Source organism: Ruegeria sp. AN6 (assembly GCF_056540425.1).
In genome coordinates, this window is record NZ_JBQFWR010000015.1 from 1 (window position 1) to 83038 (window position 83038).

The 83038-nt window shown below is 53.6% G+C and carries 75 protein-coding genes and 2 pseudogenes; 32 read left to right on the forward strand and 45 right to left on the reverse strand.

The window, feature by feature from the left end:
* A pseudogene (locus ACR0MQ_RS18625) lies at positions 1 to 196 on the forward strand (aspartate aminotransferase family protein); the annotation flags it as partial.
* A gap of 36 nt (positions 197 to 232) precedes the next feature.
* On the opposite strand, the gene ACR0MQ_RS18630 reads toward ACR0MQ_RS18625, so the two are convergent.
* The 7 genes from ACR0MQ_RS18630 to ACR0MQ_RS18660 all read right to left on the reverse strand — a co-directional run bounded on the left by ACR0MQ_RS18630 (position 233) and on the right by ACR0MQ_RS18660 (position 9038).
* On the reverse strand, positions 233 to 1801 hold the full coding sequence (locus ACR0MQ_RS18630) for a trimethylamine methyltransferase family protein (protein WP_480610054.1): 1569 nt from the start codon (positions 1799 to 1801) through the stop codon (positions 233 to 235).
* Positions 1802 to 1826: 25 nt separating this feature from the next.
* On the reverse strand, positions 1827 to 3026 hold the full coding sequence (locus ACR0MQ_RS18635; RefSeq protein ID WP_480610056.1) for an aromatic ring-hydroxylating oxygenase subunit alpha: 1200 nt from the start codon (positions 3024 to 3026) through the stop codon (positions 1827 to 1829).
* An 8-nt stretch (positions 3027 to 3034) separates the two neighbouring features.
* Positions 3035 to 5101, reverse strand: coding sequence for an oxidoreductase (locus ACR0MQ_RS18640; protein WP_480610058.1), 2067 nt, complete (start codon positions 5099 to 5101; stop codon positions 3035 to 3037).
* 94 nt (positions 5102 to 5195) lie between these two features.
* Positions 5196 to 6251: an extracellular solute-binding protein gene (locus tag ACR0MQ_RS18645; protein WP_170771218.1), complete on the reverse strand. Its 1056-nt coding sequence runs from the start codon at positions 6249 to 6251 to the stop codon at positions 5196 to 5198.
* On the reverse strand, positions 6248 to 7363 hold the full coding sequence (locus tag ACR0MQ_RS18650; RefSeq protein ID WP_010437473.1) for an ABC transporter ATP-binding protein: 1116 nt from the start codon (positions 7361 to 7363) through the stop codon (positions 6248 to 6250). The genes ACR0MQ_RS18645 and ACR0MQ_RS18650 overlap by 4 nt, the downstream gene beginning before the upstream one ends.
* 20 nt (positions 7364 to 7383) lie before the next feature.
* A complete protein-coding gene (locus tag ACR0MQ_RS18655) occupies positions 7384 to 8178 on the reverse strand; it encodes an ABC transporter permease (protein WP_010437472.1) in 795 nt (264 codons plus the stop codon).
* Complete coding sequence (locus tag ACR0MQ_RS18660) at positions 8175 to 9038, reverse strand: ABC transporter permease (RefSeq protein ID WP_170542782.1); 864 nt, start codon at positions 9036 to 9038, stop codon at positions 8175 to 8177. Before ACR0MQ_RS18660 ends, ACR0MQ_RS18655 begins: the two co-directional genes overlap by 4 nt.
* A 189-nt stretch (positions 9039 to 9227) precedes the next feature.
* Here ACR0MQ_RS18660 and ACR0MQ_RS18665 point away from each other — a divergent pair, with 189 nt between their 5' ends.
* Positions 9228 to 9869, forward strand: coding sequence for a TetR family transcriptional regulator C-terminal domain-containing protein (locus tag ACR0MQ_RS18665; RefSeq protein WP_170771227.1), 642 nt, complete (start codon positions 9228 to 9230; stop codon positions 9867 to 9869).
* A 280-nt stretch (positions 9870 to 10149) separates the two neighbouring features.
* On the opposite strand, the gene ACR0MQ_RS18670 is transcribed toward ACR0MQ_RS18665, so the two are convergent.
* Genes ACR0MQ_RS18670 through ACR0MQ_RS18695 form a run of 6 tightly spaced genes read right to left on the reverse strand, consistent with a single transcriptional unit; the run spans position 10150 to position 15814 of the window.
* Entirely contained in the window at positions 10150 to 10944 is a 795-nt protein-coding gene (locus tag ACR0MQ_RS18670) for a metallophosphoesterase (RefSeq protein ID WP_480610061.1), read from the reverse strand.
* Between the two features lie 2 nt (positions 10945 to 10946).
* Positions 10947 to 11756, reverse strand: a complete 810-nt coding sequence (locus tag ACR0MQ_RS18675; protein WP_480610063.1) for a carbohydrate ABC transporter permease — start codon at positions 11754 to 11756, stop codon at positions 10947 to 10949.
* Positions 11753 to 12646, reverse strand: a complete 894-nt coding sequence (locus ACR0MQ_RS18680) for a carbohydrate ABC transporter permease (protein ID WP_480610141.1) — start codon at positions 12644 to 12646, stop codon at positions 11753 to 11755. The genes ACR0MQ_RS18675 and ACR0MQ_RS18680 overlap by 4 nt, the downstream gene beginning before the upstream one ends.
* A 59-nt stretch (positions 12647 to 12705) precedes the next feature.
* Positions 12706 to 13962 (reverse strand): ABC transporter substrate-binding protein, encoded by a 1257-nt coding sequence (locus tag ACR0MQ_RS18685; protein WP_480610065.1) that lies wholly within the window; start codon positions 13960 to 13962, stop codon positions 12706 to 12708.
* A gap of 56 nt (positions 13963 to 14018) precedes the next feature.
* On the reverse strand, positions 14019 to 15035 hold the full coding sequence (locus tag ACR0MQ_RS18690) for an ABC transporter ATP-binding protein (RefSeq protein ID WP_480610067.1): 1017 nt from the start codon (positions 15033 to 15035) through the stop codon (positions 14019 to 14021).
* Positions 15036 to 15037: 2 nt separating this feature from the next.
* The gene (locus ACR0MQ_RS18695; protein WP_170359564.1) at positions 15038 to 15814 is read right to left on the reverse strand and encodes a DeoR/GlpR family DNA-binding transcription regulator; all 777 of its coding nucleotides are present in this window, start codon (positions 15812 to 15814) and stop codon (positions 15038 to 15040) included.
* Between the two features lie 268 nt (positions 15815 to 16082).
* Between ACR0MQ_RS18695 and ACR0MQ_RS18700 the strand changes: the two genes are divergently transcribed.
* Complete coding sequence (locus ACR0MQ_RS18700; RefSeq protein ID WP_480610069.1) at positions 16083 to 16967, forward strand: HAD-IIA family hydrolase; 885 nt, start codon at positions 16083 to 16085, stop codon at positions 16965 to 16967.
* 584 nt (positions 16968 to 17551) lie between these two features.
* On the opposite strand, the gene urtE is transcribed toward ACR0MQ_RS18700, so the two are convergent.
* The 5 genes from urtE to urtA all read right to left on the reverse strand — a co-directional run bounded on the left by urtE (position 17552) and on the right by urtA (position 23515).
* Positions 17552 to 18247 (reverse strand): urea ABC transporter ATP-binding subunit UrtE, encoded by a 696-nt coding sequence (gene urtE / locus ACR0MQ_RS18705; protein ID WP_170771232.1) that lies wholly within the window; start codon positions 18245 to 18247, stop codon positions 17552 to 17554.
* Positions 18248 to 18250: 3 nt separating this feature from the next.
* Positions 18251 to 18991 (reverse strand): urea ABC transporter ATP-binding protein UrtD, encoded by a 741-nt coding sequence (urtD, locus tag ACR0MQ_RS18710; protein ID WP_170771235.1) that lies wholly within the window; start codon positions 18989 to 18991, stop codon positions 18251 to 18253.
* On the reverse strand, positions 18988 to 20217 hold the full coding sequence (gene urtC, locus ACR0MQ_RS18715) for an urea ABC transporter permease subunit UrtC (RefSeq protein WP_170771237.1): 1230 nt from the start codon (positions 20215 to 20217) through the stop codon (positions 18988 to 18990). The genes urtD and urtC overlap by 4 nt, the downstream gene beginning before the upstream one ends.
* 3 nt (positions 20218 to 20220) lie before the next feature.
* Entirely contained in the window at positions 20221 to 22173 is a 1953-nt protein-coding gene (urtB, locus tag ACR0MQ_RS18720; RefSeq protein WP_480610071.1) for an urea ABC transporter permease subunit UrtB, read from the reverse strand.
* 61 nt (positions 22174 to 22234) lie between these two features.
* A complete protein-coding gene (urtA, locus tag ACR0MQ_RS18725) occupies positions 22235 to 23515 on the reverse strand; it encodes an urea ABC transporter substrate-binding protein (protein ID WP_170771242.1) in 1281 nt (426 codons plus the stop codon).
* Between the two features lie 396 nt (positions 23516 to 23911).
* Between urtA and ACR0MQ_RS18730 the strand changes: the two genes are divergently transcribed.
* From ACR0MQ_RS18730 to ACR0MQ_RS18775, 10 genes are all read left to right on the forward strand, one after another.
* Entirely contained in the window at positions 23912 to 24727 is an 816-nt protein-coding gene (locus tag ACR0MQ_RS18730; protein ID WP_480610073.1) for an urease accessory protein UreD, read from the forward strand.
* Between the two features lies 1 nt (position 24728).
* On the forward strand, positions 24729 to 25031 hold the full coding sequence (locus ACR0MQ_RS18735; RefSeq protein ID WP_480610075.1) for an urease subunit gamma: 303 nt from the start codon (positions 24729 to 24731) through the stop codon (positions 25029 to 25031).
* Between the two features lie 18 nt (positions 25032 to 25049).
* Entirely contained in the window at positions 25050 to 25211 is a 162-nt protein-coding gene (locus ACR0MQ_RS18740; RefSeq protein WP_010437456.1) for a hypothetical protein, read from the forward strand.
* Positions 25208 to 25540, forward strand: coding sequence for an urease subunit beta (locus tag ACR0MQ_RS18745; protein WP_010437454.1), 333 nt, complete (start codon positions 25208 to 25210; stop codon positions 25538 to 25540). Before ACR0MQ_RS18740 ends, ACR0MQ_RS18745 begins: the two co-directional genes overlap by 4 nt.
* On the forward strand, positions 25515 to 27275 hold the full coding sequence (gene ureC / locus ACR0MQ_RS18750; RefSeq protein ID WP_480610077.1) for an urease subunit alpha: 1761 nt from the start codon (positions 25515 to 25517) through the stop codon (positions 27273 to 27275). Before ACR0MQ_RS18745 ends, ureC begins: the two co-directional genes overlap by 26 nt.
* A gap of 121 nt (positions 27276 to 27396) precedes the next feature.
* The gene (locus tag ACR0MQ_RS18755; protein WP_480610079.1) at positions 27397 to 27621 is read left to right on the forward strand and encodes a hypothetical protein; all 225 of its coding nucleotides are present in this window, start codon (positions 27397 to 27399) and stop codon (positions 27619 to 27621) included.
* 28 nt (positions 27622 to 27649) lie between these two features.
* Positions 27650 to 28102, forward strand: a complete 453-nt coding sequence (ureE, locus tag ACR0MQ_RS18760; RefSeq protein WP_480610081.1) for an urease accessory protein UreE — start codon at positions 27650 to 27652, stop codon at positions 28100 to 28102.
* Complete coding sequence (locus ACR0MQ_RS18765; protein WP_480610083.1) at positions 28086 to 28739, forward strand: urease accessory protein UreF; 654 nt, start codon at positions 28086 to 28088, stop codon at positions 28737 to 28739. The genes ureE and ACR0MQ_RS18765 overlap by 17 nt, the downstream gene beginning before the upstream one ends.
* Complete coding sequence (gene ureG / locus ACR0MQ_RS18770; protein ID WP_480610085.1) at positions 28736 to 29365, forward strand: urease accessory protein UreG; 630 nt, start codon at positions 28736 to 28738, stop codon at positions 29363 to 29365. The genes ACR0MQ_RS18765 and ureG overlap by 4 nt, the downstream gene beginning before the upstream one ends.
* A 677-nt stretch (positions 29366 to 30042) precedes the next feature.
* Positions 30043 to 31371, forward strand: a complete 1329-nt coding sequence (locus tag ACR0MQ_RS18775) for an alpha/beta fold hydrolase (RefSeq protein WP_480610087.1) — start codon at positions 30043 to 30045, stop codon at positions 31369 to 31371.
* A 321-nt stretch (positions 31372 to 31692) separates the two neighbouring features.
* Here the strand turns inward: ACR0MQ_RS18775 and ACR0MQ_RS18780 are convergent, their stop codons facing one another.
* Positions 31693 to 33735, reverse strand: coding sequence for an amidohydrolase (locus ACR0MQ_RS18780; RefSeq protein ID WP_480610089.1), 2043 nt, complete (start codon positions 33733 to 33735; stop codon positions 31693 to 31695).
* Between the two features lie 949 nt (positions 33736 to 34684).
* Here ACR0MQ_RS18780 and ACR0MQ_RS18785 point away from each other — a divergent pair.
* From ACR0MQ_RS18785 to ACR0MQ_RS18805, 5 genes and pseudogenes are all read left to right on the forward strand, one after another.
* Complete coding sequence (locus tag ACR0MQ_RS18785; RefSeq protein WP_170771257.1) at positions 34685 to 37336, forward strand: AsmA family protein; 2652 nt, start codon at positions 34685 to 34687, stop codon at positions 37334 to 37336.
* A gap of 371 nt (positions 37337 to 37707) precedes the next feature.
* Positions 37708 to 38805, forward strand: a pseudogene (locus ACR0MQ_RS18790) (sulfatase-like hydrolase/transferase); the annotation flags it as partial.
* Positions 38806 to 38871: 66 nt separating this feature from the next.
* Positions 38872 to 39342 carry a hypothetical protein gene (locus tag ACR0MQ_RS18795; protein WP_480610143.1) on the forward strand — a complete coding sequence of 157 codons (471 nt, stop codon included), beginning with the start codon at positions 38872 to 38874 and terminating at the stop codon, positions 39340 to 39342.
* Between the two features lie 127 nt (positions 39343 to 39469).
* Positions 39470 to 41032 carry a DUF1254 domain-containing protein gene (locus tag ACR0MQ_RS18800; protein ID WP_480610091.1) on the forward strand — a complete coding sequence of 521 codons (1563 nt, stop codon included), beginning with the start codon at positions 39470 to 39472 and terminating at the stop codon, positions 41030 to 41032.
* A 201-nt stretch (positions 41033 to 41233) separates the two neighbouring features.
* Entirely contained in the window at positions 41234 to 42994 is a 1761-nt protein-coding gene (locus ACR0MQ_RS18805; protein ID WP_170771261.1) for an adenylate/guanylate cyclase domain-containing protein, read from the forward strand.
* A 188-nt stretch (positions 42995 to 43182) separates the two neighbouring features.
* On the opposite strand, the gene ACR0MQ_RS18810 is transcribed toward ACR0MQ_RS18805, so the two are convergent.
* The 7 genes from ACR0MQ_RS18810 to ACR0MQ_RS18840 form a co-directional block, all read right to left on the reverse strand.
* Positions 43183 to 44061 (reverse strand): CopD family protein, encoded by an 879-nt coding sequence (locus ACR0MQ_RS18810; RefSeq protein WP_170771263.1) that lies wholly within the window; start codon positions 44059 to 44061, stop codon positions 43183 to 43185.
* On the reverse strand, positions 44058 to 44402 hold the full coding sequence (locus ACR0MQ_RS18815) for a copper resistance CopC family protein (protein ID WP_480610093.1): 345 nt from the start codon (positions 44400 to 44402) through the stop codon (positions 44058 to 44060). Before ACR0MQ_RS18815 ends, ACR0MQ_RS18810 begins: the two co-directional genes overlap by 4 nt.
* A gap of 12 nt (positions 44403 to 44414) precedes the next feature.
* Positions 44415 to 44879 carry a c-type cytochrome gene (locus ACR0MQ_RS18820; RefSeq protein WP_170771265.1) on the reverse strand — a complete coding sequence of 155 codons (465 nt, stop codon included), beginning with the start codon at positions 44877 to 44879 and terminating at the stop codon, positions 44415 to 44417.
* Positions 44879 to 45346: a DUF411 domain-containing protein gene (locus tag ACR0MQ_RS18825; RefSeq protein WP_480610095.1), complete on the reverse strand. Its 468-nt coding sequence runs from the start codon at positions 45344 to 45346 to the stop codon at positions 44879 to 44881. The genes ACR0MQ_RS18820 and ACR0MQ_RS18825 overlap by 1 nt, the downstream gene beginning before the upstream one ends.
* A gap of 58 nt (positions 45347 to 45404) precedes the next feature.
* The gene (locus ACR0MQ_RS18830) at positions 45405 to 45740 is read right to left on the reverse strand and encodes a hypothetical protein (protein WP_170770880.1); all 336 of its coding nucleotides are present in this window, start codon (positions 45738 to 45740) and stop codon (positions 45405 to 45407) included.
* A 209-nt stretch (positions 45741 to 45949) separates the two neighbouring features.
* A complete protein-coding gene (locus ACR0MQ_RS18835) occupies positions 45950 to 46405 on the reverse strand; it encodes a luciferase domain-containing protein (protein ID WP_319546015.1) in 456 nt (151 codons plus the stop codon).
* A gap of 149 nt (positions 46406 to 46554) precedes the next feature.
* Positions 46555 to 47145, reverse strand: coding sequence for a YceI family protein (locus ACR0MQ_RS18840; protein WP_319546014.1), 591 nt, complete (start codon positions 47143 to 47145; stop codon positions 46555 to 46557).
* A gap of 124 nt (positions 47146 to 47269) precedes the next feature.
* Here ACR0MQ_RS18840 and ACR0MQ_RS18845 point away from each other — a divergent pair, with 124 nt between their 5' ends.
* The gene (locus ACR0MQ_RS18845) at positions 47270 to 47851 is read left to right on the forward strand and encodes a TetR/AcrR family transcriptional regulator (RefSeq protein WP_319546013.1); all 582 of its coding nucleotides are present in this window, start codon (positions 47270 to 47272) and stop codon (positions 47849 to 47851) included.
* 305 nt (positions 47852 to 48156) lie between these two features.
* Here the strand turns inward: ACR0MQ_RS18845 and ACR0MQ_RS18850 are convergent, their stop codons facing one another.
* A complete protein-coding gene (locus ACR0MQ_RS18850; RefSeq protein ID WP_480610097.1) occupies positions 48157 to 48846 on the reverse strand; it encodes a DUF6629 family protein in 690 nt (229 codons plus the stop codon).
* Between the two features lie 765 nt (positions 48847 to 49611).
* Between ACR0MQ_RS18850 and ACR0MQ_RS18855 the strand changes: the two genes are divergently transcribed.
* Positions 49612 to 49869: a hypothetical protein gene (locus ACR0MQ_RS18855; RefSeq protein ID WP_170546638.1), complete on the forward strand. Its 258-nt coding sequence runs from the start codon at positions 49612 to 49614 to the stop codon at positions 49867 to 49869.
* Between the two features lie 712 nt (positions 49870 to 50581).
* Here ACR0MQ_RS18855 and ACR0MQ_RS18860 read toward each other — a convergent pair.
* Complete coding sequence (locus ACR0MQ_RS18860) at positions 50582 to 51700, reverse strand: alpha/beta hydrolase (protein ID WP_480610099.1); 1119 nt, start codon at positions 51698 to 51700, stop codon at positions 50582 to 50584.
* A 61-nt stretch (positions 51701 to 51761) separates the two neighbouring features.
* Positions 51762 to 52760 carry a lipoprotein N-acyltransferase Lnb domain-containing protein gene (locus ACR0MQ_RS18865; RefSeq protein ID WP_480610101.1) on the reverse strand — a complete coding sequence of 333 codons (999 nt, stop codon included), beginning with the start codon at positions 52758 to 52760 and terminating at the stop codon, positions 51762 to 51764.
* A gap of 285 nt (positions 52761 to 53045) precedes the next feature.
* Here ACR0MQ_RS18865 and ACR0MQ_RS18870 point away from each other — a divergent pair, with 285 nt between their 5' ends.
* Complete coding sequence (locus tag ACR0MQ_RS18870) at positions 53046 to 53327, forward strand: glycine zipper domain-containing protein (protein ID WP_170771278.1); 282 nt, start codon at positions 53046 to 53048, stop codon at positions 53325 to 53327.
* Between the two features lie 119 nt (positions 53328 to 53446).
* Positions 53447 to 54832, forward strand: coding sequence for a mechanosensitive ion channel family protein (locus ACR0MQ_RS18875; protein ID WP_480610103.1), 1386 nt, complete (start codon positions 53447 to 53449; stop codon positions 54830 to 54832).
* A 203-nt stretch (positions 54833 to 55035) separates the two neighbouring features.
* Here the strand turns inward: ACR0MQ_RS18875 and ACR0MQ_RS18880 are convergent, their stop codons facing one another.
* From ACR0MQ_RS18880 to ACR0MQ_RS18895, 4 genes are all read right to left on the reverse strand, one after another.
* Positions 55036 to 55776 (reverse strand): MbnP family protein, encoded by a 741-nt coding sequence (locus tag ACR0MQ_RS18880; RefSeq protein ID WP_480610105.1) that lies wholly within the window; start codon positions 55774 to 55776, stop codon positions 55036 to 55038.
* A complete protein-coding gene (locus ACR0MQ_RS18885; protein ID WP_010438260.1) occupies positions 55773 to 56957 on the reverse strand; it encodes a cytochrome-c peroxidase in 1185 nt (394 codons plus the stop codon). The genes ACR0MQ_RS18880 and ACR0MQ_RS18885 overlap by 4 nt, the downstream gene beginning before the upstream one ends.
* Positions 56914 to 58221, reverse strand: coding sequence for a hypothetical protein (locus ACR0MQ_RS18890; RefSeq protein WP_480610107.1), 1308 nt, complete (start codon positions 58219 to 58221; stop codon positions 56914 to 56916). Before ACR0MQ_RS18890 ends, ACR0MQ_RS18885 begins: the two co-directional genes overlap by 44 nt.
* 739 nt (positions 58222 to 58960) lie before the next feature.
* Positions 58961 to 59929, reverse strand: a complete 969-nt coding sequence (locus tag ACR0MQ_RS18895) for a DUF3179 domain-containing protein (protein WP_170771288.1) — start codon at positions 59927 to 59929, stop codon at positions 58961 to 58963.
* A gap of 593 nt (positions 59930 to 60522) precedes the next feature.
* Here ACR0MQ_RS18895 and ACR0MQ_RS18900 point away from each other — a divergent pair.
* Positions 60523 to 61470, forward strand: a complete 948-nt coding sequence (locus tag ACR0MQ_RS18900; protein ID WP_480610110.1) for a DMT family transporter — start codon at positions 60523 to 60525, stop codon at positions 61468 to 61470.
* Between the two features lie 323 nt (positions 61471 to 61793).
* Here the strand turns inward: ACR0MQ_RS18900 and ACR0MQ_RS18905 are convergent, their stop codons facing one another.
* Complete coding sequence (locus ACR0MQ_RS18905; protein WP_480610112.1) at positions 61794 to 63128, reverse strand: tetratricopeptide repeat protein; 1335 nt, start codon at positions 63126 to 63128, stop codon at positions 61794 to 61796.
* Between the two features lie 165 nt (positions 63129 to 63293).
* On the opposite strand from ACR0MQ_RS18905, the gene gntH reads away from it, so the two are divergent.
* The 4 genes from gntH to ACR0MQ_RS18925 all read left to right on the forward strand — a co-directional run bounded on the left by gntH (position 63294) and on the right by ACR0MQ_RS18925 (position 68483).
* Positions 63294 to 64625, forward strand: coding sequence for a guanitoxin biosynthesis MBL fold metallo-hydrolase GntH (gene gntH, locus ACR0MQ_RS18910; RefSeq protein ID WP_480610114.1), 1332 nt, complete (start codon positions 63294 to 63296; stop codon positions 64623 to 64625).
* A gap of 64 nt (positions 64626 to 64689) precedes the next feature.
* Positions 64690 to 65499, forward strand: a complete 810-nt coding sequence (locus ACR0MQ_RS18915) for a hypothetical protein (RefSeq protein ID WP_480610116.1) — start codon at positions 64690 to 64692, stop codon at positions 65497 to 65499.
* Positions 65450 to 67219, forward strand: coding sequence for a hypothetical protein (locus ACR0MQ_RS18920; RefSeq protein WP_480610118.1), 1770 nt, complete (start codon positions 65450 to 65452; stop codon positions 67217 to 67219). Before ACR0MQ_RS18915 ends, ACR0MQ_RS18920 begins: the two co-directional genes overlap by 50 nt.
* Before the next feature lie 4 nt (positions 67220 to 67223).
* Positions 67224 to 68483, forward strand: a complete 1260-nt coding sequence (locus tag ACR0MQ_RS18925) for a HupE/UreJ family protein (protein ID WP_480610120.1) — start codon at positions 67224 to 67226, stop codon at positions 68481 to 68483.
* A 580-nt stretch (positions 68484 to 69063) separates the two neighbouring features.
* Here the strand turns inward: ACR0MQ_RS18925 and ACR0MQ_RS18930 are convergent.
* From ACR0MQ_RS18930 to ACR0MQ_RS18975, 10 genes are all read right to left on the reverse strand, one after another.
* The gene (locus tag ACR0MQ_RS18930; RefSeq protein ID WP_170771297.1) at positions 69064 to 70179 is read right to left on the reverse strand and encodes a cytochrome c peroxidase; all 1116 of its coding nucleotides are present in this window, start codon (positions 70177 to 70179) and stop codon (positions 69064 to 69066) included.
* A gap of 8 nt (positions 70180 to 70187) precedes the next feature.
* Positions 70188 to 70361, reverse strand: a complete 174-nt coding sequence (locus tag ACR0MQ_RS18935; protein ID WP_480610122.1) for a hypothetical protein — start codon at positions 70359 to 70361, stop codon at positions 70188 to 70190.
* 200 nt (positions 70362 to 70561) lie between these two features.
* A complete protein-coding gene (locus tag ACR0MQ_RS18940; protein WP_170771301.1) occupies positions 70562 to 71368 on the reverse strand; it encodes an amidohydrolase family protein in 807 nt (268 codons plus the stop codon).
* A 21-nt stretch (positions 71369 to 71389) separates the two neighbouring features.
* Complete coding sequence (locus tag ACR0MQ_RS18945) at positions 71390 to 72256, reverse strand: dioxygenase family protein (RefSeq protein WP_170771303.1); 867 nt, start codon at positions 72254 to 72256, stop codon at positions 71390 to 71392.
* 10 nt (positions 72257 to 72266) lie between these two features.
* Entirely contained in the window at positions 72267 to 73571 is a 1305-nt protein-coding gene (locus tag ACR0MQ_RS18950; RefSeq protein WP_155150255.1) for a TRAP transporter large permease, read from the reverse strand.
* The gene (locus ACR0MQ_RS18955) at positions 73568 to 74119 is read right to left on the reverse strand and encodes a TRAP transporter small permease subunit (protein WP_480610125.1); all 552 of its coding nucleotides are present in this window, start codon (positions 74117 to 74119) and stop codon (positions 73568 to 73570) included. The genes ACR0MQ_RS18950 and ACR0MQ_RS18955 overlap by 4 nt, the downstream gene beginning before the upstream one ends.
* 30 nt (positions 74120 to 74149) lie before the next feature.
* On the reverse strand, positions 74150 to 75223 hold the full coding sequence (locus ACR0MQ_RS18960; RefSeq protein ID WP_170542704.1) for a C4-dicarboxylate TRAP transporter substrate-binding protein: 1074 nt from the start codon (positions 75221 to 75223) through the stop codon (positions 74150 to 74152).
* Positions 75224 to 75256: 33 nt separating this feature from the next.
* Entirely contained in the window at positions 75257 to 75712 is a 456-nt protein-coding gene (locus tag ACR0MQ_RS18965) for an OsmC family protein (protein ID WP_480610145.1), read from the reverse strand.
* 18 nt (positions 75713 to 75730) lie between these two features.
* A complete protein-coding gene (locus tag ACR0MQ_RS18970; RefSeq protein WP_480610128.1) occupies positions 75731 to 76396 on the reverse strand; it encodes a malonic semialdehyde reductase in 666 nt (221 codons plus the stop codon).
* Positions 76393 to 77277, reverse strand: a complete 885-nt coding sequence (locus tag ACR0MQ_RS18975) for a fumarylacetoacetate hydrolase family protein (RefSeq protein ID WP_480610130.1) — start codon at positions 77275 to 77277, stop codon at positions 76393 to 76395. Before ACR0MQ_RS18975 ends, ACR0MQ_RS18970 begins: the two co-directional genes overlap by 4 nt.
* An 84-nt stretch (positions 77278 to 77361) precedes the next feature.
* Between ACR0MQ_RS18975 and ACR0MQ_RS18980 the strand changes: the two genes are divergently transcribed.
* The 5 genes from ACR0MQ_RS18980 (at position 77362) to yghX (ending at position 82253) form a co-directional block, all read left to right on the forward strand.
* On the forward strand, positions 77362 to 77748 hold the full coding sequence (locus ACR0MQ_RS18980) for a YciI family protein (RefSeq protein ID WP_260024429.1): 387 nt from the start codon (positions 77362 to 77364) through the stop codon (positions 77746 to 77748).
* A 51-nt stretch (positions 77749 to 77799) separates the two neighbouring features.
* Positions 77800 to 78456: a GntR family transcriptional regulator gene (locus ACR0MQ_RS18985; protein WP_238528745.1), complete on the forward strand. Its 657-nt coding sequence runs from the start codon at positions 77800 to 77802 to the stop codon at positions 78454 to 78456.
* A 1-nt stretch (position 78457) separates the two neighbouring features.
* Positions 78458 to 79756, forward strand: a complete 1299-nt coding sequence (locus ACR0MQ_RS18990) for a malonyl-CoA decarboxylase (protein ID WP_480610133.1) — start codon at positions 78458 to 78460, stop codon at positions 79754 to 79756.
* The gene (locus ACR0MQ_RS18995; RefSeq protein WP_480610135.1) at positions 79753 to 81276 is read left to right on the forward strand and encodes a malonate--CoA ligase; all 1524 of its coding nucleotides are present in this window, start codon (positions 79753 to 79755) and stop codon (positions 81274 to 81276) included. The genes ACR0MQ_RS18990 and ACR0MQ_RS18995 overlap by 4 nt, the downstream gene beginning before the upstream one ends.
* Positions 81277 to 81365: 89 nt before the next feature.
* Positions 81366 to 82253, forward strand: a complete 888-nt coding sequence (gene yghX, locus ACR0MQ_RS19000; protein ID WP_480610137.1) for a YghX family hydrolase — start codon at positions 81366 to 81368, stop codon at positions 82251 to 82253.
* A 346-nt stretch (positions 82254 to 82599) separates the two neighbouring features.
* Here yghX and ACR0MQ_RS19005 read toward each other — a convergent pair.
* Positions 82600 to 83038, reverse strand: a 439-nt coding sequence (locus tag ACR0MQ_RS19005) for a YHYH protein (protein ID WP_480610139.1), incomplete at its 5' end; no start/stop codon positions are given.

Genomic DNA, 83038 nt, shown 5'->3' on the forward strand with positions numbered 1-83038 from the left:
CAAGTCCGTTGGTGCGATGATTGATCACCACTGTCAGGAAAATGGGCTGATCCTGCGGCCCATCATAAACATGTGTGTGTTCTCCCCTCCGCTGATCATCACGGAGGGCGAGTTAAACGAGATGTTTGACATCCTTGAAAAAGGAATCCGGCTGGCAACCGACGACCTGACGCGCCAAGGCGTATTCAAAGCTTAGGCACAACCGCGAAGCCTGCCCTTCCTTTAGCAGCGCTTACCCAGCGCGCATTACCTCACGTGGCAATTTGATCGGGAACCTAGACCGAACCTCTTCATCCGCCTTGCTACCAAAGTAATTCGGGTAGTGATTGGACAGAATGTCATCCACAACGGATCGGCTACGTTCGAACATGTCCTGACGCCCGGCTTTCTCCCAGGTATCAGTCAGCTCTCGGTCCAACAGGGACGGGTAGACATACTCGGTTTCCATGTACTGCAAGGTTTGAGCGTTGCCGAGGAAATGCCCGGGGTCGATTGCACATTCATGGATGACGTCGACCGAAAGCGTGTCGTCGCTCACCTCGATCCCGCGAAGTGTTCGCGAGATCATTCCAGCCGCCTCGTTGTCGATGACCATTGACTCAAAGCTACAGCCCATCAGGCTGCCGAGCATTCCACCAAACTCGCAGAGCCGGTTGGCCCCGGCATGGGCCGCCAAAGCGAAGGTAAGAGCCTTTTCCAGCCCATATTGCGCGTCGGGGATTTTGGAATCGGTCATACCACATCCGACGCTGGTCGGGAGGTTGTAGAAATTGCCCATCTGAATAGCAGCGGCTGAAATCAACGCCTGTTCGCCACTGCCGCCTGTAAACGATCCAGTGCGCAGATCAGTGATAAACGGCCAGGCTGCAAAGACCACCGGGGTCCCCGGATTGATCAAATTGGCGATGGCCACACATGACAAGGTCTCTGCCACCGCCTGTGCCAGCGTGCCAGCCAAAGGTGCAGGAGACGTAGCCCCAGCTTGCGGCGGGACGGCCAGATCGCAGACAAGCCCCATCTTCGCTGTATCAATTAGTATTTCCAGATTTTCCCGCCCGAATCTGAGTGGTGAAACGATAGGACACCCACCAAAAATCACCGAGGGTTTTTCAAGGAATTTGCCCTCCCCGCCAGACGCCAGATCGAACAGATGGATCGCGTCCTGAATATGCTCGCGCGTACGGAACGTCAGGCAAGATGGCTTCTCGCTACCCGCCAAGATGGCGTAGAGCATGCTCATATCGTGCTCGTAGTCTTGCGGCACATCCGTTGCCAGAACCGTATCACCAGTCATGTGGATGTTGTCGAGCCGGTCAACCAATCGGGTAAAGTCGTAAATGTCCTTGAGCGTTGACGGCCGGTAACTGCGAGCCTCCGCGTCGAAAGTTGTAACGGCAGTCCCGGAGTTTGCGTAATACACCTTGTCCTTGGTGCAGTGCATATCGTCCTTACCGGCCCGAGATCCGCGCGCATGGACATAAAACTCGCTGGCCGCCCTGGCCAGAAGGTCTTCCATCAACGCGCGAGGGAAGCACAGCCTACCATGCTCGTTCACCACCGCCCCTTTAGGCAGCACGAGATCAAGAACTTCCTGCGTTGGATCACCGACACCTGTACGCTCCAGAATGCCGAGGGCGGCTTCATGAATGCGCGACATGTCAGCGTCTGAAAGGGGCTTGTAGCGCCCACCCGAAATGCCCGGCCAGATCGCTTGCGAAGCGACGTTGCTGGTTCGCACAGCGGCTCGTGCTTCACGTCCACCCGCGCGCCGTCTTGATCTGCGCTTCGTTAACTCTGTCATGGTATTTCTCCGAATTCTGAGCGTGTCAGATCATGCTGAAGTAATTGCGATAGAAGCCTGGAATGCTCCATTCCATCTCGGACAGCGGTCCCGGCACGAAGTGGTGGGAGTTCACGCCTTCCTGATTGTGCCGTATGATCCGCTCATCATCGAGCGAAGTGACATGCCAGAGCCATGTCAACGCGTCCTTATCGTAGTCACGACCCTCTTGAGCGTCCCCGCGCACATACCAGACGATCTGAATATCCGTTTCCTGCAGGGCGCGCGGGACGAATCGGTAGCCAACAACGTGATCTGCATAAACAAGGAAGTAGTTCAGTGTCCCGATCCCCAGATCGGTGGCACCACCATCGTGACCTTTCAGTTCACCCAAAGGCGGCGCCAGAGGCGCTCCATCCTTGCTGCCGGTCACATAGCCGGGAAACAACGGATAGCGGCGCCAATAGACATCTGCACCCGGCGCGAGCGCGTTTTCTCCGGTCAGGTCTAGCTCCTCCAAGGGAACTCCGACTTCTCCCATCCGCTCATGAAGAGCCCCGCCGAACTCCAGAACCTGAGCAGGATCCTTCAACGAATGACTGCGCGAATAGTCCTGATGAGACGGGGCGCAGTGATAGCATTCCAGGTAATTCTCCAACGCTAGTTTCCAATTTGCTGGAACCGGGTATGAGGCTTCATGAGCGACCTTCAGGTTTTCAAAGTCGAACGGTTTTGACAGTGGGGCCAACCGCTCCAACGCAGCATCTAGCGGCGGGGCGTCTTCAGCTGCGCAGACAAATATCAGGCCCTGGAATATCTTCACCTGAACCGGAAACAATCCGTATTGGCCCGGGTCGAAATCCGACCCCATTGATCGTCCGTTTCGTAGCTTGCCGTTCAGGTCAAAAGTCCACGCATGATAGGGGCAGATGAAATTGCGGGCTTTGCCTTTCCGTTCAATGCAAACCCTGGATCCCCGGTGACGGCAAACGTTCAGATGCGCGCGCACCTCGCCCTCGCGATCCCGAACGATGATGATGGACTCGGGCCCATAGTCGAACAGGAAATAGTCGCCCGGTTCAGCGACCTGACTAACATGACCGACCCAGATCCAGTTACGATTCCAGAACGTACTGATATCGTTCTCGTATACTGCCTGAGACGTATAGAAGTGACGTGGCAAGGCGAAGCCTTCCCTCTGCGCGCCCATCAAGTCGCGCATTACTTGCAAGTCATCTTTTGGCATGGCGCACCTCACACAGGTTCAAGGGAAATGAGTTCCCGGCGGAAAAATTCACGGTCGATGTCGTCTGCGTTACGTTCGAAATTTCGGGCAGCCATGTGACCCGAATATACAGCATCCGCGATCAAGCCAGGGTTGGCGGCATCTCCGATTAATTCCAACGTATTCAGCAAACCCGCATTCGTACCGCACAGCTCGTCGTAAAGGGTGGTTTCTCGCATTCGCTGCGTCACCAGCACGACGGAGCTGCATTCAATTGAATTCTCTCGTCCCGTGTAGACGCACTGCAATGTCACCTGACCGGGCGCGACATTGGCCAAGGTCTGGGACAGGTTCAGGTGAACGCCTTTTTCCAACAAACTGCGTTGCACTTTAGTCTGCTCCAACGTCAATTCGGTAAACGGCGAAACGAGTGAGGCCGGTGTTACAAAGAAAACCTCTCGCCCGGCTTGAGCCAAATGATCGGCCAAGACTCCACCGAGATAGGCTTGATCATCATCGTAGACCACAACCGGGCCGTCCTCCGGCACGACCCCGGTCATAATGTCATCTGGAGTAAAAACCTGAGAATCTAAACCGATTGATACACCGTGAAATGCAGATTTCCCGCGCCCGTCTCGTCGCCATTTTGCGCCAGTTGAAACAAAAACGTTCGGAATACCCAGCTCGACGACCTCACTGGCTGACAAACGGCTGTCGGTGAACAGCTGAACGTTTCCGCGTTGTTGCAGGTCGTAGATTCTGTGATCTGTCACGCGCTTCCAAGCGGATAGCCCGGTCAGGCCAGCTTCATGCAGCACACGGCCGCCAAGCTCTTGCTTTGCCTCCGCCAGAGTTACCTCGTAGCCCCGCCGCGCCAATTGCATGGCGCATTCAAGTCCGGCTGGTCCGCTGCCAATGACCAGCGCAGCTTCCTCTTTTACCCGACGCTCAATGATCTCAGGATGCCATTTCCTCCGCCACTCTTCGCCCATAGTCGGGTTTTGGGTGCAGCGTATGGGGACGCCGAGAGAGTCGGATGAAACACAGATATTACAACCAATGCATTCGCGGATTTCTTCGATGCGACCTTCCTTGATCTTGTTGGGCAGAAACGGATCAGCGATGGATGGTCGCGCCGCGCCGATAAAATCAAGGATGCCCTTCCTGACCAGTGACGCCATCAAATCCGGAGACGTGAGACGCCCGACGCCCACAACAGGCTTGGAGGTCACCTGTTTCACAAACTCGATATATGAGGTTTGAAAGCCGTCGCGGGGCTCGAACCGGGTCGTCGCAGAATCGTTGCTCCAATCCGCCACGTTAACATCCCAAAGGTCAGGAAGCTCGGCCAACATTTCGACTACAGCACGGCCTTCTTCCTGCGCTTGCATACCGTCTGACCCGAGCATTTCATCAACCGCAAACCGAAGGGCAATGGCGCAATCATCTCCAACCTCTTCCTTGGTTTCTTCCAGAATCTCCCGGGTCAGACGCACCCGGTTCTCCAACGAACCTCCATATTCATCCGTCCGATCATTGAACTGTGGCAGCAGAAAATGATGCGGCAGGGTCATGTGATGCCCGGCATAAACATACACAATATCGAATCCTGCTTCGCGCGAGCGACGAGCCGCAGCGCGATGCCACTGGCGGAATTCGCGAATGTCCGCTTTGTCCATTGCCCTGGCCTGCTTGGGATAGGCGGTTTGCAAGGCTAGTTCTGATGGGGCCAGCAAGGGTGCACGGGTCAGGTGGTTTTGGGCATGGTGCCCGTTATGCGCCAATTGGATGGCCGCAAGCGATCCCTTCTCATGAATTGAGTTGGTTATTAGACGCAGTGCGGGAATATCCTGATCGTCCCAAATTCGGTTTTCAGAATAAGGAGACAAATCCGAAGTCGGATGAATCTCGGCCTCTTGTGTGGATACAACCGCCCAACCACCCTCGGCTTTCATCGCCCGCATGGCGGCTTCGGCCTGAGGCCGCAAATGACCCAAACCATTGCAGTGTGGCACCTGGTAGAACCGGTTTCGAGCCGTTACTGGCCCGATCTGAGTCGGTTCGAAGAGAACAGAATATCCTTCAGCGCCTGACATTGCCGCGCTTCCTCCAAGAAATTCGGAAATAGTTTCTTGGGAATGGAAGGGTTCCTACGTCCCCACCATTCCCGGCTGTGTTGTAAAGGTGTCCTTAGAAGCCAGCTTTGATGCGCTCGAATTCCTTCAACATTTTGGCCTCCAGCTCGGGGTTAACCGCGTCAAAGAACAGGCTGCCGTCAAAGAAGCTGTCCACATCCGAGAACCCGTAGGTTTCGATCAGTTCCGGGTCAGCTTGGGCAAACGCGTCCTCGTTGGCGTGGGCGTATCCCCAGCTTTCGATGATGTATTTACCGCTTGCGGCAGAGCTAAGCGCGTTCAGCATGTCATAGACTTGCTCATCCGACTGCTTGGCAGATTTCAGATGCACATAACCGCAGACCCAAGTTGCGATGCCTTTGTCCACATCACGCATCATGACAGCTGGGGTTTCGTTCCAGATCAGGTTCAGTTCCGATTGGTTCCATCCCCAACCCAGCGTGACCTCACCGCTGGCAATTGCCTGATCCAGTTGGCCGGCGTCAGACCAATAAAAGCGCACATTCGGATGAATCGCCCGCAGATAATCCGCTGCTTTTTGAAACTCCTCGTCACTCATATCGGTGTAGCTGGAAGCGCCAGTTGCCAATGCCGCCATTGCAAAGGCACTGGAAGCGGCGTCCGGAATGGCGACTTTGCCCTGATAGGCGGGATCGGCAAGCAATTGCAGCGAAACATCGTCAGCCGAAATCATATCGGTTCGATAGATAAGACCAGTATTGCCCCATTCGAACGGAACCATGTAGGTCTGCCCATCGATGGTGATGCCATCGACCTCTTTGATCTTGGGCATCAGTTTGTCCCAATTCTCCAGCTTACTGGTGTCGATCGGCTTGATCATGTCTGCCGCTACCCATTTTCTCAGGGCGTCTGTGCAGGGGTGTGCCAAATCGGCTTCAAACCCAGACTGAAGCTTGGTGAACGCTTCTTCCACGCTGCCAAAATAGGTGTAGCTGGGCGCGCCGCCGTACTTTTCGACATAGTCGCCGTAGAAACCCTGATCCTCATATCCGGACCAGTCAAAAACGGTCAGATCAGCGGCATTGGCGAGAGCTTGACTGGCCGTAAAGGTGGCAACCAATGCTGCCGTAAGTGATGCTGTTTTACTCATTTCTCTCCTCCCAAAGATTCACGTTTACCCAAGTCAATCACCGAGGCGCTTTGAACGCCCAGCCAGACGGTATCGCCCCGGCTGTGATCGACTGTGTGAAAGTAATTCGGTACGGCGACGGCTATGCTGTCCTTCAAACCATCGACCCGCACATAATAGTGGACGCTCTCACCATAGAAGGCGACGTCGGACACCTCGCCCTGAACAAGAGCATCGTAACCATCCGGTTTTTCCGCGCTGATCTCCAATTGCTCGGGCCGTACGCCGACCAGAAGCTCTTTATCGTGCACCTGAACGTTGGGGTTCACCCCGATTGTCATCTGCCCAAATCCTTGAACATTAACCTCCAGCGATTCAGAGTTCTCAGCTGTCACCTCGGCATCCAGAAAGTTCATTCCACCGATGAAAGACGCCACCTCCCGGTTACAGGGTTGGGAATACAGAACCTCTGGCCTATCCACCTGTTTGAGCTGCCCGGCGAACATGACGCCGATGCGGTCGGACATGGTCATCGCCTCGTACTGGTCATGCGTGACCATGACGAAAGTAATTCCAAGCTTTTGCTGCAGACGGCGCATTTCCAATTGCATCGCTTCCCGCAGATTCTTGTCCAACGCGGATAAAGGCTCATCTAGTAATAACACCTTGGGCCGCATGACGAGTGCCCGGGCGAGCGCCACTCGTTGCCGCTGACCGCCCGACAATTCGTTGGCCTTGCGGTCCTGCAAACCGCCAAGTTCAACCATCTCAAGTGCCTCGGCAACGCGTTCCTTGATTTCGTTTCGCGAGAGCTTTGTCTTGCGCAATCCGAAGCCAACATTGTCGCCGACATTCAGGTGCGGAAAGATCGCATAGCTTTGGAACACCATATTAGTGGGACGCTTGTTGGCAGGCACCTCTCCCATCGTTCGACCATTGATCCGGATCTCGCCTTCTTCGTGATCTTGAAAACCCGCGATGATGCGCAAGGCTGTTGTCTTTCCGCAGCCCGAAGGGCCAAGCAGCGAAAAGAACTCTCCCTCTTTCAAGGTCAGGTTCAGATCGGACACAGCCACAAAGGAACCAAAGCGTTTTTCGACGCCCTTGATCTCGATGATGTTCTGTTCGCTCATCTTACTTGTTTCCTTTGGCTTCAATCGGAGGATTGGATGGAACGGCGGCGGAAGTATTCGGCAATCAACAACAGCAGAACGGAAGACAGCAAAAGCAGAGATCCCAGCGCCAACGTGTTGGGCAGCTTTGCCGGAAAGCGAATTTGGCTCCAGATATAGACCGGCAATGTCGGGCTGTTCCCGGATAGGAAAAAGGCCAGGACGAACTCGTCAAAAGACACGGTAAACGTGACCAAAAGGCTGGCGATGATGCCTGGTGCGACAATTGGCAGAGTGACGCGCCGAAACGTTCCCACGACGCTTTCACCAAGATCGAATGCAGCCTCCTCCAAGGATTGGTCGAAATCGTCAAATGCAGACTTCATGATAGATACGGAAAAGGGCAACGCCACGAACACATGCCCGAGGATCACGGTGGTCAGCGATGGTTTCAAGCCGATGCTGATGAACAGAACCAACATCGAACTGGCCACGATGATGCCGGGAATGACCAGTGGAAGCATGACCAGTCCCTCAGACAACTCACGCCCCGCGAAACGATACCGAACATAGGCGCGAGCTGCGAAGAGGCCCAGAGATGTTGCCATCAGGGCAGTCACGCTGCCGACGATCAGAGAATTCACCATAGCCTGTAGCAGCGTGTCCTGCTGACCCAACTGCGCGTACCATTTCAGCGTAAAACCCTTCAGAGGGAAAGCCACGATGGTTCCATCATTGAACGAAAACAGCGGCAAGAGCAGAACTGGCAGATACAGAAACACCAGATAGGCGATCGCGTAAACAGCCAACCATGGGATACGAATGACCTTGGTCATCTGATCCTCCGGCCCAATGCGGTGACGGCCACCACGAACACGATTGCAACGCAGCCAACCGAAAGCATGGCAAGCAGAGACAGGGTTGCACCCAACGGCCAGTTGTTGGCGGCGCCAAACTGCACCTGGATCAAGTTCGCTACCATTTTGCCCTGCGAACCTCCGACCAAGGCTGGAGTGACGTAATCGCCCACCGTGGGAATGAAAATGATCAGGCAGGCCGCGATGATACCCGGAACTGTGAGGGGCAGAGTCACGCGGACAAACCTTTCGAGTTTGCTGCAACCTAGATCCGTTGCAGCCTCCAACAGGCTGCGATCGATCTTTTGCAGCGACACATAAATCGGCAGGATCGCAAATGGCGCCCAAGCGTGGGCGAGAGTCAGGACGACGGCGAACTCGTTGTAGAGCAGGAATGTCAGTGGCTCTTGTATCAAACCAAGTGAAATCAGCGCTGAGTTCAGCACCCCGTTGAAGCCAAGAATTAGCTTCCAGCTGAACACGCGCAGAAGGTAACTGCTCCAAAAGGGAATTGTGATCAGCAACAGCCAGAGGGTCTTCTTCTGTGTCCGAAACGCGATGAAGTAGGCAATCGGATAGGCCAGACAAACCGTCGCCAATGTCACCGCACCCGCAATTGCGACCGAACGGATCATCAGATGCCGAACCAGCGGGTCGGTAAACGCCTCTTGGTAATTCGCCCACGTCAGTGTGCGGTCAATCTCGACATAGGTCTGGGTCCAAAAGCTGTAGGCGACAAGAATGCAAAGCGGAACAGCCACAAGCAGGCCGACATAAAGCGTCGCAGGCGCGCTCAGTGCCAGGCCCTTGCCCGTTTCACTTCTTAGTACTCCGGCCATGCTTCCCTGCTGAACTTCGTTTTCGGTGGCGCGACATGTCGATAACAAAATGGACAATCGTCCATTTAAATCTGGAATTTTTGGACTAGTTGTGTCAACTGATAATTTCGCCACCGGGGCTGGCCAATTTCACACCGGCCACTAAAGAACACCGCAAGAGACTGAAAACAAACAGAGACGCCTGATCAAATGACTGGAAGACGACAAGAAATACGCGAACGAAATCGCCTTTCCCTGATCGAGGCAGTACTCGACTCGGTCGCAGAGAAAGGGATTTCCGAGACCTCAGTCAGCGAAATTATTCAACGTGCCGAGCTATCCCGTGGCATGATTCACCTTCATTTTGGTGGCAAGGATAACTTGGTTGACGAAGCTGCCCGCTACTCTTCCGAACAATACTACAATGGCATTTATCACTTGTTGGAAACGACCGGGCGAACCGGGCAGGAGCATATCGAGATGATTGTTCGGGGCGACTTGAGTGAGGCCATTCTCAATAAGAAAAACGTTTCCATTTGGTACGCGTTTCGTGGCGAGGCCCGAAACAGAGCAGCAATCGCTGCGTTTTCAGATACCCGCGATGCTAAGCTTCGTAATCTGGTTTTCAACGCTTTCGCTCGAATTGCGAAAGAAGCTGGAACCGAACACCCTAATCAAGTAGCTAGGGATGCCACGCACGGCACACTCGCAATGCTGGAAGGCATGTGGACCGATTACCTACTCCACCCGGATTCATTTGATCGCGACGAAGCAATGAGAATTGTATTTCGATTTCTGCGCGCAATGTTCCCGAAGCATTTTGACCTAAACGGCGCTTTGTTGTTTGAGTAGAGCTTGCGAAAGGTTTCCTATCCGGCTGCTCTAGAAGTGGACAACCCCCATCTTTCAGTCAACTTGTTAGGAGCACAGTACGGACGCAAAAAGTTCAATTGAACCACCTGCTATCCGCAACCCAAAGTTGACGAAAGTGCCATAACTATCTGCGAACATCGCAGTAGCGGTTTTATGTGAAGCCATCTCCAGTTGAGTGATGGCCGTTCATTGGAACGAGTACGGAAGGCTGCCTCGCGGACAAACTTGCCGTTCGCTTCCTGAGCCACGAAGTCCGCTTTCAAAATGAATACGGTCCCTCGACAGCGTCTAGCGAAACGGCGCTCCAGACACCACTCTTTCCGGTCTCGAGAACTGCGCAGCCCGTAGGGCCAGAAAAAAAACCAACCGGAGCCACCGCGCGTCGGTCCAGTGCAAAACCGCTGCAAAGGCCGGGCGCTGTCATGGCAACGTGACCGCCAACGCGACCAATGTGAACGCCGTGGACATGCCCAGCCAACACCGTGATGTCCCCAGAGTGCACCGCAAGAATTTCTGCCAGATCGGAATGGTTCTCCAATCCGATAACATCCATGAAATCAATCCTGGTGCTAAATGGCGGATGATGCAACATAACGACAACCGGCCCGTCAGACCCAGAAAGCTCCCGCTCCAAAAAATCAAGACTTTCCACACGCAGCCTGCCACCGCCCTGTCCTTCAACCAGCGTGTCAAGCCCGATAACACGGGTATCGCCCACCGTGTCCGCCCAATCAATAAGCCCGTCCACCGGCATGATGTCCAAACCTGAAAAGGCCTTTTGCATTGGCTTGCGCGCATCATGATTTCCAGGAACAACATAAATCGGCAGGTCAAACCGCTCCAGTTGTGCGCGCGCGAAATCGTAACTGTCCGGGCTGCCATCTTCGCTGACGTCACCAGTGACTAGAACCGCGTCGAGCGGGCCAAGAGCTTCGCCTCTTTCGATCAATCGGTCGATGACCCCAATCAGGATCGCGCGGGTATCAAGCACGCCTGAACACAAATCGCCGCGCGATACCGCGTGCAAGTCACTGAGATGAAGAAATGTCGCCACTACTATTTGATCCCCGTGCGCAGGAAGGCCTGAACGAATTGACGCTGGAACACGAGGAACGCGATCAACAAGGGCGCAACGGACATCATTGTTGCTGCCGAAATGACGCTTATATCCACACCATTTTCCGGTGCGCCAAAGATCGACAGGCCAACCGTCAGCGGTCGAGTGTCGGGCGAGTTGGTCACGATGAGCGGCCAGAGGAAGTTGTTCCAGTGGGTCGATACCGACACCAACGCATAAGCAAGATATGTCGGGCGCGCCAAGGGCACATAGACTCGCCAAAGAATTCCGAACCAGCCGCAGCCTTCGACGCGCGCTGCCTCATGCAGTTCTATAGGAACGCCCTTAAACGCCTGCCGCATTAGGAAAATGCCAAAGGCAGAGGCCATATAGGGCATTCCGACGCCAAGAATCGTGTCAAACAATCCGAGGCGTGAAACCATTGCATAGTTTTCCACGATCAACACTTCGGGCAGGATGAAAAGTTGCATCAACACGAGGATGAACACGAAATCCCGACCCGGAAACTGGACCTGGGCAAAGGCAAATCCTGCCAGCGTCGTGACAAAGAATTGACCAATAAGGATCACCGTCACTAAAAGGAAGGTGTTGAGGAAATAGCGTAGCCACGGCGCCCCCTCCCAAGCGGTGCGGAAATTGTCGAGCGTCCATGGCGACGTGATGTTAAAGTTGACCGCGTCAGAGGTGCTGTGGAACGCCGCCCAAAAGGCAAAGACCAGCGGGGAAATCCAGATCACGGCCAACAACAGTGCGCCAAAGGATTCGATATGCCTGGAAAATGCGCTCATTGGTAATGGGTCCGCTTGTCGAGAATGGTGAACTTGACGCCGGCAACCACACCAAGCACGACAAGCACCAGGATGGTCATTGCCGCTGCGTGGGGCGCATCAAAGAAGGCAAAGGCCATTTCCCAGATGTAATAAAGGATAAGCTTGGAGGCGTCGTTGGGCCCGCCCTTGGTCAGGATGAACAAGTGATCGATCAATTTCACAGAGTTGATCAACGCATTGACCATGATAAAGAGCGTCGTCGGCATCAACAACGGCAGCACGATCCGGCGCGTATAGGTCCAGCGGCTGGCGCCTTCAATGTCGGCAGCTTCCTTGAGGTCCTCGGGGATCGTCTGCAAGGCCGCCAGATAGAAGATCATGAAAAACCCAGCCTCTTTCCAGATCGTCACGATGATTACAGCCCACAGCGCAGTTTCAGGCTGTCCCAGCCAGTTGATCGAGGGAAGGCCAAACAGACCGCCGATCTGATCGAGCACACCCAATCCGGGAGTATAAAAAAACAGCCAAAGGTTTGCCGCTGCGATCATTGGCAGGACCGTGGGCGTAAAATAGGCGGTGCGTACAAACCCGCGCGCCGGGATCTTGGAGTTCGCCCAAAGCGCCATCGAAAGCGCAATGGCAATAGAAATAGGTATGGTCGCGCCGGCATAAATCAGGTTGTTCACGACAACCTTCCAAAAGGTTGGATCGGCAAACAGGTCAGTATAGTTCTCACCGCCGACAAATTCGCTAGGGCGTCTTCTGGTTTCTCGGCTGAACAAGCTCGACCACAAGGTCGCAAGCGAAGGATAAAACGCAAAGGTCGTCAGTAGAATTGCCGCTGGTGACAACAGGATCCAACCGTAGATGGCCTGTCGACGACGCTCGATATTCACGTGCTCTGCCATATAGCGACCCTCAAGGTTGGGTGCGTCGGGCATCTCTGCCCGACGCCAGGGAGTTGAGGTTACTGGTAATCACGCAGCAGGCGCACAGCCGCTGTCTGGGCTTCCCCTAGCGCGTCTTCAGCCGATTTTGTGCCGGTCAAAGCCGCCTGAATTGCGTTGTTCAGACCCTCACGCACGCGTGCGGTTTCAAAGGTCGAGAACTCGGCAACCGCGTTTTCCAGCTGGTTTCGGGCAACGAGAGCGGGTGGGAACTCTTCTGTATAGGATTTAAGCGCCTCGGTTTCATACGCTGCCGGAGACACCCCCATATAGCCGGTCGCGATGGACCACGCTGCCGCTTGCTCGGGCGAGGTCATGAATTCGATCAGCTTCATAGCTGCCGCGCGCTCTTCGTCCGATGTCTCTTTGAAAACATAGAAGTTGCCGCCACCGGTGGGTGAACCCAGACGCACATTTGCCGGAAGCTCGGCGACGCCAAAGTCAAAACTGGCGTTGTTCTTCACAGCCGTAAGGTTGCCGGTCGAATGCCACATCATCGAAGTCTGACCTTCGAGGAACGCCTGCCGCAGGGTACCCCATTCAACGGTGCCAGTGGGCATGATGCCATGCTCCTGCGACAGCGACTGCCAGAATTCCAACGTATCGACAACGGTTTCGTCATCGAAATAGGTGGTCAGGCCGTCATCGGACATCACCTCCTTGCCGTTCTGGATCGCCAACGCCTGGAACATCCAATAGGGATAGCCTGTCGATGGGATCATCAGGCCATAGGTGTCGTCGTTGGTCAGTGCCTTGCCCATGTTGATCAGCTCGTCCCAGGTCTTGGGCGGTGCCTCAGGGTCAAGACCTGCCGCACGAAACTGGTCCTTGTTGTAATAGGCAACGATAGTTGAACGCTGGAACGGAATGCCCCAAGTTTTGCCCTCGATCCGGCCATTGGCCATCAACGCCGGATAAAAGCTGTCTAGCCAGTCCGGGTTAACCCCGTCGATATCTTCGTAGGCCACGATCAGATCCTGCTCGATCAGATCATAGGCATCGATTGAGAACATCACAGCCAGCTGAGCCGGTTCACCCGATGCAAGTGCGGACAAGGCACGCACACGCGTGTCGTCATAGTTGCCTGAATAGATCGCGTTGACCTTGATGTCAGGGTTGGCAGCTTCAAAATCGGCAACGATGCCATCTACTACCTCGGTCAGCGCGCCGCCAACCGCGATAGGATAATACATGGTTAGTTCCGTCTCTGCCGCCGCGGCTGAAGCCAGCGCGGTGGCCGAGACGGCAGCCAAACTTATCTTTCTAATAACGTTCATTTTTTCCTCCCAGTGATGACAGTTATTCTTGTCTTTCCAAAGTTCAGTTGCTTGACCTACCCGGCCAGTCGCTTGCCCATGTCGTCAAAAAAATGCAGGTCTTCATCGGAAAAGCTGATCTCCAGATCTTCTCCTGCCGGAATATGTTTCAGTCCGGGCATGGATACGGTCAGACCATTGGCAGCAGGATGTGACAGGCCAATGAATGTTTCGGAACCCAAGAATTCGCATTCCGATACTTTACAAGTCAGCCTGCCCTTGCCCGATTCCACCACCTTCACCGCTTCGGCGCGAAGGCCAATTGTCGTTGCGCGCTCAAATCCCGGCACGCCTTCTGACTTGATCAGCGCCATTGGCGGGGCACCGACAAACTCGGCGACAAAAGTGTTAGCAGGCTTGTAGTAAAGCTCTTCCGGGGACCCTGTCTGCTGGATATGGCCGTCTTTCATCAGCACAACCATGTCGGCCATGCTCATCGCTTCGGTTTGATCATGCGTGACGTAAACTACGGTGATGCCCAAATCGACCTGAAGTTTTTTGATGTCCTTGCGCACAGAGGCGCGCAGCTTGGCATCAAGGTTCGAAAGCGGCTCATCCATCAGGCACAGCGGCTGGTTTGCCACGATCGCACGTGCAAGCGCCACACGCTGGCGCTGACCACCCGACAATTCCCCCGGCTTACGCTGCTCATAGCCCAGCAAGCCAGTGATCTCGAGCGCCCGGGTCAGTTTCTCGCGCCGTTCCGCCGCGACGACTTTTCGCACCTTGAGGCCAAAGACGACATTTTCTGCAACACTCAGATGCGGGAACAAAGCATAAGACTGGAACACCATCGACAGATTGCGTTCTGCAGGGGCAGAAGTTGTGATGTCACGCCCGTCAATGACGATCCGTCCCTCATCCGGCAATTCTAGCCCCGACAGCAATCTCAGCGTCGTTGACTTGCCGCAGCCCGAAGGGCCTAGCAGCGCTACGAACGAACCACGCGGGATCGAAAGATTGATATTCTCGACGCCAAGCTGCCCATTCCAGCGCTTGGCAATATTGTCGACGTGAACAAACGGTTCGGCCATATTCAGCGCTCTCCTTGTGAGTAAGTAATGGCCTCGCCCAAACTGTCTGCGAGATCGGAAAATTCAGGGGCCGGAGGGCGGTCGCACACGACAACGTCGACATCCGAGATGTTGCCGCCCAATGCCGGCGCAATGCGACCAAATTTACTGCTGTCTATTACGAGAATCGATTTGGCCGCGTGCTGCTGCATTTTCATTCTCACCCGAACCTCCGCTGGATGAAATTCCAACAACCCCCCATCATGCGTCACACCGGCGACGCCAAATATTGCGAACTCGGCACGAAACCTGTCAAAGAAATCGGTTGCTTCTTCGCCGATAAAATCACGATCAGGCAGGCGCAGCTCGCCTCCCGGCAAAAGGATACGGTTTGAGATTTCATTACTCAGCGCCATCGCGGCACTCAGGTTGTTCGTGATGACCGTTAACTCCTGGTGGCCGGACAGTGCCTTGGCCACTTCGAGCGGAGTCGATCCGATTGAAAGGAATACGTTCGCCCCGTTGGGGATCATGCTCGCAACAAGTTCGGAAACCGACCGTTTGCCACGTAAGTTCGTTCCGGCTCTCTGATCAAACGGGGTATTCAAACGGCTTTCAGCCAGCTCGATCCGCCCGTGCGCGCGCCGCAGGTTTTCACCGTCGCACAAAATGTCCAGATCACGGCGGATGGTTTGCGTCGAGACCCCTAGCATTTCCGCTAAGGCCCCCACACTGATACCGCCACGCTCTTGCACGACCTGCTGGATTAAATCCCTCCGCCTGATCTTCTTTGACGCCATTTATCCCCCTCAAGTTGCCAAAACCATATCACCAAAAAACAACAAAACAACATTTTTTAACCAAAGCCACACAAGTCTCTGAAGGGTGTTTTGGCTGTCAGCGCCGAAAAGATTAAATTTATCAATGTTCTGATCGCGAAAATTTGAAGCTCCCCAGCAACGATTTACTAAAAATGTTGTTTTTTCTTCCAATTTATATTGTTGATGTTACATTCTGGATTGCGTCAAACCTGTCGGCGGCGCGCCATCGAAAAGGACATTTGGACACATGCTTGACGCCAACTCGATATTTTCGCGTTATCAGTCCATTCGCCCCAGACTCCCAAAAGCAACATTCAACGCGGCCACTCTGGATATTGAGTCACTTCTGGATATTGGCAACGAAGTAGACGCCTTTGTTTTTGATGCTTTTGGCGTTCTAAATGTTGGGGAAACTCCGGTTCCCGGCGCGGCAGCTCGTTTGAAGCAGCTCAGGGAGGGCGGACACCAGATTCGCATTCTTTCTAATGCTGCCAGCTATAATCATCAGGGCGCGACTGCCAAATTTCAAAAGCTCGGAATGCAGGTTGACGCAGATGAGATTGTAACCAGCCGCGACGCAGCCTTGGCAAACCTGAACGACGGTCTGTGGGGCTGCATCGCCTCGCCGTCTGACGACCTGACGGACATCTTGTCCGACACGATCAGGCTTGAGGCAGACCAGACAGACTTTGACCGGGCTGACGGTTTCTTGTTTCTCTCGACTGAAACCTGGCAGCAATCTCAACAATCCATGCTTTGCAACAGCTTGTTGGCCAACCCGCGCCCAGTGGTGATCGCAAATGCTGATCTGGCAGCGCCCCGAGACTTCGGGTTCTCACTAGAGCCCGGTCATTTCGGGCATTTGCTGGCGGATGAGGGCCTTCAAGACATCAGATTCTTTGGCAAGCCATTTCCGGAAGTATTTGAAATGGTCGAAGCCACGCTTCCAGGTATTCCACCTGAACGCATCGCAATGTGCGGTGACACTCTTCACACCGATATCCTCGGCGCAGCAGCACGGGGTTGGCGTACAGTCCTTGTCGCGCAAGACGGTGTATTTTCGGGCCTGGATACTCGCACTTTTTGCGAGCAATCCGGCTTGACACCGAGCTGGCGCTTACTTCGCATATAGAAACATCGTGATGCTCCCACTTTTGGCGAATTGTCAGACCGAAAACTAGCCTTGGTTCGAACAGTGACTAAGAGCCTATTCTCACGATTTCGCAAAGTTCGTTTCCTACGCTTCGCTGCCATTTATGCCTGGCGCAGCATCGGTAACTTCGGGCTCCTTCGAGACATTCGCGGCGTCCCGGCTAAATGTCAGGTTTTGAGTTCTCAGAGGGAAGGCCTCAGATAAAAGCCATTGGACATTGCTGAACGGTTGTTACGTGAACAACTTTCTGGTTGCTTCGTCACCCATCTGGGTCCTCATCACTCCAGCGTCCAATTTCGTAAAAACTGGGCGACGCGATTGTATCTGCCGCTACTGCGAGTGACTTGATTGGTTTTATAGTCTTTCTCCTTTCTCGGATCAGCGGGGTTCATCTGATCATGAGTACTTGCCCTTCAAGGCAGGAGACATCGAACGACGGGATTTCAGAAGAAAATACAGTTTCAATTGAACGTGTTCAAAGGATCAAACCATATCCCGAGCCTAAATTAAGCCAAGTTTTGCGTTTCATTCTTCAATCCTGAAACTAATTTCAAGTATCAGCGCTAGACTGTTACGGCCTGCAACAACTCATCGCGTGTCACGTCTTCCCTGGTGCCGTTGATTAAGACTTCTCCACGTCGCAACGCGACAAATCTGTCGGCAAGGTCATAGGCAAAGTCAAAGTATTGCTCCACTAGAATGATTGCCATTCCGCTCGTGGTTCTGAGGTGCCGGATCACTTCGCCTATCTGTTGGATGATGTTGGGCTGAATACCTTCGGTCGGCTCGTCCAACAGAAGAAGGCGTGGTCGCGTTATCAGTGCCCGCGCGATCGCCAGCTGTTGCTGCTGACCGCCAGAAAGGTCACCTCCGCGACGGTTTTGCATCTGCTTGAGGACCGGGAACATGTCAAAAATTTCATTTGGAATGAAATGCTCGCTGGCTGGCAGACAGGCGTACCCCGTTTCAAGGTTTTCGCGAACTGTGAGCAAAGGAAATATTTCACGACCTTGTGGAACATAAGCCACGCCTTTCCACGCCATTTGATGAGCAGGCAGGACACCCAAAGGTTCTCCGTCCAGTTCCAGATTACCAGCCGAACGCGGATGCGTACCTGATATTGCCTTCATCAGGCTGGTTTTCCCGACACCATTGGTCCCCATGACGCAAGTCACTTCACCTTGTCTGGCTTCCATTGAAATCCCGTTGAGGATTTGAGAATGCCCATAGTGCAAAGTCAGATCGGTCAGTTTCAGCATTGCTTAGCGCCCCAGATAAACGTCGATGACGTCCTGATTGGAAGTCACGTGATCAAGACTGCCTTCAGCCAAGACAGACCCTTCGTGCAAAACCGTGACTTTGCAGTTCAGACGCCTGACAAACTCCATATCGTGTTCCACTACGACCACGGCGCGAGTTCTGGCGGCCTGAACCAGCAAATTGGTCGTGTGTTCGCGCTCCTGCGGCGTCATACCGGCGGCAGGTTCGTCCACCAGCAAAAGCTGCGGCTCCTGAGCCAGCAGCATACCGATTTCCAGCCACTGCTTTTGACCGTGGCTCAGTTCGCCAGCTTTGCGGCTTAGGTGCTGATGCAGACCGATCTCGACGCTCAGATCGTCAACTTTCCGCAAATCGTCTTTGGAGGGTCGATAGAGGAGAACGCGAAGCCAGCCGCGTTTGTTCTGAAGCGCCATAAGCAGATTTCCGTGTACGGTCTGGTCTTCGAAAACCGTCGGCTTCTGAAACTTCCGCCCGATGCCAGCCTGCGCGATTTTTGCTTCGGACATTCTCAGCAAAGATACGGATTTCTTGCCCCAGATGACGCGTCCATTATCGGGCCGAGTTTTTCCTGTGATGATATCCATGAATGTGGTCTTGCCTGCCCCGTTCGGGCCGATCACGGCGCGAAGCTCGGCCTCGCCGATCTGGAACGACAAGTTGTTGATAGCACGAAAACCGTCGAAAGTTACCGAAACGCCGCTAACTTCAAGCAAAGTGCTCATTCGATGGCCTCCTTCTCTCGCAGGGCTCCGTCATCCGGTCCCAGATTTGCCCCGTGCCTGTCCGGGTGGCGGCGGTCGGTCCACAAGTCGAACAATCCTCCGATGCCCTGCGGGGCGAACAACGTAACCAACACGAAAGTTACGCCCAGTAGCACCTGCCACCAGTCGACCCATTTGATCGTGTAAAACCTAAGCGAAATATCCGGGGCCTGCCCGCCCGTGAACCACGTACTCAGAAGACTGACAAAAGCTGCGCCAATTACCGCGCCGTACAAGCGACCTCGTCCACCGATTGCGACCCAGACGGCCAAATAAATCGAGGCGATTGGGGCCATCTCCTCGGGGTTGATGATGCCCGCTTGCGGGTAATAAAGCGCGCCAGCAATGGCCGCGATACAAGCAGTCAGGGTGAAGACGGCCAGTTTGTAGACTTCGACCGAGTATCCAAGGAACCGCACCCGCGCCTCGTTATCGCGGATGCCGCGAATGACCGAGCCGAATTTGCCCGACACGATCCACGCAGCGAGCAAATAACCTAACCCCAGTGCCAGTGACGAAGCCCAGAGGAACCAGATCGACACCACGTCCTGCGAGGCGGAGACACCGGGCAGGTTCTGCAGGCCGGACAAGCCGTTATTGCCACGTAATCCGCTGTCGTTCTGAAACAGATACAGAGCCAGTGCCAACGTCATCGCTTGTGTCAGGATCGATAGGTACACACCGGTGACACGGCTCCGGAAAGCCAACCATCCGAAGATCAGCGCCAGCAAGCCGGGGACCAACACAACCAGAACCAGCTGCAGGGTCAGGCTGTGGGAAAACGCCCAGATCAACGGAAATTCCGACGATCCGACAACGCCAAAGACTTGTGTTGCGATGGCGTCCACCACCTCGGCCGAAGTCGGTGGAATTTCGGCCTGTGCCAGCGAGTCGACCACGATCAGGCGGGTGCGTTCGTACATCAACCACATGCCGATCATGTAGCCCCCCAGCCCGAAGAAGGCGAAGTGACCTAGCGACAGGATGCCGGTGAAGCCCCAGACCAGATCCATCGCCACTGCGATCAGGCACAGGCACAGGGTTTTGCCTAGCGTTTTGACGAAGCTGGTCGAGATCACACCGACCCCGAATCCCTCGGACAGGATGGTCACGCTCAGGGTGAACAGGGACAGGATGGCAAGAAAGACAAGCACGGATGGGTTCTTGGCGATAAAGCTGCGTTCCATGACTCAATCCCCCGCCGCGCGGCCTTTGAGGGCGATGATGCCCCGCGGCCGGAATTGGATGAAAATGATGATGAAGATGATCATGTAGGTTTGCGCCGCGAGGGTGTTCGATGGGTTCATCCACTCGATCCCTTTCTGCAGGAAGCCGATCATTCCGGCACCCGCCAGCGCCCCCCAGATGTTGCCTACACCGCCGACAACCACGGTCATGAAGCTCTGCACGATGTAATCGCTGCCCAGATCCGAGGTGACCTTGGCGAAAAGGCCGATTGCAACCCCGGCAATCCCGGCGATGCCGGAGCCCAGCCCAAAGGTCAGCATATTTACCCGCCCCGGATTGATGCCCATCGACCCCGCCATACGTGGGTTCTGCGTCACTGCCCGCATCTCCAGCCCCAGCCGGGTCCGTTTCATGATGTAAAGGAACAGCCCCAGAAAGATCATCGCCAGCACAAAGATCGCTATGCGGATATAGCTGATCGCGACCACATCGTTCAGCACCCACGCCCCATCCAGCCATCCGGGTGCGGTCAGCGGGCGGGCCTGCGTTCCGAAGATGTTCTTGGCCAATTGCTGAAGGGCGATCGAGATGCCGAATGTTGCCAGCAGCGTCTCGAGAGGACGGGCATAAAGCCAGCGGATCACCAGCCGCTCCATCGCGACGCCCATGGCGAAGGTTACGGCAAAGGCCATCGGAATGGCGACGATGACCGACAGCGTATGGTTGGGAATGAACTGCTGCACCACGTAGCCGGTATATGCGCCCATCATGATGAACTCACCATGGGCCATGTTGATGACGCCCATCACGCCGAAGGTGATGGCTAAACCAATGGCAGCAAGAAAGTAGATAGACGCCAGTGAGATCGCGTCTAGCGTCAGGTCGAGTGACTGGTTCAGGCCAACCTTCAACTCGATCTGCTCCAGCGCCTTCTCAGCCGTGGTGGTGACCTCAGGCGAAGCTTCCAGGTAGCTCTCAAAGAACACATGCGCACCTAACACCGCGTCGATATCAGCCTGCATCATCAAGGCGGGGACGGTTCCGGTCGCCGCCAAAGCGTTGTAAGCCCGCGCTCGAGCGGTGTCAGTGTTCAGTCGCGCGACCGGAACGCCACCCACTCTGCCACCGTCAATATTGGCGGCTAGTGCCGCACGGATGTCATCGGCCAAAACACGGGGGGCGGCCAAATCGCTGGTAACCAGCAGTTCATACGCCGCATCACGAGACAGACCGTCCGAGCCGGGCTGCAGAACGGTGGCGATGTTCATCCCCGCGGGCAAATCTGTGGCAGCCTGAAGCTTGGTCACAACCAACGGGTTCAGCACCGCCCGGACATCTACACCCAGATCGTCGGACATCTCATTGATCGCCGCCACGCGGGCCTCCGTGTCGGCGTCGTACCTAATGGTCAGCAACCGTTCCAGCCGCTGTTTTTGCGCTTTCAACGCCGCATCTGGTTCAGCTCCAATGGACGCGCGCAGGGGTTCTAGCAGAGCACCTTCGGGATCGCGCTGGATGGATTGCAGGGCCGCCAGACGTTTCGCGCGATCCGGATCGGTCAGTTGAAACCGGACCAGAGCGGTCCCGATCATCGCGCGGATACCGCTGTTGGGTTTCAACTGCTTAAGCTCGGTTTTCTCGAACGTGCCGACGACTTCTCCGGTGTCGAAGTCGATCAATTCATACGACCGCCCCTCACCTTTCTGGCCAGAAAAGAACAGACCGTCAGACTTGCGCATCCACATATTCTTGGCGGCCCAGATCTCAAGCATCACTTGCGCCTGAGGCAAGCCGCTCGATGCAATTGCATCAATCGCTGGTTTGATCGTCTTGCGCGAGCTTTTGGCGATGATCTCCTGATGATCTTGCAGGATCGGTTGCAGACCGGCCTCTTGCGCGTTGGCGGTCAGGCAGGCGCACAGGATCGCGAGGCCCGCAAGGAATAGTCGTACCATGTGGTGAAACCCGAATGTCTCTTGTGGCAAGGCGGGCGAACAAACCCGCCTTGCGTGTCGGTTAGTAGTTCGACAGGGTCTGAACGCAGGTTTTGGTCTCGGTGTTGTACATACCGCAACCCAACTCTTTCCAATCCGAGACCAGCACCGCCGACTCCGGCAGGAAGTCGGTCCAGGCGTCACCCGGTACGACGTCGGTTTCGCTGATGATATCGAACTGACCGTCTTCCTGAATTTCACCGATCAAAACAGGTTTCGCCAGGTGGTGGTTCGGCAACATGACCGCAGTGCCACCAGTCAAGTTCGGGAATTCCTGCCCGTACATCGCCGCGCGTACAGCATCGACTTCGGTCGAACCGGCCTCGGTCGCGGCGTTTACCCACATGTTGAAGCCGATGTAATGCGCTTCCATCGGATCGTTGGTCACGCGTTCATCACCCATGGTGGCTTTCCATGTCTCAACGAACTCTGCGTTGACGTCAGTGTCGGCCGATTGGAAGTAGTTCCAAGCGGCAAGGTGACCGACGAGGTTCGTGGTATCCAGACCGGACAGTTCTTCCTCACCGACCGAGAAGGCCACGACCGGAATGTCATCTGCCGACACACCAGCCGCTGCCAGTTCCTTGTAGAAGCCGATATTGGCGTCACCATTGATGGTCGAGATCACACCGACTTTCTTGCCATCCGCGCCCAGCGCGACCACGTCAGCCACGATCTTGGACCAGTCGGAATGGCCGAAAGGGGTGTAGTTGACGAAGATATCGTCATCAGCAATACCCTTCTGCTTCAGATAGCTTTCAAGGATGTTGTTGGTAGTCCTGGGGTAGACATAGTCTGTGCCGAGCAGAGCGAATTTCTCGACCCCCAGTTCCTCCAGAAAATAATCCGTAGCGGGAATGGCTTGCTGGTTGGGCGCGGCACCTGTGTAGAAGACGTTCTTCGAGCTTTCTTCACCCTCATACTGTACCGGATAGAATAGAAGGCCGTTCAGTTCTTCGATCACCGGCAGGACTGACTTACGACTGACCGAAGTCCAGTTGCCAAAAATCACATCAACTTCATGCACAGTGAGAAGCTCACGCGCTTTTTCCGCGAACAAAGGCCAGTCCGATGCGGGATCCACTACAACGGCCTCAAGCTGCTTGCCCAACAAACCGCCCTTGGCATTTTGTTGATCGATCAGCATTAGCATCGTGTCTTTCAGCGTCGTTTCCGAGATTGCCATCGTACCCGAGAGCGAATGCAGTACTCCGACCTTAATAGTGTCTTCGGCCGACAGCGCAGCGGTGGCCATGGCAGCAAATACTACTGATCCGGCGAGCTTGGATTTGAGCGATTTCATCTAATCCTCCTGGCGAGGCCAGCAGAGAAGGCTTGCGCAATTGTGCATTCTTCATCTACCTGATCCCCGCAACTGTTGTTGCGTTCCGTGTGGCGGTTGTGATCGAGGTCCAATTCGCGCAGCCGTCACACACCCTACGAATTCTTTCCGCGGTGGCACCCATACGGTTTCTGCATTGCAGCATGCTTGGCAACGTACGTTTGCCTCGATTCTGGAAATCAGTGAGATGTGCCCATTTTTTGATCTCGCGCTGACGCCACTGTCTAAAATTTAGCCACACGACATGGAAATATACAGATTTCGACACTGTAGATTAGAGTTCCGGCGCCTCAACGGAGAAACAAGTGGCACGATCCGACGCTCTAAAGGTGCCCTATTACACAAGCTGCAGTCATATTGCCTACGCACAGCGCGGTGCCGCCACGTGCTGCAGGTGCCGTCAGCCTGAGCACCAAGAAACTGGGCAAAAAGACGGTGCTGGACACGTTTCACCAGTCCGGGTCATTTAAATGCCTGTTTCCCAGAACCACGACATCTGATCTTGATGCGGTTCTCCTAAATACTGCAGGCGGCGTAACCGGAGGGGATTCGTTCCGATTTTCTGGCAAGGCAGCGGAAGGTACGGCGCTGACCTTGACAACTCAAGCCTGCGAGCGGGCCTATAGGGCCCAACCCGCCGAATGTGGCCAGATTACCAATCTTTTGACGGCCGGGGCTGGGGCCCGTTTGAACTGGTTGCCGCAAGAGACCATTCTGTTCAATGGCAGCGCATTGGATCGACGCCTCAGGATTGATATTGCACCGGATGCCGAGATGCTGATGGTCGAGCCGCTGATCTTCGGACGCGCCGCCATGGGTGAGACGCTGACCGACATTCGTTTGCGCGATCGGATTGAGATTCGGCGCGCAGGGACGCCGGTTTTTTTGGATGCGATCCGGTTCTCTGGTGACTGGCATAAGCATTTGTCCCGGCCGCATATTGCGAATGGCGCGGGAGCGATGGCGCTGATCGTCTTTGCGTCGAAGGCAGCCGAGGGTCATCTGGATTCTGTTCGCCAATTGCTGCCCGAGGACGCCGGGGCAACCCTGCTCGGCAGTGACCTGCTCGTCACGCGGGTTCTGGCCGAAAACAGCTTTACCCTTCGCCGGACGTTAATTCCGGTTCTTCGCAAACTGAACAAAGACACCCTCCCCCGATGCTGGATGCTCTGACATGAACCTGACACCTCGTGAAAAAGACAAACTGCTGGTCGCCATGGCCGCCGAGGTCGCCCGCAAACGGCTGGACCGCGGCGTCAAACTGAACCACCCCGAGGCTATCGCCCTGATCACCGACGCCGTGGTCGAGGGCGCGCGCGACGGCCGTTCAGTCGCCGACATGATGCAGTCCGGGGCTGAATTGATCACCCGCGACCAATGCATGGAAGGCGTGCCCGAGATGATCCACGAGGTGCAGGTCGAAGCCACTTTCCCGGACGGCACCAAGCTTGTGACTGTTCATAACCCTATTCGTTAAACTTCAGAGGAGTTTCCCATGTACCGCATGCTGTTTCCCGCTCTTATTCTGGCTAGTCCGGCCGTGGCCCATTCGGACACCCATGTTCACGCTCATAGCAGTGACTATGCCCTGCTTGCAGCAGGGCTAGCATTGATCGCGGTCATCGCCATCACGGTGATAATGAAGCTGCCAAAATGACCCCCGGTGAGATCATACCCGCCGAGGGTTCACTGACGCTCAACGCAGGACGCAGCAGTCGTCTTGTTGTTGTCGCCAATACCGGTGATCGACCCGTGCAGGTCGGAAGCCATTACCATTTCGCCGAAGCGAACTCCGCCTTGGATTTCGATCGCTATGCAGCCTTGGGGATGCGATTAGACATCCCTGCAGGTACTGCCGTGCGATTTGAGCCGGGTCAGACTCGCGAGGTTATTCTGGTGCCATATGACGGGCGCCGTCACATCTACGGTTTCAATATGCACATCATGGGGGCTTTGAAAGATGCCGGGCAAGATCAGCCGGAGTGACTATGCCTCCATGTTCGGCCCCACGGTCGGCGACAAAGTACGATTGGCAGATACGGATCTGATAATCGAGGTCGAGAAAGATCTGATTGTTGAGCGCGCAACGGCAGCCCGTTTCAGCGAAACCGGCCACCGCGAAGACGTTTACGGGGAAGAGGTCAAGTTCGGCGGTGGCAAAGTCATTCGTGATGGGATGGGGCAATCTCAGTTCACGCGAGCCGAAGGGGCGGTGGATACGGTGATCACCAACGCGCTGATCGTCGATCACTCCGGCATCTACAAAGCGGATGTGGGGTTGAAAGACGGGCGTATCGCCAGGATCGGCAAGGCCGGGAACCCCGACACTCAACCCGGCGTGGACATCATCATCGGTCCCGGTACCGAGATCATTGCAGGCGAAGGTCGCATTCTGACCGCAGGTGGGTTCGACAGTCATATCCACTTCATTTGCCCGCAACAGATCGAAGACGCGTTGCATTCCGGCTTGACCACTATGCTGGGTGGCGGCACCGGTCCGGCGCATGGAACGTTGGCGACCACCTGCACCCCTGGCCCATGGCATATCGGGCGGATGATGCAAGCGGCTGATGCTTTTCCGATGAATCTAGCGTTTGCAGGCAAGGGCAATGCCTCGCTGCCCGCAGCTCTTGAAGAGCAGGTCAAAGCCGGTGCCTGCGCTCTGAAGCTGCACGAGGATTGGGGCACCACCCCTGCCGCCATCGACTGCTGCCTGTCGGTGGCAGACGCGATGGATGTACAGGTTATGATCCACACCGACACACTCAATGAATCAGGCTTTGTCGAAAACACCGTGGCGGCCATAAAGGGTCGCACAATCCACGCCTTCCACACCGAAGGTGCGGGCGGTGGCCACGCCCCGGATATCATCAAGATCTGCGGCGAGAACCACGTTCTGCCGTCTTCGACGAACCCGACGCGGCCTTTCACCGTGAACACGGTCGAGGAGCATTTGGATATGCTGATGGTCTGTCACCACCTCGACAAATCCATCCCCGAGGACGTGGCCTTTGCCGAAAGCCGTATCCGGCGCGAGACGATTGCGGCCGAGGATATCCTGCATGACATGGGCGCGTTCAGCATCATCGCGTCAGACAGTCAGGCCATGGGTCGGGTCGGAGAGGTTTTGATCCGCACGTGGCAAACCGCGGACAAGATGAAGAAACAGCGCGGGCGTCTGCCCGAGGAAACCGGTGAGAACGACAACTTTCGCGTCCGCCGCTATATTGCGAAGTACACTATCAACCCGGCCATTGCACATGGCCTGAGCCGCGAGATTGGTAGTATCGACGAAGGCAAACGCGCCGACCTGGTTCTTTGGAACCCGGCCTTTTTCGGTGTAAAGCCCGAGATGGTTCTGCTGGGCGGCACCATAGCCTGCGCGCAGATGGGCGATCCCAACGCGTCGATCCCTACACCGCAGCCAGTTTATAGTCGCCCAATGTTTGGCGCTTACGGACGGTCGGTGGAAAACTCGGCGATCACATTTGTCTCGCAGGCGGCCCATGCGGATGGGATCGGTGATACACTGGGATTGGCAAAGCAGACCGTCGCCGTCCAGAACACACGAGAAATTGGCAAGCAGGATCTTCTGCTGAACAACGCGACGCCGCATGTCGAAGTTAACCCCGAAACCTACGAGGTCAGGGCAGATGGCGAACTGCTAACCTGCCAACCCGCCGAAACGCTGCCCATGGCACAGCGATACTTTTTATTCTGATCAAAAAGTGTGCTGCGTTGCGGCACATGCAAGGCAGAAATGACCAAACACGCTCTACTAAGTGAGGCCGACATGACAAATATTAAACCCCATGGGAGGACCACCGTTTACGAGGGTTCAAATGGCACACTCAGCAACACAGACAAACTCACGCATTTCGCTGCCCGGTCTTATCGCATCCATCGGGTCATCCATCTACTCGGCTTTGATCGGCTTGGCCCAAGCCCAATCGCGTGTCAGGCAAGTCGAGTTTCTGCAATCGCTCAGCGACGAAGAGCTGAAAAACCGTGGTCTGACGCGCGAACGGATCGTGCACCGGGTCTTTGCGGATTCGATCTGGCTCTGATCGTTCCCAATGCAGAGGAGGCGATGGTATGACCGCCCTGCTCTGCACCGCCCGCCAATACTCGGATCACACACACGGCGATCCGAAAGACTGCTTGTCTTTAACTTATGATGACCGCTTTTTGCGCCGCAAGGTTCTTACCTGTGAAAGTGGCGAGCAGATCCTCATCGATCTGGCACAAACGACCTCATTGAACCACGGCGGCGCGTTAGTCTTGGATGACGGTCGCGAAGTGGAAATACAGGCTGCACCCGAAGCTTTGCTGGAGGTAACTGCCCCGGACCTGACGCGCATCGCATGGCATATCGGCAATCGCCATACGCCTTGCCAGATCGAAAGGGATCGCCTGTTGATCCAGGCCGATCACGTTATCCGAGACATGCTTCTCAGAATAGGGGCTACCGTGCGAGAGGTGCACGAGCCGTTTACCCCCGAAGGCGGAGCCTATGGCCACGGCAGGACCCATGGCCACACCCACTGACGCCGATGTCCTGACACTGATCCAATGGCTGTCACCCGCCTATCCTGTGGGGGGATTTGCCTACTCTCACGGGCTTGAGGCAGCGATTGACCATGGAGCTGTCGCGAATTCTCAGGACACCGATGCCTGGATTTCAGATGTGCTGGAACATGGCTCTGGGTGGAATGATGTTCTGTTCGTCGTGGCGGCCTACAATGCGCGGGACAAAGATGAACTGATCGACGTCGATGTCACGGCACGGGCCTTTTGCGCGACATCCGAAAGGCTCATGGAAACCGATTTGCTGGGACAGGCCTTCGGAAATATCACCAATGGTGTCTGGGAATTGGACCTTGGACAGTTCACCTACCCTGTCTCGATTGGACGGGCCGCAAGACTACAAAACCTTCCCTTGCTGTTGACGACCAAGATGTTTCTGCAAGCATTCGCAAGCAACCTTGTCGCATGTGCGACGCGCCTTGTGCCACTGGGACAGACTGATGCTCAAAGGCTGATCCGCCAGCTGACGCCGCTGTGTTCCCAGATTGCTGAAAGAGCACAAAAGGCAAGTTTGGACGAGTTAAGCTCTACCACGTTTTTGGCGGACATCGCGTCCATGAAACACGAAACACAATATTCGAGGATATTCCGCACATGACGAGTATGAACGGCCCGCTTCGCGTAGGTATTGGTGGTCCGGTAGGCGCCGGAAAAACCACTTTAACCGCCGCCTTGTCTGAGGCGTTGCGCGATGTCTGCTCGGTGGGCGTTATTACCAACGACATTTATACGCAGGAAGATGCCGAAGCGCTAATGCGCATGCAGGTCCTGCCGCAGGACAGGATCATCGGCGTCGAAACGGGTGGTTGCCCGCATACAGCAATTCGCGAAGACGCCTCGATCAATTTGGCCGCTGTCGCGGAAATGCAGACACGTCATCCGGATCTCGACGTTGTTTTGATTGAAAGCGGAGGCGACAATCTATCGGCCACGTTCAGCCCGGAACTGGCGGATCTGACCATCTACGTGATTGATGTCGCCGCAGGCGAAGAAATCCCCAGGAAAGGCGGGCCAGCGATTACGAAATCGGACATCCTTGTAATCAACAAGACCGACCTTGCGCCGCACGTTGGCGCTTCGCTGCAAGTTATGGAACGTGATGCGAAAATGATGCGTAAAGGACGGCCTTTCTTGTTCTCGTCACTTCGCCACAGAAGCGGGGTCGACGAAATTGTGGATCTGCTTGTGAAAGGGGGAGGTTTAGAGGTTTCGAAAGCGAGTTAATCCCTGGGATGAAGAGGCCAAGTTATCGATGCCCAAAGCCGATTGGAGAAACCGAAAGCACTACTATCATTTTCGCATTTGTCTGGATGTTACATTATGTTTTTGTTTGCAGGCTAACTGAAAACGAAATTCACCACGGCATTTTTGACAAAATTGGCAAGCAAAACCTTTTCCTTGACCCACGTGTTGCGTATCCCAGTTATCAGTAACCAGCGCATCAAATGGCAAGTTTTCGAAACCATCGGATGATTGCAAGCGCCATAGCAAACCGCGAACATCGCTGAAGCGGTTTTATGTGAAGCGATCTCTGGTTGAGTGATGGCCGTTCTGTGGAACAAGTACGAAAGGCTGCCTCGCGGACTAAACCGCCGCTGATCGCTGCATTGCAAACGGCAATTCCCAGCCCTTTCCTGTCATTGAATACTTGGTGATGATGCCGCGGCCCGGCCCGCCAAAGCCTCCGCTCCCCACAATCACTCGATAAAGACTGCGACGAAGCAGTAATTCAGCTGGGCCCAACCTTGGTTACCCAATTCGAATGATGGACCGACATCGGCAGCTGGAGTAATAATAACAAAGGAAATTACGTTTGATAAACCTGAGTTTGGATTAGTTTTAGCAACGTGAGGTCGCACAGACGGATGAAAAGGAAAACCTCAGCAGTCTTGTGTCTGGACGTGGTCGATTACACGCGACGTATGTCGGAGGATGCTGATGCTACCTTCCTTGCATTGCAACGCATTTTGGTCGAAATCATCAAGCCGGCGGTGAAAGGCAACTCTGGACGAATTTTTAAATTTCTGGGTGACGGAGCTCTGGTAAAGTTCGATGCAGCCACCGATGCAATCAATGCGGCAAGCGATATTCTAAAGCAAATGCGAAGTGAAGATCTTTCACTACGCGCCGGTATTCATGTTGGTGATGTCATGCCTAACGGCACCGATTTGTTTGGGGATGCCGTAAATGTGGCCTCGCGCCTTCAGGCAACTGCTCAGCCCGGCAATTGTCTTGTCAGCAAGACAACCGCTGATGTCGCAGGGACCTCGCTGAGCGTTGCATTGCGGCCTGAAAGTTCTATGCGATTTAAGGGGGCACCAAATCCCATCGAAGCCTTTTCTATCGACTTTGAAGGCGACATCAAACGAGCGAAGAAAAAGCGTCAAGCCGCGTCCCAAGACATCAGGTTTGCAAAGTCAAAGGATGGAACGACTCTGGCCTGGACCTCAACCGGCGAAGGAGGAAAGCTGCTGGTGGCGCCGAACTGGCTCAGGCATCTGGAATATGACTGGACATTGAACACCATTGCCGGCTGGCTACCATTGCTGTCTCAGAGCTACTGCCTTTACCGTTTTGATGGCCGCAATAACGGTTTGTCCGAGAGAGGTGTGCAGGATGTCTCGTTGAGCCGGATAGTGGAAGATGTAGAGGCCGTACTTAACGACACCAAAATTGAACGCTTGCCTTTGTTCGGCATTTCTTTCGGGGCTACTGTGGCCGCAGCCTTTGCTGCGCTACGTCCCGATCGTGTTTCAGGTCTGGTGTTGTTGGGTGGTTTCGCGCAAGGGTTGGAAGTGCGCTCCCAACCGGGCATTGCCGCCCTTGGGCAAGCAATGATGGATATGAGCTTAGAAGGTTGGAATGATGATTACCCTTCAGCAAGAGACTTGATGGCCCAGTCATTTTCTCCGGCTGCTAGTCCTCACGATCAGCGGTCCTATGCAGAATTCATGAAGTTGGCGATGGATCACCAGGATTGGCAGCGAATTGGCCCTCTGGTCGCAGGGGTCGACATCACCGATATGTTGCCACAAATCTCTTGTCCTGCTCTGGTTCTTCATGCCAGAAGAGACAGGATGCATAGTGTTGATCAAGGCAGGATGCTGGCCTCAGGCATTGAGAATGCTCGCTTTGTTGGTATCGAAACCACGAACAACACAATGCCGGAATACGATCCCGCGTGGCCCAAAGCTCTGGCGGAAATCGAAAAATTTCTTGATGGACTGTGACTCGCTAAGATCGCAGTCCTTACACGAACCGGCCGGTCGCCGCGAGGCATTCGGTCGTCATTAAAAGGCCCGGAGCTGCAAAATGCACTCGCAGCATCCAGTTTCCCTGGCAACGGCTGCTATGGGCTCAATGCGTTCATCTGAGTCTTTCAGTCAGATGCCGGTTTAGGAAAGGATAGCGATCATTATTGGTGGTCATTCCGAGTAATTTCGCCCGAAGGTCTGTATTTGAACGGCAGCGGACTTTCGCCGAAATCTGCTGAACGGCAGAGTTGCGGACATTCCGGACACTTGATTATGCGATCTCAACTTGGCTCCAATCTAAACTTTGGAGGCCCATTCGGACACGACGGCCCACCCCAACGCATTGGTCCCGCAACAGCTAACTGCAGAGATTTGCCCCGCCGCAGATGTCGTGCACGACTGAGATACGGGTGAAGCGCAACACGAGCATCCGGCAAGCATGCCTTTCTGGGCGATGCCCGATACATCAGCAAGCGCATACAGCGGCTTTGTTGGCGGATTTATTGTATCCCGGGTTGGCGATAATGAAGCGCGGTCGAGATCGAAGTCGTCTGACACTGGAAAAATGTCACCCTCAAGTACGGTACCCCAGATACCGATGTCCTTAATCTTGTAGGTTTCCACCTCGAATGGGTCTTCTTCAAGGATGGTGAAGTTTGCCAACTTGCCGGGAGCGATAGAGCCAACCTTATCCTCCAATCGCAAGGACTGGGCCGCATCAATAGTCACAGCCCGCAAAGCGTCTTCGACCGACAGGCGGTGTTCTGGGCCTGCGACACGGCCGGAGAAGGTCGTTCGGTTTACGCCAGCCCAAACAAGGAATAGCGGTTCACCGGGAGCCATTGGTACGTCAGAATGGAATGAGATGGGAATGCCGTTGGCCTTAATTGGCCCAAGGGGCACGATGTCATCTGCACGTTCTGGACCAAGTCCAAGCTCGCTATATCGATCTGACAGTGCGGTTACGTAGTATGGATTGCCGCTGACGATGCAGCCCAACTCAGCGATCCGTTTTGTTTGATCTTCTCTCGCATAACCAAAGTGAACCAATGTCGTGCGGTGATCAGCTCGCGGCATCCGGCGCATGTTTCGCTCGACGGCGTCCAAAATCAAATCCACGGCAAGGTCGCCGGTCTGATGAACATGTATTTGGTAACCCGCGTCCCAATATGCATCGAATACGGGATTGAACTCGTCGGGTTGCATGATCCACTCGCCGTGGAAATCGCCGCCCACATAAGGCTCCGAGACCTGCATGGCCAAACTGTAGACAGCGCCATCCGCGAAGAGTTTCACCTGCTTCGGCATGAACGCCGTCTTACCTACACCCCAGTCCAGCAGTTTTTCGGTCTCTTCAATCATCGAACCATTTTGAAAGTGCAAGGCAGCCAGGGATTTCCCGTCAGGTATGAAATAGGTCCTGAGTTGGGTATCGGGTCCTGAAAAAACCGCGTTGGTTGCATCCTGCAGAGGTTGAGACAGTACACCTCCCGGTTCTGCGGCAACAGTGACGCCAGAACGGTGCATGTACTCTCGGGCCAGTCTAAGGCCCGCGCCCAAGCGTTCAGGAGTTGCCAATACGGGTGCGACCGCCGGAAGAACGGCGAACATTCCTGCCTCAAAGAAATACCCGTCTTCAAAGCTCGATTGCTCAAGTGCGAGCCCCGCAAAGCCATTAACAAAGTCTTCGGTGATGCCCAGCAACTCCAATGCGGGAGTGTTAAGGATCAACTCGTGCGCAGATCGGTGGACTATAATGATTGGGCGCGTGCTGCTGATCTCGTCGAGTTGCGCGCGCCTGATCTCGCCATGAAAGAAGTGGTGATACCCCCATGTCAGCAACAAAGCGTTGGGATCATCCATTACCGCTTCGGCGGCTTGCAAACGAGACTTATAATCCGCCTCATCCTCGGCGGCCTTCGAAAAGCCAGTCGGAATGTTCCAATCCTCGATGGATATGATCTCGGAGGTCAGGGTCAATCCGGCGAGGAAAGGATGCACGTGCTGGTCTATCAAACCGGCGATAATGACTTTCTCGGAGAATTGATCGTCCAGTCGAAACGGCTGCGAACCAATCCGGTCAACAAGTGTGTCGCGCGGACCGGCGGCCAGAATACGGTCTCCGACCACGGCAACCGCGTTGATAGCAGGGTCGTTGTCCTCCATGGTGATGACGCGCTGCGCTGTGTAAACAGTGATTTCGGGCAGTGTTTGAAGCTGGCTTCCAAAATCCTGCAATGACGAAGCCGCTTGAGCAGACGTGGCATGAGAAATAGCGATCATTGACGCGCTTCCAAGGATGGTCAATGCAGTGCGGCGGGTAACATTCAGTTTGGTCATAATTTTTTGATGCTCAGTAAGACGATATTTGTCTGAGCCTAGCATCGAGATGATCTAAGGCAGAAAGGAAAATTAATGCCGATCTTGGATTGCGGGCCAAGTTTCTAAGTCAAAATGATGTTCTGATTTAGCGACTGACCCCGACTGCTTTGGGCTCACAGTGGTCATCTGACAGTTTTGGTTGGGGATATGAGCTGTCCCGAACTGGTCAACGGCGGCAGTGCGGGACAAAGCTAGCATTCAGTCGAACTTCACTTGTTGACGCAAACTGCCCCGAGCGGCGAATTGCCAACTCTTCGCATGCTGGGGCGCCCGATCCTAAGCGGGAGGGAGTTATTCTGTTCACGTGGGCAGATTTGTATCTGATAAGCCAAGTGCCAGCATTAGTGATGACACGGCAGCAAGCCAAGCTGCAGCAACACGGAAAGCATTTCCAACGCAAGGCCTCATAAAGCGCTCTTTGATCCTTAGGGTCCCGCCCAAGAGATGCAATAGACCGACATTGACCCCGACTAAAGAGCCGGACATTGTGAACAATCTGCCTCGTAACGGCCCCTGCTCTGGAACAAAACGCAGCCTGACCCTCTTGTTTTCTGGCTAGTGAGCTCGTCGTGTCATCATTGTTTTATGAATTCATTTGTAGCAGTTACTGAATAAATGAAGGGTATCGAAAGAACCCTGCTTTCTTTCGGTTGGAGGGATAGTCGGACCGATTTAGTCAGCACTCATGCAACGCTCAAGCCTGCCGTTTAGAAACCGGGCGTGAAGCACTAGTCGAACGTCTATCAATTACTCGCTTCTTAGCAGTTCGACTAAATAGGCGAGAATATCGGCTATATAGTCAAGATCATTCAGATTTCAGAACATTTACTGACCATATATTCCATTAACTTAATGATTAAATGGTCTAGGCTGCCCACTAGATGAATCGGAAATTTAGGAGAAGTACGTGCGATACGTTGCAAAAGGTATATTGATTTGTTTCGCTGTCGCGTGTGTCGCAATGTTGGCAGCTTGGCTTTTTCTGTCTTCTGTGTTGTTTTCTTCGATCAGGACTGCTTTCGTCGAAAATCTGATCTCTAAGAAACTTGGTCAGGACGTTAGAATTGAAGATGAAGTGCGTCTGGGACTTGGTTGGCAATTGCAGGTGTCAGCGACAGGGCTGGAACTACTCGGTTCTCAGAATGCTGATGTGAAACTTGCAGTAATCGATGAGATCGAGTTTGAAGTTTCCGCGCGCGACCTTTGGAACAGTAAACTGTCACTGAGTGGTCTTTCGCTCTCAGGTGTTCATCTGAACCTAATCACAGACAAAGACGGCTTCGGAAACTGGCAGTCCATTTCCCAAACGGAAGCTGAAGCCGGGAAACCTGCAAATTCCCCGACGCCGCTGTTAGCCGGAATTCTAACGGACCGCAAAATTGATCTGACTGATATCGCCATTTCTTATCAGAACGATTTGAACGGACTTGAGTTGGATCTGCAGCTTCCTGAGCTGCTCTTAAAGCGTGATACAGAAACCGATGTTGCGACGGCAGTCGGGGCCGGTTCGCTAAACGGAGAGAGGTTTGAACTGAACGCGACATTTCCCGCGAAAGACCCGTTTCAAGTGGCGTTGAACTTTGAACAGATTGCGATTGCCGCAGATGAAGTCCCTCAAGAAAACGGCCTACAAGTGAAGACGAGCATAGAGATTGCAGAACTTGGCCAGCTTCTCGATATCCTGAAGCTTAACCGAGTCTTGGATGGTACGGGGAATATTGGTGCAACGTTCAAATCAGTCGACGGCGTAGCGCGGGTTGACGGCCTATCTGTATTGGCTGAGTTGGATGGCGGGCAAAGCCTTTCGCTGACTGGGCAGATCGGGGAACTGGGCAACCCGGAAGACGTATCGCTGACAACCCGAATTAGGTTGTACCCAGAAGATGCGGAACCAGCGCCAGCCGCCTCGCGATATGATCTTAAACTTATCGCGGTCGACATGGTTATTGACAGCGTACCCGGGCAGGTGCCGCAGCGACAAATGGTCATTAAGACCAACGGCTTCACGTTGGACACGTCCGGCGAAGGCCCGCCACCGATTAAGTTCTCCGAGCTTTCCAGAACACCAGAAGGCGCGTTAAAGGTCGGAAACATCAACCTTAGAATTGGAAACCCCGCCGATCCGTTTATCATTTTGAACGGTTCGGTCGATGACGCGCTTCAGTTGCAAGGCATATCAGCAGAAGGCCTAATCGATATACCGGCAAGCAGTTTGATCTCGCCAGAATTGTTGGGACCAGACGACCAGCTTGGCAGGTTTTCCGGTGACTTCCACTTGAACGGTGACATCAATCAGCTTTCGCTGACGAATTTGGATGGAAAGACAAGCGATACGGACGTCTGGAACCTTGAAGTGCATGGCACTGTCAAGAATGTACTCAAATTCGAGGACCTGGATTTGGCAATTGATGTCTCAGTCCCATCCGGAGCGGACCTTTTGGAAGCCCTGTCGCTTGAACGCGTCGAAACCGGACAGGCACGCCTTGAAATCGACCTCGCTAGCGAAGGTACCGATTGGAACGCCAGTGCCAATGTTGAGGTCGCCGACTCTGTCTTACAGATATTGGCCGATCTAGATGATGCAACAAGTGAGCCGGTGCTGCGGGGTTCCATTGAGAGTGACCTGATAAAGATAGATCAGATCCGAACTATCGTACAGGCCGCTGCACAGTTGCGGAAAATAGGCGGTCCAGAGCCGGAGGAGAAAGGGTCTAAGCAAGAAGACGAAGGCGATCAAGGCGCGTTGAGAGATGTAACGCTTAAACCTATCGGACGTTCAATTCTCTTGTCCGGTATGGATATGGATGTCGACGTAGACCTTCGTCACATAGAGGGTGCGAAAGGCATCAGCAGTTTGCAGAGCGAACTGATGCTCAACAAAAACGAGCTTAAGGCTGGGCCTTTGAAGTTTGAATACGGAGGCGCAAGCTTCGACGTTAGCGGGCAAATGGATCTATCAAACGACGCGCATCTACTCACTTTGACCGGCAATGCAGGTGGCTGGCAGCTGGATGATATCCTTCACAACCTGAACTTCAAAAAGGGCGCGAGCGGTACAGTCTATGCAGATTTTTCGGTTACAGGCGGAACCGATTCACCTAAGCATTTTGCTAACAGCATGAGCGGCAATGCCACAGTCTCACTGCGTGATGGCTCGATCGAGACTCAGCTTTTAGATCTGGCGGGGCTTGGGGTGCTACCTTGGGTGTTTACCAAGGACAAACAAAAGGTAGCTCCAATTGTATGTTTGCGAGCGCCGATTATTATTTCTAATGGAAACCTCTCGACGAAACAAACCACATTGGAAACAGATCACGTCCAGGTTGTCGTCTTTGGCGATGTTGATTTGACTGGCAAGGCCTTGGACTTAAATATACAACCCCGCAAAATCGGAGAACCTCTTTCGAAAAGCCCCTGGCCAGTGACTTTAAAGGGCCCGCTGGCTAAGCCGAAGGTTAAGGTCAAAGACGGGCCAAAAAGACTGAAACGATCGGATGGTGCGGACAAAATGCCGGTAAAAAGAAAACTTTGCGTTCCGGATATTTTACAACTGCAGTAGTGGCGGAGTCGATCAGTTAAAGTCAAATCTAAAGTTCAGAAAGGCAGACTTTGCTTCCGAAATGCAATTTCTGCTTTGGGCTCGATGGAGATGTTCAGCAGAATTCAGTGAATGTCTGCAACGCGAACTATTCCGGTCATTCAAGTTGAACAGAATTTCTGAATGGCTTGGTATTGTCAATTGGACTTGTCATTAGACAGCTGTCGAATTGAACTGTCAGCGTTGGTCAGAGATCAACACGATACGACCCGGTAGTCGCCCTAACCCAATGCCCGTATGCCAGCTGGTCTGTGTTTCTGTGCTATCCTTTCAAACATCTAAATTTGAAAATATGATTCGATGCCTAGGGAGGAATACTTATGCCGAGGTTAATGCTGCCGGCCGCACTTACCGCCGCAATCACTGTTACGATCTCTACCCCCACCAAAGCACAAGACTTTGATCCGTCATCGCTTTCGACTTTTGGATCGAAACCCAACATAATTCTTATTGTCTCTGATGATACCGGTTACTGGGATCTGGGCGCCTATCATGGCGGTGCCGCCCGTGGAATGGATACCCCAAACCTTGACCAATTGGCCAAGGACGGAATGATGTTCACGGATTTCTACGCGCAGTCTTCATGTACACCGGGTCGCGCGGCAATGCAGACCGGCCGATACCCCAATCGCTCAGGAATGACTACGGTTGCTTTTCAGGGTCAGGGTGGAGGGCTGCCTGCCGCAGAGTGGACTCTCGCCTCGGTTCTGAAACAAGCCGACTACAACACATACTTTATGGGAAAGTGGCATCTGGGAGAGTCTGATTACGCTCTGCCCATAGCGCATGGTTATGACAAGATGGAGAACACCTTTCTCTATCACCTCAACGCCTAAACCTATGCACTGCCGGACTGGCACGTTCAGATGACGGATGAGCAACGGGAATTCTTCAAACAATCCACTACCGGCGTGTTTGAGGGTGAGGCGGGAAGCCCCGCGACCGAGGTGCTGACAATCGACGACATGACAACAGCGGATTTGGCCAAGCTGGATGCGGTCGGTGCTGAAAAAGCAGTTGCCGAGTTGGAACGGCTGGCCGGGCTCGAACAGCCGTTCTTTATGTCGATCAACTGGGCCGCCAACCACCAACCAAATCTTCCATCACCTGATTTCGAAGGGAAATCCGCGGTCAAAAACAAGTACGGCGACAAGGTTGTGGAACTTGATCATCATACCGGACAGATTCTGAACAAGGTCAAGGACCTTGGCATCGAAGAGAACACTCTTGTTATCTACACGGTGGACAATGGGGCCTGGCAGGATGTTCATCCAGATGCTGGTATGACACCTTTCCGCGGAACCAAAGGAACTGATCGTGAAGGCGCTTACCGTGTGCCGTTCTTCGCCAAATGGACCGGCAAAATCGAGCCCGGCTCCAAGTCTCATGACATCGCGGGCGGGACTGATCTAATGGCTACATTTGCTCACCTGGCTGGTGTTCAGTTGCCGGAAAACGACCGGGATGGCCAACCCACCATCTTCGACAGTATCGATATGGCACCAATCCTCTTTGGTGAGGCTGACCCGCAGCGAAACAGCTGGGCCTACTTCACCGAAAATGAACTCGCCCCTGGCGCCGTGCGGGTCGGGCCTTGGAAGGCTGTGTTCAACATCCGAGGCGACAACGGAGCACGGGCGGGATCTGAGGCTCCTGCTGCCGAATTGGGATGGCGTGGCCCGCAGAAGTACGTCGCGACCGTGCCACAGGTCTTTAACCTTTGGGAAGACCCGATGGAGCGCTACGACATCTTCATGACAACCGGTCGGGAGAACACTTGGACTGTTCCAACACTGATGGGTGAGCTGGAGCGGGTGGTCAAGACCTACATCGACTATCCACCGCGCCCGGTTCAAAGCGAGTCTTATTCCGGGCCTATTACTCTGAGCGAATACCACCGGTTTGAAGTCGTGCGCGACCAACTAAACAAGCAAGGCTTCAAGATTGGTCTGCCAACAGGAAACTAACTTACGAGGCTGGGGTTAAAGAATGATCGCAGCTTCCGGTATCTAATTCAGGGTCCGGACTATTGGGGCCGCGATCCCGGCTGATTGAAGACGCTAAAATCGTCAGTTTATTGGGAGGTGAAAAAGAATGATCAAGAAGATTTTGGTGTTTGCACTGATGACTTCAGTGGCAACGATTTGCTCTGCGGACGACCAACCCTCTCCGGGTTACAATACTCATATTCCATCAGAAATTATGACTCATGATGTAGTTGATACGCGTATCGGAACTTTAAACTTTTCAGATGGACGTCCCACAACGGAAACGGTCGAACTGCTTTATGAGCATCTGGATTTTCTTCGTGGCGTAGAAGTGTTCCTGAATTTCATCCCGGCAGCATCCCTGGAAGCGCTGCATCGCGGAATGGCATCTTTGGGGGCCGACGCTCCTAACAAAGTCGTAGTGATGACTAAACTTTTAGACTCGACACCTTTGTTCCTTACAGGAAACACCGACACGATATATGCATCGGCTTTCTTTGACTTGCAGAAATCCGGCCCAATTGTTGTTGAAATACCTCCGGGTATGGGCCCATCTACTGTAAATGACGCCTTCTTTCGTTTTGTTACCGACATGGGCGCGCCAGGGCCCGACAAAGGCCAGGGCGGCAAATACCTGATCCTTTCTCCCGATTATGATGGCGACCTTGAACCACCCGAGGGGGGATACGAGGCTAAAGTCGACGGAGAGACCTACTTTGTCTCCCAATCTGCCAGCTACGTTAACTGGTTTATTGCGCGAGGTTTCTTGGTCGACGGCAAGACTGATGCCGCAGTAGACGCATTCCAGAACGGGCTCAAAATCTATCCGCTTGGCCAAAAGGATAATCCTCCGAAGGTCGAGATTATCGATGGATCTGGCGTTTCATATAATACAATCCACGCGAACACCTACAAATTCTACGAAGAAATAAATGCGGTTATTCAACGCGAGCCTGTTTCCATGCTTGATCCCGAACTCAGGGGTCTGGCGGCTTCAATCGGTATTGAGAAAGGCAAAGCATTTGCTCCAAACAACAGGATGGAAGCTATTCTCAAGGATGCTGTCGCTGTAGGCAATGGAACCGCCCGGGCGATCTGGTTGCATAATCGCAATGAGGATGCCGTGCTCTACGAGGACAGAGCCTGGCAAACTGCGTTTGTTGGTGGAAACTACAAGTGGTTGAGTGGAGAAAACGGTGAAGGCGGAAGAAACCTAGATGCACGAACTCTGTTTTTTTACATGGCGACAGTAAATACCCCCGCAATGGTTCTGAAAATCCCAGGCGTTGGTTCGCAATATGCAGCGGCGTATTCAGACTCCGACGGCAATGTTCTTCATGGCGACAAGACGTACAAATTGAACATACCAGCCAACGTGCCGGCAAAGAACTTCTGGTCTGTGGTTGTTTACGACCCTCAAACCCGCTCAGAGCTTCAAACGAGCCAACCGTTTCCGTCCAAAAATAACAAACGCGACCAACTGGCAACCAACGTTGATGGCTCAGTCGATCTGTATTTCGGCCCCAAAGCACCTGAGGGTAAGGAAGCAAACTGGGTAGAAACCGTCTCAGAAAAAGGTTGGTTCGCTATCTTGCGCTTATACGGCCCAATGGAACCATGGTTCGACAAATCGTGGAAGCCAGGAGATTTCGAAATCTATTCGCCTTGAAGCCACATAGCGTGGAGTCTGCTTTGGGCTCGAAGTAGACATTCGCCGAAGGTCCCTCGAACGACCACTATGCGGGCTTTGCCGCCATTGGTCCGCTTTCACCGAAGGACCGTAGATAGCCCAAACCGGACATTTTCGAAAGTTGGCACACTACTACCGAACTTGATAGATTCGAAAAAAGGTTGCTATTGGGAAATGCGCATGACACGCCGACTTGCCGCCATACTTGCCGCCGATATGGTCGGCTACTCACGGCTTATGGCGGCTAACGAGGCGGGAACACTTGCTCGTCTAAAAGACCTACGCCGGGACATCATCAATCCAGGTATCGAAAGTGCCGGAGGTCAGATTATCAAGCTTACCGGTGATGGCCTGTTTGCACTTTTTAGCTCGGTCGTTTCTGCCGTTGAGGCCGCAGCGACGCTCCAGAAGGCGCTGCACGCCGCCGAAGCCGAGAGCCCCACCGAAAGCCGGATCAGCTTCCGAATAGGCTTGCACATTGGAGACGTAATCTTGGACGAGGGCGACATTTTTGGCGAGGGTGTCAATCTTGCCGCCAGGCTCGAAGGCGTCGCTGACCCAGGCGGTGTCATTCTGTCTGACGACGCATACCGGCAGGTTCGAGGCAAAATCGAACACGACATCATAGACCTCGGCGAAGTAGCGCTCAAAAACATCTCCAAGCCAGTTCGCGCCTACAAATTGGCGATGGAGGGCGAATCTGATTCCACGCAATACCAATCGCAACGCACTGACAAACCCTCAATCGCTGTCTTGCCCTTCCAGAACATGTCCAATGATCCAGAACAGGAATACTTCTGTGACGGCGTTTCCGAAGACATCATCACAGAGCTCTCGCGCTTTCCCGAGCTTTTTGTCATCGCCCGCAACTCCTCGTTTTCGTTCAGGGGTCGCCCCGTCACCCATATAGATGTCGCTCGTGAACTCGGTGTTCGCTACATGCTAGAGGGTAGCCTCCGTCGAGCCCAAAACCGCGTACGCATTACTGCCCAACTCATCGACTGCACAAATGGAGCCCATGTTTGGGCCGAGCGCTACGACCGCACGCTAGACGACATCTTCGCGTTACAGGATGAGATTACACGCAGCGTGGTCGGCGCCATCGCCCCCCAGATATCCATTGCCGAAATAGATCGCGCGTCTGTGGCTCGAGATATCGACTTCAACTCCTACGACCTCTCGCTACGTGCGATGGCGATCTTCTACGCAGGAGGCTTCTACTCTCAGGATAAGTTCGATGAGGTCATATCGGCCTCTGATCGTGCCATTGATCTCGACCCGCGCAATGTCCAGGCGCATTGGATCAAAGCGTTTGCCTACCTGATGCGTTATCTATACCAGTTCGATGAGGACCCCACTGAAAACCTGAGCCTAGCTGAGAAAAGCGTTGAACCCCTGTTTCTTGGAGGTCAACGCGACCCGCGCGCCTTATGCGTTCGCGGTATGGTTCGTCATTTCCATGGGGATTTTGACGGGGCCAACGCTGACTTCCGCTTGGGCTTCACACTGAACCCGAACTTTGCCCGGAACATCTTCTTCATGGCCTGGCATGAGTCTTTGGTCGGCCGAACCACAGAGGCGCGCGAACATGCCCACCTTGCCCTCCAGCTTTCCCCACGCGACACTGACCTCTGGGTAGGAGACGCCTATCTGGCGCTCGCCCAAGCTGCCTTCGCCGACGCTGATTTTGAAGACGTAATGCGTTGGGGTGAGCGCGCCATTCAGATGACGCCGCATGCGCCGATCCGCCGGGCTCTTATGATCGCCAGTGCCGCCCACCTCGGGCGTGCCGAAGCAGGCCTGCCACATGAGCAGGCGCTGGCGGATTTCGCCCCAGCGTTCCTAGACAGCATTGTCTCCGGCGCTTTGATCCTCTTCCGTCTACCCGAACACAACGCGCTTTTGGTCGAAGGCCTAAAGAAAGCTGGTGTTAAGCCGTAGAGTTGGTCCAAATGCCAAAGCTCGTAAACTGCCGCAGACAAAACGTGCCAAAGGCAGATTCAATTTTGGCGCAATGTTCTCGAAAGGTTCTAAGCAATCGCTCATTGCTTCAATCGGCGACGACTGTTCCAGCCCTAAGCGGACATTCGCAACAAGGCTTTGCAGTTCCGGCTTCGGACTATAGGCCATCAGAGATTGATGGGAGGTGTCGTGACACTGGTTAGCGTCGCCGTTGCAAACAGGATCAGGACAACAGCCAACATCTCCATTGAAATCGACCGCCGGAGAGCAATTTCCGCGCCGCGCTTCTCAGCCCTGAGAGTCGGAACAAATCTCAGCTTGTTCAGCGCCGCGAGGCCAAGAAGGGCAGAAACGATCACGACCTTGATCAAAAGCCCCAATCCAAATGCCGTCCCAAACAAGGCGGCTACGGAGCCCGAAAGCAACCACGCGAGCGCTGCGCCCGCAACAATCAGGACGGCAACTCCATAAGCAGCGACACTGCCAAAGTGGTGCAGTAGATCGGCCCCAGTGGAAGTGAGCGCTGCTTTGCGCAAGGGCAGGAGAGCACCGACCCAAAACGCGGCAGCCAGCAGATGAAGAACCAGCAGGACCGCGAGAGCCGCTCTAGGCTCTCCGAGCGAGTGCCCCACCTGGGCAAATGAAATCGCAATGGCGAGGCAACCCACCAAAGCGACCCACTGACCTACGCGGGGGAGCAGGATTGCCAATATCGCGAGTTCACCCACCCCTCGCCAAATCGCGGCGGTGCCAAGCGGACTATCCCAAACAAAACCAAGCATAATTGGGTCCGTCGCGCCCTCGAAGCCCATCCCGGATATCCGCGTTGCTCTGATGCCAAAACGTAAAGCAAGCACGGCCAAACCGACAATCGCAGCTCCAACCGCGAGGTGCCGCGCAAGGCGTAGAACAGACTCTACAGCGCGCTTGGCAAAGAGGGCCGTGAACAGGACGCTACCCATCGCTAGTAACACCGCACCGTAGCCAAGTGCTTTCGCCAAAATGGCCAAGACGACAACACCGTCAATGGGGGCCAGTCCAGTCATTTAGCGACTGTGAAAGAGAAGCTGCCCTGCATCGGGTGACCGTCGGAAGCCATACCGCGCCAGTCGAAGCGGTAACTTCCCGGTGTGAGCTCTTCCAACGGCACAGCCCGGAATTCTGTAGCGGGGTCCATACCCGTTTCGCGGTCAATTTCGACGTCGCCATCTGGTGAGGTCAGCGTGACCGAGATGATGCGCATCGGATCTTCGAACCGCATGGTAAGCTCCGGCACGTCCGTGACAGTCGCGCCGTCAGCCGGCGTCGTTTCTTCGGACTTGGAATGCGCGGCCGCAAGTATTGGAGCCATTGCTACGACCAAGCCGATAAGAGTTTGTTTGATCATCTGAGTTTTCCTCTATTCGGAATGGGCATTCAGCTCGTCGTGGTATTCACGAAGGTCATTGGGCCAGGTTGACTTGATATAAGAAAGGACCGCTATGATTTCGTCATCGCTGAGCACACCTTCATAGACCGGCATCCCGGTTGGGGGCGCATTTTCCATCAGTCCGGCCAGGCCAAATTTGGTCAAAGTGAAGAGCGCTTCATCATCGTGGTGCCACGTATGCCCTGTGGCGTCATGCGGCGGTGCTGGTAGCAAACCATCCTCGCCGTGTTTCCGCCAGTTTGGCTGTCCTTCAAGGTTCTCACCGTGGCAGGCAGCACATTGGTCCGCGTAAATATCTTGGCCAATGGCGACAACTTCCCCGTCATCAGGTGTCAAAAGACCGACCGCTTCAGAGGCTTGGGCCAGAACGAACGCTACTGTGAAACCGGCGAGCGCAAGCCCACCGGTAACCAAGAGTGTTGTACGCCCTACCATCAGGTGTCGAACGGCTGAGCTGTGCCCGCGCGGTAGTACACCGTTCCGGTCCCGGCCTCTCCCCCAAATGCGATGACGTCGTAGCGGGCGGAAGGATCGTCGCCCATACCAGGAGAGCCCATTGGCATGCCAGGAACAGCTAGCCCTGTGATGTCAGGCCGATCCGTCAACACGGTTTCCAGTGCCTCGAACGGCACATGGCCTTCAAAGACATAACCATCGGCTTCAACGGTGTGACAGGATGCGAGGTTCAACGGGATACCCCGCGCTGACTTCTGTGCCTCGGGGTCGGTCAGTTCCTCAACGGTTACGGCGTAGCCACGTGCGCGAGCCAAGTCGGCCCATGCGTGACAACATCCGCAACCTGGTGAGCTGAGCACGTGCATTGGAGTGCCTGCACGGACGGGAAGAGCGGTCGCGATGAGAGCAGTTGCGGACAGTGTGGTGAAGTGACGACGTGTGATCATGTCTGTCGGTCCTTTGATGTGAAATTTGAACGGATTGCGGGCGGGCGCCCGTTGCCGTTCAGGCTTTCGGAGGACCGGTGGGGACGCTCAGTGCGAGGCCCGAAAAATCGGAATCAGCGTGCATCACACCACCCTCTGAGATCACCAATGGAGCAATCGGCGAAATCCCCGCCGTGGCGACAAGATCACTAAAACAGGATGCTGAACCCATGCCGCTGGTGGTGTCGCAACAATCCGCAACAGCTTTCTCGGCATTAGCCAACGGATCGTCGTCCGCCACTTGAGCATGATGACCAGAATGATCCGATCCATGGATCAAGCCATGCTTCACGGACGCTGCGGATGCGCCAGAGAATGCAACAACAAGAAGTATCGACAGGATCAAGCGAAACATACCAGATATCTACTGGGGGTATGTAGTTTTGACAAGTTACGAGGATGTGTCGAAGCAAACGATCCTAGTTGCATCCATTGAAGTTGCCCCACATTTCTGGATCCGGCCCGTCTAGAGCGGTGGTACATGAATCATCTGAAATTCCAGTAAAACTGAATTTTGACTGACCTGCGCATTAGTCAGCAACGGAAAGGTCAGCAGGTGGGTGTTTAGCCCAGAGTGATGCCGGTGATGAAGGTGTACGAGCTTTCAACCAGATCGATGACGACATCCAGCTCTTCGGGTGTGGTTGGAGTATAGATCATGACAAAGCCGCCCCACCCAGGACGTTGCTTGGCCCAAGGGTGAGCTACGGCCCAGCCAGCCTCAATTGCCCTTCGAGCCATTTCTGGGTCGAGCGAAGCGTGCAAGCTGCCATCAGGATGCATGTGCGCAAACTCAAACCCACCGACGATAGAGTTCGGTTGGGACAACAACATGTCGGGATCAAGCTGAAAGCCAATCGCGCCCGGAAGCGATATGCGTGTTGGGCCAAGCGTGACCCCTGGGAATTGCGCAACACGCTCCAGCAATAGCTTGGCCAAATCGGCATCAATTTCGACACCAATCTGAGTATGCGGTACTCCGCTTGTCGTTTCAGGGCGGGGTGAGGTGCGCTCCGGCAAGGAGCGCTCTTGTGCGAATGCCAACGGGCACGTCAACGCCACCGCTATCGCAGCAACCGCCAGTAGTCTAAGGAACACATTCATTTTGTTGCCAGCCCGTCAAAAGTTGAGAATGAGCGCTCAGCGCAGTATCAGCGCCCTTGCACACATTACTCAGCCTTTAATGCTTCGATATTGATCAAGAGCTCTATTTCGTCGCTCACCGCTGGCGCAAATGCCCCAAGTCCGAATTCAGACCGCACGATAGTCGCCGTGGCAGCCAGCCCCAAGGTCGGCGTGCCCTCTTTCGGACCAAACGGGTATGGCGCTGACTTGTTAAGCGTTGTTTCCAGAACAACAGGTTTGGTGACGCCATTCATGGTCAGGTCGCCAGAAATATCCGCGGTGTTTTCCCCGGTCACTTCAATGCTGGTTGAGGCGAATGTGACCACGTCACCGTCACTCGCGCTAAAAAAGTCATCGGACATGAAGTGTTGCAAACGGGCATCCCAGCCCGTGATCATGGATTTTACAGGCATAGACACTGTGACAGACGACGCAGACGGATCATCTTCGTTGAACTCTATCTCGCCGCTAAAACCTGAGAACATTCCAAACGTTTCTGAGAAACCGATGTGGTCGTAGCTGAACAATACCTGGCTGTGTCCAGGATCCAGCTCGTAGCTGCCACTCTCGGACAATGCGGTTGTCGCGCCCATCGTTAAGAGTACCGCCAGCGGGGTTGCTGCCACTTTAAACATTGATACGCTCCTATTTTGAAAAGACGTGTTCGCGAAATCGAGTATTGAGCTTTAGCTTTTAGCTGGCCATGCTTATAGAACAAAATGTTCTACTGCGCAACAAAATGTTCTACAGGAGGGGTGATTGAAAGAAGATCCTAGGCTGATCGCCACACGGCAGGCCGCGCTTGATGCGGCGCAAAGGATACTGAGGGATGAGGGCGTACTGCACGTAACTCATGGTGCAGTTTCGAAGGCAACTGGCATTTCGCGCAGCACACTTTACAGGCACTGGCCAGATGCGCGTTGTCTGCGTGATGCAGCGTTCAGGCGCATCGCAACACCGCCGAACATACCGCCCAAAACCGATGGCCCGCTGCGATCTGACCTGCGCTGGTTACTCGGCGTACTGATGGGAGCCTTGAATGACACACCATGGGGCCAAATCGCGCCTCAGGTGGTCGCTGCTGCGTCCACCGACGAAGAAGCGCGGTTGGTGATCACTGAATTCATGAAAGACAGGTTCGCAAGTGTTGAAGCAGTATTTGCAGCCGCAATAGATCGCGGCGAGATCGCCGCGGATGTTCCGGTTGAACAGCTTATAGAACTAGCAGTCGCGGCACCTTATTTCCGCAAGCTCATACGTCACGAAGCACTGGACGAGGATTGGTTGGATCGACATGTTGATCTGCTTTGCAGTATCGCGAAAACCAATTCGGGACAGTGACCATCGCCTGACTTTGCAATCAAAGCGACCTGCAACAGGCGCGAGATTTCGGCAGAACAGCAAATTAGATCAAAAGCATATCCAGCCAGTTCCCAATAGCGGTTGCTCCAAAAGGTCTCGGCAAAGATTCGCAATGATCGTTCTTCAAAGTTTGAAAAGTCCGCTTTCTACTCATCGCTGACGTTGATGGCAACCTAAGCGTCGTTCGCTATGAGCTCAACGCGGTCATCTGACAAAAACTGTCGGATGACGGCTTTCCAGTGAAACCCCCTGCCCGCACTTAAACGCATTTTTCAAAATGTCCCTCAACCTTCGGCAGCTCCACCTAAGCGGTCTGCCTCCCAATAGTGAAACTTTAGAACGAAGTAGATGTAGGCAGACAAACCTGCCGCAACGAAGCACCAGATTGACGTGAAGGCATGAGAAGCAAAGAAGAACCCCAAAGCAACGGAAACGACAATTAGATACCCGAAACCTCGTAAGCCTTTATCGCTCGATCCCACAAGCGGAACGCAGATCACCAAAGCGTAGAAAACACGTGCAAAGTTCCTCGTAGTTTCGGACGGGAACGTTTCTATGTTTTCATACTGAATGGAGTGTTGAGCTAGGCCAATATCTAGGTTTGCTGGTGACAACAATACTGGTAAGTAAAGCAACAAGCCTAAGCAAAAACCAATTCCGCAAATCCCTTGGAATATGAGCCTGCGACGCCGGTTACGTTCAATCGAAGCCGCGGACAGCGGAACCCAAAACGGCCAAAAGAAATAGGCAAAGAAGAGAAACGTCAACGCAGCTGCCGAAGAAGGGTTTGCCGACGGGTTGTCAATGGACACCCACAAGAAGCCTTCGGACAATTGCTGAATCCCAAAGAAAAGTGGAAAGCTGGCTAGCGGAAGAAATCGTTCGCCCATTTGCAACGCCAAACGTATCGTAAGACCACTGCAGGCTATGATTGCTGCGCCGGCTACAAAACTGGCTTGTGATGAGAAACACATGCTTAGACACCTCTGCCGTTTTACATAGCTGAAGTCGTTGAAGCAAAGAACACTTTTCATTCCGAAGTACTGGCTTGTGCTGCCTAAAGGGGGCATTGTCTGTTGTCTGGCCAACTATTTAGGAAACGGTGCTGTCAGGTAAATTCGGACCAGTCAAATCGGACCAACCAGCGGAATGTTGGTCGTTAAGCGCCGACGATCTCAGCGGCCGGGTCCGCGAAGAAATTGGTTAAAAAGTTAAGTGTCTTTATGTTTTCTTCCGACGTACCAAGGTATGCCGATAGCCTGTGCTACGCGGATTTTCGGGCTCGTCTTTTGACCTTCTTCCCCATGCTGTTTGTCTTGACCAACGAAATCGCTCCGGCCTTGAGTTTACAGTTGAGGAAGTGACTTCAACGCTGGTTTGCAGCTATCAGGAAAAATCGCGGTATTGAGGCTCACCCTAACTAAAATGTATCCATCACTCGGAATTAGCCGCGCTGCTAACGATCCGTCCCTCCGGTCCAGTTGATGGCGCGAGTTGCGAATCCAATCCGGGCTTTGCCGGCTGTCACATGCACCCCAAACCTGTAACCTGCGCGTACCACCCATCCCTCGGGCGCCGTTTTTTTTCGGTCCAACCGTCTGAATTGTACGTATTAGCAATATCACAAATCACGAACGGTTTGTCTTGTAATTTGATCCCGCTGCTCCACTAGCAGCGAACACTCCAGTTATGCTCAGTGGAACTGAGATCACGAATTAATTGGAATTGGGAGGAAAATCATGACCAATAGTTTAGACGTGAAAACCACATGGGCTTCGGTAATGGATGAAACCAAAAACCCACTAAGAAATCAGTCCTTACCCGTGGCCCATTTGCTGATGCAAATGTTGGCATGGATGTGGAGCGCAATTTTCTCGCTTATGGTCGGCAGTTACTTCGTGTTCGGCGTAACAGCGGCGGCGCATATGCTACTGATAGGCGGTCTCTTTGTAACACTGTTGGTGTTCAGAAAGTCGGAAGCGACTAAAATCGACTAATTGGCTTCTGTTGCTGGCGTGTTTCTTCTGTGCCCCGGTGGTCCACAGAGTTCCTGCCCGGTCGGTATGGCGTGGTCTGGCGATTCAACGCCGTGATGGTTCAAGACCCGCAAATTGCGGCTGAATTGGAACATAGTCGCGTCCCACCTGCCAGCCGTCGTACGAAAGCGTAGATCGCTGAATCTTGCCGCCATCTGGCACAGACGCGGCCTCCATGTTCATCCAACATTTGGCCTATCCCTCCGTTGCGGCGGCCCACGCTGCACCTCCAGGAGGTTCACTTAGTCAGTTGCTCAGCTTCGTCGATCAGATCAGCGACACACAACGTAAATATTGAATGCCCTACGGCCGCCCGCTCTTACCATCCCTTGCAGTAAAAGCGCTGACTTTTTGTGGTCTGGGCTATCTATTGATCCGTATTCCCAGTACCCGGTATGCATAGCCCTCTTTGCAAATCGGGCGTTCCCGCGCTGCGAGTGTGCAAGCTTCCGTCGGCGCGGGAGCTTTGATTGACCCGATGACGTTTCAGTCTAGTATCCAAACTGCCACCGCTCCCGATGGTTCGCCTTGTCGTGAACGCCTCATTGATCGAAGGCGACATGCTTCGCAAATTGCTTCAGGCCAACGGACGACTCGATCGAGCAACTTTGCAAGAAGTCTATAGATACCTGATCACAGGTCGCCAGATCGGCGAACAAATAGTATTTTAGCGTCAGTCAAACACTCTAATGGGTGAGTTTGCCATAATCCGTTCGATTGGAGGCGCTGAACTGGTTCCAAATCTGCTCGCTGAATTTAGACCCAACCCAATCAACTGCACGACCTCCGGCGACCCAGTGAACTTGCTGTGGCTTCCAGAATCGGAGTTCTCAATGTCGGATAGGTCTATGACAAGAACTCCGAATTCTTTTTCAAGTTCCTCCGCATCAGATGCCCCAACCCTAGGGACGCCACCTGCCAATCGGCGTGAGAATTTCAAAGCACTGTCATCTTCTGACGTCAAAATGAAGATTTTCTCGGTGATCGACTGGGGGATCGCCTCCATGTGGCTTCTGAATAAGTCGATATCGATATCTGGCGAAGCAAGCATGATGTTTTCAACTTTCGTGATGCCTCGCGCGCGACCAGTCTCGACGGAATTGACAATACCTTCCATAGTTAAAAGGCAACCCATCGAATGAGCGAAGATATTGACACTTGTAGCGTTGGTCTGTTGAAGAACACTCGCAAGTTCAGGAAGTTTACTGCGTGCAATCAGCGTGCTGTTTAAGTCGTAGACATACCCAGTTGTCTGAGCAGAGGACGCCCAAGACATTAAAATGGGCACTCCTTCGTATCCAGAGTCCTCAACGAACTGCGCAAGCCTCAAAAGTGCATCAGTGGTAGTGTTATTATAGCCGTGCACAAAGAAAAGGATTGTGCGTTTAGAAGGTGGGCGAGAGTTCAATTCCTTGTTTACCGCAGAAATAAACCTTGCATCGCTGGAATAGACAATAGGGTCTATTATTGTGAACTCTTTGCTCGGATCAGGGGGCAACTTCTTGGGTCGTTTCAATTCGCCAATCTCATGCGTTGGAGGAATTGTCACATCGACCGACGCCAAACCGACTTCTTTTGCTCTGTCTCCGGAGAAAAAAACACCCTGCACACCTGTTGCCGCCCTAGTCGTCGCCATAAAGATTTTTTGCTTCTTCACTCCAGCTTGGTCTTCAATGCTAACCTCAGGATTTTCTATCCCGACCAGTTCAGGAGGTCGTGAACACGCACTAACCAGAACCATTAGACCCAAAATGAGCAGAGTGAGCTTTAACACTTCGCTTTTTTTGGTCATGTGAGCAGCCCTATTTGACGCATCCAATGTGATTGTAAGTGCATCTAGTAAATATCATCTTTTAAGGATTGGGGACACCTACTCGTATGGCCTCCGAATAGCCGTCCACCAAGCCGAAGGCCTCAGCCTTCTCAGTGATATCCCCCAATCGAAATATCTCTTCGATCGATAGATCAGTGTTCATGCCCCCATGATCATAAAGAAAATATGGGAAATACCCGTTGACAATGATTCTCCAATCCATCGGTATTTTGATGCCAATATGCCGTGCGATCTGGACCACTGTACGTGAGCAATTGGTGAACACCGAATTAAACCAATGCGGTTTTTCTACGACCCCGTTCGCCGCTGCAACATACCCTTCGAGAAGTTTCCTACGATTCCCAGGCACTGTTCTGAGTCTAAAAATCTGAACGCGAGCGCCCTGAATGTTCGAGCGTAAGCCGACAACATCTTTTTCTTCGCTCGCCACAACTGCAATCGAGTGCGCTTTGAAAAAGTCAGCAACTGGCGAGAAAGAAACCCCCTTCTCTCGACGGACTTCATTTGACCAAGCAAGGTACCGCCCGTCTTTGAAGCCAAAGCTCAAAATCATATGCGCCATGGATGGCCCGCCCCAATACGACATAAAAAGATCCACTGTCTCAATCTGCGAGAGATTGTAACTGCGTGTTTCCCATGTCTCCGTCACGTCGGTTTCGCTTCGCCAATCGAAGTTCCGTACATTCTCTAGTGTTAAGATGTCCCCGTCGATTGACCCTGTTACCTGTTGCGCGACCTCCGGAGACCAATTTCCCGCGGACGGCGGAACCAGCGTGTTCCACCACAAATTCAGTGCAACAAGAGCTGTTGCGAAAACAACGAGCCAGCGCCACCGCGCCCGTGTAAACATTGCGACTAGCGTTCCCATGCCGAAGACTGCGAAACCACCGCAAACGACCCACTTCAGCCACTCGGGTCCGGGAAGTTTGAACCATAGAGCGAGAGTTCCCCAAATTACGGAATAAGCCAGGGCAGGAAGAAGCACTGAAACACTTAGAACCGTAAAGACAACTCGCATTCTAGAATGCTCCTCCAAATGATGTGAGCAATCTTAAGCTAGCACGACCAACGGACCATGCGATGTCAAATCTTCAGTTTCTTGAAACAGCAGATCTAAGAAACGAAGGCGCGCAAGTGCAAATATCACTTTAGTGGATACAGCTGAAAATCCCCAAATAGCAGAGAGTGTCCAGTATCCGCAAAACCTTGTCCCGACGGCAAAAGATAGCAGGCGGTGGTCCCACCTAGTTCGATAACACAAGGCAACCGCAGTGGTTGCTTGGGTAGAACAAGGATGTAACCAATGAAAAACTCTACAAAGAAGTTCGTTATTGCTCCGATCTCAGGGGCAATTCTGGTCACAATGGCAGCGACGGCTCAGGCTGACTACGTCGCGGACCAAGCCGTCAAAGGCGCGGTCGTTGGTGCCACCGTCGCTGCCATTGCTGGCGAGAACGTCGTTGGCGGGGCTGCTGCCGGCGCGGCAGTTGGCGCCGTGAGCGGCGCGATCAAGAAGGACAATTTCGAGGACGCGCAGGACCGCGCAGAGGAGCGCCGCGACGACCGAAATAATCACAACGACTAGGAAAAAGCTTACGCCCGTCATGGCGGAACAAAGACTGCTTTACTTGCGGTATCTGGTGTCACGCCGCTGCGGGCCTTGTTTCGCGGCCAGAAAAAACAATCGAATATGGATAAGTACTAATGAAATCTTCCGGTACATCAATTTGGTCAAGATTAGCCTTGTGCTTTCTTGCACCTCTTCTGCTGACTCTGGCCGCAGGATTGCCAACGCCTATTTTTGCGAACGAGCAATCAGTACCGGAAGCAAGTCCAACCTCAGAAATTGAGAAGGCAGAAGTGCCGTATCCTTCGGGGTTCGACGATCCCCGAGTCGAATTGGAGGAGTTTGAGCTTCAGCTAATACCATTGACCAAAGATGAGCTATCTTCTCTTGCTGTGCGCTGGCAAGAAATCGCGCGCGAGAAAACCAAAGCCGTGGTCGAGGCGACTATCGCGGCTGCAAACGAGGGTGATGGCACGTCAGAAGCCGACTTCGACCGCATCCTACATCTCTCTGAAGATCGCAATGAGGCATTCAAGCGATTTTCGGCGGTTGTTGAGAGTCTGGAAAAGAAGAATGGTGATGAAATGGAAGTGGGCACATACCGTGCTTACCGAAGTGCCATCATCGCCGATGAAACGCAGAGTTCCAGTTGGGAAGACCTGGGTAGAAAAGCTCTCACATGGGTAAGATCAACTGATGGTGGCGGCAAGTTTGCGATCAGCATGATCTCGCTTTCCGCGTCGTTATTTGCACTTTTTGTCGTGGCCAAAGCTATGTCGACCTTCTCGTTGCGTGTGTTTAGGCGGATGCGGGGCATGCCGAAGCTGATGCCCGCGTTTTTAGCAAGGGTAATCTATTGGCTTACGATGGGAATTGGATTCCTCGTGGTGCTTTCTTCATTGGGCGTCGACATCACGGCGTTATTCGCAATCGTCGGAGGTGGCTCGTTTGTCCTCGCCTTTGCAATGCAAGAAACGCTTGGGAACCTTGCAGCTGGTGTAATGCTAATGATTAACAATCCGTTCGATGAAGGTGACTACATTACAGCCGGAAACACTTCCGGAACGGTCAAGTCCGTTTCTATTGTTTCAACCACTGTCCTGACGCCAGATAATCAGGTCATTGTAATACCGAATTCCATGGTTTGGGGTGACGTGATATTGAATTCCACGGCCTCTGATAAACGTCGGGTCGATTTGGTTTTTGGTATCGATTACGGGGATGACCCTGATAAGGCAGCTGAGATCATTCTCGAAGTAGCAAATGCAGACGGACGCGTTTTGGATGACCCGGAGCAGCCGTGGGTGCGCGTGACAAACCTAGGCGAAAGCTCTGTGGATCTTACCGCGCGGCCTTGGTGTAAATCCGATGACTACTGGGAACTGAAATTCGCAATCACTAAAGCCGTCAAGTTGGCCTTTGATGCAAACGATGTTTCCATTCCCTATCCACATACTGTGGAGATTCAAAAAACGCATAGGCCGACATTTCATGCAATTCGTGATGTGCCTGAAGCAGGCTGAGTGCAGGCATTTATAACGGAACCAGAATTTACCTCGGGTGCATGCAGCAGACGTGGTCAAATCAGGCGCCAAGGACTGCTTTGCGGAGAAAGCAGACATCATAGGGCATGTCGTTTTACAGGATGGACCCGTTACTTCTGAATAACTGAGTCACCTAGCCACTCGACGGACGCCTGTTGGTGAGTTTTCCTCAAGGTTCACCATTAATCACCCCAGGTGGGATTAATCATCTGGGCGTAATTCGTTGCCAAGAGTGCCGCGTCGGATCTGTCCATCTTTACGGTTTGTAGTTCGGTCATGTCGATGACATCCTCTCCGGAAAAGAGTTTCATGACGTCCACGGAAAATGTCAGCGGTCTGTTTTCATCCCGTTCAACGGAAGTTGGCGCCACAAAGTCGAGATCCCGGCGATTTTCGTTAAAGCCGACATGGTAGACCAATGGCATTACAGCCCCGTCCATTTGGATGGCCCCCTCGACTAGAACAAATTTGTAGCCGATGTTCCAGTTCCAAGCCATGCGGTTATTGGGATCAAGGTCGCCTCGTACCTCGATAGACCCGTTTGCGGCTTCATCAATCCCAATGGACATCGAAATTCTTGATATCTGTCGCAAAGGCACTTTCGGTAGTACCACATTGAATTGCGGCGTGCTGCGGTCAAACCTCAACAAATGGTAGCTGTTTTCTACGACATGTACCTTGTCACCGTCAGCCAGTTTGATGTTGGAGATGTAGACACGGAAATCACGAAGGCGGAACATCTCTGTTCCGCCGGGATTGGTGTAAGCGAAGGTATCGAATTCAATCGGCTCGCCATTTGCTTCGGCTACAAAAATCAGTTTCAGCGGCCTGGGTTTCGTTCGAAAATCAAAGGCAAAAACTATTATGGCTGCTAGGACCAAAGTGGAAACGGCGACGATGCTGAGTCTGTTTAGGCGTTTCATTGTGTCTCTTCCTCAAATGGGCTTGAAAACTTTGGCTCCGTCAGAAATGCCTCATCCGTCAAAGTGTGGAGAAACGCGATAATTGCATCGACTTCTTTGGGCGCGAGGCCGAGGCCGTGTGCAGCAATGGGATCTACGACGGTATTATCCGCTTCAAGGATCAAAGGGCTAAGTGTATCGCTAAACTGAATGCCGGAATTGTAATGCGTGAGCACTTCGCTAAGGGTCGCGAACCGGCCATCGTGCATGTAAGGCCCTGTAACCGCTATGTTTCGAAGTGTCGGCGTCTTGAACTTTCCCCGGTCCAAGATGTCACCGGTCACCGCCTCAAGTCCGCGGCCCAGGTTCTGTTCTGCATCAAGGCCGTTGTTGATAAAGCCATCCCAGCCATCCGAAAATCCAGCTGTCACGAACTGACTGTGACAGTCGATGCAGTTTCCGCCACGCAAAGAGACCTTAACGTCTGGATGCGCCATGAACAGTTTGCGCCCGTGCTCTTCTTGCGGCGAAAGACGCAGTTCGCCACGCAAATATCGATCGTATTTGGAATTCGCGGAAATCAACATTCGCATAAAGGTTGCCAGCGCGCGGGCGACGTTCTCTTCCGACACCTCGCCGTAGGCTTTCCAGAACATCTCGGGATATTCAGGCGCGCTTTTTAGCTCGCGGACAAGTTCGTCCAGCGGTTGCTGCATTTCATCCGGATTTATCAATGGCTGCAGTGCTTGGTGTTCCAGCGTCGGACTTCGACCGTCCCAGAAAAACCGGCGCGGTCCCCAAAGAAGATTGGCAAGGCTCATGCTGTTGAAGGCAAGCTCCTTTCCGCCATGCCCCAAGGCGACTGGTTGGCCATCCGTAAAGGCGCGCTCCTGTTGATGGCATGTTGCACAAGACATGCTGTTGTCGCCGGATAACATGGGATCATAAAACAACCGCCTGCCAAGCTGAAAAGCTTCTTCTGTCAGAGGGTTATCTTCCGGGATCGAAAAACGGCCAAACACAAATGGTGCTTTGAAATCTGCGATGGCTGTCGGCACAGGAGGAGATCGTGAGATCCAAAACGCAGACAGTAATGCAATAAAGATCGCCAGGCAAAGCCCGGCGATCCCGAGTTTCATTTTGATGTTTTGGCGCTTTTCAGTGGTGGTGAACGAACCCTGCGCCAAAAAGCCCTTCGACATTGTCGACACCTTTTTTGTAGCGCTCACGGAAATTCACCGTGGCTAGCCGTTCGCCGGTGGCAAGGTCGTGGACGGTTATCGTGTGTGCGTTGAGTCCGGCGATAAAGTCCACATCTGTCGGGTCGTTTGCTTTCGCGTCGCCAAGATTGAGAAGATTGTTCTGGATGGCGATCACCTCACGTCCTGACTTAGTGGTGAAAAAGATCATGTGGTGCGCACCTGCATCGGCGACGATGTCTGGTCCTGACGAAACCAGCTTGGGCAGCTTTGAAAGATCATATCGTTTCACCACGCCCGGAAGCGCGTGACTGATAAACAACTCAGTGTCGTTGCCGTAGAATTCGAGTGGCACCGCAGTTCCGTTTTGGACACCGCTGTAGACCACTTCGGCTGGCCCGAAAGTTTTAGCTTCGGCGTCATACGGAATTGACCATGTTTCAAAGCCGAACATGGTATTTACAAGCACTGCCGGTTCGATGTCTTCGTGGATCGACGGTCGCGCAAACAACACTTCGACGGGCGAAGACGGGAAACCGACTGGCATCTCACCTTGCACCTCAATCGTCTGGACCGGTTCGAGCGCATTGAGGTCGATGATCGTTACCGTATTGCCAACACCGGTGGCGAGATCTGGGTGGACAGTGGAAGTTACAACCATCCTGTCGTCAAAGGCCGAGATGCCATGTGGATACAGGATGTAAGGCGCGTTTTCCCCAACTTCACTTTTCCGCGCCTCTATCACCTTGATGACCTCATTGGTCTGCGCGTCGAACACGCCAACCGTACCGCCATCGGCTTGGCCAAGGCCGCCCATGAAAGTGACAAACATGTACTCAGTTCCGTTTGACCGGGTCCACATGATGTCTTCGCCCACCATCTGGCCGGCAGTGTCGAGGCACTGAATGCGGGTCACTTCGGGCGCGCCGGTTGAGTCACGCGCCAATCCGATCTCCGCAAGACTACATTTGGGATCTAGGCCAGTGGAATAAAGCCGTCCGTTAGGGCTGTAGTAAAGATGGTGAAGCGGATGCTCGAGTTCCGGCTGCTCTACTTCACTGATAATTTTGCCAAAATCTTCGGACTCTGGATCCAACTCGACTATAGCCACGCTGTGGCTTGCGCTGAGCGTCGGTAGTGAGCGCAACAACACCATTGCGCGACTTTCTTCACGGACCTGAGCCTGAGAACTCGCCGTCAACACACCAACAATAAGCGCAGTATTGCTTGCTGTCAGGGCGGCGAATTTCAACGAAAAATCAAACATAATTCCCCCCTCTGCAAAACATAAGCAGTACGAGCATCATTGCAGATCAGACGGTTCCCGTCGAGAATATCGTATTTGAGCGAGACGCGAGCATGTGCTGGCCATAAAATTGAGGGCAGAGTTCCCAGCGATTCCCACCGCCCAAATTTCCATTTTTTAAATAGTCCTTAAACCCATTGGAACCTGATGCCGAAGTTGCGCAATAGGTGTTTGCGACGAAATAGCTACTACCACTTTGGGCTCGCTACGGACCTCGGATGCAACGCAGCAATTCATCCTTTTGTTTAGCCTTGCAGCGTGGGGACGGCTCATTCCCACCGTTACTCACTTCACTCTGTTTCTGAGGTTGCAGCCTGCTTTCCTGTCGTTCACTGCAACGCAAAATATGCTGATGGATCGTCGCAATGAACTTGGACATCATGGACCTCTATCGCCAAATACTACGGCTAGACAAGGCTCAATGAAATCGCCCGACGCTTTAGCTGCACAAAGTGTGAAACGTCTCGGATTTTCGATTCTTGCGGCGGCGAAACCCACCGAAAAAGGGCGGATTTGATTCCTGAACTTCGCCCGACTGCTACATATAGATCCAAAACTCTTTGGTTTTATTTAATCTTGCCAATCTAATGGAGGCGGCTGGTTCTAAAACACCCTCCCAGTTGGTATCAGATGGATTTATCTAACAATCCCCCAGCGAAGAGTGACCGGGAAGTCGCTGGCGATGCAGGGCCCGGTACGTTCATCCCCCGTCGGCCAGCATCCATCTGCCTTCCGGCCAGAAGGCGTGGAATGCAAAGGCGAACATGACATCATGGGCGATATCCTGTCCCGATGCGTTACGCACCCGGACGGAACCTACATCGCGCCCCTTGGCGATGAGCCCGGTGTCGAGCGCCGAGGCCTGCCCCGCGCGCCAGGAGAGCGTTATCCCGGCCTCAGAGATCTCGCCCTCTGCGCTCAGTCTCTCCAGAGTCCAGGCTTTGTCGCCGACGCGGACCAAGCGCGCCAGTGGGCTGATACCATGTGGCGGGTTTTCACCGGAATAGAGAAAAGGCCGCGACAGGGTGTCGTAGCCGCGATAAGGGTTGCGCCCATAGTCGCGATTATAGGCCGGTTCGTTCATCACCAGCCCATCTGGGTTACGGTTGCTGAACTCTTCCCAGCTTTCCATCCAAGTGGGCAGGGTCTTCAGTTCGGTGCCTGTCAGATCGCCGACGATGGCACGGCCGATGGCCTGCTGCCACCAGCTTTCAGTTTCGCGGTCATACATCACCATGTCGGAATGGCGCAGCTTGCCTGAGACGCCGAATGTGAGTGTGCCCGCAGCGGTGCGCCGATCGAAGCTCATGCCGGAATTGCACAATGGGCAATAGGTGACGGCCACCGGGATTCCGCCGACCCTATCATTCACAATCTCGTGCCATATTAGATAGCGTATTGGATAGGCCCGAGGCTCGGCCCCGTCGATCTCAAGCGTGATCACCGGCTCGCGTTTACCCAGCCTCGTTTCGTCAGAGGTGCGCAAGAAATTGGGATCATTGATCGCAGGGATTCCGTCCTTGGGCGGGCCGCCGGACTGAATCTCGGACCAATCCGTGACCGCACTGCGGCTGAAATTGGTCTGCGGCCACTCAAGTTCCCAGCGTTCGGGGCTGGCGAGCGCTGTACCGGCGACGAAGAGAAAGGCGAACAGGACAAGACGGCGCATTGGCATCTCCGGTCGGTGGATGCGCAATCCTGACGGCTGGACATCTGTCTGCATAGGGCTGACACAGGAATGTGAATAGAATTCATACCTCCGATATCAGGTTGCTCCCTCGGGGCTTAGGTAAACCAAGGTGGAGGCGAGAGCCGGGATTCCGGCTGGGGTCTGCGCCACATGGTTCACTGTAACCCGAAACCGGCGAAGCGCCAGAAACGCAAGGCCCAACCAGGTCGCAAAAACTACGCTGCCCGTCCGTACCGTGGGCCACGTTTGAAATTAACACCTCCGCTTCGTAGTAGCTGATTTATTCGATTTTGAGCCCTGACTAGGACGCGGCTTTCGAAACAAGCACAAAGGATGCCCTCCAATCTCCATGGCGGTACCGACCTCAAGTAACTCATCGTCGAGAGAAAACTTGGAAAAGCCGGCCCTTAGCTGCCCTTGACCCGGCCACCTGATGCGGCTGTTCGGCCCGTCCGAGGAGGCATTCGCCGCGAGTGCAAATCCTAACCCACCCGAACTCGTGGATTGCATGATTTTTGCCTGTCGTCGTATTGAGAACAGACACGTATTTGGCGACATCTCTAAATGAAAAGATGACCTCTGCTGAAACCATACCTCAATCTCCGGATCGCACCCTTGTTGGCGTTGCGCTGATGCTGGGATTTTGCCTAACTGCTCCTTTGCTGGATGTGTCTGCGAAACTCGCGTCGACCAGTGTGCCGGTTGGGCAAATCACGGCTGCTCGGTTTGTGGTGCAATGCGCGCTAATGGCGCCTTTCATCTGGATAATGGGACTGTCGTTGCGCGTGGCGAAAGGTCAGTTGATGGTGCTGGTATTCCGCTCATTGCTGCTGGTGTTCGCAACATTTTGCTTCATTGCCGCGATCCGGGTGATGCCCCTTGCCGACGCGCTGGCAATCGTGTTCGTTGCCCCTTTCATCGTCTTGTTGGTCGGCAAGTTCTATCTTGGTGAAGACGTCGGCCCGCGTCGCGTTAGCGCGGCGCTTGTGGGGTTTGTTGGGGTGTTGTTCGTTATCCAGCCCAGTTTCACAGCTTTCGGCGTGGTTGCCATTATTCCGCTTGGCACGGCGGTTGCCTTCGCTTTCTACATTCTTGTGACCCGAGGGTTGTCGCGTCGGGTGCACCCTGTGACCCTGCAATTCCACACTGGCCTGATCGCCAGCCTGTTTTGCATTCCAGCTCTAATTGTTGCGCGAGGTTCCGGCTCTGATTTGTTTGATCCCGTTTGGTCGACAGACATCGCGCTGTTGTGGCTTTTGGGCGCTGGCTTTTTCGCGACGGTGAGCCACATGATGATGACCTATGCGCTGTCTTTTGCGCCTTCCGTCACGCTGGCACCGCTGCAGTATTTTGAGCTGCCGGTCGCGACCTTGTTCGGCTATCTTGTCTTCAACGACTTCCCGAACACGCTTAGCCTGCTTGGCATTGCGATCATTATCAGTGCGGGGCTGTATATGATACATCGCGAAAGGGTAGCGGCCAGACAGTTGGCCACCGTACGTGCCGTACCTCCAATCTAAGGCTACACGCCCGGCCCATTGCTGCCATTGTCCGAGGATTAGCGATGCTGCAGTGCGGCCCGCCAAAGCCGTCATTCGCAGCGACTGCAAACTCGGGGCTTTTGCGAACTCACAGTCCGCGGACGAAGCCGTCGTTCGACGTCAATCGCCTAAGGTCGGGAACGCGTAGAAAGCGGACTTTGCGAAGACTGAGCGAACGTCCCTTATCTCACTTTCTGATATCGAACTCGACTCCGCACCGGTGATTTGAGTGTCGATCTGAGTACCGGCGCCAGCAGAAACTATTATGACCTTGGCACTGCTACCCGCTGTTATGAATCACCCTATCGTACTGGGCTTACCCAGCCTTGTTTTCGTAACTCGCGTAGCACCGCTTCTGCGTTCTCGACATCTTTGTGGATGCTTTTGAGCATTGCACCTATTGGCGCATCCGGCCACGCACGCTCAAGTTCAGCCAGTTTGGCTTTAGCCGCATAATCTTGCCCCATGGCTGATAGCGCTGCCGTAACGTAGGCAAGCGAAGGAGCGCTGAGCGGATCGCCAAGTTGCTTTGCCTCCTCAAAGCGCTCTACGGTCTTTTCATATTCACCAAGATGAAAGTAAGTCGCGCCCGAGATATTTCTGTTAGCAAATCGTTGGTTACTGGAACCTAGCAGAGAAAGTCTGTCAGCCGTTGCAATTGCTTCCTCTAATTCGCCCGAGAACATGGCCACAGCACCAAGAAAGTCGAGTACAGCACCATCATTCGGGTCAAGTTTTGATGCGCGTCTACTGAGTTGTAGCGCGGCGTCATAGTCGCGATTGGCGAAAAAGGCCCAGCTTTTAGCAGACTGGCTCCAGGCTTGGTCTGGGGCTAGGCTAACCGCTTGGTTCGCCAGCTTCATGGCGGCATCAGCATATTCGGTCTTGGCGTCAGACGGCGGAGTTATCACCGCAAGGGACGCGAGTGCCTGCGCAGCACCAGCATAACCACCGAAATATTCTGGATCGATCTCAATCACGCCTTCGAATACGGACAGAACCAGTAGCTGGCGTTGTCGGTCGAAGATCGGAAATATCATTGTCCGCGCTTGTTCCGCCAAATTGAATGCTTGTAATGCAGCTGGGGATTTTTCGTAAATTGCCACGCGCTGCATGTACGCGTTCGAGTCATTTACAGCTATGCCACCCACTTCGGCAGAAGCAGTTTCCTGTCCATCTTGGGCAAGACCGACTGCGACCAACGCACCAACGATGGCCCCAATGGTAAACGCCCCTATGTGCAGTCCAAAGCGTTTGGCTTCTGTTGAGATTGATACCGCTCTGGTTTCTGAGACAGTTTCGAACCGCGGCCTGTATCCACCGCTATCGATACACAGTCGTACCGGATCATCTTTTCCGATACCCTCGTAATGCAGTTCCAAGAACTGACGTAGCCGCCGTGCATCGACGCGAACGATGTTTTCCGGATCGGTCCCCTCTGAAGTATCGCGGTCATATACATCTTGAGCGATAGTTTTGCTTCGAATTTGATCTCCCCGGCCAGCGAGCTCTTCGTCGACGATGTACGTCAGGAACGCCTGAAGCCTATCGGATCCATCCAAATGAGCGTCGGCAAGCAACCTGCCAAGGGCAGCGCGCTTCTGACCGCCCGAGATGTTTTTAAATTGTCGTGCCACATTCGCATTTTTGCATTTAATGGCCCGTGAGTCACCCTGTTATTCACCGTGAGTCACTTACGTGAATGTCTCTTAAACCATAACATTGTAACCAAAACAGCGAGCCGGAGCGCGAAACTCCGCAGTACCAGCTTGCCAATCTATTAAGCGACTGGAGGATTAAACATGGCCCAAGGTATGAACTACAGAAGACTTAGCAAGCACTTCGCAATTGGTGTGATATTTGGCGCTTGGGCTGTTTCTCCTCAAGCGATTACTGATGCGTTAATAGATGTAGTCGCTCCTTCGGCAGCATACGCGCAGGAAACGGAGGAAGTTTCTCCGACAATGGTACGTGATCGTCCACGCGATGTGTACTACCCCAATACTGAAGATCTCGCCGAAGACGAGATGCGGGTCATCGCGTGTGGAACTGGAATGCCTACAACGCGAGCTGCTCAGGCTGCTGCGTGTTTCCTTGTGGAACTGGGCAATGGAGACAAGTTCTTGTTCGACATTGGTTCGGGATCGGCCGAGCGAATTTCCTCCCTTCAAATCCCGTACAATTATTTGGACAAGGTCTTCATCGGCCATCTTCATACCGACCATTTCGGCGCATTGCATGACTTGTTTATCGGTGGCGCATTGATGGGGCGGAATATTCCGTTGCGGGTTTGGGGCCCAAGTGGACCATCAGAAGAACTTGGTACTGCATATGCACTAGATCATATGCAAAAAATGCTCACATGGGATCTGGCAGGTCGTGCAGGCGTCACTGATTTCCGCGGTTATTCAATGGAGGTTAATGAGTTCGATTACAGGTTAGAGAACGAAGTAATTTACGAAGAAAATGGCGTCCAAATTCGTACGTTTCCAGCCATCCATTCAATTGATGGTGCAATCAGCTACGCACTGGAATGGAATGGGTTAAAATTTGTTTTTAGCTCAGACACTTATCCGAACAAGTGGTTCAAGGAATACGCTAAGAACGCTGACCTCGCCATCCATGAATGCTTTGTAGCGGTTCCAGATCTTGTGGCAAAAATGGGATTTACGCCCGAATCCGCGCTACTGGTTGGAACTCAGGTACATACAGCGCCCGAAGCGTTCGGAAAAGTCATGAGCGATATTGAGCCAAGAATGGCGGTCGCCTATCATTTCTTTAATGACTTCGACACAACTAACAATGTTTTCGAACGCATACGCAGCACTTATGATGGTCCGCTAAGCCTGGCAGATGACTTCATGGTTTGGAATGTCACGAAAGACGCGATTACGGTTCGGATGGCGGCAACAGAAGAGCACACTTGGGCGCCGCCGCTCGCTGCACCAGCTGAGCCGCCGAACCCTGCTGACAAGACCTCATATGCTGAGAAGGTAGGACTTTCTCCGGAGGTGATGGAGTTTTCCGATTTCACAAAGGGTGGCTTTGACGATGTCGATGACGTCTTGAGACCCATCTACGAAGAAGCTTCGGAAGCTTTGGGGCAGGAGTTCCCGTATCCGGGTGACAACTAATATCAAATTTGACCGGCGCGACTTCAACATGCGCCGGTTCTTTCAATTCTGATCGGAACTCTCTATGCGATATACCTCATTGATTTCTCGCTATTTGGTCTGTGTTGGTTGGTTGCTTGTCGCGATATCTCATGCCGCCAACGCCCAGTCTCTTGCACGTTCTGAAGATGATGAAGGTGGTTGGCGGCACTCGATTACCCCTTATCTGTTCCTTCCGCTCAGCACTACGGGCACATCAACTATAGATGGAACAAGCGTCGATCTGGACCTGAGTCTGAGCGAAGTACTGGACGTGCTACAGGGCGCAGCTTCGGTACGTTACGAAGGCTGGAACGGCGACTTCGGGATCATCTCGGAAGTGTACTATGTAAGGCTTGGCGAAGACGGAACCCTGCCAGGCGGACGAGTAGACGTCGATGTTGATGTCCGGCAGACCTTTGTAAATGTTCAGGGAGCCTACCGATTTGCGAACGGGGTCAATGCTTCGGGTCGACGCTATGCAGCTGACGCTGCAATTGGCGTTCAGTGGAACCGCCTTAAACAAGAGATCGACCTTTCGGGCCCCGGCCCAGGTATGACGTTGGGTGGGACAGAGGAATGGTTCGAACCAATGATTGCACTTCGCTACATCATGGAAATCAACGACAAATGGAGTTTCGCTAGCCGTGCCGAACTGAGTGGGTTCGGCGTGAATGGCGACGACCTGCAATACCTGCTTCTGGCTGGATTCGACTGGAAAGGCTGGGAGAACACGTCCCTGCGGTTTGGCTATCAGTTCTATGGAATTGATTACTCCACTGACCGCTCGGGCGGGGAGTTTGCCTATGATGTTGACCAGAATGGTATCTATGCTGCCGTCGCGTTTCATTTCTAAGGTCGGCGATTGCAGCAAGACATGGGTTTGGGTGGGCGCGGCGCTCGCAAGTTGGGCGATTGGCGCTAACCAATCGATTGCTGACCTCGTGTCCCCCTACGGCGGAGAAACCGCCCCAAACTTTGTTGAGCTTTCGGTACAGCCTGATCATGTTCGCGTTATCCTTGAGGTCGATTTGGGCGACTATCCCATTTTCGTCATTCCAGATGATGGTTCGGGTAGGTCGCTGGCTGAGCGTACGGGTCAAAACCTTCAAGTCTGGGCAGATGAAGAGGAACTGACCAGCACAACGAATACGATTGATGTGCGCCCTAGAATTACCCGGCAAACAGCAGCGAGCGCTCAGTATCGAACGCGACCGCGCAGCGAAAATGTCGTTTACGTGGATATGGAGTTTCCGTTCAATGGCAAGCCTGAACGGATCACGTTCATTCCCCCGCTAAATTCAGACGGGATTCCCTTGGCTTCACTTGGCGTTGTGGCCGAGCATATGGGTGTTCCGGTGACAGACTATCGTTACCTTTCTCAGGCTGAGACCATGCGTCCAGATTGGAACGATCCGTGGTTTACAAAGTTTGAAAACCCAAATCTCACCCGTCACCACAAGTCCCCTATGATGTCGTTCCTGGCCATGGAGCCGCGTGTCGTCCGGCACGAGATCATATTGCGTTTGAAAGATTTCGAAACTTGGGCCGATCTGGGCTTGGGAGGCGCAGAGCGATTAACTCCAGATGATGTCGCCAGGATCAAGTCTGGCGTATCGGACTTTCTTGCGAATAGAAACCCGCTCGCCGTAGACGGCAAGCCGATGAAACCGGAAACGGTACAGGTCTCACGTATCGAAGTTGGGGCCGAAGGCTTGCGTGTTCTTCCGGATGAGGCGGAGGCAAACCGAAAGACGCTGTTACTGGGCGTTGTCCTTTCCTATCCGGTTGAGACCTTGCCGAACCGAGTTGATCTGGCATGGGAACTTTTTCCAGATGGTCTGGATATTATTCCGATCACCATCTCCGATCCGGCAGGGGCAGTCCCCTCGCAGATTTATGCATCCGATCCAGTTGTAAGTTGGAACAATCACCTGAAAACTTGGACAAACCCAAAGACGAGCCCGGTTGTCGTCAAAGTCGCGGGTGTAACACAGGTGCCATCGTTTGCGTTCGGCTTAGGTTTTCTGTGTTTGATATGCGCCTATTACTCGTTGCAGCGTGCAAATAGTCAGCGTCTGATCTTGCTTGGCCTGTCCGGAGCATTCGGTGCCGCTGCGATCGTCACATATTCCCTGAACAACCCGTTGACAGCGCCCGAGCCGGATGAGATCGCGACGCGTCAAATCATAGAAGGGCTAGTGACCAACATCGGAACTACGATGCTTGAGACGCGAGATGATAATGCCTTAGGTGCGATGGAGCCATATGTCGAAGCAATTAATCGCGACAAGGTTCAAGCAGAAATGCGTCGTGGCTTGTCAGTTACCTTGCCCTCTGGTGCCATGGCTCGCGTCGAAGCGATTTCAGACCTGAATGTCGAGAGCTTCACGCCCGGCGAAGACAGAAATCAGCATCAGGCTCTCGCCAATTGGACTGCCCGTGTAAGCGGAGGTCATTGGGGGCATCTACATAGGCAAGCGGTTTCTTATCGTGGCTTGCTAGATGTTTCGCGGCATGGCGACCATTGGATGCTCGATGACCTGACGATTATTAGCGCCAAAACAGGAAGGTAATTCAGTGGCTATCGTGAGGTTATTTTATACAACGTTCCTGTTTGCCATGATCTTTTTGTGTTCAGGCAGAGCAGAGGCGCATTTCAATCTAAACCAGAATGTCCGTATCCATCATGTTGCCCATTCGGAAGATGGCCTAGATGTCTATTTGCGCCTTCCGATGCCTTATTTGGTTGCAGAACTCGTCGGTCCCGAAGGTACGGACGGTTTGCCTGCACCGGCTCCGTACACATACAATGTGATCGAAGATGGCGTGCTCATGCACTACTTGGATCAGGCCGCATTTCACAAAGACCCAACCGGCTTGGCTCGTATTGCTGAAAACAGCTTTGAGCTATCTATCGACGGTGACCGACAAACATCAGAAATCGTCTCGATAAGACTACATCCGTTGGGGCAAGAGCCAGGGTTTGCTACGCTCAATGAGGCACGCTCGGCACTTGCGCCAAGAGATGTTTTTCCAACAACCGAGGAGATTTATGTTGGTGAGGTGATGGTTGACGTACATCTGCGCTTTGTGACGGGAGAGGTTGGAGCATACAGTTTATCCTACACTTCTGATCCGGGGCTTCCTGAACAAGAAGAAACGGCGAACCTGATCCTCGACTATAACGGGCAGGATGTTCGGACATTTCGTGCGCGGGGCCTGATGCATACCCCGGTCGAAGTTTCCGGATCAGCAACCGCAGCCGCTTCGACCTTCTTTGTCGAAGGTACTCGACATATTTTGGTAGGTCCCGATCACGTTCTGTTTGTGCTTTGCATGATCATCGGTGCATTGAACTTACACAGCCTATTAGCCCGCGTCACAGGGTTTACATTGGGTCACACGGCAACACTGATTTTAGGTTTTTTTGGCTTCGCGCCGAGCGGAGCGTGGTTCATCCCAACTGTCGAACTGGCAATAGCACTTTCAATTATCTACGCTGCTGCGATAGCGGTTTGGCCACCAGAGAAAGGACATGGCGACCTGAAGGCTTTTGCCATCACGTCCGGGATTGGGTTGCTGCACGGATTTGGTTTCTCCTTCATGTTGCATCAAATTCTACGAGTTGATGCACCAAACGTTTGGCACAGCTTGCTGGCCTTCAATGTTGGAGTAGAGGCTGGACAAGTCATAATCGTTCTATTGGTCTGGCCCCTGGTGTTGTTGCTGCGTAAACAACCAGGCCGTATCTGGGTCAGCTCTCGCGCTGCCGTTGCCGCGTGCGCAAGTCTGGTCGCGATGGTTTGGGTAGTTGAACGGGCAGAGTTTTTTCTCTGATACCTGTTCTGTGAAATTTGTGCTAGTTTGCGCAAATAAGCCGACCTTCAATTAGATTTGTTGAACGTCAGTTTTGTCCCGCTAATCCGCCTCTCGCAATCTTGACCTGAATGTCTGGAATATGCGGTTCGCGACGTACTGCACATGCGAGAGATCGAAGGTTGGCCGACCGCGGCAATGGGCTCTTTCCCACGATTTTGGGTCAGTTGTAGCGCGCAATCAAAACGATCTGATGTTTGACAGCAACTAATCTCAGCTTGGCATCTGATTTTTATAGTGGAAAGTATGTTTGACTTGGGGTGCCATCCGATGTCGATCGTTCACCTCGTTTCTGGTCCAACTGTGACGTTTGGGTCAGGTTCGTATGACGTTCAACAAGTACTGTGGAACGTCACTGATACTTGACTCAATCGACATCCAAAACCTCAACAAATCGGCCGATCACGTCATCCATTTCTGACCCAAACGTCAAGCAATTCTGATCCAGAGCGAGCAGAACCCCCTCATCGGCACTGCAAACGATAGTCGCCGAACCAGCTTGCCAAATAGCCCATTCCCGGGCTTTAAACACACAGACGCTTTAGTAAAGCGCCTTGGACAGCGTCATCAAAAACGCAACTAAGTCTGCAATCTCTTGCTCAGACAAATTCAATTGCGAGAAAATGGCTTGACCGTCGGCGTGCAGCCTTTCCGTATCAATCTTACTGTAATGCCGGATCACTGCATTCAGATCCCCTAGGCTGCCGTCATGCATGTACGGTGCGGTTTCAGCCACCCCGCGCAGGCTGGGCGTCCGGAAGGTTCCAAAATCAGAGTGGCTCCGGCGTACATTTCGAACGGCCCAAACACCTTGCTTATCCGGATCGTCATTCCAGACGCCGTCCAGTGTATAGGGGCTTGAGAGCAAAAAGTTCAATCCACCAAACCGACCTTCGTCAACCTCGGTTTCATTCAGAAAATATGGTACACCGGCATCGTGGAACTCATTGTTGGAAAACCTCGGGCCGTTGTGGCAAAACACGCAATTCCCGCGCCCTAAAAACAGCTGAAGACCTCGCTGGGCTGCTTCGGGGTAGTACGCGGCCGCTGCAAAATCTTGATCCTCCAAGGCATCGCGAAAATCGTCAAACTGCGTCCGGTCGGTAACCAAAGTCTCCAAATAAGCCGAAAGAGCTTTTGCGGTATTCACCAGAACAAGCTCTGGGCCTTGATCTTGGATGACGCCAAAAATAGCTTCAAAGTCATCAATGTAGGCACTTTCAGAGATTGCTGTTTTTAGGCTTTCGGGGCTGTGCGCCATCTCTTGCTCTTCGATGATCGGATGCAGGCTGGCTGCCCAAAGGTTATCGCTTTTGCCACCCCACCCATACCAGCGGAGTCCGGCCAGGTTCCGCAGTGATGGAGTGTTTCGGTCTAACAGTACATGGCCGAGCGCCCGCGCCTCCGACGTAGTAAACGCCTGTTCAGGATCATGACAACTTGCACAAGAAAATGCACCGTCGACGGATAACAACGGATCGTTGAATAAGGCCTCTCCGAGCGCGATCGCTCTGGCATTATTCGAAACCCTATTGCTTGGGTCCGACTGGAAGGATGGTGGCCACGGTCCAAAAGTCAGCGTTTGTTCAATTTCGTCAGCAGACAGCAAGACTTCGGCACGCACTGCGCCGGTCAGGACCATTAGCGCCGCTGTCATCCACAGCTTCATTTCAACGCAATTTTTGACGTGTAGAAAATTGATTGATCATTGATGTCGACATCAACCTGCAGCTCCCACAAACCCGGCATGTGAAACAGCATATCATCAACGCGGAACGTTCTACCGTCCAACGCGGTAACCTTGGGGGTATAGTTCATACCGTGTTGATGAGCGGGCATGATTGCATCCACGCGCATTTGGCCCACGGCAGTTTCACTACAAACTGAAACCAGCAAGGAAAACGGTTGAGCCAACGGAATTTCATCAACAGACAGATAAACCTCGGGTGCGTTTTGAACCTCCGAATTCATACTTTGCCCAGTTACGTCACAAGCAAAAGCCGCGCTGGACCAAATCAGAAACCAGACAGCGCAGCGGATCATTCTGATGCCAGCAAACGTTCGGCATTGGCATAGGCGATGTTGTCCGCAATCTGGTCCGGCAGCAAATCCAACCATTCACGCGAAAAATCGGCATGAGGTCCTACGTAATACCAACGTTCCGGCGCAAATGTATCCGTACCGACCATGAAACGATCCGGATGGGCTTCGAAAGCCGCCTTCCAATCCGGGTCGATACGGCCTCGTGAGGCCATGTCCGAACGAAATGCCAAGTCGGCCCAAAGCCTTGGATAGGTGTCCAGCGCGTCAACAACACTCGCCGGATCATCAAAGCCAGAGTGCGCCCACAAGACCCGAGCCTCCGGCCAGGTTTCGAAGATCAGGTCAACTGCCTCTCGATCACCATGGTGATGCAGGATGAGGTTCCGCTCTTTGGCTAGTGCAATCATACGTTGGATGACCGGCGTTTTGATATCGTCGCCGTAAGCGTGAAACTCACCGATGGCTTCGTACTTGTTCATTGCCAGATTTGCTTCCAGATACTCGATTACGGTTTCATCGTGCATCCAGGTGTTGATTTCACCGCGACGCCGGTAAGGGCGCAGTGCCGGAACAACAATGTCCGGTGCCGCGGCCAACAACAGCTGAGTACCATTGTCATCAGAGCTGGAGACCAGGGCTTTACGAACGCCCGCATCTCGAAGGATTTTGGCCACTTGTTCGGGAGGAACCAGTTTGACGGCATCGTGGCTGTAATGAATATGCGCGTCAAAGATCGGGCGCTCTTCTGCGATAGCACTACTGCAAATCAGCGCGGCACCAAATATGAAGATATGTTTCAGCACCTCAAGCCTCCTCAATATCGTTCAGACTCTGGCAAGCTTCACATCGAACTTCACGTGCAAGAAAGGTTCAGTGATCTTACCAGAAAGCTCCATGCCATCAGGAAATTCTGAAACTGGCCTTTCAACATAGGTCATCACCAGATCATCCCGAACCCCAAACACTGTATCCTGATCCAAATAAGGATCGTCGTCGGGGAAAATCTCAGTGACCAAAGAACGGTAGCCAGGAGCTTTGACGATATAGTGAAGGTGCGAAGGTCGCCAGGGATGGCGGCCGCAGGCGCGCAGGATATCCCCGACCGGCCCATCTGACGGTACCGTGTATTCAACTGGCTTGACGGTCGTGAATGCATACTTACCGTCGTCACCGGTAGTCATCAGACCGTGAAAAGAATAGGTGTCCTGTTCTTCGTCCTGGCTTGCATACATTCCATTCGGTGCGGTTTGCCAAATATCCAGCTCTGCACCGGAAATCGGATTACCATCGGTGTCCCGGATCACGCCTTCAGCAAGCAGCACAGGTCCACCGTAGTGGCGCTTCATATCCCCGCCGAATGGCAGAGGCGGCGCGCCAGAGACATGGAAAGGGCCAAGTACGGATGAACTTGTTGCATCAGAACTTGAATGCAACATGTCCACCAATGACGAAAGGCCCAGCACATCCGAGGCGAGTACGAATTCATGCCTGTCCTCGGTTTCCACAGCCGCGCAACCTTCCAGAAATGCAATCCCGGCGCGCCATTCGTCATGCGTCAGGTTTGTTTCTCTCGCGAAATCGTGGAGGTGTTTGACCAGTGATCCCATGATTTCACGTATCCGCGGATCGGTGTCTTTGGACAGATAACCCATGAAGACTTCGGTGATATTGTCTTTGGTGACAGAGCGCATCTTTGCCTCCTTAAATCAGGGCAAGGCTGAGGATCGGGAACTCGATCAGAATAAACAGAACGATCAGCATCACGAACGCAAAGGGAAGTGCGCCCATGAACACATCCTTGAGCGATATTCGGTCATCGTTGATCGTCGATTTGATGACGAAGCAAGATATGCCCAAAGGCGGGGTCAAAAGCCCGATTTCGGCGCCGACCACAGTGATAATGCCAAACCAGATCAACGACATGTCCAGGGCTTCGGCCATGGGCAGGAACAGCGGGACGACGATCAGAATGATGGACGCCGTATCGAGCAAAGTTCCCAGAAAAAGCATCAAGAGAACGTAGAGCAGCATGATCGACCAAAAGGACGCGGAATTTCCCGCGAGCAAATCCTGCAACTGATTTGGCAGCCCGGCCAGCCCCAGCATGCGACTATAGATCGAAGCCGCCGTAATCAGGAACAAAATCGCCGCTGTAATGTGACCGGTTTCCAGCAACGCGTCCCAGAACGCTCTTGGTGTCATGGACTTGCGCACGACTGCGATCACGAGCGCAACCAGAGCCCCGGCGGCACCCGCCTCGACAGCGGTTAGCCATCCTGTGTAAATACCACCGAGCACTACCGTGATAATGAACAATGTGGGCAGGGTCTTAGATGCGATCTCGCGTCCGGACATCCATTCGGTGTCATCGACAACCCGGCCGCCCACAAATGCAGGCGTGAAGCGGCCCATCAACCAGATCGCGCCCACATAAGCTATCGCCAGCATTATACCGGGTATTACTCCCGCCAGAAACATGTCCCCTACGGACTGTTCGGCGACAAAGGAATAGATGATCAGCATCGCCGAGGGCGGAATAATCATCCCCAAAACCGACGACCCGGCCACAACCCCAACCGCAAACCGTGGATTATATGCCTGCGCCATCATCTGCGGGACCGAGACCTTGGTGAACACTGATGCGGACGCAATGGACGACCCGGTAACGGCCGCAAACACGGCATTGGCTCCGACGGTCGCCATTCCGATACCGCCTTTGACCTTGCGGAACCGCATGGTCATGACTTCGTAAATGTCCCTGCCTAGTCCCGCTTTTGAAACGATGAGCCCCATAAAAGTAAACAACGGGATGGTCGCGAAACTGTATTCCATCGCGCTGTCGCCCACCGCAACCTTCAGCAGATTGAGCGCAAGCGTGAAGTTATCCCGCATCAGCCAGATCGACACGAAGGAGACCACGCCCAAAGCAATCGGAATGTAGACGCCTGCGTAGATCAAAAAGACGATGGCAACGACCGAGATCAGGCCAATCTCAATCGGCGTCATTCTGCGGCCTCGTCATGTTCAGGGGTGCGGACAAGCTGCGGGCGGTCCTGCGCCGTGACGACCTTAAGCAGGAAGATCACGCACGCAAGCGCAGTACCGCACGCGATGACCAGTTTGACCGGCCACCATGGCAATGTGAAAAGACCGGGCACTCCGAAGTAATCCTGCGTCTCCCACATATGCAGGAACTCTGGGAAGGTCACATACGCAATCAAGGCCATGAAGATTGCAGATATGGCGTTGATGATGCGCCTCAAGCTGGCTGTCAGACCCGGGCGACGATGGTGCAGCAGATTCAGGAACCCGTCTGAGCGCGTCAGCCGATCCACTCTGACCACGTCAGCCAGCTGCAAGAAAACGATCATCACGACCGAAAACTGGACCATCTCGTAGGTCCCGCGCAGAGGGGCTGAAAACAGGCCACGCGCGATGACGTCAATATTCAGAATGACCACCAACGCAAGGACAACGATAGTACCCAAAGCGTTGGCAGCGATTGCAAGCGAATTGGCGACCCGAGACAAGCCAGCAACTGCGGTCTTCAGCATGAAAGGCCCCTTTCGTGGATCGCCAGACAGTTATTCAGCCGTCCAGTCACGCACGCCGGTGAATCCGGCATCCTGAAGCTTGCCGAGGTAAGCGGCCAGCATCTCTGTGCCCTGCTCGCCGTTATCGTTCAGCGTCGCGGCCCATTCCTGCGCGACATTCGGCATGGCGTTTGCCCAAGCGGCACGGTCTTCGTCCGAAACCTCAACGATTGTTCCACCCGCTTCTACATACGCATCCCGCGAAGCAGCGGCGCGGTCCATCGCGATGCCGGCGACATGGTCACGGTAGTCGATGGCGACGGCCTTTAACACTTCTTTGACTTCGTCCGGGAGGCTAGCCCAGTAGTCGGCATTGACGGTGATGGTCTTGGAATTCACTGCTCCCAGATCAGCCTTGAGCATGTACGGCGCTACTTCCGCGATCTTAAACGTCTTTGCGGCTTCGGGCCAAAGCATGCCGCAGTCGACCAGGCCGGTTTGAAGCATGTTGTAGAAATCGGTTAGTCCCCCGCGTACACCAGCGGCATCCTTGATCCCTTCAAGATAACGCAGGTTCAGGCCTGCTCCCGCGATTTTGCGGCCCTCAAGATCGGCAACCGAAGAAACAGGTTCCGTGCAGAAGATTTGATAGGTGTCGAGCACAACGCCGGTAGCAAGATAAACTTGGTTCTGTGCGGCGAACTCGTTTTGCATCGCCGGGTATTCACGAGCGATTTCATCAACAGCCTTGGCGACCGCGCGGGAATCCGATGCCACAAAAGGTGTCGAGCCCGATATTCCTTGGCTGGGAAGCTTCGAAGAATGGAAGATTGTGGTAACGATGCCAATGTCCCCTAATCCCAGCTGAATACCTTCCAGAACGCCCTTGGGCTTGACGATCGAACCGCCGTAGTTCTCTTGCCAGCTCATCTTGTAGTTGCCGGAATCGGCCAACCGCTTGTCCACTTCTGGAATGAAGAAGTTGGTGAATTCTTTCACCCACAACGCGCGGTCGGGATAGCCATCAATTACGACAGCAGAGATGGTCTCTTCTGCCGCGAGGGGCATCGCCATGGCGCCCGCCAGAGCAGCGCCCACTAGGCTGCGTTTGGTCCAGTTTTTCATTTCTCTCCTCCCAGAAAGTCGGGTCTTTTGTCTTTATTTGTTTGTTTTGACCCAGTTGACGGTCAGGTCAGTGCCTGCCGCTTCGAACAGTTTTGCAATGGCGCAATACTTGGCTGTCTCCTCGCCCACGAGTGTCAGCTCCTCCTGACTGGCGGGTGTCTCACAATTCACGGTGAGTTCGATTTCCGGAAACGGAACATCAATCTCCTCTTCCATCAGGACACCGCGCCGATCCAACCTGCATTTCGCGTCGATTGTCACAGTGCCGAGGTCAACCCCCAACCGATGTGCGTTCTTGTGCCCGATGACATTCGTACAGGCGATCAGGGCTGCCATTGCGGTTTCGGTCGGAGACGGACCAAGATTTGTCCCGCCGCGTTCGACGGGTTCATCGACAACAACATCTAGATCGCGAATTGGTATTTCAGTCCGCGCATGTGTCGGGCACTGAGCTGTCGTGCGGTAAGTCACGACGGGTTTCACTTTCATAGCCACAGCGTCACCTCCTCATGCATAAGAGCAAACTTTATCGAATGGAAAACGTGGAAGCTTCTGGAACAATCCGGTCTCGTCCGCGTAGCCCAGATTGCAAAGAAAATTGGACTTGAGCGTCGTGCCCGCGAAGAACTCCTCATCCACGATCTTGTTCGAAAAACCTGACATGGCGCCGACGTCCAACCCGACCGCCCGGGCCGCAATCATGAAGTAAGCGCCCTGAAGCGTGCCATTTCGAAAGGCCGTGTCTGCCACGTAGTCGGGCTTGTTTTCGAACAATGGCCGACGGTCTTCGTGCGGGAAAAGAAAGGGCAGTTCCTTCCAGAAGTCCATGTCATAGGCAATGATCGCCGTGACCGGAGCATCCATCATCTTTGGCACGTTCTTCGGCTTTAACGACTTTGCAAGCCGCTCTTTCCCTTCGGGACTTTTCACGAAAACGAAACGCGCGGGCAAAGTATTCATGCTGGTCGCGCCGTTGATCGTGATGTCGTAGATCTCTTCAAGTATGTCGTCAGAAACAGGCTTGTTGGTCCACGCGTAGTGCGATCTGGATTCGCGCAAGATCAAGGCGATCGCGTCATCCGACAAGCGTGGAATGCGCTCGCGCAGATCGCGGTGATCTTGCTGCGCCTTGGCGCGAAGCGCCTCCAGCTCTGCTCCGGTTGGTGCGCTCATGCTGCACCCACCTTGGATTTGGCGTCCTTTTCGTCAATGATTGGGCTGGCGCAGATTCCGATGCCTTCAATCTCGACCTCAACGGTTTCGCCGGGCTTCAGCCAACGGGGATTGGGCTTTTTGGCGTGTCCGACACCGGGCGGCGTACCCAGCGCAATCAAATCCCCCGGCTCCAGAGTAGTATATTCCGAAATCGTCGCGATGACCTGACGAACCCCCCAAATCATGTTGGCGGTATTCGAGCTTTGAAGGATTTCATCACCCACACGGCTTTCGATCTTCAGACCTGATGCCCCTTCGGGCAACTCATCCGGAGTCACGGTGAAAGGGCCGATCGCGCCCGTGTCATCAAAGTTTTTGCCGGGTGTCCACTGAACGGTTTTGCGCTGATAGTCCCGCAGCGAACCATCGTTGAATACAGTGTAGCCAAAGACATAGCCCAGTGCGTCCTGCTCCGAGATATGGCGGCCGCGTTTTCCAACGATCAGCATAAGTTCGGCTTCGTAGTCGAGCTTCTGGGAACAGGCAGGCCGTACCATAGGTTGCCCTGCCGCCATGATCGAATTCTTCCCGCGCATGAACAGCGTCGGATATTCCGGGATGTCATACCCGCCTTCCTTGATGTGGTCCGTGTAGTTCAACCCCATGCAAATAATCGTTCCGGGAGCAGCAACGGGCAATGCCGGAGTGATGGAAGACACGGGCACACTGTCTGCCGCGTCAATTTTGCTGGCAAGTGAGTCGGCCAGTTCAGGCTTGGCTATCAAACCCATCAAATCCGAACCGACGGCAGGGTCCAAAGCCGTTAGATTCACTGCGTTTTTACCGTCTACAGCAAAAACCGCCGTGCCTTCCGAAGTCTCTCCCACCAGGTATTTCATTTTCACCATCCATGTCAGTTCGCTTGATTTTTGCCGACTATTTTGCCATATGTCAAATAATATCGATATTTTTGGAGACAGCAAATGGTTGCTTGGGCAGACTACAAATCAGAAGCAAAAAGCCGCGGTGCGCTTGCTTTGGAGCTTTACGTCGCGCTCAGCACGCCAGCCAAAGCGCCGAATGATGTAAAGGCGTCACTGCCAGATCACTTGGCGTATCAGACGCAGCTGGAACGTTTGGGGCAGCTGGCTTTTGCAGGCCCCATGTCGGATGAAACTGGAGAGCATATGCAGGGGATGGGACTGATCATCTATCGCGCCGACAGCCTTGAATCCGCCCGGAAGCTGGCCGAAGACGATCCTATGCACAAAAGTGGGGCACGTAGTTTTGTACTTCGGCGCTGGTTGATCAACGAAGGCTCGCTGAACATTTCAGTTGGTCTATCGACTGGAACGAGTGCCTTCAGTTAAGTGCACTCAAGAGTATTTGCCGCGAAATAGGAACAGTCGGATATGGACGCCATGCTTGATACTGAGGGCAAAGAGACATCAGCCACTCATGGAGCGTATCGAAAGCTGCGCGAATTAATCCTGACCGGCGAATTACCTCCGGGTCAAAAACTCAAGATCGAACAGCTTCGCGGGCTTTTGGACACTGGCGCTAGTCCAGTTCGGGAAGCGCTTAGCCTTTTGACTTCGGACATGTTGGTCGAGCGGATTGATCAGCGCGGATTTCGGGCAGCGCCAGTCAGCAAGTGTAACTTTGAGGAAATCCTTCTGCTTCGATGCAACCTTGAAGAAACCGCATTGCGCGCTTCCATCACCAATGCGGATGCGGCCTGGGAAGACCGGCTTGTCTTGCGTCACCATCATATGAAAAAGGCCAGCCAGAACGGGGCACAAGACTTTGAGGACGCTCACAAGGCGTTTCATATGGCCTTGTTGGACAATTCGAAACTGCCGTTGCTGCTGCGGTATTGCTCGCAGCTTTACGACCTGAACATTCGCTACCGCTATCTGGCGGCCGGCGGGTCGAGTTACAAAAAACGAGACATCGCCGCCGAACATCAGCAAATCTTGGACGCCGCATTAAATCACGACGCAGACGGCGCAACTCGGCACCTTATCGATCACTACCGCCGAACAGGTGAGTACCTTAGCAGCCAGATGGAGCCCTGAAATGCAGCAGAATTGGTTTCTGGGTGATCTACTAAACCAATTGCTGGACCGTTCCGACAAAAGGCGTGGCAAGGATGACAAACGGTCCATTTCCGAACTATGTGAGGCGCTTTTATCTGCGGAAGGTGAAGTTTCAGGATTCACGCTCGCGTCTACGATCCTTGAGCGCTACCACACTCTGAATGATGCGGAGAAACTAGACTTTTTTGTCTATTTGAATGACAAGCTAGAGTTGGACGCGAATCAGCTTTCTGAAGCAGCCCGCCTCTACGCAAGCGACAAAAGTGTCAAACTTTATCAAAAGCTTAGTGAAGTTTCAGAACCACGGCGGCAAGAGTTGTTACGGCGGTTGAACCAGCCTTCTGGTGCGACGCAAGAACTTGTGGCCATGCGCGTTGACCTGCTGCGCTTTCTCAAACCCAACCCTGAACTCAAGCGAACGGATATCGATTTCGTCCATTTATTGCGCAGCTGGTTCAACCGAGGCTTTCTTGTCCTCAAGCAAATCAGTTGGGATACCCCTGCTCGCGTTCTGGACAAGATCGTCGCCTATGAAGCGGTGCACCAGATCAACGATCTGGACGACTTACGGCGACGGCTCTACCCACCGGACCGTCGATGTTTTGCGTTCTTCCACCCTTCGATGCCAGATGAGCCACTGATTTTTGTTGAGGTCGCTCTGACCGCTGAAATCCCGGAGGCGATTGACACACTTTTATCCGACGCTCGGGAACCGATCGAGCCCGATCAGGCAAAAGTCGCGGCGTTCTATTCCATTTCAAACTGCCAAAAGGGTTTGGCGGGCATCAGCTTTGGCAATCTATTGATAAAGCAGGTTGTGACCGAGCTTTCGCGAGAGCTTCGCGGGCTTGATACATATGTGACCTTGTCGCCGATACCGGGGCTGAGCCGATGGCTGGCCGGTGAAACAGGGCACCCGGAACACGGCCCGGCGGCCGAGGCCGTTCTGGCAGAAACAGCCATACCGCAGGACGTGCGCGCGATGGCCGCCCGGTACTTGATGTTCGCCAAGCGCGAAGATGGAATGCCACTGGATCCTGTAGCGCGGTTTCACCTTGGGAATGGTGCCGAGCTTCATGAACTGCATTCTCAAGCAGATCTGTCGCCAAACGGACGCGCTCAGTCCGGAGGCGCGATGGTCAACTACCTTTACGATTTGAACAAAACAGAACGTTACCACGAAGAATTCGCGACACGTGCCACGATCCAAGCCTCGCGTTCAATTCGCGCGGCTTCAACTGCGACGCTTGCGGTAAAGCCTAGGGAAAATACAGCGTGACTAATACACTTTACGACAGTTTGTTTGCCCGCCACGAGGGCAACACGGCTCCATTCCTGCAACTCGATAATGGCCAGGTGGTCACTTATGATGCGTTTCTGCAGCGCACCGCGCAAATCGCGCATGTCTTGCAGAACAGCGGAGTTTCCCCCGGCAGTCGCATCGTTGTGCAAGCGCCCAAGCAGGCCGACACGATTGCGCTGTATGCCGCTTCGGTTCAGGCAGGTGCTGTCTACCTGCCCCTAAACACTGCCTATACCATGGCAGAGTTGGACTATTTCATCTCTGATGCGCAACCTGCGTTAATCGTTTGCGACAGCCACGACAAAGTTAAATTCGAACAATTGGCGACCCGGTCTGGTGCAAAGCTCCTGACCTTGTGTGGCGAAAATCCAAGCTTGAGCCGCGAAGCGGACGCACAGCCTTGTGTATTCGAAACCGTGGATCGCGCGCCGGACGACCTCGCGGCGCTTCTTTACACATCAGGTACCACGGGCCGGTCCAAGGGCGCGATGCTCAGCCACCGAAACCTGCTGTCCAATGCCCAAGCCCTTGTGGATTTGTGGGGTATCACCGACGCTGATCGCTTGATTCACGCGTTGCCCATCTTTCACACGCACGGGCTTTTCGTGGCGATGAACACATCACTACTCGCCGGTTCCAAAGTGCGGCTGATGGAGAATTTCGACATTGGTATGATCTTGGAAGAATTGCCGCATTCAACCCTTCTGATGGGTGTCCCCACTTTCTATACTCGATTGCTGGCGCATGACGGTTTCACCGATGAGATCACAGAGAACATGCGTCTGTTTGTTTCCGGCTCAGCCCCGTTGCTGGCAGAGACCCATGTGGCGTTCGAAACGCGCACCGGCCACCGTATCCTTGAACGTTACGGTATGACCGAAACGAACATGAACACCTCTAACCCTTATAGCGGTGAGCGTCGCGCGGGAACTGTTGGTATGGCTCTACCCGGCACCGAGGTGATCGTAACCAGCCCTGTAACTGGAGAACCGCTGCCCCAGGGCGAGGTCGGAATGATCGAAGTGCGTGGCCCCAATGTTTTCCAGGGCTATTGGCAAATGCCCGAAAAAACGGCTGAAGAGCTTCGAGAAAATGGATTTTTCATCACCGGAGATCTAGGCCAATACAGCGAGGATGGCTACCTGTCGATTGTAGGTCGGTCAAAAGACTTGATCATCACTGGTGGTTACAACGTCTACCCCAAAGAAATTGAAGACGTTTTGAACGATGTCGATGGCGTTCAGGAATCGGCGGTCTTCGGGGTTCCCGACAACGAATTTGGAGAAGCAATTATTGCTGCTTTGGTTGCCGAGCCTGGAGCACAGCTTCAGGTGAAACAGATCGACTCGATCATCAGAAACAAACTGTCGCGGTTCAAACATCCTCGCCGCTACGAACTCGTCCAGGAGTTGCCGCGAAACACTATGGGAAAAGTTCAAAAGAACGTGCTGCGCGAACGGTACGCGAACAAGGAACTTTCACCGGCGGTATCTTAGGAAGCCCATCCAGACGCTCAATCAAATCAAGACCTTCAGATCGGATACTACCCACCCTTCAGACTGCCAAACTCATCAGGAGATCCACAATGACTCGCATGACGGCAAAAGACTTCGACCAGGAACTTCTGAACCTGTATGACTTTTACGCGCACGGCAAGATCACCAAGCGCCAATTCCTGGACCGCGCAGGCAAGTTCACGGTCGGCGGCGTGACAGCGGTCGCGCTGCTGAACATGCTCAGCCCGAACTACGCGATGGCTCAGCAAGTGTCGTTCAACGATCCCGATATCCACGCGGACTACATCACCTATCCTTCACCGAATGGAACCGGTGATGTTCGCGGATACCTTGTCCGACCTGCCGGCGTTGAAGAGCCCCTGCCCGGGGTGCTGGTGATCCACGAAAACCGCGGCCTGAATCCTTACATCGAGGATGTGGCGCGCAGGTTGGCAAAAGCCGGGTTTATGGCACTGGCCCCCGACGGTCTGACGTCAGTGGGAGGATACCCAGGCAACGACGCGGATGGGCGCGAGCTGCAAAAGACAGTGGACCGGGTCGAATTGATGAACGATTTCTTCAATGGATTTGAGTACCTATTGAACCGAGATGATTGTACTGGAAAGGTCGGTGCTGTGGGTTTCTGCTACGGCGGCGGTGTGGTCAGCGCAATTGCCGTGGCCTACCCCGAATTGTTCGCGGGCGTGCCATTCTATGGTCGCCAGCCAGCAGTTGAGGATGTAGCCAAAATTCAGGCACCTTTGCTGATTCAGATGGGAGAGCTTGATGAGCGCATCAACGCAGGTTGGCCGGATTTTGAAGCCGCTCTGCAATCCAACGGAAAGGTATACGAAGCCTACATCTACGAAAATGCCAACCACGGTTTCCATAACGACAGTACGCCTCGTTATGACGAGGAAATGGCAAACCTAGCCTGGGACCGCACTATTGATTGGTTCAACACCTACCTAAAGTAACAACAGTGTACGGCGAAGCGAGCATTGTGTTTTCGTCGCTTCGTCGCAACCCACAGTTTACCGGGGCCAAGTCATTTGAAGCCCCAGTACTCTATTTCTCATGATCCGATAGATCGACAGGAACGCTTGGCTAAAAGGCTTGGGTGCAAAGAACATTTGATTTGAGCCCCAAGGCAGCAGTCTCAAATTGAATGAATCACTTTGACCGCTTTAAACAGATGGCAATCCCAATCAGATTAGAATTGCGAGCGATTTCGCAATACCGCTAGCATCGCGGAGAAAACGCAAAATGTCTGGGTTAATCCAGGATAGGTCAAAACTGCATCTCCGAAATCGGGGCTAGAGATCACCTTTTGTCGAATGACCTGTCAGGTGCTCCGACCAAGCAGTTGAGCACCCACGGGTAGCTTGTCGTGACGTAGTATCCGTACTGGCCATCCACAGTCATGCCATTGCACTTATCTAGATCGCCAGCCCCAGTGAACTCGTAGTCGTCGATATATGTCCCGTCCGGCGTACCACCCGGCCCTGTCGGTGGAGCAGGTCGTGGTATAGTTTTGAGTTCATGGCCAGAGATCGCAGGTCTAATTTTGCCGTCGCTGTCTTTGAAAATCGTCCCGTAGATCGGAAAGCCGTCAGCTGCGAAGCCAATAACAGGTGACGGTTTATCAAGGTCGTGATCCAAAAACAGAGCATTTGGATTGGAATGGTAGTGATACCTGCCATCGGGCTGGGCATGGGCATTGTGCAGATCTACACCAAAATACAGATCGTAGGACGGCGGA

Coding starts and splice junctions, on each gene's coding strand:
- ACR0MQ_RS18630 (WP_480610054.1), bottom strand. CDS start 1,801: ATGACAGAGTTAACGAAGCGCAGATCAAGACGGCGCGCGGGTGGACGT.
- ACR0MQ_RS18635 (WP_480610056.1), bottom strand. CDS start 3,026: ATGCCAAAAGATGACTTGCAAGTAATGCGCGACTTGATGGGCGCGCAG.
- ACR0MQ_RS18640 (WP_480610058.1), bottom strand. CDS start 5,101: ATGTCAGGCGCTGAAGGATATTCTGTTCTCTTCGAACCGACTCAGATC.
- ACR0MQ_RS18645 (WP_170771218.1), bottom strand. CDS start 6,251: ATGAGTAAAACAGCATCACTTACGGCAGCATTGGTTGCCACCTTTACG.
- ACR0MQ_RS18650 (WP_010437473.1), bottom strand. CDS start 7,363: ATGAGCGAACAGAACATCATCGAGATCAAGGGCGTCGAAAAACGCTTT.
- ACR0MQ_RS18655 (WP_010437472.1), bottom strand. CDS start 8,178: ATGACCAAGGTCATTCGTATCCCATGGTTGGCTGTTTACGCGATCGCC.
- ACR0MQ_RS18660 (WP_170542782.1), bottom strand. CDS start 9,038: ATGGCCGGAGTACTAAGAAGTGAAACGGGCAAGGGCCTGGCACTGAGC.
- ACR0MQ_RS18665 (WP_170771227.1), top strand. CDS start 9,228: ATGACTGGAAGACGACAAGAAATACGCGAACGAAATCGCCTTTCCCTG.
- ACR0MQ_RS18675 (WP_480610063.1), bottom strand. CDS start 11,756: ATGAGCGCATTTTCCAGGCATATCGAATCCTTTGGCGCACTGTTGTTG.
- ACR0MQ_RS18680 (WP_480610141.1), bottom strand. CDS start 12,646: ATGGCAGAGCACGTGAATATCGAGCGTCGTCGACAGGCCATCTACGGT.
- ACR0MQ_RS18685 (WP_480610065.1), bottom strand. CDS start 13,962: ATGAACGTTATTAGAAAGATAAGTTTGGCTGCCGTCTCGGCCACCGCG.
- ACR0MQ_RS18690 (WP_480610067.1), bottom strand. CDS start 15,035: ATGGCCGAACCGTTTGTTCACGTCGACAATATTGCCAAGCGCTGGAAT.
- ACR0MQ_RS18695 (WP_170359564.1), bottom strand. CDS start 15,814: ATGGCGTCAAAGAAGATCAGGCGGAGGGATTTAATCCAGCAGGTCGTG.
- ACR0MQ_RS18700 (WP_480610069.1), top strand. CDS start 16,083: ATGCTTGACGCCAACTCGATATTTTCGCGTTATCAGTCCATTCGCCCC.
- urtE (WP_170771232.1), bottom strand. CDS start 18,247: ATGCTGAAACTGACCGATCTGACTTTGCACTATGGGCATTCTCAAATC.
- urtD (WP_170771235.1), bottom strand. CDS start 18,991: ATGAGCACTTTGCTTGAAGTTAGCGGCGTTTCGGTAACTTTCGACGGT.
- urtC (WP_170771237.1), bottom strand. CDS start 20,217: ATGGAACGCAGCTTTATCGCCAAGAACCCATCCGTGCTTGTCTTTCTT.
- urtB (WP_480610071.1), bottom strand. CDS start 22,173: ATGGTACGACTATTCCTTGCGGGCCTCGCGATCCTGTGCGCCTGCCTG.
- urtA (WP_170771242.1), bottom strand. CDS start 23,515: ATGAAATCGCTCAAATCCAAGCTCGCCGGATCAGTAGTATTTGCTGCC.
- ACR0MQ_RS18735 (WP_480610075.1), top strand. CDS start 24,729: ATGAACCTGACACCTCGTGAAAAAGACAAACTGCTGGTCGCCATGGCC.
- ACR0MQ_RS18740 (WP_010437456.1), top strand. CDS start 25,050: ATGTACCGCATGCTGTTTCCCGCTCTTATTCTGGCTAGTCCGGCCGTG.
- ACR0MQ_RS18745 (WP_010437454.1), top strand. CDS start 25,208: ATGACCCCCGGTGAGATCATACCCGCCGAGGGTTCACTGACGCTCAAC.
- ureC (WP_480610077.1), top strand. CDS start 25,515: ATGCCGGGCAAGATCAGCCGGAGTGACTATGCCTCCATGTTCGGCCCC.
- ACR0MQ_RS18755 (WP_480610079.1), top strand. CDS start 27,397: ATGGCACACTCAGCAACACAGACAAACTCACGCATTTCGCTGCCCGGT.
- ureE (WP_480610081.1), top strand. CDS start 27,650: ATGACCGCCCTGCTCTGCACCGCCCGCCAATACTCGGATCACACACAC.
- ACR0MQ_RS18765 (WP_480610083.1), top strand. CDS start 28,086: ATGGCCACACCCACTGACGCCGATGTCCTGACACTGATCCAATGGCTG.
- ureG (WP_480610085.1), top strand. CDS start 28,736: ATGACGAGTATGAACGGCCCGCTTCGCGTAGGTATTGGTGGTCCGGTA.
- ACR0MQ_RS18780 (WP_480610089.1), bottom strand. CDS start 33,735: ATGACCAAACTGAATGTTACCCGCCGCACTGCATTGACCATCCTTGGA.
- ACR0MQ_RS18795 (WP_480610143.1), top strand. CDS start 38,872: ATGGCACCAATCCTCTTTGGTGAGGCTGACCCGCAGCGAAACAGCTGG.
- ACR0MQ_RS18800 (WP_480610091.1), top strand. CDS start 39,470: ATGATCAAGAAGATTTTGGTGTTTGCACTGATGACTTCAGTGGCAACG.
- ACR0MQ_RS18805 (WP_170771261.1), top strand. CDS start 41,234: ATGACACGCCGACTTGCCGCCATACTTGCCGCCGATATGGTCGGCTAC.
- ACR0MQ_RS18810 (WP_170771263.1), bottom strand. CDS start 44,061: ATGACTGGACTGGCCCCCATTGACGGTGTTGTCGTCTTGGCCATTTTG.
- ACR0MQ_RS18815 (WP_480610093.1), bottom strand. CDS start 44,402: ATGATCAAACAAACTCTTATCGGCTTGGTCGTAGCAATGGCTCCAATA.
- ACR0MQ_RS18820 (WP_170771265.1), bottom strand. CDS start 44,879: ATGGTAGGGCGTACAACACTCTTGGTTACCGGTGGGCTTGCGCTCGCC.
- ACR0MQ_RS18825 (WP_480610095.1), bottom strand. CDS start 45,346: ATGATCACACGTCGTCACTTCACCACACTGTCCGCAACTGCTCTCATC.
- ACR0MQ_RS18830 (WP_170770880.1), bottom strand. CDS start 45,740: ATGTTTCGCTTGATCCTGTCGATACTTCTTGTTGTTGCATTCTCTGGC.
- ACR0MQ_RS18840 (WP_319546014.1), bottom strand. CDS start 47,145: ATGTTTAAAGTGGCAGCAACCCCGCTGGCGGTACTCTTAACGATGGGC.
- ACR0MQ_RS18850 (WP_480610097.1), bottom strand. CDS start 48,846: ATGTGTTTCTCATCACAAGCCAGTTTTGTAGCCGGCGCAGCAATCATA.
- ACR0MQ_RS18855 (WP_170546638.1), top strand. CDS start 49,612: ATGACCAATAGTTTAGACGTGAAAACCACATGGGCTTCGGTAATGGAT.
- ACR0MQ_RS18860 (WP_480610099.1), bottom strand. CDS start 51,700: ATGACCAAAAAAAGCGAAGTGTTAAAGCTCACTCTGCTCATTTTGGGT.
- ACR0MQ_RS18865 (WP_480610101.1), bottom strand. CDS start 52,760: ATGCGAGTTGTCTTTACGGTTCTAAGTGTTTCAGTGCTTCTTCCTGCC.
- ACR0MQ_RS18870 (WP_170771278.1), top strand. CDS start 53,046: ATGAAAAACTCTACAAAGAAGTTCGTTATTGCTCCGATCTCAGGGGCA.
- ACR0MQ_RS18875 (WP_480610103.1), top strand. CDS start 53,447: ATGAAATCTTCCGGTACATCAATTTGGTCAAGATTAGCCTTGTGCTTT.
- ACR0MQ_RS18880 (WP_480610105.1), bottom strand. CDS start 55,776: ATGAAACGCCTAAACAGACTCAGCATCGTCGCCGTTTCCACTTTGGTC.
- ACR0MQ_RS18885 (WP_010438260.1), bottom strand. CDS start 56,957: ATGTCGAAGGGCTTTTTGGCGCAGGGTTCGTTCACCACCACTGAAAAG.
- ACR0MQ_RS18890 (WP_480610107.1), bottom strand. CDS start 58,221: ATGTTTGATTTTTCGTTGAAATTCGCCGCCCTGACAGCAAGCAATACT.
- ACR0MQ_RS18895 (WP_170771288.1), bottom strand. CDS start 59,929: ATGCGCCGTCTTGTCCTGTTCGCCTTTCTCTTCGTCGCCGGTACAGCG.
- ACR0MQ_RS18900 (WP_480610110.1), top strand. CDS start 60,523: ATGACCTCTGCTGAAACCATACCTCAATCTCCGGATCGCACCCTTGTT.
- gntH (WP_480610114.1), top strand. CDS start 63,294: ATGGCCCAAGGTATGAACTACAGAAGACTTAGCAAGCACTTCGCAATT.
- ACR0MQ_RS18915 (WP_480610116.1), top strand. CDS start 64,690: ATGCGATATACCTCATTGATTTCTCGCTATTTGGTCTGTGTTGGTTGG.
- ACR0MQ_RS18920 (WP_480610118.1), top strand. CDS start 65,450: ATGATGTTGACCAGAATGGTATCTATGCTGCCGTCGCGTTTCATTTCT.
- ACR0MQ_RS18930 (WP_170771297.1), bottom strand. CDS start 70,179: ATGACAGCGGCGCTAATGGTCCTGACCGGCGCAGTGCGTGCCGAAGTC.
- ACR0MQ_RS18935 (WP_480610122.1), bottom strand. CDS start 70,361: ATGCCCGCTCATCAACACGGTATGAACTATACCCCCAAGGTTACCGCG.
- ACR0MQ_RS18945 (WP_170771303.1), bottom strand. CDS start 72,256: ATGCGCTCTGTCACCAAAGACAATATCACCGAAGTCTTCATGGGTTAT.
- ACR0MQ_RS18950 (WP_155150255.1), bottom strand. CDS start 73,571: ATGACGCCGATTGAGATTGGCCTGATCTCGGTCGTTGCCATCGTCTTT.
- ACR0MQ_RS18955 (WP_480610125.1), bottom strand. CDS start 74,119: ATGCTGAAGACCGCAGTTGCTGGCTTGTCTCGGGTCGCCAATTCGCTT.
- ACR0MQ_RS18960 (WP_170542704.1), bottom strand. CDS start 75,223: ATGAAAAACTGGACCAAACGCAGCCTAGTGGGCGCTGCTCTGGCGGGC.
- ACR0MQ_RS18965 (WP_480610145.1), bottom strand. CDS start 75,712: ATGAAAGTGAAACCCGTCGTGACTTACCGCACGACAGCTCAGTGCCCG.
- ACR0MQ_RS18970 (WP_480610128.1), bottom strand. CDS start 76,396: ATGAGCGCACCAACCGGAGCAGAGCTGGAGGCGCTTCGCGCCAAGGCG.
- ACR0MQ_RS18975 (WP_480610130.1), bottom strand. CDS start 77,277: ATGAAATACCTGGTGGGAGAGACTTCGGAAGGCACGGCGGTTTTTGCT.
- ACR0MQ_RS18980 (WP_260024429.1), top strand. CDS start 77,362: ATGGTTGCTTGGGCAGACTACAAATCAGAAGCAAAAAGCCGCGGTGCG.
- ACR0MQ_RS18985 (WP_238528745.1), top strand. CDS start 77,800: ATGCTTGATACTGAGGGCAAAGAGACATCAGCCACTCATGGAGCGTAT.
- ACR0MQ_RS18990 (WP_480610133.1), top strand. CDS start 78,458: ATGCAGCAGAATTGGTTTCTGGGTGATCTACTAAACCAATTGCTGGAC.
- yghX (WP_480610137.1), top strand. CDS start 81,366: ATGACTCGCATGACGGCAAAAGACTTCGACCAGGAACTTCTGAACCTG.